Source organism: Micrococcus sp. Alg238-R198, assembly GCF_900537135.1.
In the GTDB taxonomy this organism is placed as follows: Bacteria; Actinomycetota; Actinomycetes; order Actinomycetales; family Micrococcaceae; genus Micrococcus; species Micrococcus luteus.
In genome coordinates, this window is the sequence record NZ_UNRH01000002.1 from 55,917 (window position 1) to 168,309 (window position 112,393).

A 112,393-nucleotide genomic window follows, 5' to 3' on the forward strand; every position below is an offset into this window, starting at 1 on the left:
CGACGGAGGGCGGCGGCACCGTCGGCATCACCACGAGGTCGTGCCGCGCGACGGCGTCGAGCAGCGAGTCGTCCAGCTGGGTCTCCGCGACGCGCGGGCGCGGGTCCTCCTCCCCGAAGGTGGCCACGAACGGCAGCACGACGTCGATGAGGGTGGTGCCCGGTGCGGCCACGGCCACGTCCGTGAGCCGACCGGAGGCGAGCGTGCGGGCCGCCTGCTCCGCCCGGCGATGGGCGACGAGGACCTCGCGCGCCACCGGGAGGAACGCCTCGCCGGCCGTCGTCAGCTCGAGCCGGCCGCCGACCCGGGCGAACAGTGGCAGGCGCAGCTCACGCTGAAGCCGCTGCAGCTGCCGACTGAGCGCGGACTGCACGAGATCCAGGCGGATCGCGGCCCCCGAGACCGTGCCGACCTCGGCCACCGTGACGAAGGCCCTGAGCAGTTTCTCCTCCATGCCGGATAAGCATAGCCTCCATGCCGGATCATCACTGGACGGCATGGCCTCGACGCCCCACCATGGGAGGACGCGGCCCGACGCGTCGTCGTCGTGCCCACCCGTCGTCCCCGCTCCCCGTGAGCCGTCCCCAGGAGGCATCCCCATGACCGCCACCCCCGACCTCGAGCAGACCCGCCATCTGGCCACCGAGCTGCCCGGCCCACGCTCCCGTGAGCTCGCCGAGCGCCAGAAGCGCGCCGTCCCAGCCGGCGTGGCCACCACGATGCCGGTGTACGCGGCCCGCGCCGCGGGCGGCATCCTCGAGGACGTGGACGGCAACCGCCTGATCGATCTGGCCTCCGGCATCGCCGTCACCTCCGTGGGCGCCTCCCACCCGCGCGTCGTGGCCGCCGTCCAGGAGCAGGTCGCGCAGTTCACCCACACCTCGTTCATGATCACGCCCTACGAGGGCTACGTGGCCGTGGCCGAGCAGCTGGACCGCACCAGCCCGATCCCCGGCGAGACCCGCACCGCCCTGTTCAATTCCGGCGCCGAGGCCGTGGAGAACGCCGTCAAGGTGGCCCGCGCCTACACCGGCAAGCAGGCCGTGGCCGCGTTCGACCACGCCTATCACGGCCGCACCACCCTGACGATGGCGCTGACCGCCAAGTCCATGCCCTACAAGCACAGCTTCGGACCGTTCGCCCCCGAGATCTACCGCGTGCCCGGCTCCTACCCGCTGCGGGACGGCCTGTCCGGCGCCGAGGCCGCGCAGCGCGCCATCTCCGCGCTGGAGAAGCAGATCGGTGCCGACAACCTGGCCGCCGTGATCATGGAGCCGATCCAGGGCGAGGGCGGCTTCATCGTCCCGGCCGAGGGCTTCCTGCCGGCCGTGGTCGAGTGGTGCAAGGCCAACGACGTCCTGTTCATCGCGGACGAGGTCCAGTCCGGCATCGCCCGCACCGGCGCCTGGTTCGCCTCCGAGACCGAGGGCATCGAGCCGGACCTGATGGCGACCGCCAAGGGCATCGCCGGCGGCATGCCGCTCTCCGGCGTCACCGGCCGCGCCGAGGTGATGGACTCCGTGCACCCGGGCGGCCTCGGGGGCACCTACGGCGGCAACCCCGTCGCCACGGCGGCGGCGCTCGCCGTGTTCGAGGCCGTCGAGGAGGACGGTCTCCTGGAGAAGGCCCGCCGGATCGAGCAGGTCATCCGCGAGCACTTCGCGCAGAACGCCGACGACCGCATCGCCGAGGTCCGCGGCCGCGGCGCGATGATGGCGATCGAGTTCGTGGACCCCGCCACCGGCGAGCCGGACGCGACGCTGACCGCCACCGTGGCCGCGGCCGTGCGCGCCGCCGGCGTCATCCTGCTCACCTGCGGCACCTACGGCAACGTCGTCCGCTTCCTGCCGCCGCTGACCATCGGTGAAGACCTCCTCAAGGAGGGCCTGAGCGAGGTCACGAAGGCGCTGCAGTCCGCCTGAGCCCCCGCCATCGGCGGACCGACGACGGCCCCGCATCCCTGCCCGGGATGCGGGGCCGTCCGCCTGTCGGTGGAGGACTCAGATGTCGTCCTCGTACGCGGGGCCGCCTTCGTTCTCCAGGGCCTCGAGGCGCCGGGACTTCTCGGCGGTGAAGATCCGGCGGACCCCCGTGCCGCCGAACTCGTCCTCCGGGACCAGCCCGACGCCGTACTTCCGCAGGGCCTTCTCCAGACGCAGACGCTCGTCCACCCGCAGGTCGGCCAGCCCCTTCTCGAAGCGGCGCAGCTGCTCCTTCTCGAGGCCGGCCGCGGTGGCCAGGGTGCGGACACTGACCTGGGCGAGAGCGCGGCCGGCGCGCGCCACGTCGAAGGTAATCGGGGTGGGGTACATCAGACATTCTCGATTCTGCAGTTCTCGACGGGGATCCGGTCCATGATGGCCACGCCCCGGATGAAGGGACAAGGGCGCGCCAGCCTAGAACCCGCTGTGTGACAGGCGCGTCACTGACGGAGACGGCCCCGGCCGACGATCGGGGAGAATATGGCGGTCATCACTTCCCCACCCCCCGAGAAAGGGGGCTCCATGAGCCACGTGACCTCCTCCCCGCCCGCGACAGGGCCGGGTCTCAAGAAGACCCTCTCGTCGCTCGACGCCTACGCCATGGGCTTCGGCGCCATGATCGGCTTCGGCTGGGTCGTCCTCGTGGGCGGCTGGCTCAAGGACGCCGGCACCATGGGCTCGATCATCGCGATCGTCTCCGGCGGCCTGATCATGACCGTCGTCGCGCTGGTGTACGCCGAGCTCGTCGCAGCGATCCCGAAGGCCGGCGGCGAGCATCACTACCTGCTGCGTGGCATGGGCGCGCGGTGGAGCTTCCTCGGTTCGTGGGGCATCACGGGCGGCTACATCTCGATCGTCGCGTTCGAGGCCGTCGCCCTCCCCCGCACCGCCGCGTACATCTGGCCCGAGATCGAGTCGATCCCGCTGTGGAACGCCTTCGGCTCGGACGTCTACCTCGTCTGGGCGCTGGTCGGCGCCGGGGCCGCCGTGGTCATCACCTGGATCAACTACATCGGCGTCAAACTGGCCGGCATCGTGCAGACGATCGTCGTCGCCACGCTGCTCGTCATCGGCGCTCTCCTGGTGTTCGGGGCCGGAACGGGTGGCTCCGTCGCGAACTTCGAGCCCCTCTTCACGGACGCCCGGGGCCTCTTCACGGTGATGGTCGTCGTGCCGTTCCTCTTCGTGGGCTTCGACGTCATCCCGCAGTCGGCCGAGGAGCTCAACATGCCCCCTCGCCGCATGGGCGTGATGATCATCGTCTCGGTGGCCGCCGCGACCCTCTGGTACATCATGGTGATCCTGACGAACGCGTCCTCGATGCCCCGTGAGCAGCTCGTGAACTCCGACCTCGTGACGGCTGACGCCATGGCGGCCCTGTTCCACAGCCCGGCCATGGCCAACGTGCTGCTCGTGGGCGGCATGGCCGGCATCCTCACCTCCTGGATCGCCCTGCTCATGGGCGCGGCTCGCCTGCTCTACGCGATGGGCGTCTCGGGCATGCTGCCCCGCTGGTTCGGACACATCCACCCGAAGTACCGGACCCCGTCGAACGCGGTGCTGTTCATCGGCGTGCTCTCCATCGCGGCGCCGTTCTTCGGCGCGGGCGCCCTGGGCTGGTTCGTCGACTCCGGATCCCCGTCCATCGTGTTCACCTACATGATGGTCTGCGTCGTGTTCCTGCTCCTGCGCCGCCGCGAGCCGGAGATGGACCGCCCCTTCCGCGCGGGCGGCGCGACCGCCGGGCGAGTGCTGGGCGTGACCGGTGTGATCCTCACTGCGGGGCTGCTCAGCCTCTACATTCCGGGGATGCCCGCCTCCATCGCCCCGATGGCCTATGCCTTCTTCGGCCTGTGGTGGCTGCTCGGCTTCGTTTTCCTGTTCCGCATCCCGCGCGGGATCACCCCGGGCGAGGACGCAGAGGAGCGTCTGCTGGAACGTCTGGCGCGTCGCTGACCCACTGCTCCCGCCACGCCGGCGGGACGCGGACGGGCCCGCCTCCGGTCACCGGAGGCGGGCCCGTCGTCGTCGTGGGGTGTCAGTCCTGGACGAAGTACGTCTGCTTGTTGACGAACTCGTCCATGCCGAGCGGGCCGAGCTCGCGGCCGAAACCGGAGCGCTTGACGCCGCCGAACGGGATCTCCGCCCCCTCGCCCGCCGGCGTGTTGACGTTGGCCATGCCGACCTCGAGCTGCCGGGCGATCCGCTCGGCCTGGGCCTCGTCCTGGGAGAACACGGCGCCGCCCAGGCCGTACTGGGAGTCGTTGGCGAGGGCGAGCGCCTCGTCCGCGGACTCCACCTTGTAGACGACGGCGACGGGGCCGAAGAGCTCCTCGCGGTAGGCGTCCATCTCGGAGGTGACGCCCGTGATCACGGCCGGGGCGAAGCGGGCGCCCGCCTCGTCCGTGACGGTCCCGCCGACGTGGACGGTCGCGCCCTGCTGACGGGCCCGCTCCACCTGCTCGGCCAGGCCCTCGGCGGCACCGCGCGAGGACAGCGGGGTGAACACCGTCGGGTCCTCGTCGGCGGCCTCCCCGGGCTTCATGGCGTCGGCCAGGGACACCAGCTCGGCCACGAAGGCGTCATGGATGTCCGCCGAGACGATCATGCGCTTGTTGGAGTTGCAGGCCTGGCCCATGTTGTACATGCGGGTCGCCCACGCGGTGCGGGCGGCCTCGGCCGGATCCTCGGCGTCGAGCACGATGTACGGGTCCGACCCGCCGAGCTCGAGGACGGCCTTCTTGAGGTGCTGGCCCGCGAGCGCGCCGATCACGGAGCCGGCCCGCTCGGAGCCGGTCAGGGAGACGCCGGCCACGCGCGGGTCGGCGATGAACTCGGCGATCTGGTCGTGCGTGGCGAACACGTTGGTGTACACGCCGGCCGGCACGCCGGCGTCGTCCATGATCTGCTGCACGGCCAGGGCCGAGCGCGGGCAGATCTCGGCGTGCTTGAGCACGATCGCGTTGCCGAGCATGAGGTTCGGCGCGGCGAAACGGGCGATCTGGTAGTACGGGAAGTTCCACGGCATGACGCCCAGCAGCACACCCAGGGGCAGGTGGCGGATCATGGCGCGGCCGCCCCCGTAGGTCTCGATGGGGCGGTCCGCGGCGAGGGTGGGGCCCTTGTCCGCGAAGTAGCCGAAGATGGCCGAGCTGAACTCCGCCTCCTCGACGCCCTCGGTCACGCGCTTGCCCATCTCGGTGGCGATGATCTGCGCGAGCTCGTCTTTGCGCTCCTCGAAGAGGTCCGCGACCTTCTGCACGATGGTGGCGCGTTCCTCGATGGGGCGGGCGGCCCATGCGCGCTGGGCGGTCTCGGCGGCGGCCAGCACCTGGTCGACCTCACCGTCGGCGAGGGCGGGGAAGGTCTCCACGACCTGGTCGGTGCTGGGGTCCTGCACGCGATAGCCGGTGGGGGTGCTCATGAGTGGGTCCTCTCGTTGGGGTCCCGGACCACGGCAGTGCCGTCGTCGTCCGGACGGATGATCGGGATGGGTCGGGTCGAGTCCGTCTGCGGCAGGGTCTCGCCACGGAAGTAGGCCGGGTGGCGCAGCCGCGTCCACATCATCAGTACCACGCCGATGGCCAGCACGCCCATGCCCAGGATGAACACGGTGCCGACACCGAACACGGAGGAGCCGGAGCCGTAGTCGGGGTCGGTGGAGTCCATCGCGGTCACGCAGAACATCACCAGCAGCACGAGGCCGCCGATCAGCGGGAACAGGAAGGTGGTGAGGGCGTTGCCCACCGAGGTGAACCACTCGCGGCGGAAGTACCAGACGCAGGCCAGGGCGGTGATGCCGTAGTAGAAGCAGATCATCAGGCCCAGAGCGGTGATGGTGTCCCACAGGGCGTTCTCGGAGAGCAGCCGCGTGACGACGTAGAAGAGGCCGGCGAAGCCCGCGCACACCCAGGTCGCGAAGGCCGGGCTGTTGAACCGGGGGCTCAGCTCGGCGAAGCGCGCGGGCACAGCCCGGTAGAAGCCCATCGCCAGCAGGGTGCGGGCCGGGGAGACCATGGTGGACTGCAGGGAGGCCAGGGAGCTGACGAGGATCGCGCTGGACATGATCACGGCAAAGGGGCCCAGGATCGGGCCGGCGAGGACCGCGAAGATCGACTCCTGGTTGTCCGGGTTGCCCGCGCCCAGGCCCTCGGAGCCGATGCCCGCCCAGGAGATCACGGCCAGGGCGGACAGGATGTAGACGGCGATGATGACGAACACGGTGACGGCGGCGGCCCGGCCGGGGGTGCGCTCGGGGTCCTTGGTCTCCTCGTTCATCGTGAGGGTCACGTCCCAGCCCCAGAACAGGAAGATGGACAGGGAGACGCCGGCCGCGACCACACTGAAGTCGCCCGCGGTGAACGGGTTGAACCAGTCCAGCTGCACCGGGGTGGGGTCGAAGCCCGCGCCACGGGAGGACTGCGTCAGGGCGGCGACCGCGAACGCACCGAGGGCCAGGATCTGGAAGGCCACCAGGATGTACTGCAGGTGCTTGGTGGTCTCCATGCCGCGGTGCGAGATCCATCCGGCCAGGGCCAGGTACACCAGGGTCAGGGGGATGTTGACCCACAGGTTGCCGGCCAGGTCCGCGATGGCCTGGCTCCCGGTGATCTGGGCGAGCAGCAGGAACGTGAAGTCGACGGCGACGGCCGCCAGGTTGGACAGCACGATCACGGAGGCGGCGATGAGCCCCCAGCCGCCCATCCACCCGACATACGGCCCGAAGGCGTGCGTGGCCCAGGTGAACGACGTGCCGGAGTCCGGCACCCGCGTGTTCAGCGCCCGGTAGCCGAGGGCCACCAGGAGCATCGGGATGAAGCCGAGCAGCAGGATCGCGGGCACGTGGGTGCCGACGGTGCTGATGGTCGGCCCGAGGCCCGAGGTCAACGTGTAGGCGGGGGCGACGACGGAGACGCCGATCACCACCGCCCCGAGCAGGCCGACCTTGCCGGCCTGGAGCCCCTTGTTGCTCACCCCGCCCGGGTTGAGCAGGTTGACCTGCTCGATGGCGGAGGTGGTCGGGTACACGTGCTCGTGTCCCTCATTGTCGACGACGCGGCGTCGTGGGGTGGATGCGCTCATGAGGATGTCCTTGTCCGTCGGGCCGGTCAGCCGGTGGGCTGCCCCGCGTCGGTGGCTTCCCGCTCGGCGATGGCCAGGGCGGCGGCCTCGCCCATGCGGATCGCGCCGTCCACGTGCTGGTAGCCCTCGGCTGCGATGTCCGAGCACGCGTAGTGGATGGGACCGGTCGGGCGGTTCTGGAGGTGGCCCCAGCGGGAGAGCCCGCCGAGGTCGTAGCTGGTGGCGTAGGCGCCTCGGGTCCACTCCTCGGCGGCCATGTCCGAGAGGAAGAACGCGATCGGCTCGAGGGTCCGGGGGCCGAGGTACTCGGCCATGGCGCCGAGGATCGCGGCCTTGCGCTCCTCCTCCGGCAGGGCCCACATCTGCTCCGCGTACACGTCGGACACGAAGCCGACGAGGGTGCCGTGCGGGTCCTCCTTGCCCGGGGCGCCACCGGCCAGGTTCTCGCCGCGGTTGGTGTTGTCATAGATCTCCTGGACGAGACGGCCCCCACCGAAGCACGTGCCGGACAGGCCCTCCTCGCGCCAGAACGGGGTCTCGTACACGGCGTGCACCTTGATGACCAGGCCCATGGAGATGTGCTGGTGCGCGATCTGCTGCTCGCGCGGCATCGGCGGCTCGAAGGAGATGCGGCTGTAGAGGTTCGGCGGGACGGCCAGGACCGCGTAGCGGGCGTGCACCTCGTAGTCGTCAGTGAGCGCCACGACGTCGCCGGCGGCGCCGTCGTGCGCCACGCCGTTGCGCACGTCCGCGGCCACCCCGTTCTTCTCGTCCGCGGTGGACGGGTCCGGCTCGGCCCAGCGCAGGGTGCGCACCGGCTGGCCGAGGACGACGTCGTCGCCCAGCTCGGCGGCCATGGCCAGGGACACGGACTGCATGCCGCCCTCGACGCGCTTGTCCAGGATGAAGTCCTCGTCCACCAGGTTGCGGAACGACCCGGCCGAGGCGGACATGAGCAGCGCCTGGAGCAGGGAGAAGGTGTGGGAGGGCTTGGTCAGCATGCCGGAGGCGATGTAGATGGAGACGTTGTCGATGGCCTCCGGGTCGTCGGACTGCTGCTCCAGCCAGTGCCGGAAGGAGATCTTGTCCAGCTCGGCGGCCCGCGGGTGCTCCCACGGGGCGGCGGCGTCGATCTCGGCGGTCAGTTCGTCGATCTTGGCGATCAGGCGATCCATCTCCCGGTCCGTCTTCTCGGCCACCGGGAAGTCGAGGCCGTCGTAGACGTGGCGTTCTCCGCGCGGGTCCACGTAGACGTTGCGACCGTCGCGGAAGCGGGAGAACGTCGGCAGGCCGAGCTCCTCCACCAGGGAGATGAGGCGGGTCTGGTCCGGGGAGATCCACTGGCCGCCGATCTCGATGAAGTGGTCCTTGCCGTCGGCGCCCTCGACCAGGCCGTTCCAGGTGCGGCCGCCGACGCGCCGGCGAGCCTCCAGGACGGTGACGGACAGGCCCTGGGCCTTCGCGGTGCGGGCGGCCATGAGGCCGGCCGGGCCGGCGCCGATCACGACGACGTCGCTCGTCCGGCGCTCGCGGCCGGCGGTGGCGGGGGCGGTGGTCATGGGGTGCTCCTCTGGCGGGGACGGGGCATCGGGCGGGGCCCGGGTGAATGCCGTTCATTTAGAGTGTCGGCGCTCACTGTACGGGCCGCGCGCCGGGAAGGGAAGGCTGGTCCGTAGCCGGCCTGACACCTCCTGCCCGTCCGACGGGTCAGAATGGCCGGATGGACGAGACCACTGAACCGCCCCGGGCGCGCCGCCGCCGCGGACGACCTCTCTCCCCCGCTCTGAGCCGCGAAGCGATCGCGGACGCGGCGCTCGCGGTCGCCCGCACCGAGGGATACGAAGGGCTCACCATGGCGGCGGTCGGCCGTCGCCTGGGCGTGGCGCCGAGCGCGCTCTACAACCACATCAGCGGCAAGCATGAGCTGCTCGTCCTGCTGCAGGACGCCGTGATGGGCGAGGTCTCGCTCGTCGAGCTGGAGGCCGCGATCCGGGGCGAGGTGCCCGTCGTCGCCGCCCTGCGGGCGTGGGCGCGCTCCTACCGCGACGTCTTCGCGGCCCATCCGCCGCTGATCCCGCTCATCGCGACCCTGCCGATCGAGGGAGCCCCGTCGACGCAGCGGGTCTACGAGACGGTGTGCGCGGTGTTGGCCCGGACCGGTCTGGCGCCGGAGCAGGTGCTGGCCCGGGTGATCGCGCTCGAGTCGTTCATCTACGGGTCTGCGTACGACGTCGACGCTCCGGCCGACATCTTCGAGGTGGCGGGGGCGCAGGAGCGCCTGCCCGCGCTTGGCGCGGCCGCCGAGGCCTTCCGGGCGGGCGGGGGCACGCGCGCGACGGGGGCGCGGAACCCCTATGCGGACGCACCCTTCGAGGAGGGACTGGACCTGCTGCTCGCGGGCCTCGGCGACTGACCCGCGGACTGCCGGCCGCGTGTCAGGCCGGCACGGACGCGCCGCCCCTGTGTGTGAGAGGGGCGGCGCGTCGACGGGGCCGTGTGCGGCGGGCCGTCAGCGGGTCAGGCCGAGACGACGACGCGCCGCGACCAGCACCCCCGCGGCGGCGGCGCCGAGGCCGGCCAGCCACCAGCCGGTGGACTGCCCCGTCTCGACGGTGTCCGGGGTCGTGTGCTGCTCGTCGGCGTCGCCCTCGACCGGAGCGGTCTGCTCCTCCTCATCCTCCGGAGCCGGGGCGGCCTCGTCGCCCCGGAACGCGGCGAGCGCCGCTGCGGTGTCCGGGTCGGTCAGGTCGAGCGGCTTCCCGTTGAGGACGCCGTCCTCGGCATCGAGGAAGCCGTCGTACGCGGCGGAGATCTCCTCGCCGACATGCACGGTGACGGTCTGGACGTGGGCGACGTGGTCGCTGTGGAAGTCGACGGTGAAGGTGTCCGTACCGACGAAGCCCTCGTCGGGGATGTACCAGGCACGGAGCTCGGAGTGCTCCGAGTCACGGAACGCGAAGACCTCACCGTGGGCCGGTTCGGCCACGACCGTCGCGTAGGTGTTCTCCATCGTCGGCGCGGCGACCAGGTGGACGATCTCGGCGCCCGCCACCCCGGGTGCCAACTGCACGGCCGAGTCCCAGGCCAGGGGCCGGTCCCCGAGGTGGGCCATCTGCGGGCCGTCGACGGCGTGCACGGCCGCCCCCTGATCGTCGGCGAGGTCGGCGTCCGCCTGGAGCGTGATGCCCATGTTCAGCATCTGCCCGTCGGCCACGACGTCGTACCGCACGAGGCCTTCACCGGCCGCGCCGAGCGCGCGGCGGGTCTCCAGGACGTCCACCGCGCCGCCGTCGATGACGTCCAGGCCGGTGAACTCCACCTCCTGGCCGCCCTCCAGGCGGGTGCCGTCCTCGGCCACCGGGGTGAGCGTGAGCGTGAGGTCCTCCGGGTCGTAGCCGTCGTAGGTCTGGAAGAAGGCGGCGGTGACGTTCTCGTGGTCGACGGCCTGGAAGTAGCCGGCCTGGGGGCCATGGGCGTCGTCCCAGGCCGCGGCGGGGCCGGCGAGGGCGACGGTGGTGATGAGGCCGGCGGCGGCGACGGCGGCGGGCAGGTGACGGAGGGAGGGACGACGGGTACGGATGACGGACATGGCAGCTCCTCACTGAGTCAACCGGACAGGGCCGGCGGCCCCCGCCTCTGCAGCACCGGTGGTCCGGGCTCCACGGGTGGAGACGCCTCGAGTCTGTCCGCCGAGAGCCTGCCGTGAAAGGGCTGTGCGACGTCGATGCGTGATCGACGCTGGACCGCAACCCGGTCGTGACCGGTGGTTCTCGACGGCGAGCTGGCCGTCACGACGACGAAGGCCCGGTCCGCACGGACCGGGCCTTCTGACTGGTGGAGGTAAGGGGATTCGAACCCCTGACCTTCTGCATGCCATGCAGACGCGCTACCAACTGCGCCATACCCCCAGGTGGGTGGTGACTCCGTTTCCGGCGGACCGGCCGGAGCACCTGAACAGAATACCCGGCCTGCGGCAACCGCGCAAACCGGCCGGGCGGCGTCGATGGACCGCCGCGACGCCACGGCCTAGCGTGCAGGAGACGCCCCCATGCCCCCCCGCCAGCCCAGGAGGTCCTGCATGTCCCGCACTGACGCACCGATCCGCACCGCCCTGATCGGCTACGGGTTCGCCGGGAAGACGTTCCACGTCCCCCTGCTCCACGCCACGGAGGGACTCGCTCTCACCCATGTCGTCTCGAGCCGCCCGGACGCGGTGCACGCGGACCTGCCGGACGTCGTCGTGGTGCCTGACGTGGACAAGCTCCTGGCTCGCCACGACGTGGACCTCGTGGTGATCGCCGCCCCGAACGACCAACACGCGCCGCTCGCGCGCACGGCCCTGAGGGCGGGTAGGCACGTGGTGGTGGACAAGCCCTTCACGCTGAGTCTCGCCGAGGCGCGGGAGCTTCGCGACCTCGCGGTCGAGACCGGGCGGGTGCTGCGGGTGTTCCAGAACCGCCGCTTCGACAGCGACTTCCTGGGCATCGCCGAGCTGGTCCGCTCCGGCCGGCTCGGGGACGTCGTCCACCTCGAGTCCCGGATCGACCGCTTCCGCCCGACCGTCCGGGACCGCTGGCGGGAAGCCGCGGTGCCCGGGGGCGGCATCTGGTTCGACCTCGGACCGCACCTGGTCGACCAGGCGCTCCTGCTCTTCGGTGTCCCCGAACGCGTAGACGCCGACCTCGCGGCCCTGCGTCCGGGCGCCCCGGTCGAGGACTGGGCGCACTGCGTGCTGCAGTACCCGGGCCGGCGCGTGGTCCTGCAGGCGTCGATGCTCGTGGCCGGCGGCAGCCCGCGCTTCGCGGTCCACGGCACGCGTGGCTCCGCGGTGAAGAAACTGCCGGATCGGCAGGAGGTTCAGCTGCGCGCTGGTCTGCTCCCCGGCGCCGAGGGCTGGGGCGTCGATCCGGACCCGATCCTCCTGCACGACGGGGAGGGGAACACCGAGCGCGTCCCCGCGCCGATCGGAGCCCAGCAGCGGTCCTACGCGGGCGTGCGCGACGCGATCCTGGGCCGCGCGAGCAGCGACGCCGCCACCCCCGACCAGGCCGTCGCCGTGATGGCGGTGCTCGAGGCCGCCGTCGCCTCGGCGCGGGAGGGCCGTGCGGTGGAACCCGCACTCACGGCGGCGGAGCGCGCAGCGTACCCCGGCGTGTCCCCCGCACCGACCGCGGCGGAGCGACATCACCGCAGTGCAGAACCGCGGTGATGTCGCGGGGCGGCGGTCGCCTCCCGGCCCCGCACGGGAGTCCGACGACGACGAAGGCCCGGTCCGTGTGGACCGGGCCTTCTGACTGGTGGAGGTAAGGGGATTCGAACCCCTGACCTTCTGCATGCCATGCAGACGCGCTACCAACTGCGCCATACCCCCAGATGTGGGCGCCACCCGCGATCTTCACGCGCCGTTTCCGGCCCGTTCGCCTCGCTGGCAACTCGACCAGCGTACACGGTCCCCGTGCGGGCGCCAAATCGGCGTCCAGGCCGGGGCGCCCTCAGATGCCGTAACCCTCGAGGGTCCAATCGCCCCAGCCCTCGGCCCCGGTGTCGGCAGTGAACGCGCCCTGCAGCACGGCGGCGCGGGCGTTGCCGATCCGTTCCATCGCCGCGAAGGCCTCGCCCTCGTGACGCAGGAGCAGCCCCGTGGCCGCGCGGATCAGCGCACCGTGGGCCACGACGAGCAGGGTGTGGGCACCACCGTCGCGCGGGGTGTCCGCCCAGTGCGGGGGAACGTGTCCGCGCAGCGCACGCAGGGCCCGCTCGCCGCCCCCGCGCAGGGTCTCCCCGCCCACGGGGCCGGCGTCGAGCGCCGGCTCGGCCCGCCAAAGGCGGTGCTCGTCCGGCCAGCGTTCCGCGATGGCACTGAGCTCCAGGCCCTCCCACTCTCCCCCGGCCAGCTCCATCAGCTCCGGGTCGACGGCCACGGACGCCGCGCCCACCCGGGCCTGGAGGACGATCTCGGCCGTGCGCCGCGCCCGGGCCAGCGGGGAGCAGACGGCCACGAGCTCCTCCGCGACCTCGATCAGGTCGCCCACGGGGCCGCCGGCGGCGCGGCGCGCCTGGCGCTCCCCCTCGGCGTTCAGCTCGATGTCCGTGTGCCCCTGGTAGCGGTCCAGGGCGTTCCAGTCGGTCTCGCCGTGACGCAGCAGGATCAGGCGCATCTCGCGACCGCGCTCAGGAGGCGTGCGAGGCGGAGGCGCCGTCGTCCTGGGCGGCCGCGTCCGGTCGGGTGCTCTCCTCCGGCAGGCCGAGGTCGATCGCCGGGGTGTCCTTCCACAGGCGGTCCAGCGCGTAGAACTCGCGGTCCTCGCGATGCTGGACGTGCACCACGAAGTGCCCGTAGTCGAGCAGCACCCAGTGGCCGTCAGACCGGCCCTCGCGACGCAGCGGCTTGAGCTGCTCGTCCTTCAGCAGCGCCTCCTCGACGCCGTCGACGATCGCGTTGACCTGACGCTCCGAGGCGCCGGAGGCGATCAGGAAGGCGTCGGTCAGGCCGAGCCGCTCGGCGACGTCGAACGCGACGATGTGCGTGCCGAGCTTGTCCGCGGCGGCGGCCGCGGCGGTGGTGAGGGCGTCCAGGGTGGTCTGGGGAACGGTCACGAGGTCTCCTCTTCCGAGACGTAGAGGTGGTGCTTGGCGATGTACTGGACGACGCCGTCCGGGACGAGATACCAGACGGGCCGGCCCCGGCGGACGCGCTCCCGGCAGTCCGTGGAGGAGATCGCCATGGCGGGGATCTCCATCAGGGACACGTCATCGCCCAGGCCCATGTCCGAGAGGTCGTGGCCGGGACGGGTGACACCGACGAAGTGCGCCAGGCCCCAGAGTTCGTCCACGTCCTTCCACGTGAGGATCTGGCCCATGGCGTCCGCGCCGGTGATGAAGAACAGCTCGGCGTCCGGGTGCAGGCGGCGCAGGTCCCGCAGCGTGTCCACGGTGTAGGTGGCGCCGGGGCGGTCGATGTCCACCCGGGAGACGGTGAACCGGGGGTTGGAGGCGGTGGCCACCACGGTCATGAGGTAGCGGTCCTCGGCCGGGGAGACCTGCCGGTCCGACTTCTGCCACGGCTGACCCGTGGGGACGAAGATGACCTCGTCCAGCGCGAACTCGGCGGCCACCTCAGAGGCGGCCACGAGGTGCCCGTGGTGGATCGGGTCGAAGGTGCCGCCCATGATGCCGAGGCGACGACGGCGCACGCCCCCGGCGGTGGGCTCGGGGACGGGGGTGCGGGAGGCGACGGTCATGCGCTCAGGAGACGAACGGACGGCCCGCCGCGTCGCCCCCGGCGGAGGCGGCGACGCGGCGGGCCGGTGAGACGTCAGTGACCGGAGGTGTGCGAGCCGCGGCCGGTGCCGTGGTGCTGGACCGCGGTGGTGGGCTCGGGCAGGCGCAGCGCGCGGGAGCGCATGGACATGGTGGCGGCCAGGGCGGCCATCAGCAGCGCGAAGACGAGCAGGCCGTACCAGATGGGGTCCATCGGCAGCTCGTTGACGACGTGGTGGCCCTCCTCGGCGGCGGCCAGGATCAGGGAGGTGTTCAGCATGGATGCTCCTCGGTGCAGCGGGTCAGACGGCCGGGCCGGGGCCGGGCCGAAGGGGTCCTGGTGTCCATCGTAGCCCGGCTCAGCGGCGGATCTGCCCGTCGCCGCGCAGGATCCACTTGGTGGTCGTGAGCTCCTCCAGGCCCATGGGCCCGCGGGCGTGCATCTTCTGGGTGGAGATGCCCACTTCGGCGCCGAGGCCGAGCTCGCCGCCGTCGGTGAAGCGCGTGGACGCGTTCACGATGACGGCCGCGGCGTCCACCTCGGTGATGAACCGCTCGGCCGCGGCCAGGTCGTTCGTGACGATGGCCTCGGTGTGGCCCGTGGACCACCGGCCGATGTGCTCGATCGCCTGGTCGAGGGAGTCCACGACGCGCACGGCCATCTCCATGTCCAGGTACTCGGTGCCCCAGTCCTCCTCGGTGGCGTCCACGGCGTCCCGGGCGTGGTCGCCGCGGTCGGCGAGCGTGGGCAGCCAGGCCCGCGCGGCCTCGTCCACGTGCAGCAGCACGCCGGCACGGGTGAGGGCGCGCAGCACTTCTCGGCCCACCTCCTCCGCGTCCCGGTGGAGCAGCAGGGTCTCGGCCGCATTGCACACGGAGGTGCGGTGGGTCTTCGAGTTGAGCACGATGTCCACCGCCATCTGCTTGGGTGCGGAGGCGTCCACGTACAGGTGCACGTTGCCCTCACCCGTCTCGATCACGGGCACCCGGGCCTCACGGACCACGCGCTGGATCAGCTCACGGCCGCCGCGCGGGACGAGGACGTCCACCGCGCCACGGGCGGCCATCAGGGCGGCGACGCCAGGACGTCCGAGGTCGTCGATGCCCTGGATGATGTTGGGGTCGAAGCCCTGGTCCACGAGCGCCTCCCGCAGCACCTGGATCAGGACCGCATTGGTGGACTCCGCGGCCGAGCCGCCGCGCAGGATCACGCCGTTGCCCGACTTCAGGGCGATGCCGGCGATGTCCACCGTGACGTTCGGACGGGCCTCGTACACGGCGCCCACGACGCCCAGGGGCACCCGCACCTGGCTCATCCGCACGCCGTTGGGCAGCGGGCCGCCGCGGACCACGGTGCCCACGGGGTCCGGCAGGCCGGCCAGGGTCTCCAGGGCGAGGGCCAGCGCCTCGACGCGCGCCTCGTCCAGCTTGAGGCGGTCCAGCATGGCCGCCGAGGTGCCGGCCTCGCGGCCGCGGCTGCGGTCCTCGCGGTTGGCCGTGATGATCGCGGCCGCGTTGGCGCGCAGGGCCTCGGCCATGTGGCGCAGGACGGCGTCCTTGCGGACGCGGCCGGCGGTGGCCAGCTCGGGCACGGCCTGACGCGCCCACTCGGCCCGTTGGCGGACGGCCTCCTCGACCTCGGGCGTCGGCGCCTCGGCGTCCTGGCGGCCGGACTGATCCTGGGGTGCGGTGCTCTCGGTGGTCTGCATGCCCCCAGCCTATCGAGCGCCCCGGACGAGGCACGAGGCCCCGGTCCGTCGCCGCGGCCGGAGCCCGTGCCGGTCAGCGCTGCGGCGGAGCCAGGCGCACCCAGTCGTCGGCGTGCACGACGACGCCGTCGTAGCCCGCGCCCAGGTCCTCGCGGAGGTCGGCGGTCGTCCGCCCGAGCATGGCGGGCAGCTGCGACGAGGAGTACTGCACGAGGCCGCGCGCCCGCACCCGGCCGTGCGCGTCCACGATCTCGACGACGTCGCCCGGCGTGAAGTCGCCCGTGCAGCCGGTGATGCCCGCGGCCAGCAGGGAGCGGCCGCGGTCGATCGCCCCGGCCACCGCGCCGTCGTCGATGACGAGCCGGCCCCGGACCTCCGCCGTGAGGCCGAGCCACGCCGCGCGCGCGGACCGGCGGCGGCCGGTGGCGGAGAACCACGTGCCCACGTCCTCCCCCGCGAACGCGGCGCCCGCGTTCGCGGCCGAGGTGAGCAGGGTCGGGATGCCGGTGGTGGCCGCGATGCCGGCCGCGTCCACCTTGGTCACCATGCCGCCCGTGCCCACGCCCGCGGAACCGGGCACGCGCACGTCGACGCCGGCCAGATCGTCGTCCGAGGTGACCTCCGGGATGCGCCGTGCGTCCGGGTTCGAGGGGTGGCCCGTGTAGAGGGCGTCCACGTCCGAGAGCAGGACCAGCAGGTCCGCCTTGCAGAGGTTGGCGGTGAGGGCCGCGAGGCGGTCGTTGTCGCCGAAGCGGATCTCGCGCGTGGCCACGGCGTCGTTCTCGTTCACGATCGGCATCACGTCGAGCGTGAGCAGCCGCGACAGGGCGCGGTGCGCGTTCGTGTACTGGGTGCGCCGCATGAGCTCCTCGGCGGTGAGGAGCACCTGCGCCACCTCCGTGTCGTGCCGGCCGAAGCTCGTGGTGTAGTGCGCCATGAGCTTGCTCTGGCCGACCGCCGCCGAGGCCTGCTGGGTGGCGGTGTCCTTGGGGCGTCGGCCCAGCCCGAGGTGGGGGAAGCCGGCCGCGACGGCACCGGAGGACACGAGCACCACCTGGGTGCCCTTCTGCCGCTCGGCGGCGAGGACGTCCACGAGCCGGTCGATGGCCTCCACGTCCAGGCCGTCCGGGGTGGTCAACGAGGACGAGCCGATCTTCACGACCACTCGGCGTGCGGCCTGCATCGTCTCCCGCGAGGTCACGGGGTTGGCCCGCGGGTCCTCAGAGCCGCGCGTGGCGGGGGTCGGATAGCGGGTGACGACGGTGCGCCGCACGGACATGGATCATCCCTCTCGATCGTCGGTGTCGGTCCACAGGCCGGAGCGTCGCTCGGCCTCCATCTCGGCCCGGGTCGCCGCACGGGCGGCCCGGCGGGCATCCTGCTCGGCGCGCTTCTCCGCGCGGGTCGCGCGGGTGCGCTCGTCGAGCCGCAGGTCGGTGCCACGGGGCCCGGCGAGCAGCTCGGCTCCCGCGGACAGCGTGGGCTCCCAGTCGAAGACCACGCCCGTGACGTCGTCGCCGATCACGACGGCGTCGCCCGGCCTCGCACCGGCCTTGAACAGGCCGTCCTCGACGCCGGCCCGCTGGAGCCGGTCCGCAAGGTAGCCGATCGCCTCGTCGTTCTGGAAGTCCGTCTGGGCGACCCACCGCTCGGGCTTCTCGCCGCGCACGCGGAACAGCGGCTCGAGGTTGCGTTCCTCGCGGCGGATCGTGAATTCGGCCCGCTCGCCACGGCGGCGATGCCGGCGCGGCACCTCGACGGGCGCGGCCGGCGCGGGCTCGACCACCCGGGAACGGGCCTCCGCCACGAGCTCGGCCATGGCGTACTTGAGGGCGTCCAGGCCCTCGCGGGCCAGCGCGGAGATGTCGAAGACCCGCAGGCCACGGCCCTCGAGCTCGTCGCGGACCATGTCCGCCATCGCGGCGCCGTCGGGCAGGTCGGTCTTGTTCAGGGCGATGAGGCGGGGCCGCTCGTTCAGCGGTACGACGCCCTCCCCGCCCTGGGAGAAGACGGGCTCCACCGCGTAGGCCTCGAGCTCGGCCTCGATGGCCTCGAAGTCGGCGATCGGGTCGCGGTCGGACTCGAGGCTGCCGCAGTCGAGGACGTGCACGAGCGCGGCGCAGCGCTCGACGTGGCGCAGGAACTCCAGGCCGAGGCCGCGGCCCTCCGAGGCACCGGGGATCAGGCCCGGGACGTCGGCCACGGTGAAGCGCACGTCGCCGGCCTGCACGACCCCGAGGTTGGGCACGAGCGTGGTGAACGGGTAGTCCGCGATCTTGGGACGGGCCGCAGACAGGGCAGCGATGAGGGAGGACTTGCCGGCCGAGGGGAAGCCCACGAGCGCGACGTCCGCCACGGTCTTGATCTCGAGCGTCAGGTCCCGGCTCTCCCCCGGCAGGCCGAGCAGCGCGAAGCCGGGCGCCTTGCGCTTCACGGAGGCCAGAGCCGCGTTGCCGAGGCCGCCCTGACCGCCGGCGGCGGCGACGTAGGTCGCGCCCTCCCCCACGAGATCGGCCACGATGTTGCCCTGCTCATCCTTGACCACCGTGCCGTCCGGCACGGGCAGCACGAGCGACTGGCCTTTCTTGCCCTCGCGGTGGTCGCCCATGCCCGGCTGGCCGTTCTCAGCGGACCGGTGCGGGGCGTGGTGGTAGTCCAGCAGCGTGGTGGTCTGCGAGTCCACCACGAGGGTGATGTCGCCGCCGTCGCCCCCGTCGCCGCCGTCGGGGCCACCCAGGGGCTTGAACTTCTCGCGATGCACGGAGACGCACCCGTGCCCGCCGTTGCCGGCGGTGAGGTGGAGGACCACGCGGTCCACGAAGGCTGCCATGGGAGTGCTCCTAGGGGCTGGAGGGATCGGACTCAGACGGCCCAGGGGCCGGAGACGCCGACGGCGGGGGCGGGTCCGGTGGATGCCGGGCCCGCCCCCGCCGGGGCGTCAGGGGGTGCGGGTGTCCTCGCCGGGCGAGGGTCCGCACGCAGACCGCACGAGTGTCAGATCACTCCGCGGCGGGGACGATGTCCACGACCTTGCGGCCGCGGCGCTGGCCGAAGGCCACGGAGCCCGCGGACAGCGCGAAGAGGGTGTCGTCCTTGCCGCGGCCGACGTTGCGGCCCGGGTGGAACTTGGTGCCACGCTGGCGGACGATGATCTCGCCGGCGTTGACGTCCTCGCCGCCGTAGCGCTTGACGCCGAGGTACTGCGGGTTCGAGTCGCGGCCGTTCTTCGAGGAACTGCCGGCCTTCTTATGTGCCATTGCTGTTGCCTAACCTCTCGGATGCTCGGTTTCGCCGGTGCCGGTGACGGCTCAGGCGATCCCGGTGATCTTGACCGTGGACAGCTCAGAGCGGTGGCCCTGGCGCTTCTTGTAGCCGGTCTTGTTCTTGTACTTCATGATGACGACCTTCTTGCCACGGGAGTGGGAGACGACCTCGGCGGTCACCTTCACACCGGCGGCATCGGCGCCAGCCTTGACCTCGTCCCCGTCCACCAGCATCAGAGCGGGCAGCTCGACGGAGCCACCGGTCTCAGCGGGAACGCGGTCAAGGGTAACGAGGTCTCCGACGGAAACCTTCTCCTGGCGGCCGCCAGCGCGGACAATCGCGTACACCACTTGGGACTCACTTCTCTCGACGTTTCAATGGATCAGATCGGGTTCTGCTCGCCCGCACCTCGACCGCGGCTGCGTCCGGGTCCGGCGGTCCCTCACCGGGACATGCGGGAGCGTGCGGGCGGTGAACACCGATGGTCCAGCATACTCGCTGCCGGGCATCCGGACCAAACAGAGGCGTGTCGGCGCGTCGCCGCCGCCCTGGGCAGGCCCGGGGCGGCGGCACCGACGACGGTCAGCGGCCGCGACGGGCCAGGTCGGCGGCCTTCACGCCGACGCCGAGCATCACCGGGGCGGCACCCTGCGGCTCGGCGGGGGTGGACGCCTCGGCCACGGCCGCCGTGAAGCGGCCGCCCTGGGCGCCGCTGGGCGCGGCCTGGACCTGGACGTGGACGCCGTCGGACGACACGGCACGACGCGAGCGCCGGCGCGGCGATCCGGGCGCCGGGGCCGCCTGGGCCTCGGTCGGGGCGTCCGCGGCGGACGCCTGGTCCGCGTCCGCCGTGGGCTCCGCCGTCGGCTCGGTCGCCGCAGGCTCCACCATCACGGCCTCCTCGACGGCGGCCGGGGCGGCGGGCTGCTCGTGGACCTCGGTGGCGTCCGTGGACTCCTCGGGCGAGGGCTCGGTGGCCTCCACCGGAGCCGCGTCCGTGCGGTCGGCCGTCCGCTCGGCGGACGCGTCCGCACCGGCGGCCGGACGGACGACGCCGTCGCTCGAGGCCCGGCGGGACCGGCGGCGCCGGGGCGCCAGGGCATCCTCGGCGGGCACGGGCGCCGAGGCATCCTCGACCGGCTCCGATGCGTCCTCCGCGGGCGCGGCCGCCGAGGACTCGGCGTCCGCGGCGTCGTGCCGCGACGGCGTCGCGCGCTCCGCGCCCTGGTCCTCGGCGTCGGTCTCGGTCGAGGCCGCCTCGCCGTCCCGCCGGGACCGCCCACGGCCACCCCGACGACGCCGGGACCGGCGGGGACGGTCGTCCTGCGCGTCCGCGTCCTCCGGGGACTCGGCCTCCTCGGCCTGCGCGACCGGGTCCTGGTGCTCGGGGGCCTCGGCGGCGGCCGGCTCGGCCTCCTCCTCCGTCTGACGGGGCTGATCGGCGGACTCGGCGGGGCCGTCGTCGTGTGACCGCGCGGCATCCTCAGAGCCCGCGACCTCGGCGCCGGTGTCCCCCGACTCCTCAGCGCGGCCCCGGCTGCGGCGGCGGCCCCGACGACGCCGGCGACGCGGCGTCTCCTCCTCGTCCGTCCCGGCCGGCTGCCCGGCCTCCGCGGGCCCGGCCGACGCGGCCTCGACGGCCTCGGCCGCGGAGTCCTCGGCGGCGTCCGCCGCCTGCTCGGCGGGGGCGGACTCCTGGGCGGGGGCCTCGTCCTCGGCCACCTTGCCGGAGGCCTTCGCGATCGAGTGCAGGGCGACCCGGGCGGCCTCGGCCCGCTCACGGCGCTGCCGCTCGTCCTCCGAGTCGGCGTGCTCGGCGCCCGTCGTCGTGGCCGCGGCGGCGTGGGCGTGCTCGCCCTCGCCGTCGCCCCGACGCCGGCGACGACGGCGGCCCTCCGCCTCGCCGCGCTGCTCACCGCCGGAGCGGCCCCGCTCGACCGGCGTGTCCTGGATGAGGATGCCGCGGCCGGCGCAGTGCTCGCAGGTCTCCGAGAACACCTCCACGAGCCCGGTGCCCATGCGCTTGCGCGTCATCTGGACCAGGCCGAGCGAGGTCACCTCGGCGACCTGGTGCTTCGTGCGGTCCCGGCCCAGGCACTCCACGAGACGGCGCAGCACGAGGTCGCGGTTGGCCTCGAGCACCATGTCGATGAAGTCGATGACGATGATGCCGCCGATGTCCCGCAGGCGCAGCTGCCGGACGATCTCCTCGGCGGCCTCGAGGTTGTTCTTGGTGACGGTCTCCTCGAGGTTGCCGCCGGAGCCCGTGAACTTGCCGGTGTTCACGTCCACCACGGTCATGGCCTCGGTGCGGTCGATCACGAGCGAGCCGCCGGAGGGCAGGTACACCTTGCGCTCGAGCGCCTTGTGGAGCTGCTCGTCCACGCGGTGGGTGGCGTACAGGTCCTCGCCGTCGTGGTCCTCCGGCACCCAGTGGTGCAACCGGTCCAGCAGGTGCGGGGCCACGTAGGTCACGTAGGCCTCGATGTTGTCCCACGTGGCCTCGCCCTGCACGAGCATGGCGGAGAAGTCCTCGTTGAAGACGTCGCGGACCGTCTTGATGGTCAGGTCCGGCTCGGCGTAGAGCAGCTCGGGGGCGAGCACCTTGGTGCCGGACGCCTTCTCCTGGATGCCCTCCCACTGGGCGCGCAGACGGTTGATGTCGTTCTGCAGCTCCTGCTCGGAGGTGCCCTCGGCCGCGGTGCGCACGATCACGCCGGCGTCCTGCGGCAGGTGGTCCTTGAGGATCTTCTTCAGACGCGAGCGCTCCACGTCCGGCAGCTTGCGGGAGATGCCGGTCATCGAGCCTCCCGGCACGTACACGAGGTAGCGGCCGGGCAGGGAGACCTGGCTGGTCAGACGGGCGCCCTTGTGGCCCACCGGGTCCTTGGTGACCTGGACGAGCACGGTGTCGCCGGACTTGAGCGCGTTCTCGATCTTCCTCGGCTTGCCGTCCAGCTGGGCGGCGTCCCAGTTGACCTCGCCCGCGTAGAGCACGGCGTTGCGTCCGCGGCCGATGTCCACGAACGCGGCCTCCATGGACGGCAGCACGTTCTGGACCTTGCCCAGGTACACGTTGCCGATCATCGAGTCCTGCGTGGTGTGCGAGACGAAGTGCTCGGCCAGCACGCCGTCCTCGAGCACGGCGATCTGGATGCGCTGGTCGCGCTGGCGCACCAGCATCTTGCGGTCCACGGCCTCGCGGCGGGCCAGGAACTCGGCCTCGGTGATCACGGTGCGGCGACGCCCGCCCGAGCGGGAGTCGCGGCGGCGCTGGCGCTTCGCCTCGAGCCGGGTGGAGCCCTTGACGCTCTGGACGGTGTCCGAGGCGGTGCTCACGGCCTGGCGCGGCGCGCGCACGCGGGTGACGGTGTGCTCGGGATCGCCGGCCTCGCCGCCGTCGAGCTCCATGTCCACCTCGCCGCGGCGGCGTCGGCGGCGCCGGCGGGAGACCACGGCGCCCTCGGCCCGGTCCTCGGACTCTCCGGCGTCCTCGTCCTCGGAGCGCTGCCGGGACGTGGTCTCGGTGCGCAGGACCTCGATCAGGTTCGCCGGCACGGCGAACGGGTCGGTCGGGTCGACCTGCAGCGTCGGCGCGCTCGGCTCCTCGGGCGCGTCCGCGGCGTCGTCGGACGCGGGGGTCCGCTCCGGCTGAACCGCCCCGGCGGCGGTGTCCGCCGCGGTCTGCGTCACGGCCTGCTCGGCCGTCTCCTCCACGCGTTCGTCTGCGCGGGTCGTGTCCTCGTTGTTGGCCGCCATGGCAGCACCTCCCGCCGACCGACGACGCCACACTCGCCGCCGCCCGGCGTGTCCGCGTCCGCCGCCGGCCGCGTTGCCCCGGGCGCCGTGCGCCACGGGTGCGCCGGGAGGCGGACTCCGAGAAGTCATCGGGTGGACCGCGTCGACCGTCAGGGCCCGGCGCGGAACCGCTGCGCCCTCGAGATCGGGGCCTGGGCGTCACGTGCCGTCCGCCGGCCGGCGCACGGACGCGCACGGGCGAAGCCCGGCGTCCACCTCCCGCACGATGCTCGACGCGGGGGCGCCTCGGCGGCGGCCCGACGTCGGGCGCGCAGCGGGCTGCCCCGCGGTGTGGCCACGGGACGGCCAGGGCCGATTCTCTCACATCCGCCCCGGGCACGCGCCTAGAATCGTGTCCATGCCTGCGACCCCGCTGACGGACGACATCCGCCTCTCCCCCGCCGACGACATCCCCGCCGAGGAGGCCCGGCTCACCTGGTACGCCCGGCCCGCGGGCACGGCGGCGCTGCTCCTGATCACCTCGCTCGTGGCGCTGACGGCCACCATCATCATCATCGTCGAGCGCGCCCTCCTCACCGCGGACCCGACGCACCGCACGTCCTGCGACCTCAACCCGTGGGTGTCCTGCGGCCAGGTGATGCAGTCGTGGCAGGCCCACACCTTCGGCTTCCCGAACACGTACATCGGCGTGGTCGCGTTCTCCGTGCTCATCACCGTGGGGATGTCCCTGCTCGCCGGCGCCCGCTTCGCCCGCTGGTACTGGCTGCTGATGAACGCGGGGATCCTGGCGGGCTTCGCGTTCTGCGTGTGGCTCTGGTACTCGGCCGTCTACAGCATCGGCACGCTCTGCCTCTACTGCATGATCGTGTGGGCCATGGTCATCGCCCAGCTCGTGCTTGTGACGTCCCGGAACCTGCAGACCGGCACGCTGCCGGCCCCGGCCGGTCTCGTCCGCCTCGCCCGGGAGCTGGCCTGGCCCGTGATCGTGCTCCTCTACGTCCTGGTGTTCGCCTCGATCCTGCTGGAACTGGGCCTCGGGGTCGTCGGGATCGACTGAGCCTAAGCTCCCCCACCGGACACGACGACGGCGGCCGGTCACCCCACCAGGGTGACCGGCCGCCGTCGTGCGGGCCCGGAACGGGCTCAGCCGAACCAGATCGCGAGCTCGCGCTCGGCCGAAAGGGTCGAGTCCGAACCGTGGACGAGGTTCTTCTGGACGGCCTCGCCCCAGTCCCGGCCCAGGTCGCCGCGGATGGTGCCCGGGGCGGCCACGGTGGGGTCGGTCTTGCCGGCCAGCGAGCGGAACCCCTCAATCACCGAATCGCCCGTGACGCGCGCGGCCACCACGGGGCCGGAGGCCATGAACGCCACCAGCGGCTCGAAGAACGGCTTGCCCTGGTGCTCCTCGTAGTGGCGCTCCAACATGGCGCGGGTGGGCGTGAGCATCTTCAGGTCGGCGATCACGTAGCCCTTGCGCTCGATGCGCGCGAGGATCTCGCCGACCAGGTTGCGGGCCACCCCGTCCGGCTTGATGAGGACGAGGGTCTCTTCGGTGTGGTGCGTCATGGGGTGTGCTCCTAGCGTCGTCGGACGGCCGCGAGCGCGGCCCGGTTCCCGCTCCACCCTAGTGGGGCCCGGGACTCAGCGTCCGTGCTCGGCCTCCCAGGCGGCCTCGAGGCGGTCGCGCTGGGCGTTCTCGACGTCCATGGCACCGCCCTTGATCACGGCGTACGCCCACGTCAGCGCGAAGAGGGCCCCCACCACGAACATCGAGTACTCCCAGAAGCCGGAGGCCAGCAGGACGGCCTGGATCGCCCAGCCGATCGCGATGCCGACGGGCTTGCGCACCAGGGCGCAGGTCAGCACCGCGACGACGGCCAGCGCGGAGTAGCCCGCCACGAACCACCAGGCGCCCGGCTCGTCCCGGTGCATGCCGAACAGCATGAGCCCGAGGAAGAAGATGAGCACCGCCTCGAGCATGAGGATCGTGGAGGTGAACAGGGCGCGCACGGAGCGGCGGCGCCGACGAGTGCCGGGGCGCCACTGCCGCTGGGCTCGCGTCTCGCGCTCGGGGCGCCAGGACTCGTCGCCGAAGCGCCCCTGCTCCGGGGCGCCTCCGGTCTCCGGCTGGTCGGGGCTCATCGGTCCTCCTCCGTCCGGCGGCGGGCGCCGGCGTCGTCGCGGTCCTCGAGCAGCTCGAGGATCTCCGGGTCCAGGTCGTCCTCGTCGGCGTCCGCCAGCCCGACGGCGTCGAGCAGGTCGGCGGGGTCGAGGCCGCGGGCGGCCACGGTGACGGGGCCGGCATGGCGGGGCTCGCCCACGAGGGTGCGGACCTCGGCGGCCAGGGTGATCGAGCCGAGCACGAGCACACCGCCGCCGGTGCCGGAGGCCAGTTCGTCCGCGCTCGTCTCGAGGGCCTCCGCGCGGCCGACCGCCCACTCGAGGGCGTCCGGCACGGACTCGGTGGCGTACACGTCGTCCTCGGGCCAGCCGGCGTCGACGGCCATGCGGGCCAGCTCCCCGGCCGGGATGGCGCGGGCCGAGGAGGACTGCGTCACCGCGAGGTCCTCCACGTCGTCGCCGAACGCCCGGTAGAGCGCCGCGAGCATGCCCGGCGCGTCCTTCTCCTGGAGGATCCCGACGACCAGCGAGAGGCGGGTGAAGCCGAACGCCTCCTGCACCGCACGGGCCGTGGCCCGCACGCCGTCCGGGTTGTGGGCGGCGTCCACGATGAGCGTGGGGGCGGTGCGCAGCACCTCGAGCCGGCCGGGCGAGGTGACCTGGGACAGCCCCTCGCGCAGCAGCTCCTCGTCCAGCGGTCGCTCGCCGCCGCCCAGGAACATCTCCAGGGCCGCCACGGCCACCGCGAGGTTCTGCGCCTGGTGCTCCCCGAGCAGCGGCAGGAACAGGTCCCGGTACTCGGCCGCGAGGCCACGCACGGACACCTGCTGGCCGCCCACGGCCAGGGAGCGCTCGAGCACGCCGAACTCGACGCCCTCGAAGCGGAACGGCACGTCGGCCGCCTGCGCCGCCTCGAGCAGCACCTGGGCGGCGTCGCGCTCCTGGGCGGCGGAGACGAGGGCGCCGCCGGGCTTGATGATGCCGGCCTTCTCCTCGGCGATCTCGGCCTCGGTCTCCCCCAGCAGGTCCGTGTGGTCCAGGGAGATGGGGGTGACCACGGAGACGACGGCGTCCGCGACGTTGGTCGCGTCCGTCACGCCCCCGAGGCCCACCTCGAGGACGACGACCTCCACGGGCTCGTCCGCGAACACCGCGAAGCCCAGCGTGGTGACCGCCTCGAAGTACGTCAGCGGGACCTCGCCCGCGGCCTCGAGCTCCGCGTCCACGGTCTGCACGATCGGGAGGATCTCCCCCCACACGCGCACGAAGGTCTCGTCGGCCACCGGGGCGCCGTCGATGCTGATCCGCTCCGTGACACGCTGCAGATGCGGCGAGGTGTAGCGCCCGGTGCGCAGCCCGTAGGCGCGCAGGACGGCCTCGACCATCCGCGCCGTGGACGTCTTGCCGTTGGTGCCGGTCAGGTGGATCACCGGGGCCGCGTGCTGCGGGTCGCCGAGCAGCGCGAGCACGCGCCGCATCGGCTCGAGCCGCGGCTGCATCTTGTTCTCCGGGGCGCGGGCGAGCAGGTCCCGGTAGACCTCCTCGACCGTGCCCGGGGCGTCCCCGCGCATCACGCGTCCGCCTTCGCGACGGTGACTGCCACGGTCTTCATGGCGTCGTCGGCCGGGTCCTTGCGCGGGTCGGCCGCACCGGAGTCCACGAGCTCCAGGTCCACCGTGAGGGTCTCCTCCGCGACGAGGCCGCGGTGGGCCTCGAGCGCCGCCACGACGGCGGTGGGGCCCTCGATCCGCGTGCGCACGCGGTCGGAGACGTCCAGGCCGGCGTCCTTGCGGGCCGCCTGGACGGCGCGGACCACGTCCCGGGCGGTGCCCTCGGCGGCCAGCTCCGCGGAGACCTCGGTGTCCAGCACGAGGAAGCCGGCGGTGCCGGGCAGCACGCCCACCGCGGTCCCCTCGGGGGCGCCGGTGGAGACGGTGCGCAGCTCGTAGAGCGCGGGGGCCAGTGTCACGGTCTCGCCGTCGGCGAGCGTGACCGCCAGGCCCTCGGCCGTCTCCTCGTACGCGCCGGCGTCGACCGCCTGCTTCACGAGCGGCACCTGCCTGCCGAACGCCTTGCCGAGCTCGCGGAAGTTCAGCTTCAGCTCCGTGCCGATGCCGTAGCGGGCGATCGCCTCCTCCGAGAGCTCGGTGAGCTCGACGTCCTTGAGGTTCAGCTCGTCCGCCACGATGCGGGCGTAGGTGCCCTCGAGGCCCGCCGCGTCCGGGACGACGACGGACAGGCGGGGCAGCGGCAGGCGCACCCGGCGCCCGGCCCCCTTGCGCAGGGCCGAGCCGGCCGAGCTGATGCGGCGCACCGCGTCCATCCGGGCCACGAGGGAGTCCGCCTCGGGCCCGTGGGGGAACAGGTCGGCGTCCGGGTAGTCGGTCAGGTGGACCGAGCGGCCACCGGTGAGGCCGCGCCAGATCTCCTCGGCGATCAGCGGCATCAGCGGTGCGGCGGCCCGGGTGAAGGCCTCGAGAACGGTGTAGAGGACGTCGAAGGCGACGGTGTCCTCGTCGAAGAACCGCTCCCGGGACCGGCGGATGTACCAGTTGGTCAGCGTGTCCATGAAGCCGCGCAGCGCGTCCGTGGCGTCCGAAACCTCGTAGGCGTCCAGGCCGGCCTTGACCTCCCGCAGCATGCGGCCCGCGGCGGCCAGGATGTACTGGTCCAGGGGGTCCTCGGCGGTGTGCCGCTCCTGCGCGCGGTACCCCTCGGGGCGGGCGCCGCCGTCGTGCGCGGTGTTCGCGTACAGGGTGAAGAAGTGGTACGCGTTCCACGCCGGCAGCAGCACCTGGCGGACGCCCTCGCGGATGCCCTCCTCCGTGACGATCAGGTTGCCGCCGCGCAGGATGGGGCTGGCCATGAGGAACCAGCGCATGGCGTCCGCGCCGTCGCGGTCCAGGACCTCCGTGACGTCCGGGTAGTTGCGCAGCGACTTGGACATCTTCTGCCCGTCCGAGCCGAGCACGATGCCGTGCGAGATCACGTTGGAGAACGCCGGCCGGTCGAACAGCGCCGTGGCCAGGATGTGCATGGTGTAGAACCAGCCGCGCGTCTGGCCGATGTACTCCACGATGAAGTCCGCCGGGTTGTGCGTGGGGAACCAGTCCGCGCGCTCGAACGGGTAGTGCACCTGGGCGTACGGCATGGAGCCGGAGTCGAACCAGACGTCCAGCACGTCCTCGACCCGGCGCATGACCGCACCCGCCGCGGCGGCCTCGGGGTCCGGGTGGGGGCGGGTGAGGTCGTCCACCCACGGGCGGTGCAGGTCCACCTCGCCCTCGGCGTTGCGCGGCAGGCGGCCGAAGGCCTCCTCGATCTCCGCGAGCGAGCCGTAGACCTCCTGGCGGGGGAAGTCGGGGTGGTCGGACTCCCACACCGGGATGGGCGAGCCCCAGTACCGATTGCGGGAGATGGACCAGTCGCGCGCGTTGGCGACCCACGTGCCGAACTGCCCGTGCTTCACGTTGCCGGGGATCCAGGTGATCTCCTCGTTCAGCTCGAGCATGCGCTCCTTGATCTGGGTGACCTTGACGTACCAGGACGTCACCGCGCGGTAGATCAGGGGCGTGCGGCACCGCCAGCAGTGCGGGTAGGAGTGCTCGTAGGAGGCTTCGCGGGCCACGCGGCCCAGGGCGCGCAGGGCGCGGATGATCGTGCGGTTGGCCTCGAAGACCTGCACGCCGGCGATCTCGCGCAGGTCGCCGCGCCCGACGTCCTCGCGGGCGAACAGCGGCAGGAACCGGGCACCGGAGTCCACGGAGAGCAGCACGGGGATGCCGTTGGCCTCGCACACGCGCTGATCGTCCTCACCGTAGGCCGGCGCCTGGTGGACCACGCCGGTGCCGTCCTCGGTGGAGACGTAGTCGTCCACGAGGATGCGGTGGGCGCCCTCGACGCCGAGGTCACGGCCGTTGACGGTGAAGGTCTCCCCGCGGTGGGCGTCGAACACGTCCGTGAACAGCGGCGCGTAGGCCAGGCCGCCGAGGCGGGCGCCGGGGATCGTCTCGGTGACCGCGGCGCGGGCGGCGTCGGCATCGGCGTAGCCGAGCTCCCTGGCGTGGGCGCCCACCAGGTCCACGGCCAGGAGGAAGCGGTCCCCGTCCGCGGTCGCGCCCTCGGGGCCGGCCGGCACCACGGCGTACTGGATCTGGGGGCCGACGGCGAGGGCCGCGTTGGTCGGCAGCGTCCAGGGCGTGGTGGTCCAGGCCAGGACGTGGACGCCGGCCAGGTGCGCGGCGAGCGCCGCGTCGGCGCCGCCGTCGGGCACGAGGGCGGGGTCCGCCGGGAGGCCGGTGATCGGGAACGTGACGGTGACCGAGGGGTCCTGGCGCATCTTGTAGACGTCGTCGTCCATGCGCAGCTCGTGGTTGGACAGCGGGGTCTCGTCGTTCCAGCAGTAGGGCAGGACGCGGAAGCCGCGGTAGGTCAGGCCCTTGCGGTGCAGCTCGGAGAAGGCCCAGATCACGGACTCCATGAAGTCCGGGGTGAGGGTCTTGTAGTCGTTCTCGAAGTCGACCCAGCGGGCCTGGCGGGTCACGTAGTCCTGCCACTGGTCCGTGTACTTCAGGACCGAGGAGCGGCAGGCGTCGTTGAACGTGTCGATGCCCATGGCCTCGATCTCGGACTTGTCCGTCATGCCCAGCTGCTTCATCGCCTCGAGCTCGGCGGGCAGGCCGTGGGTGTCCCAGCCGAAGCGGCGCTCCACGCGGCGGCCCTGCTGCGTCTGGTAGCGGGCCACGAGGTCCTTGACGTACCCGGTGAGCAGGTGGCCGTAGTGCGGCAGGCCGTTGGCGAAGGGCGGGCCGTCGTAGAAGACGAACTCGTTCTGCGAGCCGTCCTCGTTCCGGGTGGGACGCTGGTCGATCGAGGCCTGGAAGGTGCCGTCCTCGTCCCAGTACGCCAGGATGCGGCGCTCGATCTCCGGGAAGCGCGGGGAGGCGGGGGTGCGGCCGTCAGGGGCGGAGGAGGCGAGGGGGTACACGGGGGTCCTTTGCGTCCGGGGCGTCGGTTCCGTGCAAGGACGCCCGAGGGCCCGACCCTCCGGCCGGCCGCGGACGCGGTACCACCTTGCTTGCCGGCGTCGGGAGGTCCCCGGGGTGCCGGCCGCTTGATGACTGCTGTGACGGGCTTACCCGTCCGGTTCTACTGGGGCCGTGCGGCCCGTTCTTCCGGAGGCTCGCCGGTGATGGCCGGGTCGACGCCTGTGCCCGCCAGTGTAGTGGACGCTGCGCCGGCCCGGGGCCGCGGGGCCGGAGCGCGTCAGAGGGCGGTGCGCACGGCCGCCGACGCGTCGCCGTCGATCTCCACGTGCACGGCGTCCCGGCCCGAGGCCCAGAGGAGGAGCTCCCCGACCTCGCCGGTCACCGTGACGGGCGCCCGCAGCGCCACGGCCCCACGGGTGACGGTGACCGGGGCGCGACCCGGGCCCTGGAGGACCACCGGCGCCGTGGACGTGCGCAGGAACAGCGGGGCCATGCGACGCAGCGAGCGGTAGAGGGCGTCCTCCTCGTCCGGGGAGAACGGGCGCGGGGCGGGCAGCGAGCCGCCGGTCGCGGACTCGCCGCGCCGGACGTCCTCGAGGTGGATGAAGTGCTCGGCCGCGTTCACGTGCCTGTCCGCCGCCCGCATGGGGTTCAGCGCCGACGGGCCCGCGGCCCACTCCCGCACGACCTCGGCGTAGTCGCGGCGCTTGGTGTCCGCGGTCAGGCGGTCGAGGTGGCGGGACAGCGGCGGGATGAACAGGGCGGCGAAGGCGTCGGGCCGGCTCTCCCGCAGCCAGAGGTGGGCGGCGAGGTCGCGGGTGCTCCAGCCGCCGCACAGGGTGGGCGCGTGGGGGCCCTTCTCGAGCAGGAGGTCAGCGAGACGGGCGCGTTCGGCTGCGGCGAAGGTGGTCATGGGCACCACGGTAGGGAGCGGGCCGCGGCGCGGGCGAGGGGTGGGCCGCGCCGCGGCCGCGAATCCGCCCGACGGGAGGACTCAGCCTCCGGCGCCGAGGAGGACGCTCTCCCGGGAGATGCGGGTCATCTCCTCCCGGTCCACGACCTTCACCCGCTCCCGCGCCACCGGACCGGCCTGCGTCGCCTGCGCACCCAGGGACTTCTCATGGTCATCCAGAGCATGCCAACCGGCCCACGTGGTGTACGGGACCTCACGGGACTCGAGCAGCTCGATCACCGACTCCTCGGAGGGCTCCTGGGCCGTCCACAGCCCCGGCTCGTCCTCGATCAGATGCTTGATCGTCTCCAGGGAGTCACCCTTGGTGTGCCCGATCAACCCCACGGGGCCGCGCTTGATCCAGCCGGAGGCATACAGGCCGGGGACGGGGGCGCCGTCCGCGTCGAGCACGCGGCCCTGCGCGTTCGGGATCACACCGCGCACCTCATCGAACTCCACCCCCTCCACGGGCGAACCGAAATACCCCACCGCCCGGTACACCGCCTGCACCGGGTAGTCCACGGTCTCCCCCGTCGGACGGACCCCACCGGAACCGTCCAACTCCATCCGGCGCATCCGCAGGCCGTCCACCCGGCCGTCGCCGTCCTCGTCCAGGAACTCCTCCGGGGCCTGGAGGAAATGCAGGTGCAGCCGACGCGAGGCGCTCTGCTGACGGTCCTCCTGCTCCATGAGCCAGTTCGTCAACGTGCCCACCATGGTGCGGACCTGRTTGTTCTCCTCGATCGCCTTCTCCGAGGCCTCATCGAAGTCGAAGTCCTCCTCGTACAACACGATGTCCACATCCCGGGAATGCGCCAGCTCCCGCAGCTCCAACGGGGTGAACTTCACCTGCGCCGGCCCACGCCGRCCGAACACGTGCACATCCGTGACCGGGGARGCGGCCAGRTCCCGGTACACGTTGTCCGGGATCTCGGTGGGCAACAGGTCCTCGGCATGCTTGGACAGGATCCGGGCCACATCCAGGGCCACGTTCCCGTTGCCGATCACCGCCACCTGCGTGGCCTCCAACGGCCAATGCCGCGGCACATCCGGGTGCCCGTCATACCAGGACGCGAAGTCCGCGCCACCGAACGAGCCGGCCAACTCCACCCCGGGCACGTCCAGGGCCGCGTCCCGCACAGCCCCGGTGGAGAACACGATCGCGTCGTAATGCCGACGCAGATCCGCCAGGCTCAGGTCCGTGCCGTAGTCCACGTTGCCCAGGAAACGGATGTCGCCGCGGTCCATGACCTTGTGCAGGGCGGTGACGATGCCCTTGATGCGCGGATGGTCCGGGGCCACCCCGTAACGGATCAGACCGAACGGGGCCGGGTACCGGTCGAACAGGTCGATGCTGACACGGAAGTCCCGCTCCTCCTTGGTCAGGATGTCCGCCGTGTACACCCCGGCGGGTCCGGCACCGATGATGGCGATGCGCAACGGGCGGTCAGGGCGAACGGTCACGGCGGGTGGGTCCTTTTCGACGACGGCGGGGCGCGCCGGCAGGACGCAGGGCGGGGCCCGGCGCCGGCGCGCGGGATCGACCCCCCAGTCTACCGCCGTGACCGGGAGGAACCTGGGTGAGAGTGCTCACCCGGACCGTACAGTGGTCCGCGTGAGCCCCTCCTCCCCCGCTGCCCGGCCCGGCGCGACCCCCGACGGCGCCGCCCCCGACACCGGTGCCCTGCCCACCGTCTCCCCTGCCCCGGACGACGACCCGCGCGGGCTGGCCCTAGGCTTCACCGCCTACTTCGTGTGGGGCCTGCTGCCGCTCTACATGGCGATGCTCGCGCCCGCCGGGACCCTGGAGATCGTGGTGGTGCGCATCGGCTTCGCCCTGATCTTCTGCCTGCTGCTGCTGACCGTGATGCGCCGCCTGCGCGAGCTGGGGACGGCGCTGGCCACGCCCGGCCGCTGGGGCACCACGGGTCTGGCCGCCGGGATCATCGCGGTGAACTGGCTGCTGTACGCGGTCTCGGTCACCACGGGCAACGTGCTCCAGGCCTCGCTGGGCTACTTCATGAACCCGCTGGTGAACGTCCTGCTCGGCGTGCTCTTCCTCGGGGAGCGGCTGCGGCGGGGCCAGTGGGTGGCCGTCGGGATCGCGGTGGCCGCCGTCGTCGTGATGTCCGCGGCGATGGGGCAGGTGCCGTGGATCGCGCTCGGGCTGGCCACCTCGTTCGGGCTCTACGGCTTCGTGAAGAAGCGCTTCCCCTCCCCCGTGCACGCAGTGACCGCGATGACCGCCGAGACCGTGGTGCTGATCCCCGTGTTCGTGGTGGGCAGCGTGCTGCTGGCGCAGGCCGGGCTGCTCACCACGGTCACCGAGGGGCCCGGCCACTTCTGGCTCATGGCCGGGCTCGGCGTGCTCACCGCCGTTCCGCTCATCCTGTTCTCGGCGGCGGCCCGCTCCCTGACGCTGACCACGCTCGGGATGCTGCAGTACACGGCGCCCATCCTGCAGTTCCTCGTGGCGGTCACGGTGCTCGGCGAGCAGATGCCCGCGGCCCGCTGGGCGGGCTTCGGGCTGATCTGGCTGTCCCTGGCGGTGTTCACCGTGGACCAGCTGAACGCCTCCCGCCTGCAGCGTCGGGCGGTCCGGGCCGGGCGGGGCGCGCACGCCTAGACTGACGACATGCCCGCCAAGCCCCCCGCCCCCGTGTACCTCCCGGCCTTCCAGCGGCTCGTCCCGGACCTGCTGGGCGACGCCTGGGCCGAGGACGACGGCCTCTCCCCGGCCGACGTCGACGCCCGACTGGCCCAGTCCCCCGCGGCGGAGCAGCTCGGTGCCGGGCTCATGATCCCGGCCGCCCTGCGCGAGTTCTACCTCGCCCTGGGCAACTGCGGCGACCTCATGGAGACGGACCACTACGTGTGGGACCCCGAGGACCTCGAGGTGCGGGACGGCTTCCTCATGTTCCTGGAGGACGCGGACGAGACGGTCGTGTGGGGCCTGCCGGTGGACAACCTGGCGCTGCCGGACCCGCTGGTGTGGCGGCGCTCCGCCGGTGCCGACGCGCCCGAGGGCGAGTGGCAGGACGAGGGCGGCACCTTCAGCGAGTTCCTGACGGACCTGCTCGCGTGGACCTTCGAGGACCCCGAGGACGACGGCGAGGGGCTGGACCGATGACCACGCCCGCCCCGGTCTCCCACGCCCCGGACGACTACGTCTGCCCGTTCTGCGGGCTCGTGGCCGGCGACGTCTCCGACCCGGGCAACCGCTGCGAGCTCGGGGACACCGTCTACCAGGACGAGGACCTGCTCGTGCTGATCGCCGTGGACGGGTTCGGCGACCACGAGGGCCACGCCATGGTCTGCCCGGCCGAGCACTACGAGAACCTCTACGACCTGCCCCCGCGCGTGCTGCAGCGCATCGCCCTGATGGCCCAGCAGGTGGCGCTGGCCATGAAGCGCGCGTGGGCCCCGGACGGGGTCTCCACGCGCCAGCACAACGAGCCCGCCGGCAACCAGCACGTGTGGCACTACCACCTGCACGTGTTCCCCCGCTTCGAGGAGGACATGCTCTACCGGCAGCTGCGCCACCCGGTGGCCCCGGAGGTCCGCGCCGGCAAGGCGCGGGAGCTCGCGGCCGCGCTGGACCCCGCCCCGACCCGCCTGGACTGAGCGGCCGCCCCGGATCGAGGCGGCGACGCCGCCGACCGCGGCGTCAGGCCGAGCGCCCGACCACGTAGTCGGCGAACGCCTCGAGCGCCGCCTTCACGGCGGAGTCCGGCAGCGGGGCGAGCGCCTGCTTGGCCTGCTCCGCCCAGCCGCGGGTGATCGCCCACGCCTCGTCGATGGCGGGGTGGCCCGTGAGCGCGGCGACGGCGGCGGCCAGCTGCTCGTCGGTGTCGAGCGGCCCGTCCACGAGCGCGCGCACCCGGCGGGCGTCCTCGGCCTCCGGCCCCTCGCCCTGCGCGGCGCGGGCCAGCAGCAGCGTGGTCAGGGTGGGCACGCGCTCGCGCAGGTCCGTGCCGGGGACCTTGCCGATCCGCTCGGCGTCGCCGGTGAGGTCGATCAGGTCGTCGGCGAGCTGGAAGGCCAGGCCCACCTTCTCGCCGTATGCGCGCATCACCTGGACGGCGGCCTCGTCGGCCCCGCCCAGCAGCGCGCCGAGCATGCCCGCCGCGGCGATCAGCGAGCCGGTCTTGCCGGAGAGCACCGCGTAGTAGTGCTCGATCGGATCCGCGCCCTCGGCCGGGCCGCGGGTCTCCCACAGCTGGCCCTGCACGAGGCGTTCGAAGGTGTCCGCCTGGATCTGCACGGGCCGCGGGCCGAGCTCGGCCATGAGCTGGGAGGCGCGGGCGAAGATCAGGTCGCCGGCCAGGATCGCCGCCGAGTTTCCCCACAGTCGGTGGGCGGCGGGGGCGCCGCGGCGCACGGGGGCCTCGTCCATCACGTCGTCGTGGTACAGCGTGGCCAGGTGCGTCAGCTCCATCACGACGGCGGCCTGGCGGGCGGGCGCGTCCACGTCGGCGACCTCGCCGGAGGCCAGGGCGGGGTCGCCCAGGAGGGAGGCGAGCACCGTCAGGACCGGACGGACCCGCTTGCCGCCGGCGGCCAGCAGGTGGTGGGCGGCGGTGTCGGAGAAGAGGTCGTCGAAGCCGAGGGCGCTGTCCAGCTGCTCCTCGACCTGCTCGAGCGCGGTCAGCACGACCTCCAGGACACGGCCGTGCTCGGCGAGGGGTTCGAAGCCGGAGGGCAGGGCGAAGCCGGGGTCTGCGGTGGTCACCGGGCAAGCCTACCCAACGGCGCGCCGCCCGCGGTCGTCAGCGCGGGGGTGAGCGCCTCGAGCACGCGGACGGCCCGGTCGACGGCGTCGCCGCCCCGCGCGTCCACCGTGTTGCCCATGACCTTCACCGCGGCCCGCAGCAGCGGGGGTGCGGCCATCCCGGCGCCCAGCGCCGCCTTCATCACGCGCGGATCGCCGATCAGGCGGGCGAACCGGGCGCCGAGGGCGAAGTGGCGGCCCCACAGGTGCTGGGTGATCACCGGGTAACGGGACAGGATCGCGTCCGCGGCGCCGTCGGTCCCGGCCGCGTGCGCCTGCACCGCCAGCTCCGCGGCGAGGCGGGCCGCCTCCATCGCGAACCCGATGCCCTCGCCGTTGAACGGGGACACCATGCCGGCCGCGTCGCCCACCAGGAGCATGCCCGGCACGTGCTGCGGGGTGCGGTTGAACGCCATCGGCAGGGCCGCGCCGAGGATCCGCGAGGTGCGCGTCTGCTCGGCGATCCCCCAGTCCGCGGTGAGCGCCCCGGTCCAGGACTTCAGCAGCCCGCGGTAGTCCAGCTTCCCGAACTGCGGGGAGGTGTCCAGGATGCCCAGGCCCACGTTCACGGTGCCGTCCGCGAGCGGGAACAGCCAGCCGTAGCCGGGCAGCGGGTTGCCCTCGGCATCCGGCAGGCGCAGCCAGGACTCCATCCACTCCCCCCGGTCGCCGGGCGGGGCGGGGATCGCCCCGTCGACGGCGGCGCCGGCGGTGTAGTAGGCCCGCACGGCCACGCCCATGGGCCGGTCCTCGCGGCGGTGCAGGCCCGCGGAGACGGCGGCGCGGGCGGAGACGCCGTCGCACGCGAGCACGATCGGTGCGGTGAAGCGGGCGGTCTCCCCGGTCTTGCGGCCGTTCGGCGCGATCAGCTCCGCGTCCAGCCCGACCACGCGTCCGGCCTCGTCCCGCACGACGCCGGTGACGGCGTGCCGCTCGCGGACCTCGGCGCCGCGGGTGCGCGCCAGGTCCGCCAGGAGGGCGTCGAAATCGCGTCGGGTGCGCGTGAGCGCGTAGTCCGGCCAGGTCTGGGTGGGCGCCCACGGCACGTCCACGCTGCGCTCGCCCGCGCGCAGCCGCAGGCCGCGGATGACGCGCCAGCCGCCGTCGTCGCCGGGCTCACCCCGGTGGGGCACGCCGAGCAGCTGCAGCTCCCGGACCGCCTGCGGGGTCAGGCCGTCGCCGCAGACCTTCTCACGCGGGTGCGCGGTCTTCTCGAGCACCACCACGTCCAGCCCCGCCGCGGCGAGGTGGGCGGCGGCGGTGGCGCCGGCGGGGCCGCAGCCGGAGATCAGCACGTCGGCACGGCGCACGACGGCGGGGGTCGAGGCGGGCGCGGGCGACGTCGGCGTGCCGGTCACTGGGGGGCCTCCTCGGCGGCGAGCTCGGCGGTGGGCGGGGCGGGGGCCGGGCCGGCGTCCGGCGCGGGGTCCGGGACGGGGCACGCGGGCGGGAACGTGGCGCGCACCGCCGCGGCCAGGGCGGCGGCGACGCGCGGGCGGTCGGCGCGGTCGCAGCGGACCTCGAGCAGACGCCGGCCGCGCACCGGGTCGGACAGGGCCCGGACGAGGTCGACGCGGTCGGTGACCCGCGTGTGCGGGACGCCGTACGCGGCGGCCAGGGCGGCCAGGTCCACGCCGTGCGGGGTGCCGAAGAGCCGTTCGATGGGGTCCGCCATGCCGGGCGCCTCGGCCACGGCCCCGTGTTCGAGGCTCGCGAAGATCGCCCCGCCGTCGTCGTTGACGACCACGAGGTCGAGGTCCGGCTCGGTCTCGGTGGGGCCCACGAGCAGGCCGCCCGCCTCGTGCAGGGCGGTGAGGTCGCCGAGCAGGGCCACGGTCCGCCGTCCGCGCGCCAGTGCGACGCCCGCGGCCGTGGAGACGGTCCCGTCGATCCCGGCGAGCCCGCGGTTGGCGTACACCTCCGCGTCCGGCGCCGAGGGGGGCCGCCAGGTCAGGTCCACGTCCCGGATCACCGAGGACGAGCCCAGCACGAGCGGACCCCGGACCATGGCGGCGCTCACGTGCGCCACCGTCTGCGGGCTGAGCCGGTCGCCGGCGTCGGTGGTGACGAGCACGTCCTCCACGGCGGCCTGGGCGCGCATCGAGGCGTGCTGCCACGCGGCGAGCCAGCCGGGCTCGCCCTGCCCGGCGAAGGCGGCGAGCTCCTCGAGGGTCTCCACGGGCGTCTCCCGGCGCCGGCCCGGCTCGAACCACGGTGCGGGCTCGGGGGCGTGCAGGGCCGTGGCGACGTCGGGGCGGGCCAGCAGCGCGTTGACCGTCCGGGTGAGCGTGGGCCGGCCGAACAGCACGACCCGTTCGATGCGGGCGGCCAGGGGGTGTGCGTCCGCGTCGCGCCCGCCGGCCGCGCCCAGCAGGAGCGGGTACGCGGCGATGGCGTTGGCGGAGAACCGCGCGTTCGAGGACGGCTCGGCCAGCAGGGGCAGGCCCAGGGACAGCGCGAAGGCCGCGGCCGCGGGGCCGGCACCGTGGCAGGCCAGCACGACGGTGCGCCGCTGGTCCAGGCGGGCGACGTCCAGCTCGGGCAGCCCCGAGAGCACCGCCCCGGGCGCCCGGTAGGCCGACGCGGCGGCGGCCGGGCTCGCGCCGGTCGGGGCGACGGCCGGAGCAGGGGTGTGCGGCGCCGCGGCGGCGGCGCCCATGGCGGCCGCCTCCTCAGGGCTCGGCACGAGCGGGTCGCGGAAGTGCAGGTTCAGGTGGACGGGTCCGGCCGGGGCCTCGGCCATCGTCACCGGACCGGGCGCGCCGTCGTCGGAACCGGTCTCGGCGACGACCCCCTCGGCCGCCAGCAGGGCCCGGCGCACGGTGGCCCGCACATGGCGCAGATGCTGCTCGGCGTCCACGCCGTCGGCCGCGTCGCAGCCGAGGGAGGCGGCATGGCGGACGTGCGTGCCGAACACGTCCCTCTGGTCCGTGGTCTGGTTCGCGCCGGTGCCGTGCAGCTCGGGCGGACGATCCGCGGTCAGCGCGATCACGCGCGTGCCGGCGTGGAAGGACTCCATCAGGGCGGGCACCAGGTTCCCGACGGCGGTGCCCGACGTGGTCAGCACGCCCACCGGGCGCCCCGAGGCCAGCGAGAGCCCGTGGGCGAGGAAGCCGGCCGAGCGCTCGTCCACCCGCACGTGCAGGCGGACCTCGCCGGCGTGCTCGAGGGCCGCGAGCGCGTAGGCCAGCGGGGCGGAGCGGGAGCCGGGGCAGACCACCGCGTCCCGCATGCCGGCGTCGATCAGGGCGGTGGCGACGGCGCGCGCCACGGAGAGGGAGTCGACGGAGGTCATGGTGGCCACCAGTCTAGGCCCGGGCGCGGGCGGGCCCCGGACGCGGCGAGGCCGCCACGGTGACGCGGTGGCGCCGGCCGTGACGGCCTCGTCGAGGGTCCGCGCGGAGGCGGGGGTCAGCCCTTCGGGCCCTTGCCGTTGCCGTTGCCCTTGCCCTTGCCGTTGTTGCCCTTGCCCTTGTTGCCCTTCTCCTTGCCGGCGCCCTTGCCGATGCCGTTGTTCCCGGTGGCGTTGAACACCTGGACGACGCTCGGACGCGGGGCCGCGACCTTGTCGCCCACCTGGACCGGGCCGGTCGGGCTCAGGAAGTCCGGGAAGGAGGAGGTGTGCGCGCCCCAGGTGCCGTCCTCGCCCGGGTGCTGGACGTTGACGAACACGGAGTTGTCGCGGTCGTGGATCACGGGGCCGCAGGTCTCGGCGTCGCGCGGGACGGCGAGGAACTGCTGGACGCGGCCGCGCTCGGCGCCGTCGAGGGTGACCTTGTGCAGCGCGTCGGCGTAGCCGATGGTGCCGGGCTGGCCGTCGGTGGAGATCCAGAGGTTGCCCTCGGAGTCGAACGCCAGGTTGTCCGGGCAGGAGATCGGGGAGACCTTCTCCTTCGGGTAGCCGGCGAAGTAGGCCGAGGAGGAGACCGCCGGGTCGCCGGCGAGCAGCAGGATGACCCAGGTGAAGGCGGTGGAGGTGTGATCCCCGCCCTGCTCGGTGATCTCGATGACGTGGCCGTCGCGGTTGCCGATGACCGGGTTGGCCTCGTCCACGGCGGTGCGCTTGGTGTTGTTGGTCAGGGCCGCGTAGACCTTGCCGGTGACCGGGTTGGTCTCGACGTCCTCCGGGCGGTCCATCTTGGTGGCGCCCATCTTGTCTGCCGCGAGGCGGGTGTAGACGAGGACCTCGGCCAGGGACATGCCCGGGACGAAGGACGTCTTCTCGTCGGCCAGGGCGATCCACTCTCCGGAGCCGTCGAAGGCGCCGTCCGAGGGCAGGGTGCCCCTGCCGTCGATCTGGGCGGCCGGGGAGTCGCCGGAGAACCTGGCCACGTAGAGGGTGCCCTTGTCCATCAGGCGCATGTTGTGCTTCTTGTCGCCCTCGCGGACCTTCTCGGCCGAGACGAACTTGTACAGGTAGTCGTGGCGCTCGTCGTCGCCGGAGTAGACCACGGCGTGGCCGGACGGGGAGATCACGGCGGTGCCGGCCTCGTGCTTGAAGCGGCCCAGGAGGGTGTGCTTCACGGGCGTGGAGGTGGGGTCCTCGGGGTCGATCTCGACGACCCAGCCGAAGCGGTTGGCCTCGTTCTCGTAGCCGGGCTTGGTCAGGTCGAAGCGGTCGTGGACCTTCTCCCAGCCGCGGCGGGTGGCGGAGGTGGAGATGCCGTAGCGCTTCTCCTCGGCGGTGCCGCGGCCCTTGAAGTACTGGTTGAAGTTCTCCTCGCCGGAGAGCACGGTGCCCCACGGGGTGGTGCCGCCGGCGCAGTTGTTCAGGGTGCCCAGCACGCGGGTGCCGGTCGGGTCCTCGACGGTCGTGAGCAGCGCGTGGCCGGCGGCCGGGCCGCGGACCTCGAACTCGGTGGTGCCGGTGATGCGGCGGTTGCGGCGGCCGCCGCGGACGTACTCCCACTGGGCGCCGCGCTTGGCACGCTTGAGGTCCACGATGGACAGGCCGTGGGCCTGGAGGCCGACGTTGACGACGTCCTCGAAGTTCGAGGCGATGTACTCCGGGGAGAACATGATGTTCTCGTTGGTGTACTCGTGGTTGGAGACGAGGTAGCCGGAGCGGTCGTTGCCGCCGTCGGTGATGATGTTCAGGTAGTCGTTGTTGTAGCCGAACTGGGCGGCCTGCGACGCACCGGTCTGGTGCTCGATGTCGAACTCCGGGGAGTCGGCGAACAGCGGGTCGCCCCAGCGGATCACGGTGCCCCAGTCGTAGCCCTCCGGCACGGTCATGGTGTCCACGGTGCGGGTCACCGGGGCGATGGGCTCGAAGGGGAGCTTGCCGCCGCCGGTCGGGCGCCGGCCGTTGTCTGCGAGCGCCTCGGGGGCCTGGGCCACCTGGGAGCCGATGACGACGGCGGCGGCGAGGCCGGTGCCGCCGACCAGGGCGGAGCGGCGCGAGATGGCGGTCTCCGCGATCTGCTGGAAGGTCGGGTTCGCCGAGGTGTTGGGCACCGGGTGGGCGCACGCGTTGCCGCACTTGAGCTCGCACGTGACGGCGGAGCGGTTGCCACGGGTGTGGCCGGCCATGGGGAGGAGGCGCTTCAGCATGACGGGGTCCTTCGCGTCGTGGGGATGGTTCGGGGTCCGGTGCCGGGCCGGAGGCGACCCCGGGGGTGAGGCCGGCCGGGGCTGCCATCACCTTGGCCCCTCGCTCCGAGCGGCGAGCCACGCCCAGGTGGCCGCGAGTTGAACTCTTCCCGGCCGCCGGATTTCGTCCCGTTGACGTGCTGTAATCCGGCTCACATTCCCCGCGTCGACGGGGACCGGGCGGGCCCGTCAGCCCTGCGCGGCCAGCACCGCGTGGGCCGCGCGCAGGCGGTCGGCCCACCACGCCTGCCGCGCCCCGTCCGCCCGGACGCGGTCGAGCAGCTCCGGGTCGGGGGCGGGGGCCCGCTCCCCCGGTGCCGGGAGGGCCCCCGCGCGTGGGCGCCAGGCCGGGGCGACGACGTCGTGCTCGAAGAGGGCCGCGGTGCCGAGCCCGCATGCGTGCGGCAGGGACGGCAGGCAGGCGGCGAGCGCGGCGCCGCCGGCAATGCCCACGGAGGTGTCCAGCGCTGAGGAGACCACCGCGGGCAGCCCCGCGGCCGCCACGATCGCCGCGGCCCGGCGCACGCCCCCGAGCGGCTGGACCTTCACCACGATCAGGTCCGCGGCGCCGGCGGCCGCGACGGCGAGGGGGTCCTCGGCCTTGCGGACCGCCTCGTCCGCGGCGATCGGGGTGGGGACGCCCCGGGCGCGCAGCTCCGCGCGGACCTCCGCGAGGTCGGTGATGCCGGGCACGGGCTGCTCGGCGTACTCGAGGCCGACGTCGGCCAGCGCGGTGAGCACGTCGACGGCCTCGGCGGGCGTCCAGCCGGCGTTGGCGTCGACGCGGACCTGCGCGTGGGGCAGCAGCGCGCGCACCCGCCGCACGCGGGCCAGGTCGGCCTCGCGGCCGCCGGGGACGAGACCGCCCTCGGGGCCGTGTTCCGCCACCTTGACCTTGACCGCGGTGATGCCGTCGCCGTAGCGGGCCAGGACGGCCTCGACGTCGTCCGCGGCCACCGCGGGCACGGTGGCGTTGACGGGGACGGTCTGGCGGACCGGGCCGGGCCAGCCCTGCCAGCCGGCCTCGATCGCGGCGGCCAGCCACGCGGCGCACTCGTGCGGACCGTACTCCGGGAACGGGGAGAACTCGGCCCAGCCCGCCGGGCCGCGCAGCAGCAGGGCGTGACGGAGGTCCGTGCCGCGGAACCGCACGCGCATCGGCAGGGCGACCGCGACGGCGTCGGCCAGCAGCTCCTCGACGCTCGGCAGGGCGGGACCGCCCGGCGCGCCGGGCAGCGGGGGCAGGGCGGGGGCGGTGCTCATGCGGCCAGTGTAGGAAGGGCGCTCGGCTCCCGTTCCGACGGGCGCCGGCGGGGTGGGACTGTCTGTGTCGGCGCCGACGCTCAGACGGCGCGGAGGTAGCCGAGGGCTCGGGCCAGGTCCACGGCGCGGTCGTGGGCGCCGAGCACCCCCTCCAGGCCGGCGACGACGGCGGCCGTCACCTCCTCGGTGAGATGCCAGTCGGCGGTGAACGGGTCGTCGAAGCGCGCCCACGCCGTGCCCACGGCCGCGAGCGCGCGGGTCATCTCGGTGAGGTCCCGGAAGACCGGTCGCGGCTCGTCCAGGCGGTCCTCCCAGCCCTCGTCTCCCGGGGCCATGAGCACCTGGCCGGTGGAGGCCGCGTGGATGAACGGGTCGGCGCCCTGCTTGGCCACCACGGTCCAGTCGTCGTTCCAGTCCACCAGCAGCGCACCGGTTCGGGGGTTCCACCGGTAGCCGGCCTGCTCGTCCCACAGGCGGTCCAGCGGGAAGAACATCACAGGCAGGCCGAGGGTGTCGATCTCCAGCCACTCCGGTCCCACGTAGCGGTAGAAGTCGGCCAGGTCCGGGGCGAGGGGCTCCTCGGCGGCCCACTCGATGGGCTCCTGCCGGCTCAGCCGGCCGAAGGGGGCCAGGGCGTCCCGGGCGGCCAGCAGGTCCTCGGCCGAGAGACGGGGCCGGGCGCCCGGCTCGACGCCCGGGCCGTGAGCCGAGCCGGTGGAGTCGCGGAGGGCCGGGCGATGTCCGTGGGCGGGGGGCACGCGGGTCATGGCCCCAGGCTAGGCAGGCGGCTCAGGGGCGCGGAGGACGGGACGGCGACGGGGGCGTGACCGTCCGATGAAGCCTGCATGACGGCTGCGCGTCCGACACAATGGAACCCATGCCCCCCACCGCCCGCGCCCCCCGCCGCCTCCCCTCGTGGACGTGGTGGCTGGCGCTGGCCGCGTGCGTGGCCGGCGTCGTGCTGGTCTACGCCGCCCTGGTGTGGTCCTCCGCCGGCCAGGTGCTCGAGTACCAGGTGTTCCGCGCCGTCGAGGAGCGCTACGCGGACACCGTGCCGGACGTGACCTCCCAGGTGGTGCGGATCCTGCCGCTCGCGTTGGCGGTCGGCATGGCGCTGGCCTCGCTCGGCGCGCTCGCCGTGGCCCGGTGGCGGCGGCGGGGGCTGCTCGCCCTCCTCGTGCTGGCCGGGTCCAACCTCACCACGCAGCTGCTCAAGGCGGCGCTTCCGCGGCCCGAGCACGCCGACGGGGTCCCGTGGTCCGGCGGCAACTCACTGCCCTCGGGCCACATGACGCTCGCGACGGGCGCCGCGGTGGCCGCGCTGCTGCTCGTGCCCGCCCGGTGGCGACCTCTCACCACCGTCCTCGGCGCCGTGGTGAGCTCCTGCACCGGCGCCGTCGCCTACACGGAGGCCTGGCACCGGCCGTCGGACATGGCCGCCGCGGCGCTCGTGTCCGCCGCCTGGGGCCTGCTCGCCGTGCCGTTCGCCCGGTACGACGGCGCACCGCGGCCCGTACCGCGCGGCGCCCGCGGCGTGGAGGCCACGCTCTGGTCCCTGGGCGTCGCGGGCCTGGCGGCCGGGCTGACGCTGCTGGCCCTCACCCTCGACACCCCCGCGACCAGCGGCGCCGGCCCCCACCCGGCGGCCGAGCCGGCCGGGATCCTGCTCAGCGCCTCCCCCGCGGTCCTGCTGTGGGGCGCGCTCGGCACGGCCTTTCGCCGCGGCCGCGCGGACTGACCCCTCCCCGCACGCTCACCGCACCCCCACCACGCGACGAGCCCTGCGATGTGGCGGCCATCCGCGAGGTATGGCCGCCACATCGCAGGGCTCGTCCGGGGTCGGGGCGGGCGGGGATCGTCCGGATCAGATCCGGGCGAGGGCCGCCGTCGGGTCGTGGAGGCAGTCCGCCACGAACGTGAGGAACGCGCTCGCGGTGGCGCCGTCGGTGACGCGGTGGTCGAAGGTCACGGTCATCTCGGTGACCTTGCGGACCACGATCTCCCCGTCCACGACCCACGGGCGGTCGATGATCCGGCCGATGCCGAGCATCCCGGCCTCGGGCACGTTGATGATCGGCGTGGCGCCGTCCGTGCCCAGCGGGCCGTAGTTGTTCAGCGTGAACGTGCCGCGGGTGAGCTCGGCCGGGGCGGCCCTGCCCGCGCGGGCGCGGCTGACGGTGTCGTTGATCGCGGCGGTGAGCTCGTCCGCGGACAGCTTCTCCGCGTGCTCGACGGACGGCACCATGAGGCCGCGGTCGGTCTGCACGGCCAGGCCGAGGTGGACGCCGTCGACCTCCACGATCTCGTCCTGGCCGTCCGCCCCGGCCTCGATGCGCGCGTTCATCACCGGGTACCGGCGCAGGCCGGCCAGGGTGAAGCGGGCAATCAGGCCGAGCAGCGAGGGCGCGTTCTCCGGGTCCTTCGCCTTGAGCGCGGCCCGCAGCTCGAGCAGGGCGGTGACGTCGACGTCCAGCCACGCCGTGACCTCCGGGACCTCGCGGCGCGAGCGGGAGAGCTGGTCCGCGATCACCTTGCGCACCCCCGAGATCGGGGTGCGGGCGACGACGGCCAGGCCGGTCCGCCCGTCCACGGCGCCCGGCTGCGCGGTGGCCGCGGCCGCCGGGGCGGCGGCCGACGGGGCCGGGGTCGGGGCGGTCTGCGGCGCGGAGCCCTCGGCCGCGGCGAGCACGTCGGCGCGGGTGATCAGGCCGTCCGGGCCCGTGCCGGTCAGCGCGGCCACGTCCACGCCCTTCTCGCGGGCGAGCTTGCGGACGATCGGGGAGGTCACGCGCGGGGCGCCGGCCCCGGCCGTGGGGGCCGGTGTCGGGCGGGCGGCGCCGCGGCCGCGCTTGGACGGACGGCTGCGGGAGGTGGCCCTGTGGCCGGAGGTGCCGTAGCCGATGAGCACGGCGCCGGAGGCCTCGTCGTCGGAGCCGGCGACGTCGCCGTCGCCGCCGCGGGCCTTGTCCGGCTTCGGCTGGACGCCGGCCATCTCCTCCTCGCGGTAGCTCAGCGCGCCCGGGCGGGCGGCCTCGGCCGCCGCCGCACCGGTCGACGGCGGGACGGCGAGGGTCTCGGTGCCGGCGACGGGCGCGGAGCCCTCACCGGACTCGCCGGCCGCGCCGATGGTGATCAGCGGGCTGCCGACGTCCATGGTCTCGCCCTCGGCGCCGTGCAGGGTCAGCACGGTGCCGGCGTACGGGCTCGGCACCTCGACGAGGGCCTTGGCGGTCTCGACCTCGACCATGGGCTGGTCGACGGCCACGGTGTCGCCCTCGGCGACGAGCCAGCGGACGATGTCGGCCTCGGTCAGGCCCTCGCCCAGGTCGGGCAGCAGGAAGGTGTTGCTCATGCGCGGGCCTCCTCGGCGTCCAGGTCCCAGTTCAGGTCGTCGATCGCGTCCAGGTCCCAGTTCAGGTCGTCGATCGCGTCCAGGATGCGGTCGATGTTCGGCAGGTGGTGCTCCTCGAGCTTCGGCGCGGGGAACGGGATGTCGAAGCCGGTCACGCGGCCCACGGGCGCCGCCAGCGAGTGGAAGCAGCGCTGCTGGATCCGGGCCACCAGCTCGGAGGCCACGGACGCGAAGCCCTGCGGCTCGGCGACGACGACGGCGCGGCCGGTCTTGGTGACCGAGGCGGTCATCGTGTCCTCGTCCAGCGGGTTCACGGTGCGCAGGTCCACGACCTCCACCGAGAGCCCCTCCTCCGCGGCCGCCTGGGCGGCGGCGAGGCAGGTGGGGACGGAGGGGCCGTAGGAGACGAGGGTGACGTCCGTGCCCTCGCGGACGACGGCGGCGCGGGCCCAGGCCTCGCCGTGCTCCTTCTTGTCCTCGACGCGGGCCCAGCCCTCCTCGAACTCGGCGCGCAGCTGGTCGAGGTCGAGCTCGGCCTTGGTCCAGTACATCTTCTTGGGCTCCATGAAGACCACCGGATCGTCCAGGCGGATGGCCGAGCGCAGCATCATGTACGCGTCCTTCACCGAGGCCGGGGTGTACACCTTCAAGCCCGGGGTGTGCGCGTAGTAGGACTCGGAGGAGTCGCAGTGGTGCTCCACGCCGCCGATGCCGCCGCCGTAGGGGATGCGGATGGTGATCGGCATGGGCGTGGCGCCCTTGGTGCGGTTGCGCATCTTGGCCACGTGCGAGGCGATCTGCTCGAAGGCCGGGTACGCGAACGCGTCGAACTGCATCTCGATCACGGGGCGGGCGCCGCCGAGGGCCATGCCCACGGCCATGCCCGCGATGCCGGACTCGGCCAGCGGGGTGTCGAAGCAGCGCTCCTCGCCGAAGCGCGCGGTCAGCCCGTCCGTGATGCGGAAGACGCCGCCGAGGGTGCCGACGTCCTCGCCGAACACCACCACCATGTCGTCGGCGGCCATCTCGTCGGCCAGCGCCGCGTTGAGCGCGGCGGCGAAGGTCAGGGTCGCCATGCTCAGGCCTCCTGGTTCTCGGAACGGGACAGCTCCTCGGCCAGCTGCGCGCGCTGGGCGGCGAGCTGCGGGGTCTGCACGGAGTAGACGTGGTCGAACAGCTCGAGCGGATCGAGCTCCGTCTCGGCGTTCATGGCGTCACGCAGCTGCTGCGCGACGTCCTCCGCGTCGCGGGCGATCTGGGCCGAGACCTCCTCGGTGAGGGCGCCGGTGGACTCGAGGTAGGCGGTCATGCGGCGCAGCGGGTCGCGCGCCTCCCACTCCTTCACCTCGGCGTCGTCGCGGTAGCGCGAGGGGTCGTCCGTGTTGGTGTGCGCCTGCATGCGGTAGGTGTCCGCCTCCACGAGGAAGGGGCCCTGGCCCTGCCGGCACAGCTCCACGGCGCGGCCCAGCACGGCCAGCAGGGCGCCGAGGTCGTTGCCGTCCACGCGCTCGCCGGCCAGGCCGTAGCCCACGGCCTTGTGGGCCAGGGACGGGGCGGCCGACTGCTTGGCGAACGGCACGGAGATGGCGAACTTGTTGTTCTGCACGAAGAAGATCACCGGCAGCTTGAACACGGCCGCGAAGTTCAGCGCCTCGTGGAAGTCGCCCTCGGAGGTGCCGCCGTCGCCGACCATGGCCAGGCACACGACCTCCTCGCCGCGCAGGCGGGCGGCCTTGGCCATCCCGACGGCGTGCAGCATCTGGGTGGTCAGGGGCGTGGACTGGATGGAGACGTGGTGCTTCTGGGGGTCGTAGCCCTGATGCCAGGTGCCCTGGTAGGCCACCATCACCTCGAGCGGCGGGACGCCGCGGGCGATCACGGCCACGGTGTCGCGGTAGGTCGGGAACAGCCAGTCGTCCTCGCCCAGGCAGACGGCGGCGGCGACCTCGGAGGCCTCCTGGCCATGCGAGGACGGATAGACGGCCATGCGACCCTGGCGCACCAGGGCGTAGGCCTGGTCGTTGACGCGGCGGCCGATGACGAGGTGGCGGTAGGCGGCCAGCAGCTCCTCGTCGGAGGGCAGGGGATACTCGTGGCCGGGCTCGGTGCCCTGCTCCTCCGGGGCCAGCAGAGTGCCGTCCTCGCCGATCAGCTGGATGCGGCGGGCGGCGGGGAGCAGGTACTCCTCGAGGGAGATGCCGAAGGCGGCGCCGGCGTTCGGGCGGGTCTCGGCCTCGTCGGTCCGGACGGCCCCGGGCACGGCGGGGGTGGGGTCACTCATGGCGGGTCCTCTCGATCTGTGGCCTTCAGTGTGCCCAAGAGGATCAATGTGTCGCTCGCCCGCCCGGGATCACGAGACAATCGGGTGCAAACCAGGCACTCCATCGGACGAACTGCTATTGTGACTCGTGCCACGTAGACGGTCCGCCGCCGCGTGGCCGACCCCGTCCGCCCCGCCCCAGGAGGAGCCATGGCCGCCGAGCCGCTGGACCGCGTGGACCGCGCGATCGTCCGCGAACTGACGCAGGACGGGCGGATGTCCGTCGCGGCCCTGGCCGAGCGCGTGCACATCTCCCGCGCGCACTGCTACTCGCGTCTGAACCGCCTGCAGGACGCGGGCGTGATCACAGGCTTCACCGTGCGGGTCGACCCCGTCAAGGTCGGCTTCGGGGCCTCCGCCCACGTGACCATGAAGCTGCGTCAGCACGACTGGCGAGAGCTGCGCGCCACGCTCCTGGCCATCCCCGAGGTCTCCCACGTCTCCCTCGTGGGCGGGAACATGGACGTGATCCTGCTGGTCCGCGCGCGGGACACCGCCGACCTGCGCCGTGTGATCTTCGACGAACTGCAGACCCTGCCGAGCGTCGTCGACACGCAGACGTACATGGTCTTCGACGACCAGGCCTCCGGGCAGACCATCCCCCCGGACGAGACCGCCGACTGAGCCGACGGTCCGGCGCCCCGGTCAGCGCGAGCGCACGACGACGGGCGGCGGGTCCGCCACGGCCCCCGGCCCGCGCGGCAGCACCGCGGCGAACACGACCGCTCCGACACCGCAGACGACCGCGAGGGAGCCGACGCCGACGGCCAGCCCGGCCGCGGCGGTCGCCCCGGAGAGCAGCAGCGGCCCGGCGAGCATCCCCGCGTCGGACATCGAGCGCCACAGACCGAGGAACGGGGCGCGCGCGTTCGGCGGCGAGTGGTCCGCCCCGAGGGTCATCACGATCCCCGCGCCGAAGCCGTTGCCGATGCCCAGCAGCACCGCCGCCGCCGCGAACGCCGTCGGCTCCCGGGTGAGGCTGATCGCCAGGAACCCCGCCCCCAGCAGGGTCAGGCACGGCACCGCCACAGCGCGCCGGCCGAAGCGGTCCATGAGCCGACCCGAGGGGTAGAAGAGCAGCAGGTCCGCCGCGCCGGCCAGGCCGAAGACGAGCGACGCCGTCGCCGCGTCCAGGCCCAGGTGCGTGGCCCACAGCGGGATGACGGCGTTGCGCGCCGCGCGGGCGGCGGAGACGGCCACGACACCGAAGCCGGCCGTGAGCAACGCCCCGCGTCGGGCGCGCGCCACGTCCAGCAGCCGGGGTCGACCGGCCGGGCCGGGCTCCTCCCCCGCCGCCGGATCGGACGCCGGCACCGGCAGATCCCGGATCCGCAGGCACAGCAGGGCGCCGACGGCCATGGCCGCGGCGGCCGCGGCGAACGCGCCGTCCAGCCCGAGCGGGGCCTGCGCGGCGGCACCCAGGAACGGGCCCAGGAACGTCCCGATCCGCACGGTCCCGCCGAGCGTGGACATCGCGCGGGCCCGGTGCGTGGCCGGCACCGCCACCGCCAGGTACGCCTGGCGGGCCAGGTTGAACCCGGCCCCGGCCATGCCCACGGCGAGCACCGCGGCCAGGAACAGCGCCAACCGCCCTGGCTCGGCCACCCCCGCCGCCGACGGCCCGGAGGACACCCCGGCCGTCGTCGCCCAGGCCAGACCCGCGCCGACCGTGCCGAGCCCGGCGGAGACGACCATGGTGACCCGCTCCCCCGCCCGGGCCGCGAGCGCCGAGGCCGGCCCGTTGGCCACGAGCGAGCCGAGCCCCACCAGCAGCACGACGGCAGCCGCCCGCGCCGCGTCCAGGCCGAGGGCCAGCGCCGCCACCGCGAGCGCGGGCGTCATGGCGCCCAGGCCGACGGCGTAGACGGTGGAGGGGGCGTAGATCTGCACGGCGTCGCGCAGCGCCTCCCGGGTGCGGGCGGCGGAGGCGGAGCGGGGACGCATGCCCGCGAGCGTAGCGGGACGGCACGCGCGCGATCGTCGTGGGACCGGGTCACTACGCTGGTGCCATGGCCTCCCGCACCGCCTCTCCACCGCCCTCGCCCGCCCCGTCCCCCGCCGCTGCCCGCGGCGCCCTGGACCGGTACTTCCGCATCACCGAGCGCGGCTCGTCGGTGGGCCAGGAGTTCCGCGGCGGCCTCGCCACGTTCCTGGCGATGAGCTACATCGTGGTGCTGAACCCGCTGATCCTGTCCGGGCCCGACTCGGCCGGGAACACCCTGGGCATCCCCGCCGTGGCCGCCGTCACCGCGCTCGTGGCGGGCGTCATGACCATCGTCATGGGCGTGTGGGCGCGGCACCCGTTCGCGGTGGCCGCGGGCCTGGGCGTCTCCGCGTTCGTCTCCATCACCATCGCCACGACGCCGGGGCTCACCTGGCCCCAGCTGATGGGCCTCGTCACCCTCGCCGGTCTCGTGATGCTGGTGCTCGTGGTGACCGGCTTCCGCCGTGCCGTGTTCGACGCGGTCCCGGAGGCGCTGAAGTCCGGCATCGTGGTGGGCATCGGCCTGTTCATCGCACTGATCGGCCTCGTCAACGCCGGGTTCGTGCGGCGGCTGCCGGACGCCGCCGACACCACGGTCCCGGTGGGCCTGGGCACGGGCGGCGAGCTCGAGGGCTGGCCCGTGCTGGTCTTCGTCGTCGGGCTGCTGCTGACCGCGGTCCTCGTGATCCGCAAGGTGCGCGGCGCCATCCTGATCGGCATCGTCGTGGCGACGATCCTCGCCAACGTGCTGGAGGCCGTGTTCCACATCGGCCCCTCCGTGGACGCCGACGGGAACGCGGTGCCCACCGGCTGGTCCCTGATCGCCCCCTCCCTGCCCGAGTGGACCGCCCCGGACCTGCACCTGCTCGGCAGCGTGGACCTGTTCGGCGCCTTCACCTCCGTGGGCGGGCTGATGGCCTCCCTGCTCGTGTTCGCGATCCTGCTCTCCGTGTTCTTCGACGCGATGGGCGTCTCCGTGGGCCTGGCCCGCGAGGCCGGCACCGTGAACCCGGACGGCTCCATCCCCGACCTGAACCGGGTGCTCGCCGCGGACGCGCTCGCGGTCGCCGTGGGCGGCGCCGCCTCCGGCTCGGCGCACCAGATCTTCGTGGAGTCCGGCACCGGCATCGGCGAGGGCGCCCGGACCGGCCTGGCCTCCGTGTTCACCGGCCTGTTCTTCCTCGCGGCCGTGTTCCTCTCCCCGCTCATCCACCTCGTGCCGTTCGAGGCCGTGGCCCCCGCGCTCGTGGTGGTCGGGTTCATGATGTGCCAGCACGTGGTGCAGATCGACTGGTCCGACCCGGGCGCGGCCTTCCCGGCGTTCCTCACGTTCATCCTCATGCCGTTCACCTACTCGATCGTCAACGGCATCGGCGCCGGCGTGGTGGCCTACGCGGTGATCCGCACGGGCCAGGGCCGCGGCCGCGAGGTGCACCCGCTGCTGTGGTTCGTGGCGCTCGCGTTCGTCGCGTACTTCGGGCTCGGCGTGGTCCGGGCGGCGCTCGGCCTGAACTGACCCGCCACCCCCGACGGCGGCGCACCGGACCGGTGCGCCGCCGTCGTCGTGTGCGGCGCGGGGTGTCGGCCCCGCCCCGCGCGGCGTGATGGGATGGGCCGCATGCCCCAGACCACGTCGCACGCCCCCGTCCCGCCGTCCGCCTGCGCCGAGCCCGTGACCCGCCGCCACCACGGCCACACGTTCCAGGACGACTTCGAGTGGCTGCGCGGCAAGGCGGAGCCCCGCGTGCTCGAGCACCTGGCCGCCGAGAACGCGTACACCGAGGCCGTGACCGCGGACCAGGCGCCGCTGCGCGAGGCGATCGTCGGCGAGATCAAGGCCCGCACGGTGGAGACGGACCGCTCCGTGCCCGCCCGCCGGGACGGGTGGTGGTACTTCGTGCGCACCCGCGAGGGCGCCGAGTACCCGATCCACTGCCGCGTGCCCGCACGCGACACCGGCGACCTCGAGGCCGACTGGACCCCGCCCGTCATCACCCCGGACGCCGCCCTGCCGGGCGAGCAGGTGATCCTGGACGGCAACGCCGAGGCCGAGGGCCACCCGTTCTTCGCGCTCGGCGGCCTGCACATCAGCCCGGACGCCACCCGGGTGGCCTACGCCGTGGACCACACCGGCGACGAGCGCTTCACCCTGCGCGTGCGCGAGATCGCCACGGGCGAGGACCTGCCGGACGCGGTCGAGAACGTGGCCCACGGCGTCCGCTTCGACCGCTCGGGCACCCGCGTGTTCTACACCGTGTGGGACGACTCGTGGCGGCCGTACCAGGTCAAGGCCCACGTGCTCGGCACCGACCCGGCCGAGGACGTGATCCTGCACGAGGAGGCCGACCCGGGCATGTGGACCGGCTTCGAGGGCGTGGCCGACCGCACCCAGCTGCTGATCGGCGTCGGCAACTCGGAGGTCTCCGAGACCCTCGTGGTCGACCTGCCGGAGGACCCCGCCGCGCCCCTGCCGGCCCCGCGCGTGCTGATCCCCCGCGCGTGGCGGATGCTCGCCGACGTCGAGCCCGTCACCGACGCCGACGGCGTCCGCCGGCTGCTCGTGGTCCACGACCGCGCCCTGGACGACGACGGCGCCCCCGTCGCCGCGCCCAACGGGATGCTCTCGGTGGTCGCCGAGGCGGACGTCGCCGACCGCGGCGCCTGGCGCACCGTCGTGCCGCACCGCGAGGACGTGAAGGTCGACGGTGTCATGGTCACCCTGACCCACGCCGCCCTGGCCGTGCGCCGGGAGACGACCCCGCGCGTCGTCGTCACCGAGCTGGACGCCGTGCTGGCCGGGCAGGCCGCGCACTGGCGCGAGCCCGCGTTCGACGAGGAGCTCTACGCGTGCCATCTGTCCGCGACGGCGGCCGAGTCCCCGTTCCTGCGGCTGGCCTACACGTCCTGGATCACGCCCGCGCGCGTGCTGGACGTCTCGGCGGCGACCGGCGAGGTGCACCTGCGCCGCGAGACGGAAGTGCCCGGCTACGACCCGGCCGACTACGTGGCCGAGCGCGTGTGGGCGCCCGCGTCCGAGCCGTCGTCGGTGACCGGGGAGGACGTGCGGATCCCCGTCACCGTGATCCGGCGCCGCGACGTGGCCGCGGACGGGACGGCCCCGTGCGTGGTGTACGGCTACGGCTCCTACGAGATGTCCATGGACCCCGTGCTGGGTGTGGCCCGGTTGTCCCTGCTGGACCGGGGCGTGGTGTTCGCGGTCGCGCACGTGCGCGGCGGCGGCGAACTGGGCCGGCGCTGGTACGAGGACGGCAAGAAGCTGGCCAAGCGGCACTCCTTCACGGACTTCGTGGACGCCACCCGGCACCTCGTGGACCTCGGCTGGGCGGACCCGGCGCGCGTGGCCTGCATGGGCGGCTCGGCCGGCGGCCTGCTCATGGGCGCGGTGCTGAACCTCGCGCCGGAGCTGTACCGGGCGTGCCTGGCGGTGGTGCCGTTCGTGGACGCGCTCACCACCATCCTCGACCCGGAGCTGCCGCTGTCCGCGCTCGAGTGGGAGGAGTGGGGCAACCCGATCGAGGACGCGGCCGTGTACGAGGCCATGCGCGCCTACACCCCGTACGAGAACGTGCGGGCGGTGGACTACCCGGCGATCGCGGCCGTGACGAGCCTGAACGACACCCGCGTGCACTACGTCGAGCCGGCCAAGTGGGTGGCCCAGCTGCGGCGGACGGTGACGAGCGACCAGGCCACGCCCCTGGCCGAGGGCGGCGCCCCGATCCTGCTGCGCACCGAGATGGACGGCGGCCACGGCGGCGCGTCCGGCCGGTACCAGGGCTGGGAGGACACCGCGTGGGAGTACGCGTTCCTGCTGACGGCGCTGGGGGCGACGGCGCGGATCGACTGAGCCTGGGTGGGCCCTCCGTCAGCCCGCGCACCCGTCGATGCGCTGGTGCACCGCGCGCGAACCAGAGAGTACTGCTGTCAGAACGGCCCTGGAACGACCGAATTGTCTGGCCCGCCGGGCGAGGCGGGCGGCTCACCCCCGCCTCGCCCGGCGGGCCTAGACTCGGGCCCCATGAGCACCCCGCAGCCCGACGCCGCCCGCCCCGACCGCGACCGCCTGCCTGAGCAGGTCTCCGACGTCTTCGACCCCACGCGCTGGCGCGTGGTCGAGGGCTTCGACTTCGAGGACCTGACCTACCACCGCCAGGTGGAGCGCGACGCCGACGGCCGCTGGGTGCGCGACCTGCCGACGGTGCGCATCGCCTTCGACCGCCCCGAGGTCCGCAACGCGTTCCGGCCCGGCACCGTGGACGAGCTCTACCGCGCCCTCGACCACGCCCGCATGACCCCGGACGTCGGCACGGTGCTGCTCACCGGCAACGGCCCCTCCCCCAAGGACGGCGGGCACGCCTTCTGCTCCGGCGGCGACCAGCGCATCCGCGGCCGCGACGGCTACCGCTACGCCGAGGGGGAGACGGCCGAGACCATCGACCCGGCCCGCGCCGGACGCCTCCACATCCTCGAGGTCCAGCGCCTGATGCGCACCTCCCCCAAGGCGATCATCGCCGTCGTGAACGGCTGGGCGGCCGGCGGCGGCCACTCGCTCCACGTGGTCGCGGACCTCACCCTCGCCTCGCGCGAGCACGGGAAGTTCAAGCAGACGGACGCCACCGTGGGCTCCTTCGACGCCGGCTACGGCTCGGCCCTGCTCGCCCGGCAGGTGGGCCAGAAGCGCGCCCGCGAGATCTTCTTCACCGCCCGCGAGTACTCGGCCGAGGAGATGGTGGCCATGGGCGCCGTCAACGAGGCGGTGGACCACGAGCGCCTCGAGGAGGTCGCCCTCGAGTACGCCGCGGACATCAACCGTCAGTCCCCGCAGGCCCTGCGCATGCTCAAGTTCGCGTTCAACCTTCCCGACGACGGCATGGCCGGCCAGCAGGTCTTCGCCGGCGAGGCCACGCGCATGGCCTACATGACGGACGAGGCCGTGGAGGGCCGGGACGCGTTCCTGCAGAAGCGCGACCCGGACTGGTCCGCCTTCCCGTACCACTTCTGACCGACCACCACGGCAGGACGGAGACCCGCCCATGCTCGCGCTGCTCAACGACCAGCCCATCCTCGTCCTCATGGCCACCGTCGCCCTGGGCGCCGCCGTCGGCACCATCCCCCTGGGCAAGATCCGCCTCGGCGCCTCGGGGGCACTGTTCGTGGGCCTGCTCGTCGGGGCGGTGCTGCCCGACGTCGGCGACCGACTGGCCCTGTTCCAGAGCTTCGGTCTGGCCCTCTTCGCCTACCTGATCGGGCTCGGCGCCGGCAAGGTGTTCTTCCGGGACCTGCGCCGCAACCTGCCCCTGATGCTGGCCGCCGTCGTCGTGGTGATCCTCACCGCCTTCACGGTGCACCCGCTGGCCGCGCTGCTCAACCTGGACCTGCCGACGGCGATCGGTGTGTGGACGGGTTCGCTCACCGCGACGCCGGCGATGGCGCTGGCGAACCAGCTCACCGGCGGGCAGGCCCCGGCCGTGGGCTACGGGCTGTCCTACCTGGTGGGCGTGGTCGGCACCATCATCGCGATCACCCTGCTCGCCGCCCGCCCGTGGAGCAGTTCCCCGCGCGATCCGGCGCCGGTGACCGACGGCAAGCTGCACTTCACCGCTGCGGCCGCCACCTCCGCCCTCGCCGTGCGGGAGATCCCCGGGATCTCCGAGGGACTGGTGCGCGTGGTGGCGCTGCGCCACGGCGGCGTGGCCCGGATCGCCGGCTCCGCCGACCGGATCGAACCCGGGGACGAGGTCGTCCTGGACGGCACGGAGAAGAACATCGACGCGGCCGTGCAGGCCTTCGGCCGCCGCACCGACGCCGACCCGGCACAGGTGATGAACCCGCTGCAGACCGCCATGGTCATCGTCACGGCCCGCGCCCTGGCCGATCGCCGCCTGGGCACGCTGTCCCTGCGCGAGCGCTTCGGCACCGACGTCGCCCGGCTGCGGCGCGACGACGTCGAGTCGCTGGCCACCCCGCAGACCGAGCTCAAGGTCGGCGACCGGGTGCTCATCGTGACCACCGCGCCGCGGATGGAGGCGGTGCGCGACTTCTTCGGCAACTCGACCCGGGGGCTCTCGAACCTGGACTGGATCTCCCTGGGCACGGGCATGGCGCTGGGCTACCTGCTGGGCATGGTGACGATCCCGCTTCCGGGCGGGGCCTCCTTCTCCCTCGGCCCGGCGGCCGGGTGCATCCTCGTCGGCCTCGCCCTCGGTGCGATCGGCCGAACGGGACCCACGGTGTGGGAGCCGTCCACGGAGATCGCGCTGACGCTGCGGCAGTTCGGCCTCATGCTCTTCCTGGGCGTGGTGGGCCTGGCCGCCGGCCCGGCGTTCATCGAGACGGTGTTCACCCGGGTCGGCGGGCTGGCCATCCTGATGTCCGCCGTGCTCACCGCGCTGACCGCGGCCCTGCTCATCGCCGCGGCACGGCTGCTGGGGCAGTCCGTGGATCGCACCTACGGGGCGCTGGCGGGCATCACGGGCCAGCCGGCGATCCTGGACTACGCGCTCTCCCGGTCCACCGACGCCCGCGTGACCGAGGGGTACGCCCAGCTGTTCGCGCTGATCATGGTGGTCAAGATCGCCACCGTGCCGTTCATGCTCTGACCGGCCGGGCGGATCCGGTCCGCCGGGCGGGTCCGTCCGGCCGTCGGGCCTCCTACACTCGGGGCCATGCCCGCCACCGCCGACGCCCTCGCCCGCGCCACGGACGCCCTCGCGGCGGCCTTCGACGGCGGCGCCCCCGTCGAGCTGACCGCCGACGGCGCCGCGCACCCCCGGCCCGAGGCCCGCGACCCGCGCCGCTGCGGAGACCCGGACGCCGTCGCCGTGGTGCGCAGCTCCGGGTCCACGGGCACGCCGAAGCAGATCGTCCTGACCGGCGCGGCCCTGCGCGCCTCGGCCGCGGCCACGGCCCGGCGGCTCGGCGGCGAGGGGGCGTGGCTGCTGGCCCTCGGCGTGCACTACGTGGCCGGGCTCGCCGTGCTCTCCCGCTCGATCGCGGCCGGGACCGCACCCGTGGCCCTGCCACCGGGCCCGTTCACGCCCGCGGCGTTCGCCACCGGGGCGGCCGCCCTGCCCGACGACGCCGGCCCCCGGCTCGTCTCGCTCGTCCCCACCCAGCTCGCCCGCCTCCTCGCGGCCGACGCCGACCCGGCCGGGCGGGCGGCCCTGCGCTCCTTCGACCGCGTGCTCGTGGGCGGCGCCCGGCTCGATCCCGCGCTGCGGGCCGCGGCCGAGGCGGCGGGGGTGCGCCTCACCGCCACCTACGGCATGGCCGAGACGTGCGGCGGCTGCGTCTACGACGGCGTCCCGCTGCCCGGCGTCGCCGTCGCGGTGGCCCCGGACGACCCCGACGCCCCGCCGCGCGTGCGCCTGGCCGGGCCCATGGTGGCGGCCGGCTACCTCGACGACCCCGCCCGCACCGCCGCCCACTTCGTCACCGCCGCGGACGGCGCCCGCGCCTTCCTGACCGAGGACACGGGCGTGCTCTCCCCCACCGACGACGGCGGCGTGCGGCTGGCCGTGACCGGTCGCCTGGACGACGTCGTCATCACGGGCGGGGTGAAGGTGTCCGCGGCGGCGGTGACCGCGGTGCTCGAGGCGCACCCGGGCGTCGCGGCGGCCCACGTGGCCGGCGTGCCGGATCCCGAGTGGGGCGCCCGGCTGTGCGCCGCCGTCGTGCCCGCCCACCCGGCCGCGGCCCCCGACGAGGCCGTCCTGCGCGCCCACGTGCGCGAGGCGCTGGGTGCGGCCGCGGTGCCCAAGACGTGGCTCCTCCTCGAGGCCCTGCCCCTGCTCTCCACCGGCAAGACCGACCGGCAGGCCCTGGCCGCCCGGTTCACCGCCGGCTGAGCGCCGCCCCGCCCGCGTGGGAGAATGACCCGGGCCCGGCCGACGTCGGGCCCCGGCCGCGCGCCGCCGTCGACCCGGCCCGCCGCGCGCCGATTCCACCCCGCTCCCCAGGAGGAACCCCCGCCCATGGCCGCCACGCTCTCCCAGTGGGTCGCCGCCGCGCGCCTGCGCACGCTGCCCATGGCGATCGCCCCCGTGATCGTCGGTTCGGCCGCCGCCGCGGAGCTCGGCTCCTTCCACCTCGGCGCGGCGCTGCTGGCCCTCGTGGTGTCGCTCGCCCTGCAGATCGGCGTGAACTACGCCAACGACTACTCGGACGGGATCCGCGGCACCGACGACGAGCGCGTCGGCCCCTTCCGGCTCACCGTCTCCGGGCTCGTGCCCGCGGCCCAGGTGAAGCAGGCGGCCTTCGCGTTCTTCGGCCTCGCCGGGCTGGCCGGCCTGGGGCTCATCCTGCTCTCGGGGCACTGGTGGTTCCTGCTGGTCGGCGTCGCCTGCGTGCTGGCCGCGTGGTTCTACACCGGCGGGAAGCGGCCGTACGGGTACCTCGGCCTCGGCGAGGTGTTCGTGTTCGTGTTCTTCGGGCTGGTGGCCGTCCTCGGCACCACGTACACCCAGGCCGACGCCGTCAGCGGCCTGGCCTGGGCCGGCGCGATCGGCTGTGGGCTGATCTCCACGGCCCTGCTCATGGCCAACAACATCCGGGACATCCCCACGGACCGCGAGGTCGGGAAGATGACGCTGGCCGCCCGCCTGGGCGACGGACCCGCGCGGGCGTCCTACGGCGTCATGCTGGCCGTCGCCCTGCTGCTGCCGCTGTTCTGGGTGGCGGTGCACCCGGGGCTGCTGCTCGTGCCGATCGGCGGCCTGCTCGCGATCCGGCCGATCCGCACGGTGCTGCGCGCCGACGACCGCCGGGCGCTGATCCCGGTGCTGCGCGCGACCGGCGTGATCGGGATCGTCTACGCGATCACGTTCACCCTCGGCGCGCTGCTCTGAGCCGCACGGGATGACGACGGCGGCGGCATCCGCCCCGTCGCCCCGCGGGGCTCACTCGCGGAACCGGCCCTCGGTGTAGGCGTCCTCGGCGTCCGCGTCGGCGGTCTCGGTGCGGCCCCGGCGGCCCGGGCGGCCCTCCCACGCGGCGGACAGGTCCTCGGTGGCCCCCGTGCGCAGGCGGCCGAGGAAGAGGTAGCTGACCGCGAACGTCAGGATCGTGGCCGCGATCACCCCAAAGATCATCCCGAGGTCCATCACGTAGTAGAACAGCGCCCACAGGGCGACGAAGACGACCACGCGGACCAGACCGTAGAAGAAGATGCGCACCGGTCTATCCTACGAGGAAGGACGCCCCGCCCGCCGACCGCCCAGCCCGCGCCTAGACTGGAAGGATGGGCCGCTTCATCATCCCCGCCGCGATCATCCTCGCGGGCCTGACCCTCTACGCGCTGTTCGAGGCGCTGCTGACCCCCGCCCGCGAGGTGCGCAGCCTGCCGAAGGCGGCGTGGGTGGCGGTCATCGTGCTCGTGCCGCTCGTGGGGCCGCTGCTGTGGCTGCTGCTCGGCCGCGCCCGCCCGGCCGGCGCGGCCGGCCGCCCGGCGCCCCGGCCCACCGGGGCCCCGGACGACGACGAGGCGTTCCTGCGCAGCCTGCGCATGCAGCGCCGCCAGGACGCCCGCGAGCAGGACCTGGACCGCCGCGAGGCCGAGCTGCGCGCCCGCGAGGAGGAGCTGCGCCGTCGTCGGGAGCAGGGCGACGACGACGCCGACCCGGACGGCGACGGGCCGCGCGCCTGAGGGGCCCCGCCGGACTCAGCCGGGCAGACCCGCGTACGAGTGCAGGCCCGGGAAGTACGTGTTCACGATCGTGTAGTTGAACACGATGCACAGGAAGCCCACGATGCTCAGCCAGGCCGCGCGGGCGCCGGTCCAGCCGCGGGTGGCGCGGGCGTGCAGGTACGCCGCGTAGACCACCCAGATGACGAAGGACCAGACCTCCTTGGTGTCCCAGTTCCAGTACCGGCCCCACGCGGCTTCGGCCCAGATGGCGCCGGCGATCACGGTGAACGTCCACATCACGAAGGCGATCGCGTTGAGGCGGTAGGACCAGTTCTCCAGCCCCTGCGCGGCCGGCACGAGGCGCAGGAACGCCCACGAGCGCTCGCCCGCCGCGGCGCGCTTCTCCGCACGGTCCTGCAGCAGCTGCAGCACGGACATCGCCGCGGTCAGCGCGAACAGCGAGCTGGCGAGCACGGCGATGGAGACGTGGATGACGAGCCACGGCGACTGCAGCGGCGGCTGGAGGTGGCCCACCGGCGTCGGGAAGCCCATGGTGGCCGCGCACATCATGGCCACCACGAGACCGGTGACGAACGTGCCCACGAAGCGCAGGTCCTTACGGAAGAGGAACAGCAGGTAGACGGTCGTGATCACGAGCGCGCCCGTGGTCATGAACTCGTACAGGTTGCCCCACGGCACGCGGGAGGCGGCGAGGCCGCGGGCGACGACGGCGAACGCGTGCAGCGCCCAGCCGACGGCCAGCACGGCCACGGCCACGTTGGCGACCGGGCGGCGGCCGCCGCCCGTGTAGTCCATGTCCTCGTCCACGAGGTCACCGTCCGCGTCGACGCCGGGCTCGGCGGCGGCGGCCGGCCGGGCCGTGTCGGAGTCGCTCGCGCCGACCGCCGTGGACCCGCCGACGGCGACCCCCACGGTCTCGTGGGCCGGAGCGGTGCGCACCTGCCCGCGCTGGGCCGCGAGGTCGGCCTCGAGGCGGCGGATGGTGGCCGAGGCGGTGGCCATGTCGATGGTGAACAGGATGAACGCCGCCGCGTACACGAGCGCGGCGATGAGCATGAAGAGGTCGCTGTACAGCGCCAGCTGCTCGTTCACGGGGGCCGTGGGGTTGAACACTGTCAGTCTCCTGATCGGGCGTCGGCGGGGCCGGCGGGGGTCTCGGGGGTGGTGGAGGTGGACTGGGGGGCGGCACCGGCCGCGGCGTCGTCGGCCGTCTCGGTGGCGGCGACGATGGGCCACCACTTCTCCATGGCGGCGCGCAGGGCCACGTGCTCCTCGTGGAGGCCGAACTCCTCGCCGCGGGCGAGCAGCGCGTACTCCACGCGGGTGCGGCCGTCGTCGTCGGTGCGGGCGCGCACCCACACGCGGCGGCGGCGGACGAACAGACTGATCGCCAGGCCGAGCAGGGCGGTGCCGGCGAACACGCCGACGCCCCACTTGCCCGGGTCGTAGTGGATGTCCAGGCCGACGTAGCGGCGGACGCCGTCGAAGCTGATGGAGCCCTTGCCCTCGGGCAGCTCGTACGTCTGGCCCGGGCTGAGCACGATGCCGCCGTTCTCGTTGGTGCGGCTGTTGAGCTCGGTGAGGGATGCGGTGTCCAGCACGTACACGTTCTGCGGGCGGCCGGTGTCCAGGCCGAGGTCCCCGTAGTACGAGTTCAGCTGCAGCTCCGGGTTGAGCAGCTCGGGGTCCGCGGAGAACGCGGCGCCTTCCTCGTCCTCCACCGCCGAGGGCAGGAAGAAGCCGACGAAGCCCAGCTGGTCCGGCCGCGCGTCGGGGACCTTGATGGTGGCCTGCGAGCCGTAGTTCTGGTCGAACACGCGGGTGACCACGGGGCCCTGGAAGGCCACGTCCCCGGCGCCGTCGCGGATGGTCACCACGGGCGCGTAGCCGTTGCCCACGAGGTAGACGCGCACGCCGTCGATGTCCAGCGGCTGGTTGACCTTGAGGATCTGGCGCTGGAGCTCGCCGCCGGAGCCCTCGCGGACGTCCATGACGGCGGTGTAGTCCAGCGGCTGGCCGTAGTGGGTCTCGGACTCGCGGTCGAACACGGCGTCGAAGGAGTCGAGGGTGAGGGAGAACGGCTGGAGGTCGTCCGCGCTGAAGTAGGTGCCGGGGGTGAAGGAGTCGTAGGCCACGAGGTTGTTGGCGAAGCCCTCGCCCTCCACGATGATCTTCTGCCCGCCGTACTTGGTCATGCCGCCGTAGGCCATGAACACGAGCACGCCGATCAGCGAGACGTGGAACAGGATGTTGCCGATCTCGCGCAGGTATCCGCGCTCGGCGCCCACGGACGCGCCGCCGGCCTCGGGGCGGTGCTCCACGCGGTAGCGGCGCTTGCGCAGCCACGCCTGGGCTCTGGCCACGGCCTCCTCGGGGCTCGGGCCGCCCTCCTCGAGGACGACGACGCCGGAGGCCGGCAGGCGCGTCAGGTTGCGGGGGGTGCGGGCCGGGGGCTGGCGCAGGGCCTTGGCGTGCTGGATGGCGCGCGGCCACACGCAGCCCACGAGGGAGACGAACAGCAGCAGGTAGATGGCCGAGAACCAGACGGAGTTGTAGACGTCGAAGAACTGCAGGGCGTCCAGGACGGGGCCCCACACGGGGTTGTCCTCGATCCACTGGTCCACGATCTCGGGGCCGGCACGGCGCTGGGGCACGAGGGAGCCGGGCACGGCGGCGACGGCGAACAGGAGCAGCAGCATGAGCGCGGTGCTCATGCTGGTCAGCTGGGTCCAGATCCAGCGCAGGGTGCCCGCCAGGCCGAGGCGCGGCAGGGTGACGGGCTCGGAGCGCGTCCGGGCGGCCTTGGAGCTCACAGGGGCATCTCCCATTCGTTGGCGAACCACAGCTGCAGCTGCGTGGTCCAGGCGGTCCAGACGCCGGTGACCATGAGCAGGCCCAGCGCGATCAGCAGGGCGCCGCCGAGGCGCATGATCAGCACGCGGTGCCGGCGGAAGAACCCGAGGGCCCGCATGCCGCGCTCCATGCCGAGGGCCATGAGCACGAACGGCAGGCCCAGGCCGAGGCAGTAGAGGAAGGCGAGCAGGGCGCCGCGGCCCACGGAGCCGGAGCTGGCCGTGGACATGGCCAGGACGGCGGCCATGGTGGGGCCGATGCACGGCGCCCAGCCCAGGCCGAAGGTCATGCCCAGCAGGGGCGCGCCGACCAGGCCGGCGGCGGGCTTGAAGTGGACGCGGCGCTCCTGCTGAAGCCGGCCGCCGCCGCCGAGGAACACGAGGCCCATGAGCATCACGAGCACGCCGAGCACGGGGGTGACCCAGGCGCCGTCGCGCCGCAGCCAGACCATGGCCTGGGTGAACACCACGGTGATGCCCACGAACACCACGGCGAACCCGAGCACGAACAGCACGGAGCCGAGCACGAGGCGCCCGCGGCGGCGGCTGGTGAGCACGTCCCCGCCGAGGCCGGTGACGTACCCGAGGTAGCCGGGCACGAGCGGCAGCACGCACGGGGAGAGGAAGGAGATCAGGCCGGCCAGCACGGCGATCGGCGCGGCCAGCAGCAGGGAGCCGTCGAGGGCGATCTCGGCGAAGGGGTTGCTCTGCATGGACACGGCGGCCGGGTCAGGCCGCGGCCTCGTCCACCACGGTGGTGAGCAGGGCGCGCAGGGTGGACTCCTCCACGGCGCCGAGCACGCGGGCGGCCACGCGGCCCTCGACGTCCAGGACGAGGGTGGAGGGCACGGCCTGCGGGGGCACGTAGTCGGTCATGTTCAGGAGCACGTCCCCGCGGGCGTCCTCGATGGACGGGTAGGGGATCTCGAAGGTGCGCTCGAAGGCCTGCGCGGTGGTGACGGTGTCCCGGACGTTCACGCCGAGGAACCGCACCCCCTGCGGGGCGAACTGCTCGTGCAGGGAGACGAGGTGGGGGGCCTCGACGCGGCACGGCGCGCATGAGGCGTACCAGAAGTTCAGCAGGGCGGGGGTGCCGCGCAGGCTTGCGCCGGTCACGGGGGTGCCGTCGAAGAGCTCGGCCGAGAACTCGACCGGGGCGCCGCGCTCCTCCGGCGCGATCTCGCGGACGGAGCCGTCGCCGGCGATGTAGTTCTTGCCGTCCGCGTTCCCGGCCTGCTGCGTCAGCGAGTCGTCCCCCGAGCACGCCGCGAGGACGGGCGCGAGGCCGAGCAGCGAGAGGCCGGTCAGCACGGTGCGACGGGACGGACGGGGGGTCTGCATGGCGGGCTGCCCTCCAGGGGACGCGCGGGGCTGGATTCCGGGGACCTGGGAAGTCTACTGTCCGCCCCGCATTCTGACTGAACCCTGGACGTCACACCCCCACCCCGTGGGAGGCCGCGGACGGCATCGTCGACGCCGGTCGCCGTCGGGGGGCCTCAGGCGCCCGGCAGGGAGGAGGCGTCCTTGAGCAGGGCCTGGTTCGGCTCGTGGTACTCGACGCGCGGCACCCTGCGCCCTTCCTCGTACACGAGCGAGGTCACGGAGGTCAGCGAGCACTCACGCCAGCGCGGGTCGTGCCACAGCGGACGGCCCTCGACGGCCAGGCGCGTCACCCAGATCGGCAGCTGGTGCGAGACGAGCACGGACTCGGCGCCGGGCCCCTCGGCGGCCACGGCCTCGCCGCGGAGCCGGTCGACGACGGCCAGCATCCGGGCGGCCTGCGCGCGGTAGGGCTCACCCCAGGACGGGCGCAGAGGGTTGCGCAGCTGGGGCCACAGCCGCGGGTTGCGCTTCAGCGACGCCGCCACCTGGGACATGCCCTCGAAGGCGTTCTCCGCCTCGATCAGGTCCGGCTCGGTGACCAGCGGCAGGTCGAACGCGGCCGCGATGGGCGCGGCGGTCTGCTGCGCGCGGGTCAGCGGGGAGGCCGCGACGACGGCGGGCGCCCGGCCGGTCTGCGCGGCGCGCTCCGCGAACCACGCGGCCACGCCCCGGGCCATCTCGTGGCCGAGCTCCGAGAGCCCGAACTCCGGCAAGCGGCCGTAGAGGACACGATCGGGGTTGTGGACTTCTCCGTGGCGGACCAGGTGGACGGTGGCGAGCGTCTGCATGGGGCCAGTCTGGCAGAGGCGGACCGGTGGCCCCGGCGGTAGCGTGGGGCGCAGCTCGGCGCGACCGCGCCGCCACCCCCGTCCGCACCGAGGCGCCGCGAGCGTCGGCGTCGCTAGGAGGCCCCATGTCCGGCACCTCGCCCACCGATCCCCACGGCAGCCAGAACCCGTACGGCTCCGACCCGTACGGCGCCGCCCCGCAGGGGCCGACCCCGGGCTCCCCCGACCCGTCGGGCGCGAGCCCGTACGGCCAGAACCCCTACGGCGCACCGTCGGCGGCTCCGTACGGCGCCCCGGGCCAGGCGGGGATGCCCCAGGCCCCCTCCTCCCACGGCCCCGCCGGCTGGCAGTCTCCCAGCCCGGTCGAGCTGCCCCCGCGACCGCGCTCCCTGACGGCCGCGTTCTGGCTGATCGTCTCGGGCGGCCTCCTGCTGCTGGCGACGACCCTGCTCGCGGCCTTCGCCATCACCCAGCCGGAGGGCCAGGCCGCGATCCAGCAGGAGCTGGACCGGTCCGTCGAGCAGATGGATCTGCCCGCCGACCAGGCGGAGCAGATGCGCGCCATGACGGACGGGATGCTTCCGGCCCTCGCCACGACGGCGGCCGTGTTCGGCGTGCTCGCGTTCCTCGTCTACCTGTGGGTGGCGTTCGCGATCCGCGGCGGCTCGCGCGCCGCGCGCATCGTCGGAACGGTGCTGGCGTCCCTGTCCGTGCTGGTGCTGGTCTCCAACGCGGTGATGGGGGCGTTCAGCCCGCTGGACCTGGTGTGGGTGGGCCTCGGCGTCGCCGGCATCGTGCTCGCCTACCGCCCGGACGCCACGGAGTACATGCGGCTGAAGGCCTGGCAGCGCTTCGCGCGCCGCTGAGCCCGCTCAGGCCCGCGGGGCGTCCAGGAGCCGGCCCAGGCGGGCCGGGTCCACGCGCCAGAAGTCGCGCTGGACGCCGTCGACGAACAGCACGGGCACCTCGTCCGCGAACCGCTCGAGCAGGGCCGGGTGCGCGGCGCCGTCGACGGCCTCCCAGGCCTCGCCCCGCGCGTCGCACACCTGCGCCACCGTGGCCTTGGCGTCGGCGCACAGGTGGCAGCCGGGCTTCACGAGCAGCTGGACGCGGGCGGTGGCGGCGGGCAGGTCGGCGGTCATGGCCCCACTCTACGGATCGCCGTCCACGACGAAGCCGCCGCCCCCGGAAGGGGACGGCGGCTTCGTCTCGTCAGCGCCCCGAGGGCGCGGGCGTCACTTCTTGTTGCGACGCTGGTGACGGGTCTTGCGAAGCAGCTTGCGGTGCTTCTTCTTCGACATGCGCTTGCGGCGCTTCTTGATCACAGATCCCATGGGGACTCCTTGAATCGGGGCGAGGGCCGGCGGTCGTGGGACCGCAGGCATCCGGGGCGCCGGACACGCCGACCCGCATTCCACCGGATGTGGAACGCCTGGAAACGTTCTCGGCCACAATACCGGCCGCACGGGCCGCGGTCGAACCGGGACGCGGGCCGGCTCAGTCGAACCAGGGGTCCAGCCCGTGCAGCGGGAACACCTCGCGGCGCGTGGCCATGATCGACTGGTCCACCGGGTCGGCCGGGTCGTAGCCCACCTCCCACGAGCGCCACCACACGTCCGCGTCCTCGCCCATCACGGTGGGGATCCGCTCGGCGTCGTCCCCCTCGTGCACGGACATGTCCCCGGTCAGCTCGTCCGCGGTGAGGGTCCGGACGTGCTCGATCCAGGCGGCGGGGATCTCGCTCTTCACCGGGATCGGGGTCTGCAGGACGGCGGCGGTCAGGTGGGCCCACGCGCGCGGCACCACCCGCAGCGGGTTGTAGCCGCCGCCCCCGGTGGCCAGCCACCGGCCGTGCGCGAACCGGTCGGCCCAGTCGCCGACGTCGAACGCGAGCTGGCGCTGGCCGTCCACGCTCAGCCGCAGGTCGGCGAGCGGGTCCGTGCGGTGACCGTCGCAGCCGTGCTGGCTGACCAGCACGTCCGGGGCGAACGCCTGCAGCAGCGGGGGGACCACGGCGTGGGCGGCGCGCAGGAAGCCGGCGTCGCCGGTGCGCGGGGGCAGCGCGACGTTCACCGCTGTGCCCTGAGCGGCCGAGCCGCCGATCTCGTTGGCGAAGCCCGTGCCCGGGAACAGGCTGATGCCCGTCTCGTGCAGGGAGATGGTGAGCACGCGGGGGTCGTCGTAGAAGATCGACTGCGTGCCGTCGCCGTGGTGCGCGTCCACGTCGACGTAGGCGACGCGCTCCGCGCCGAGGTTCAGCAGGCGCTGGATGGCCACGGCGCAGTCGTTGTAGATGCAGAACCCGGACGCCGAGGACCGGGCGGCGTGGTGCATGCCGCCGGCGAAGTTCACGGCGCGGTCCACCTCGCCGGACCAGATCGCCTCCGCGGCGACGAGGGAGCCGCCCGCGATCCGGGCGGCGGACTCGTGCAGGTCCGGGAACACGGGACAGTCCTCGGTGCCCAGGCCGAAGCGGCCGTCCTCGTCCGACGACGTCGCCGCGGCCCGGCGGACGGCGGCGACGTACTCGGGATCGTGGACGAGGGCGAGCTGCTCGTCCGTGGCCACGGGCGGCTCCACGATCCGCACGTGGGGCGCGTCCAGCAGGCCGAACGCCTCCACGAGCCGGTGCGTGAGGTCCAGCCGCAGGGGCGCCATCGGGTGCTCCGCGCTGAACCGGTAGCGGAGCAGGCTGGAGTCCCACACCACAGCGGCGGGGGTGGGAGCGGGAGGGGTGGACGTGGTGCTCATCACGGTCCAGCCTAGGGCTCCGGGCGGCACGGTGGCGACGAGCGCCTCGGATGTCTCACCCGCGTGACGCGCGGGCCTCAGGGGCGCGCGATACTGGGAGCCGGTCCGTTCCCCGTCCCCGTGCAGGAGGTGCCCCGTGGCAGGTCCCCGTCCGACCCCGCACGCCCGCCGCCACGGCGGGGTGCGCCGGCCCGGCGGACTCCCCCGGCCCGGCCAGGCCTCCACGCTGGAGTCCTCGACCGACCTGCGCACGGCGCTGCGGCGCTCGGGCCGTGCCGTCAGCTCGGTGGTGGGCGGCTCCCCGGCCCGCGCCGCCCTCTCCGCCTTCGCCCTCATGGCCCTGGTGTTCACCGGGCTCCTCGCCCTGCCGTGGGCCGCGGCGGACGGCCACGCCACCCCCCTGCACGACGCCATGTTCACCGCGGTCTCCGCCTTCTCCGTGACCGGTCTGACCACCGTCAACACGGCCGAGCACTGGTCCCCCGCGGGCCAGGTGGTCATCCTCGTGGCCATCCAGATCGGCGGCCTGGGCATCCTCTCGATGGCCTCGCTGCTCACGTTGGCCGTCTCCCGGCATCTGGGCCTGAGGTCGAAGCTGGCGACGCAGCAGGCGGGCATGACCTCCGGCAGTCTCGGCGAGGTCGGCCAGCTGCTGCGCGTCGTCGTCGTGACGGTGCTGACCGCCGAGGCCGCGCTGGCGCTCGTCCTCGTGCCGCGGTTCGCGGCCATCTCCGGCTCGTGGCTCACCGGCCTGTGGCACGGTGTCTTCTACTCGGTCAGCGCCTTCAACAACGCGGGGTTCACCCTGCACGTGGACGGCCTGCCGGAGATCATGCACGACCCGGTGGTCATCACGGTGCTCGGCGTCGGCGTGTTCCTCGGCGCGCTCGGCTTCCCCGTGGTCATGGTGCTGCTGGAGAAGGGGTGGCGGTTCCGGGAGTGGAACCTGCACACCAAGCTCACGGTCGAGGTGACGCTGGCCCTGCTGGTGCTCGGCGCCGTCGCCCTCTTCTTCTTCGAGGCGGGCAACCCGGCGACCCAGGCCGGCATGGGCTTCTGGCAGCGGGTCGGGCACTCCCTGTTCGGCTCCGTGATGACCCGCTCCGGAGGCTTCGCGATCGACGACACGAACGCGCACCAGCCCGAGTCCCTGCTGCTCATGGACGCGCTGATGTTCGTGGGCGGTGGGTCCGCCTCCACCGCGGGCGGCATCAAGGTGACCACGCTGGCGATCATGTTCCTCGCGATCGTGGCGGAGGCGCGCGGCGACCGCGAGGTGACGGCGCACGGCCGCACGATCGCCCCCGAGTCCCTGCGCGTGGCCATCGCGGTGCTCGCACTCGGGGCCACCCTCGTGCTCGTGGCCACTCTGGCGCTGGTGCACATCACCGACGAGTCCCTCCAGCGACCCCTGTTCGAGGTGATCTCCGCGTTCGGCACGTGCGGGCTCTCCGTGGGCGTCTCCGCGGAGAGCCCACCGGCCGGCAAGTACGTCCTGACGGCCATGATGTTCGCGGGCCGCGTTGGTACGATCACGTTCGCCGCCGCCCTGGCCCTGCGCCAGCGGCGCGTGCTCTACCGCTACCCCGTCGAGAGGCCGGTCATTGGCTGACACCCCGCAGCGCACCGATCCCAACGCCCCCGTGCTCGTCGTGGGGCTGGGCCGCTTCGGCGCCGCCACGGCCGAGGAGCTCGTCGCACAGGGGCGCGAGGTGCTCGCCGTCGAGCGGGACCCCGTCCTCGTGCAGCGCTACGCCCCCTCGCTGACCCACGTGGTGGAGGCGGACGCCACCGACTCCGAGGCCCTGCGCCAGCTCGGTGCGCAGGACTTCTCGACGGCGGTGGTCGGCGTGGGCACCTCCATCGAGGCATCGGTGCTGATCACCGTGAACCTCGTGGACCTGGAGATCCCGCACATCTGGGTGAAGGCGATCAGCGAGGCGCACGGCACGATCCTCAAGCGGATCGGGGCGAACCATGTGATCTTCCCGGAGCACGACGCCGGCGTGCGCGCCGCCCACCTCGTGAACGGGCGCATGCTCGACTTCATCGAGTTCGACGACGACTTCGCGATCGTGAAGATGTACCCGCCGGCCGAGTGCGTGGGCTTCACGCTCGCCGAGTCCCACGTGCGCTCCAAGTACGGCGTGACCGTGGTGGGCGTGAAGACCCCGGGCGAGGACTTCACCTACGCCCAGCCGGACACCCGGGTGGGCCCGCGCGACACCCTCATCGTCTCGGGCCACACCGACCTCATCGACCGGTTCGCCGCCCGGCCCTGAGGCACGCCGGAGCCGTCAGGCCCCGAACTCCTCGGCCATCTCCCTGTCGCGCTGCGCGGCCGCGTCCATGGCACGGTTCACGAGGTCGCCCATGCCGCCGTCCAGGAACGCCTCCACGGCCTTCTCAGTGGTGCCGTTCGGGCTCATCACGGCCTTGCGCAGAGCCCCGGCCCTGGCCCCCTCCTGCTGGAGCATGATGCCGGCGCCCTTGACGGTGGCCGCGGCCATGGCCTCGGCGGAGGCGGCGTCCAGTCCCATCTCCGCACCGTGGGCGGCGATCAGCTCGGCCAGCAGGAACACGTAGGCCGGGGCGGAGCCGGCGGTGGCCACCACGGCGGAGAGCTGCTCCTCGGCCACCGGCACCACCAGGCCGGAGCCCTCGAAGAGAGCGCGCACGGCGGTGGCCTGCTCCTCGGTGACGCCCGGCCCGGGGGCCACGCCCACGACGCCGGAGCCCACCGTCAGGGGCGTGTTCGGCATGGTCCGCACGATCGGCTGCCCCGCCGGCAGCACGGCGGCCATGGTCGCGGCGGTGACGCCGGCTGCCACGGACACCACCACGGTCTCGGGGCGCAGCGACGACGCCAGGTCCGTGAGGGTGGCGACCATGTCCTTCGGCTTCACGCCCACCAGGACGATGTCCGCCTCAGCGACCGCGGCATGGTTGGCGCGTTCGTCCCGCTCCTGGGAGGTCACGGTGACGCCGTGCTGCGCGGCGGCCTTCTCGGCGGAGGCGGCGGAGCGGGTGGTGGCGGTGACGTCCTCGGCGCGCACGGCGCCGGCGTCGAGGGCTCCGGCGAGGATCGCGCCGGTCATGGTGCCCAGGCCCAGGATGGTCAGCTTCATGGTCGGTCCGTCTCCTTCGTGGTCGGGCGCGGAACGCCGTCGTCGTCGTGGTGGTCGGTCCCGCCGGCGGCCAGGTGCTCGCGCGCGAAGGCGAGCGAGGCGGCCAGCTTCTCCTCGCGCTGGCCCGCGTACTCCACGCCGCGGGTGCCCACCTCCACGCACACCGCACCGGCCAGGCCCTCGGCCGCCAGGTGGCGCAGGGTCTCGGCCACGCGCTGCGTGCCCTCGCCGGGGACCAGGTGGTCGTCCTTGCCGGAGTCGTTGCCGTCGGTGAGGTGGACGTGCCGCAGCCGCGGGCCGAGCTCGCGGACGGCCGCCAGGGAGTCCGCCCGCGCGATGGCCGCGTGGGAGAAGTCCCAGCAGATGTGCTCGTACGGCTCGGGCAGCGGGTTCCAGTGCGGCAGGTACATCTTGGCCTCGCGGCCGTAGGCCCGCCACGGGTACATGTTCTCCACCGCGATCACCACGCCGGTCTCCGCCATGAGCTCGTGGATGCCCTCGGCGAAGCGCACCGCGTACGTGCCCTGCCAGCGGAACGGCGGGTGGGCGACCACGGTGGCCGCACCCACGGCCTGCGCCAGCTCCACGGAGCGGCGGATCTTGGACCACGCGGAGCCCCAGACCTGCTGCGTGAACAGCAGGGTGGGGGCGTGGATGGAGTCGATGGGCATCCCGTGACGCTCGGACAGCCGCGTCAGCCGCCGCGCGTCCTGGCTCCACGCGTTGTGCGTGACCATGACCTCCACGCCGTCGTAGCCGAGGTCCTCGGCGGTGGCGAACACGTCCTGGGTGCCCAGGGGGAACACGGACGAGGAGGACAGGGTCACGGGGATGTCCGCGCCGAAGCGCGCCGCGGGGGCCAGGTGCGCGGTGGCGTCCGCCATGCTCAGCGCACCCCCAGGCTCAGTCCCGGCAGGAGGGTGTCCGGGTTGAGGTTCACGTGGCCGACGCCGGGCAGGCCGTCCCGGGTGAGGTGGCCCTCGAGCATGAGCGCGTCGAGGCGGTTGAGGATCAGGCCCTCGCGCAGCGCCCACGGGCAGATCTCGAGCTGGGCGATGCCGAACGTGCGCATGGCCGTCAGCGCGACGATCGCCCCCGCGAACACCTGGTGCGCGCGCACGTCCGAGACGCCGGGCAGCTCCGCCCGCTCCGCGATGGTCATCGCCGCGAGGCGGTTCACCCACAGGTGCAGGTCGTCCGCGCGCAGGTGCCGCTTCACGAAGGGCCCCGCCGCCGACGGCGCCGCCCCGGTGATCCGGGCGAGGGAGCGGAACGTCTTCGAGGTGGCGGTGACCACCACGGGCGACTCGATGCGCGGGAAGACCGTGTACGCCTCCTCGAGTCGCTTCTCCACGTGCTTGCGGAGCTTCTTCACCGCCTTGGGGCTGGGCGGGTCCTCGGGCACCCAGTCGCGGGTGAGGCGGCCGGCGCCCAGCGGCAGGGACAGGGCGTGCGAGGGCAGCTCGTCCTGGCCGTAGGCGATCTCGAAGGAGCCGCCGCCGATGTCGAAGTTCAGGATGGAGCCGGCGTCCCAGCCCTGCCAGCGGCGCACGGCGAAGTACGTCATGGCCGACTCCTGGTCCCCCGTGAGCTCGGAGAGGTGCACACCGGTCTCGGCCTGCACGCGGGCCAGCACGGCGGCGCCGTTCGCGGACTCGCGGATCGCCGAGGTGCAGAACGAGATCATGTCCTCCGCCCGGTGCTCCTCCGCGAACGCGGCGGCCTCACGGACGAAGTCCACGAGCTCCCGCTGACCCTCCTCCGTGATCGCCCCGTCGGCGTCCTGGTAGCGGATCAGCGGGAGGGAGCGCTTGTGCTCCGCGTAGGCGACGGGGCGGGCCCCCGGGTGGGCGTCCACGAGCAGCAGGTGAACGGTGTTGGAGCCGATGTCCAGGACGCCGAGGCGCATGGCGCTCAGGCCTTCTTCCGCGCGGTGGTCTTCTTGGCCGGGGCCTTGCGCGCCGCCGGCTTCTTGGCACCGCCGCGGGTGGCCGGGCCCTTGGCGCGCTTGTCCGCGAGCAGCTGGTAGGCCTCCTCCGCCGTGAGCTCCTCGGGCCGGCGGCCGCGCGGGACGGTGATGTTGGTGACGCCGTCCGTGATGTACGGGCCGAAGCGGCCCTCCTTCACAGTGACCTTCTTGCCGGAGACCGGGTCCTCGCCGAACTCGGCCAGCGGCGGCTTGGCGGCCCCGCGGCCACGCTGCTTCGGCTGGGCGTAGATCTCGAGGGCCTGCTCCTGCGTGATGCTGAAGATCTGGTCCTCGGACTCGAGCGAGCGCGAGTCCGAGCCCTTCTTCAGGTAGGGCCCGAAGCGGCCGTTCTGGGCGGTGATGACCTCGCCCTCGGCGTCCGCGCCCACGACGCGCGGCAGGGACATCAGCTGCAGCGCCTGCTCGAGGGTCACGGTGTCCACGGACATGCTCGTGAAGAGGGAGCCGGTGCGGGGCTTCTCCTTGGCCGGCTTCTTCTTCGGCTTGGGCTTGCCGTTCTTGTAGTACTCGGTGGGCTGGGCGTCGAGCCAGGCCTGCAGCTCCTCCTCGGTCATCTCGGGGATGACCTCGGTGACGTAGGGCCCGTAGCGCCCGTCCTTGGCGACGATGGTCCGGCCCGTCTCCGGGTCCGTGCCGAGCTCGCGCTCGGAGGGCTGGGCGGTGGCGAACAGCTCCTCGGCCTTGGCCGGGGTGAGCTCGTCCGGGGCCAGGTCCTCGGGGACGTTGGCGCGCGGCGGGGTGGCGCCCGCCTCCGCGTCGGCCGGCAGCGACCGCTCCAGGTACGGACCGTACTGGCCCACCCGCAGGGTGATGTCCTCGGTGATCGGCAGCGAGTTCACGGCCCGCGCGTCGATCTCGCCGAGGTTGTCCACCACGTGCTTGAGGCCCTCGACGCCCTTCTCCGTCTCCGCGGCGGGGGCCCCGAAGTAGAAGGTCTGCAGCCAGGCCTCGCGGCCGAGTTCGCCCGCGGCGATCCGGTCGAGGTCGTCCTCCATGCGGGCCGTGAAGTCGTAGTCCACGTACTTCGCGAAGTAGTCCTCGAGCAGGCCGATCACCGCGAACGCGGTCCACGACGGGACGAGCGCGGTGCCGCGCTTGGACACGTAGCCGCGGTCCATGATCGTGGAGATCGTCGGGGCGTACGTGGAGGGACGCCCGATCTCGCGGCGCTCCAGCTCGGCGACGATCGACGCCTCGGTGTAGCGGGCCGGCGGGGAGGTCTCGTGCCCGGTGGCCTCGATCGGGTCACCGGTGAGGCGCTCGCCCTGGGCCACCTGCGGCAGGCGGCGGTCCTTGGCCTCCGCGTTCTCGCCGTCGACCTCGGCGTCCCGACCCTCCTCGTACGCGTCGAGGAAGCCCTTGAACGTGATGACCGTGCCCGAGGCGCTGAACTGCGCGAGGCGGCCGTCCTGCGCGGTGGCCGAGAGCCGCAGCGTGGCGGTATAGCCCTTGGCGTCGGCCATCTGCGAGGCCACGGTGCGCTTCCAGATCAGCTCGTACAGGCGGAACTCGTCCGGGCGCAGCTCGGCCTTGACCTGGGCCGGGGTCCGGAAGGAGTCCCCCGCGGGCCGGATGGCCTCGTGGGCCTCCTGCGCGGTCTCGTTGCGCTTGGCGTAGACGCGCGGCTGGGCCGGCACGGCGTCCGCCCCGTAGAGCTCGGTGGCCTGGCGCCGGGCGGCCTGCACGGCCTCCTGCGAGAGGTTCACCGAGTCCGTGCGCATGTACGTGATGTAGCCGTTCTCGTACAGGCGCTGGGCCACCTGCATGGAGACGCGGGAGCTCATGCGGAGCTTGCGGGCGGCCTCCTGCTGCAGCGTGGAGGTGGTGAAGGGGGCGGCCGGGCGGCGGGTGTACGGCTTGTCCTCCACCGAGTCGACCGTGAAGTCCGCCCCGCGCAGACCCTCGGCCAGCGAGCGGGCGCCGGCCTCGTCCAGGTGGGTCACCTTCTTGCCGGCGGAGGCCTTGAGCCGCCCGGCGTCGTCGAAGTCGCGGCCCGTGGCCACACGCTCGCCGTCCACGGTGCTCAGACGTGCGGTGAAGGAGCTGCCCACGGCCTCGGCGGCCTGGGCGCCCTCGGCGACGGTGAACGTGCCCTCCACGCCCCAGTACTGCGCGGAGACGAAGGCCATGCGCTCGCGCTCGCGCTCGACGACGAGGCGGGTGGCCACGGACTGCACACGGCCCGCGGAGAGGCCGCGGGAGACCTTGCGCCAGAGCACCGGGGAGAGCTCGTAGCCGAAGAGCCGGTCGAGGATGCGGCGCGTCTCCTGAGCGTCCACGAGGGCCGTGTCCAGCTCACGGATGTTCTCCAGGCCTCGGCGCACGCCCTCCTCGGTGATCTCGCCGAAGGTCATCCGGTACACCGGCACCGTGGGCTTGAGGGTGTCCAGCAGGTGCCAGGCGATGGCCTCGCCCTCGCGGTCCGCATCCGTGGCGAGGTAGAGGGCCTCGGCGTCCTTGAGCTCGCGCTTGAGCTCCGTGACCTTCTTCTTCTTGTCCGGGTGCACCACGTAGTACGGGGTGAAGCCGTGCTCCGTGTCCACGGCGAACTTGCCGAACGGGCCCTTCTTCATGTCCGCCGGCAGGTCCGAGGGCTTGGGCAGGTCGCGGATGTGCCCCACGGAGGAGTCCACCACCCAGCCGGAGCCCACCGCGTTGAGGTACTTCGCGATGGACTTGCTCTTGGCCGGGGACTCCACGATGACCAGCTTCTTGCCCTCGGGCACGGAAGCGGTCACGGAAGCAGGGGTAGTGGACAACGGGTCCTCCTGGGACGGGATGGCTGCGGGTCCGGGGCCGACGCGAGCCGACCCGTGTCCGCCGGGGGCGGACGTCCCCACATCGTAGGGCGCGCTGACCACGATAACGCCCGGCGTCCCCGCGCCCGCCACCACCCGATCGTCAGCCCTCCACGAGGAAACCGTCCTCGTACAGCTCCCGCAGCGCGGCCAGCAGGCCGGCCCGGCCGGCGTCGTCCAGCTCCAGCAGCGCGGCGACCGCGCCCACCAGCTGCCCCACGGACAGCTCGCCGTCGCTGGCCGAGAGGACGCCCGCCGTCGCGGTGTCCAGGCGCGCCACACGCCGGAACCCGGAGCCCTGGCGGGCCAGGATCACCTCGGGGTGCTCCGCCCCGAACCGCTGGTGGCGCTCCTCCGTGACGTCCGCGGCCACGCGCAGGTGCAGGCCGCGCAGCGCGGCCAGGGCCGGGTCCCCGACGGCGTCCCCCGCCCCGGCGCCGGCGGCGAGCCGGTCCCGGCGGGCGACGGCGGCGGCCCACGCGGTGCCGAGGGCCTCGTCGACCGGCTGGGTCAGCTCCTCGGCGACCACCCACGCCCGGCCCTGGGAGCCGTCCGCGGCGGGCCGACGCAGCCACACGTGGCCGAAGCCCACGCCCGCGACCCCGCGCGCGGCGAAGTCGTCCAGGTACCCGCGGTAGGCGGCCTCGTAGGCGGGCGGGTCGAGCTCGAGCGAGGAGTCCTGCAGCCACGTCTCCGCGTAGCCCGCGGGGTCCTGCCGGTCGCGCTGGAGCAACCAGGCCTGCATCCCCGGCGCCACCCACGAACGCGGGCGCGCGTCCCACGGTGCGGTGTCGGCGTCGGCGGTGTCACCCGCCGGGATCTCCCAGTTGGCGAGCAGCTGCGCGGTGCCGCCCTCGGCGAGCACGTCCGGCAGGGCCGCGATCAGCTCCGCGACGATCCGGTCGCCCTCGCCGCCGCCGTCGCGGTAGGTCAGCACGGGCGCGTCCGGGTCCGTGCGCGGGGTGATCACGAACGGCGGGTTCGAGACCACGAGGTCGAACCGCTCCCCCGCCACCGGCGCCAGCAGATCGCCGGCCGCCAGCCGGACCCGGTCCTCGAGCCGCTCCCGGTCGAGGCCGAGCACGTCCGCGTTGAGCAGCAGGTTGAACCGGGTGAACGCCAGGGCGCGCTCGGAGAGGTCCGTGGCGGTGACGTGGTCGGCGTGGGCGAGCAGGTGCAGGGTCTGGATCCCGCAGCCCACCCCCACGTCGAGGGCGCGGGCCACGGGACGGCGCTGCGTGGCGCCGGCGAGCGTGAGGGAGGCCCGACCGACGCCGAGCACGTGCTCGGGAGGCAGCGGGCCGCGCCGCTGCAGGGCCGTCAGGTCCGAGGCGATCCACATCCGGCCCGGCTCGTCCGCCTCGTACGGCGAGAGGTCCACCGCGCCGCGCACGCGTCCGTCCGGCCCCTCGACGACGAGCCCGGCCGCCACGGCCCCGGCCAGGCCAAGGCTGGGCAGGGCGGCGTCGAGGTCGGCGGCGGGGACGGGCTCGCCGAGCAGCCAGGCCCCGACGGCGGCGGCGAGGGCCCGCGTGCCGTGCCGGTCGCCGGGGCCGGCTTCGTCGTCGTGCCGGTCGGGGCCCGCCAGGTGACCGGCGACGACGCGGCGGGCGGCCTCGGCGTGCTCGCGGTCCAGGGCGAGCGTGGCCACGGGTCCGAGCAGCCCCTCGACGGCGGCGGTGGTGAACGGCAGGGCCGCCAGGTCCGCGGCGAGGGCCACGGCCGTGGCCGGGGTCAGCCGCGGGGCGGGGGGCGACGGGGGTGTCGGGACGGGACTCATGCCTCGGTCCTCTCGGCGGGGTGGGGGCGGTGGGCGCAGACAGGACAGCGGTGCTCGGGGTCGTCGGCGGCGCAGGCCGCACAGCGGACCTCGAGCGTGGTGCAGGCCGGGTCGGCGCAGTTGCGCAGCGCCGAGGTCGGTGCCTCGCACGTGACGCACCGGCCGATGGTCTCGGCGTCGGCGGTGAAGCGGGTGGACAGGCGTCGGTCGAACACGGCCAGCTCGCCCCGCCACAGTCCGGCGTCGCCACGGGCCTCGCCGTAGCGGACGATGCCGCCGTCGAGCTGGTAGACCTCGGCGAAGCCGCGGTCCTTGAGCAGGGCCGAGAGGACCTCGCAGCGCACGCCGCCCGTGCAGTAGGTGATCAGCGGCGCGTCCTTGAGGTGGTCCAGGGCCCCGGAGTCGACGGCGGCGAGCAGGTCGCGGGTGGTGTGCGCGTCCGGGACCACGGCCCCGTCGAAGCGGCCGATGGCCGCCTCGACCGTGTTGCGGCCGTCGAGGAAGCGCACGGGGTTCGCGGTGCCGGCGCGCTCGGCGACGAGCGCGTCCACCTGGGCGGGGGTGAGCCGCTCCCCCGTGCCGACGACGCCGCCCGCGTCCACGGTGACGCGCTCGGGGGCCCCGAACGCGACGAGCTCGGGCTTGAGCTTGACGGAGAGGCGGGGGAAGTCCGCCGCCGAGCCGTCCGACCACTTCACCTCGAGATCCCGGAACGCCGGATGCTCCCGCGTGCCGCGCACGTAGCGCTTGACCGCGTCGACCGGCCCGCCGACGGTCCCGTTGATCCCCTGCGGCGACACGATGATCCGGCCGGTCAGGCCGAGGGACGCGGCGAGCGTGCGCTGCCACAGCCGCACCGCCTCGGGGTCGGCGAGCGGGGTGAACCGGTAGTACAGCGCGATGCGGGAAGGGGCGGCGGTGCTCATCGAGGTCCAGGCTAGTGCGCGACCCCGGACGTGACGGCCGTGAGGGACGGGCGGGGCCTGGCCCGCACCGGCCACACGCCTTACCCTTCAGACATGACTGAGCATCTGGATCCGGCACTGGTCGACATCTGGTTCGCGGCCTGGTCGCGATCGCGCGGCTACCGCACGAGCCAGGAGGCGGGGCGACGCGCGGCCCTGCGCACCCCCCGCCCCGCCCACATGATCCCCGGCGGCTCCGGTCGCGCCACGGTGGACGTGCCGGCCACGTGGGAGCACGTGGTGGTGAACCCCTCCCGCGCGGAGCTGGAGGACCTGCGCGAGGCGGTGCGGGACCAGGAGCAGATCCTGCTCACCGTGTTCGGCGACGCCGGCGAGGACCCCAAGGCCATGGGTCTGAAGGCCCAGGCCGAGCCGGAGCGCTTCATGACCATGGACATGGACCCCGAGCTGCAGGACGTGGAGCCCCCGCTGCTGCCCGAGGGCTATGAGGCCCGCGTGGACCAGCCGATGGAGGGCAGTCGTCGCCTGCGCATCCTGGCCGTCGGCGCCTCGACCGCGCCGGAGGGCGAGGAGGAGCTCGCCGCCCTCGGCTGGGTCACCGAGGAGGACGGCACCGCCGTCTACGACCGGATCTGGACGTCCCCGAACCACCGTCGTCGCGGCCTCGGCTCCCTCGTGATGCGCTATCTCACCTCCGAGGTCATGAGCGAGGGTGAGATCAGCCGCGGCCTGCTCGTCGCCTCCCCGGACGGGCAGAAGCTGTACCGCCACCTGGCCTGGACCGACCTCGGCCCCGTGTCCATCTGGGGTCGCGGCCTGGCCGAGGACAACCCCACCGCCGAGCACACCGGCACCATGGGGGCGTGACCGGCCACCTCCCGGAGCACGATCCCTGGGCGGATCCCGCGGGCGGCTGGGGGCCGCCCGGCACGGCGGACGCCGCGCCGCCCGTCGACGACGCCGCCCCGGACTTCTCCGGACCGGAGCCGCAGCCCGTCGGTGAGATGGTGGCCGACGTCGTGGCCGGGCTGTCCGTCACGGCACCCGGCGACCTGCGCCCGGACACCCCGGCGGGGGCCGGACTCCGTGCGGCGCTGGGCCGGACCGGGCTGCCCGAGCAGATCCGCCACGTCACCGAGCTGCCCGCACGGCAGGCCCGGCACACGGACTGGCCCGCGGACGCTCCGGAGGGCCTGGTCGGGGCGTTCGCGGCGCGCGGCGTCGAGCGGCCGTGGCTGCACCAGGTGCGCGCCGCGGCCCTGGCCGGCGCGGGGACGCACACCGTGCTCGCCACGGGCACGGCGTCGGGCAAGTCGCTGGGCTACCAGCTGGCGGTCGGCACCCGGCTGGCCGCCGACCCCCGGGCCACCGCGCTCTACCTCGCCCCCACCAAGGCCCTCGCGGCGGACCAGCTGACCTCCTGGCGCGCCCTCGAGCGGGACGGCGCCCCGGGGCTGCGCGCGGCCCCCTACGACGGCGACACCGCACCGCAGGACCGGATCTGGGCCCGCGAGCACGCCACCGTGCTCATGACCAACCCGGACATGCTCCACGTGGGGATCCTGCCGCACCACGAGCGGTGGGCCGCGTTCTTCCGGAACCTCGCGTTCGTGGTGGTGGACGAGTCGCACACCTACCGGGGCGTCTTCGGCTCGCAGGTGGGCATCCTGCTGCGCCGGCTGCGGCGCATCGCCGCCCACTACCGCGGGGACCGTCCGGAGACCGTGTTCATCGGGGCGTCGGCGACGTCGGCGGATCCGGCCGGGCACTTCGCCCGACTGATCGGGGCGCCGGCCACGGCCGTCACCGAGGACGCGTCCCCGCACGGGGCGGTCACCGTGGCGTTCTGGGAGCCGGAGCTGACGGACCGTCGGGGCGAGAACGGCGCGCCCGTCCGGCGCTCGGCGATGGCCGCCGCCGCCGACCTGGTCACGGACCTGGCCCTGCAGCAGGTCCGCACGCTGGCGTTCATCCGCTCGCGGCGCGGGGCCGAGGCCATCGCCAGCGCGGCCAAGCGGCAGCTCGAGGAGGTCGAGCCGGGGCTCGGCACCCGGATCGCGGCCTACCGCTCGGGCTACCTGCCCGAGGAGCGGCGGGAGCTGGAGGCGGACCTGCGCTCGGGTCGGCTGCTGGGCATGGCCTCGACGCCGGCGCTGGAGATGGGCATCGACGTCGCGGGGCTGGACGCGGTGGTGGTGGCCGGCTGGCCGGGCACCCGCGCGTCGTTCTTCCAGCAGATCGGCCGCGCCGGGCGCGGCGGCCAGGACGCGCTCGCGTTCTTCGTGGCCTCGGACGACCCCCTGGACACGTTCGTGGTGGACCACCCGGAGGCCGTGTTCGACCTGGGCGTGGAGGACACCGTGGTGGACCCGGAGAACCCGCACCTGCTCGGCCCGCAGCTGTGCGCGGCCGCCGCGGAGCTGCCGATCACGCCCGAGGCGTTCGGCTGGTTCGGGGAGCCGGAGCGGGTGCGCGCCCTGCTGGACGTGCTGGTCGAGCAGGGGCTGCTGCGCCGTCGGCCGGCCGGCTGGTTCTGGACGCACCCCGAGCACGCCGCCGGCATGGTCTCCCTGCGGGACGACGGGGGCGGTCCCATGGACATCATCGACGCCGAGTCCGGCGCCCTGCTGGGCACGATGGACTCGCCCCAGACCCACTACCAGGCGCATCCCGGCGCGGTGTACGTGCACCAGGACCGCACGTACCTCGTGGAGGAGCTGGACGAGGATGCGCACACGGTGGTGGTCACGCGCGCCTGGCCGGACTTCACCACGCAGGCCCGGGACGTCACGGAGATCGAGATCGTGGCGGTGCACCGCCGCCTGGACGCGCGCGAGGGCACCCTGCGCTGGTGCCTCGGGGATGTGCAGGTCCGCACCCAGGTGGTGTCCTTCCAGCGCAAGGCCCTGGCCTCCGGGGAGGTGCTCGGCGAAGAGCCCCTCGACCTGCCGGCGCGGGACCTGTTCACCTCGGCGGTGTGGTTCCAGGCGGCCTCGGACGAGCTCATCGCCGCGGGACTGACCACGGATCGCCTGCCCGGCGCCCTGCACGCGGCCGAGCACGCGATGATCGGCATGATGCCGCTCGTCGCCTCGAACGACCGCTGGGACATCGGAGGCGTCTCGATGGTCCTGCACCCGGACACCGGCTCCCCCGCCGTGTTCGTCTACGACGGCCGGCCCGGCGGGGCGGGCTTCGCCGAACGCGGCTTCGAGCAGGCGCGACGCTGGGTCGAGGCGACGGCGGGGGCCATCGCGGCGTGCGAGTGCGCGGAGGGCTGCCCGTCCTGTGTGCAGTCCCCCAAGTGCGGCAATCGCAACAGCCCACTGGACAAGGCCGGCGCGCTGACCGTCCTGCGGTTCCTGATGGACCACGCCGATCACCTCGTCCCGGCGGACGCCTCGACCGACGGCTCGGGCGGCGCCTCCTCCGGCGGGGCCACGGACGCGGCGCCCGGGGCCTGAGACCGCGGCGGGCCCGCGACGGCGTCGGCCGTGGCCGCCGGCAGCGGAGCGCGGGCGAGCTCGACCGCGACGCGCACGGTCCCGTCCTCGCGCACCTCGCACGCCACGACGGCGGCCCCGTTGCGTGCGGCGGTCCGCCCGGCCAGCGCGCACGGCTCATGGTCGGAGAGCCCGCGCCGGGCGTCGGAGGCGGCGAGCGCCGCCAGGTCGGCGGCCCCGGCCGCCCGGGCGCCGGTGACCGAGGCCTGCCCCAGCGCCGCGACCGCCAGCAGCAGCCCCGCCCCCAGGGCGGCCGTGCCCAGGACGGACACGGTGCCCGAGCCTCGTTCGCCCCGCGCGGGCGCCCTCCCGCGGGTCATGACCGGTCCTCCGGCGAAGCGGCGGGCGTTCCGGGCCGCTGGTCGGGGGCGGCGGCGTGCGCGGTGAGGGTGAGCACCTCGGCCCAGGCGAGCGGCCCGGGGCCGGGCTGGACGACCTCGACGGTCACCCACCCGCCCTCGACGGTGTGCGAGAGCGAGGCATCGTCGCCGGCCATGCGCGCCACCGCGTCCCGGGCCGCCGCCTCGTCGTCGCCCCGGGCGAGGATGCGGGCGGCCGACGCCGCCGCGTCCTGACCCCGCACCTGCTGCACCGCGGCGGCGCCGGCCAGCAGGACGGATACGAGCACGAATGCGATCACGGGCAGCAGCACCGCGTACTCGGCGGTGACGGCCCCGGTCTCGCCGCCCCGGAGCGCCCGGGGCCGCCCCGCCGTCCGGGCGCCCGGGCGGCGCGCGGACGGCGGGGCGGAGGCCGGGTGCTCAGTCACGCTGGAGCGCCCCGGTGACGAGGTCCACGAGCAGCGACTGCACGTCCGGGCTGGTGAGCACGACGGCCAGCACGCCCGCGAAGCCCACGGCGGCGAGCGTGAGGATGCCGTACTCGGCCGTGATCGCGCCGGTCTCCTCGCCCGCGGCGTCGACGACGCGGGCGAGGCGGTCGCGGTCGCTGGGGCGGGTGACGGCGGGCTGGGCGGTGTGGGAGCGGTGGGTCATGGTGGTCCTCCTGGAGTGGGCCCCGCGGTGCGGGGCGGTGGTGACGGCCCGGCCGGGCCGCTGGTCCCAGGCTGGCCCGCTCCGGGGCCCGCGCGCCGGGGGCGATGCGGATCCGGGGATGGGCCGGGGCGATCGGGGCCCTGTGCAGGACCGGACGCCCTGGCGTCGCCACGGCCTCAGCCCGGTCCCGCCCCGAGCAGGGCCATGACGACGGGCACCACGCCCCAGCACACGAAGGCGGGCAGCAGGCACAGCCCCAGCGGCATCACCAGGCGCACGGCGAGCTCCTCGGCCGCCCGTTCGTCGGCCCGCCGGGTCTGCTGACGGACGGCAGCGGCGGTCTCGGCCAGCGTGCGGGCGCCGGCCATCCCGGACCGGTGCAGCGGTCGCAGTCGGGCGGCGGTCTCGGTCCACACCGGGTCCGTGTCGAGGCCCGCCCACGCCTCGTCCCAGTCCCGGCCCCAGAGCAGCAGCGCCGCCGTGGCGCGCAGGTCGCGGGCGCCCGGCAGGGTCCGGCCGAGGTCGTCCAGCGCGGCGGGCAGGGATCGGCCGGCGCTGAGCAGCGCCGCCAGCACGTCCAGCACGACGGCGGCGCCCACGGCCGCCGGCTCGCGCGCGGCCGAACGCAGCAGCAGGCGCGTCCAGGACCGCCCGGCCAGCCAGAACAGCAGCCCCACCGCGGCGACCACGGCGCCGAAGGGCGAGCGGACCAGGTCCCACGGGGAGGTGCCGAGCAGCCACGCGAGGCCGAGGCCGCCCAGGGGCAGCCACTGCAGCAGTCGGGACGTCGCGCCCGGCCCCGCCGCGGCTGAGCGGCGGGCCCGGGCCGCGTCCACGTCCGCCTCGAGGCTGTGGGCCAGCCGCCGGGCCACGGCTGCGGGGGCCGCGCCCGCCCGGGCCCCGGCCGCGAGCGTCGCGTCGACCAGCGCCCAGCCCGGGTCCCGTGCGGGGGTCCGCCAGGACGGGGTCCCGCCGCGGCGCGCCGCCTCCCGGTGCAGGGTGGCGTCATGAGCCATCGCGTCCCCCGCCTCCACATCCCAGGCCAGCGCCTCGGCCCGGCGTCGGGCGCGGTGATGGGCACAGCATGCGGCACCCGCCTCGCCCGGGCCCGACCCGCAGGCGGGCAGGGTGCACGCGGTCTCCCGCCAGGCCTGCTCCTCGGTCAGGCCGGCCGAGACGAGGGCGGCCCAGCGGCGCAGCGCGCCGACGAGCACCTCCGTCTCCTCCTCCGGCCTCGCCCGCCCCGCCCGCCAGGGCAGCAGCGCCACGGCACGCCCAGCGCGCGACCGTCGTGCCTGCCCGGCCGCCGTCGTGGTGCTCATCGGCCGCTCCGCACCGCCAGCCGGGCCGCGAGCGCGGGCACGCCGGGTCCCTCGACGGTCCGCCCGCCCGTCGCCTCCGCCCCGGGCAGCCACGTGAGGGCGGGCAGCAGGGCGAACCCGTCGGCGCGCGGGTCCGGGACGGCGAGCTCGACGGGGTGCCGCCCGTGGCCGTCGCGAGCGACGTGCAGCACGGCGTCCACGCCGGCGCGGGCCTGCGCGGCCACCGTCTCGGGCCGCCAGCCGGCCAGGGCGGCCATGGCCGTCAGGCGGGCGGGCACCTCGGCGGCGGCGTTGGCGTGCAGGGTGCCCCACGCGCCCTGGTGTCCCGTGTTCAGGGCGGTGAGGACGTCGGCCACCTCGGCGCCGCGGCACTCGCCGACCACGAGCCGGTCCGGCCGCATCCGCAGGGCGTGGCGGACGAGCTCGGCCAGTCCGACCTCGCCGGCGCCCTCCGCGTTGGCGGCGCGGCACTGCAGGGCGACCACGTGCGGGTGATCGGGTGCGGCCTCGGCCGTGTCCTCCACGACGACGATCCGTTCGTCCCCCGGCACCCGGCCGAGGGCCGCGGAGAGCAGCGTGGTCTTGCCCGCCCCGGTCGCGCCGCTGACCAGGACGGTGGCGCGGTCGCGCACGAGCGCCTCGAGGGCGTCGGCCCAGAGGGCGCCGTCCGGCCAGCCGTCGGCCAGCGCGGCCAGCGACGGCGTCGTGGCGGCCGGGATCCGCAGGCTCAGCAGGGTGCCGCCGCCGCTGACCGGGGGCAGGACCGCGTGGACGCGCACGCCGCCCACGCGGGCGTCGGCCAGCGGCACCGCCGCGTCGAGGCGGCGGCCGGCCCGGTGCAGCAGCCGCACCGCGAGCGCCCGGGCGGTCTCGGGGTCGAGCCGATCGGGGCGGCGGACGAGGCCCCCGTCCCCGTCGGTCCACACCGCGCCCGCGCCGTCCACGAGCACGTCGGTCACGCCCGGGGTGCGCACCCAGGGTGCGAGCGGGCCGAAGCCGTCGAGCTCATCGACCAGCGCCGCCACGCGCGGGTCGTCGATCGGCACGTCGAGGGCCTCGGCGATCAGCGGGGCCAGCGGCGGCTCCGCGCCGTCCGCGGCCGACGCACGGGCCTCGGCCACGCGCCGGCGCACGACGGCGGCGTCCAGCCCGTCGGGGCCCGCTGCGGGTGCGGCGAGCGGCGGCGCGGCGACCCGCGTGCGTTCCGGCTCGGCCGGGCCGGTGCGGGGCCACAGGAACCGCCGGCCGCCCTCGGGCGGGGCGGGGCGGCGTCGTCGGCCCCGGGGCGGGCGGGCCGGGGCGGCGGGGACGAACGGGCGCATGGCGGGCCTCCTGCGGGTCGGGGCGGCCGCCGCGGTCCGCGGCCGCCGGCCCGTCCAGTCCACCGTCCCGCCCGGGTGCCCGCGCCCCCGGTCCCGCCGCTGGGGACACGAACCCGCCCTCCGGCGCCTGTGCAGGAGCGGACGGCGGAGCGCAGCCGTCAGTCGCGCAGGATCCGGTGGGTCCGCGCGTCGCGCACGCGGGAGTCGTCCCACGGCACGTCCCAGCCCAGCAGCCCCAGCACCCGGTCCAGCAGCGCCGCCGTGAACCCCCACACCAGGCGCTCGCCCACGAGGAAGCCCGGCGTCTCGCCGCGGCGGCCGCCGGGCCGGGCCACGCGGCACCGGTTCGCGGGGTCCACCAGGTCCGCGACCGGCATCCGGAACACGGCCGCGGCCTCGGCCTGGTCGACCACCGCCACGCGGCTGGGGTCCCGCCACCACCCGAGCACCGGGTGCACCACGTGCCCGGAGACCACCACCGGCACCGCCGGCAGCACGCCCAGGACCTCCACGCCGGCCGGGTCCAGGCCGGTCTCCTCCTGCGCCTCGCGCAGGGCCGTGGCCACGACGTCGCCGTCCTCGGGGTCGACGCGACCGCCGGGGAACGCGATCTGCCCGGCGTGCTGGCGCAGGGTGGCGGCGCGCTGGGTCAGCAGCACGTCCACGTGCGGGTGCACGCGCCCGGCGTCGTGACGGGCGGGGACGTCGTCGAGGGCGCCGAACAGGATCAGCACGGCGGAGGGGCGCGGATCGCCGGACCGGGGCCAGTCGAAGCCCCACATCGGCACGGCCTCGGGCGGGATGGTGGTGAGCGAGGCCGGGTCGTGGTGACCGGGCGCGTCCGCAGGGGCCGTGCCCCAGCGGGCCACGAGGTCCGCCAGCTGGTCCCGCGCACCCGTCAGCGACGCCTCGGACGTCCCGACGGCGTCGCGGGAGGTCGGGCGGGGGCTCGCGGGGGTCTCAGGCATGGCCCCCACGCTAGCCGCCGGTCGTAGCCTCGGGGCATGACGGCTCCCCTGACCTCGCCCCCGGCGGCCACCGCGTCCCCGGATCCGGTGGACGTCGCGGTGATCGGCGCCGGCCAGGCCGGACTGGCGGTCGGCTACTTCCTGGCGCGGGCCGCGCGGGACGTCGCCGGCGGACGCCGGCCGGGCCCGCCGCCGTCGTTCGTCCTGCTCGACGCGTCCGCCCAGCCCGGCGGTGCGTGGCCGCACCACTGGGACTCTCTGCGCCTGTTCTCCCCCGCCGAGCATTCCTCCCTGCCGGGCCGACCCATGCCGCCGTCGCCCGGCCCCGCCACCCCGGACGCCGGGCACGTCGTCGCGTACCTGGCCGACTACGAGGACCGCTACGGGCTGCCGGTGCGCCGGGGCGTGCGCGTGGCGGAGGTGACGCACGACGCCGCCGCGTCCCCGCCGTTCACCGTGCGGCTCGAGGACGGCTCGGCCCTGACCGCCCGCGCGGTGGTCTCCGCGACCGGCTCGTTCACCCGCCCGTTCGTGCCGGCCCTCCCGGGCGCCGACCGCTTCGGCGGCACGCAGCGGCACTCCGCCGCGTACCGCTCCCCCGACGCGTTCACCGGGCGGCGCGTCCTCGTGGTGGGCGGCGGCAACTCGGGCGCCCAGATCGCGGCGGACCTGCTGCTGGCGGGTGTCGCCACCACGTGGGCCACCCGGCGGCCGCCCCGGTTCATGCCGGACGACGTGGACGGGCGGGTGCTCTCCGATCGGGCCTCGGCGCGCGTGCTGGGCCGCTCTGAGGCGCGCGTGGGCGACCTCGGGGACATCGTCATGGTGCCCTCGGTGATCCGCGCCCGCGACGAGGCCGGGCTCCACGCGGTCCCCGCGCCCACCGCGCTCACGCCGGACGGCGTCCGCTGGGACCACGACGCCGGCGCAAGCCACGGCTGGCCCGCCGCCAGCCGCGCCGCGGCCCGGGTGCGCGGCGCCGAGCACCCGGTGGACGACGTCGTCTGGTGCACGGGCTTCCGGGCGGACCTGCGCCATCTGCGGGGCCTCGAGCTGACCCGCCGCCCCTCCGGGGCGCCGGCGACGGAGCGTGCCCTGCCGACCGCCTCGGTGGACGTGCCGGGACTGCACCTGCTCGGCTACGACGACTGGTGCGGGGCCGCCTCGGCCACGCTCGCGGGCGTGGGGGTGCACGCGCGCCGGGCCGTCGACGCGATCCTCACGGGCCTCACCGCAGGCTGAGCGGGCGGGCAGGCCGGGCGCTCAGGCCTCCAGTCCGTGGCCGAGGGCGCGCAGCTCCCGGCGCGTCCGCCCCGCGCGCAGGAGCTCGAGCAGCTCCTCCCGGCCGGGCTTGAGCTCGTAGGCGAGCAGGGCGCGCGCCCTCTCGGGGTCGGTCTCCCCCTCGCCGTAGGACGGGCACCAACGGGCGATCGGGCACGCCCCGCACGCCGGGCGGCGCGCGTGGCACACGCGGCGGCCGTGGAAGATCAGCCGGTGGGAGAGCATCGTCCAGTCCCGGCGCGGGAACAGGGCGCCCACGGCGTGCTCGACCTTCACCGGGTCGGTCTCGTCCGTGAACCCCAGGCGTCGGGCCAGCCGGCCGACGTGCGTGTCCACCGTGATCCCGGGCTGGCCGAAGGCGTTGCCGAGCACCACGAACGCGGTCTTGCGCCCCACCCCGGGCAGCGCCACGAGGTCCTCGAGACGGGCGGGGACCTCGCCGTCGTGCCGGGCCACGAGCTCCTGGGACAGCCGCAGGATCGCGGAGGCCTTGTTCCGGTAGAACCCCGTGGAGCGCACGAGCTCCTGCAGCTCGGGCTCGGTGGCCGCCGCCATCGCGTGGGCATCCGGGAAGCGGGCGAACAGCGCCGGCGTGGCCGCGTTGACGCGCACGTCGGTGGTCTGGGCGGACAGCACCGTGGCCACGAGCAGCTCGAACGGCGTCTCGAAGTCCAGCTCGCCGACGGCGTACGGGTACGTCTCGGCCAGGATCCGGTCGATCCGCCGCGCCCGGCGCACCAGGGCCAGCCGGGTCTCCCCGGTCGGCGTGCCCGTCGACTCCGTCTCCATCCGCGCGTCCTCCCGCCCTCGTGCGATCCGCTCAGGTCCGACCATCCTAGGGAGCGGGGCACATGCCGACGTCCGCACCGCGTCCGGCCCCCGCTTCTGGGTGCGATGCGACACACAGGACCTGAGGATTTGTGGCGACGACGCCGCGCGCGGCATGCTGAGGCGGGAGACTAGTGTGGGACGCGTCACATCCGTGCCGCGCACCGACCGCACCACCCCGAAAGGACCCCGTCGATGGACGAGCAGATCCCCACGTTCCCGCCCCCGACCGAGTTCGCCGCCCAGGCGGTGGCCGGAGCCGACCTCTACGAGGAGGCCGCCGAGGACCGCCTGGCCTACTGGGCCCGCCGCGCCCGCGAGGTCCTGCACTGGGAGCAGGACTTCACCGACGTCCTGGACTGGTCCGACGCACCCTTCGCGAAGTGGTTCGTCGGCGGCACCACCAACGCCGCGTACAACGCCCTGGACCGCCACGTCGAGGCCGGCCACGGCGACCGCGTGGCGATCCACTTCGAGGGCGAGCCCGGCGACACCCGGACCTACACCTACGCCGACCTGGCCGCCGAGGTCCGGCGCGCCGCCAACGCGTTCGAGTCCCTCGGCGTGACCAAGGGCGACCGCGTGGCCGTCTACCTGCCGATGATCCCCGAGGCCGTCATCACGATGCTCGCGTGCGCGCGCATCGGCGCGGTCCACTCCGTGGTGTTCGGCGGCTTCTCCTCCGACGCCCTGCGCTCCCGCGTGGACGACGCCGAGGCCAAGCTCGTGGTCACGGCCGACGGCTCCTTCCGCCGCGGCAAGCCCTCCATGCTCAAGCCCGCTGTGGACCAGGCCCTCTCCGCGCCCGGCCACACCGCCGAGCACGTGCTCGTGGTCCGCCGCAACGAGGCCGAGGTCGAGATGACCGAGGGCCGCGACCTGTGGTGGCACGACGTCGTGGACGGCCAGTCCGACGAGCACGAGCTCGTGTGGCACGACGCCGAGCACCCGCTCTACATCCTGTACACCTCCGGCACCACCGGGAAGCCGAAGGGCATCCTGCACACCACCGGCGGCTACCTCGTGCAGGCCGCGGCCACCCACCACGACACCTTCGACCTGCACCCGGAGTCGGACGTCTTCTGGTGCACCGCCGACGTCGGCTGGGTCACCGGGCACTCCTACGTCGCCTATGCGCCCCTGGTCAACGGCGCCACCCAGGTGATCTACGAGGGCACCCCGGACTCCCCGCACCAGGGCCGCTGGTGGGAGATCGTGCAGAAGTACGGCGTGAGCATCCTCTACACGGCGCCGACGGCGATCCGCACGTTCATGAAGTGGGGCCGGCACATCCCGGACGAGTACGACCTCTCCAGCCTGCGCGTGCTCGGCTCCGTGGGCGAGGCCATCAACCCGGAGGCCTGGCGCTGGTACCACGAGGTCATCGGCGCCGGCCGCTGCCCCATCGTGGACACCTGGTGGCAGACCGAGACGGGCGCCCACATGCTCACCCCGCTGCCCGGCGTGACCACCCTCAAGCCCGGTTCCGCCCAGAGGCCGGTGCCCGGCGTCGTGCTGGAGGTCGTGGACGAGCTCGGCGAGCCCATGACGGACACGAGCGCGGGCTTCCTCGTGGTGCGCGAGCCGTGGCCGTCCATGCTGCGCGGCATCTGGGGCGACCGGGAGCGCTTCAAGGAGACCTACTGGTCCCGCTTCCCCGGCATGTACTTCGCCGGCGACGGCGCCCGCCACGACGAGGACGGCGACATCTGGCTGCTGGGCCGCGTGGACGACGTCATGAACGTCTCCGGCCACCGCCTGTCCACCACCGAGATCGAGTCCTCCCTCGTGGCGCACCCGTCCGTGGCCGAGTCCGCGGTGGTCGGCGCGAAGGACGAGACCACGGGTGAGGCGGTCGTCGCGTTCGTCCTGCTCACCGCGGTCGCCGTCGCGGCCGACCGCGACGTCGCCGAGGTCGAGGACGAGCTGCGGCAGCACGTGGGCAAGGACATCGGCCCCATCGCCAAGCCCAAGCGCGTGCTCGTGGTCCCCGAGCTGCCCAAGACGCGCTCCGGCAAGATCATGCGCCGCCTGCTCAAGGACGTGGCCGAGGGCCGCGACCCGGGCGACTCCACCACGCTGGCCGACCCCACGGTCATGCAGCGCATCGTGGAGACGCTCGCCCCGAAGGCCTGAGCCGGCACGACGACGCCGCCCCGGTCCGCACGCTGTGTGCGGTCCGGGGCGGCGTCGTCGGTGGGCGGGCCCGGCTCAGGCGCGGGCGGCCGCGTCCCGCCGGACCAGCTCCACGGCCTCGTCGGGCGTGTAGCCGAGGCGTTCGAGCAGGGTGTCGAGACAGCGGCGCACGGCCTGGTGCGCGGCGTCCGCGCGGGCGTCCGCCGAGGCGGCCACGAACGTGCCCGCGCGCCCCCGGGTGCGGATGGTGCCGTGCGCCTCGAGCTCCTTGTAGGCCCGGGCCACGGTGCCCGGTGCCACGCCGAGCTCGGCCGCGAGCGCGCGCACGGGCGGCAGTCGGTCCCCGCGGGCGAGGGATCCGGAGGCGACGCCGGCCAGGACCGCGTCCACGATCTGCCGGTAGGGCGGGGCCGGCAGGCTCCCGTCCACCGCCACGACCGGCAGGGAGGCGGAGACCACGCCCGCGGCCCCGTCGGCGACCGAGGCCGCGGACGGGGCCGCTGCGGACGGACCGGGGGCCCTCATCGACTCACCGGTGCCGTGCGTCGAGACGGCCATCCTCGCGCTCCCACACGGCGGGGGCCAGTTCGTCCTCGATGGCGAGGTCGCCCGAGGAGTCGTCCGGGTGGCGGAGCAGGTGGACGGCGGAGACCGCGAGGCCGCCCCACACCAGGAGGATGGCCAGGGACATCATGACGATCGCTGCGGTGCTCATCGGTCAGAGCTCCTTCCGGGTGGCGGCCGCGGGCACCACCGGCAGGGCGCCGGTGGGGACGGTGCCCTCGGGCACGGCGTTGTGCGGGATGAGGTCGCCGTGGATCTCGCTGTCCAGGTCCTCGGCGTAGAGGTTGGACTTGCGGGACCACGGGATCAGGGAGAGCAGGATCGCCAGGGCGACGGAGCCGAGCGCGATGCCCCAGCCGAAGACGCCGAGGAAGTCGCCCGGGTAGCCCTCATAGCCCTCCGCGATCACCTTCATGATCCAGGAGAGCCAGATGTAGGCGAGCACGATCGGCATGAGCACGCCGATCAGCAGCACGTACCCGCGGCCGACCTTGAAGGAGGAGACGGCGTTGAGGTGCGCCGTGATGCGACGGGCCGAGCCCAGCGCACCGGTGACCAGGAGCACCGACAGGAGCGCCGCGCCCACGATGCCGAAGTTGTTGGCGAACGCGTCCATGGTGTCCAGCATCTGCAGGCCCGTGGTGGTGGAGAACAGGGCGAGGGAGACCACCCCGGACAGGCCGATCACCACGATCGTGGCCGTCCAGCGGCCCCAGCCGAGCTTGTCCTTCACGGCGGAGATGACGACCTCGAGGATCGAGATCAGCGAGGTGAAGCCGGCGACCACGAGCGAGCCGAAGAACAGCACGCCGATCAGGGCGCCGAGCGGGGCCTGCGAGATCAGGGTGGGGAAGGCGATGAACGCCAGGCCGATGCCGCTGCCGGCCACCTCGGCCACGGACACGCCGGAGGCCTGCGCCATGAAGCCCAGGGCGGAGAACACGCCGATGCCGGCCAGGATCTCGAAGCCCGAGTTGGAGAAGCCGACCACCAGGCCGGAGCCGGTGAGGTTCGTGCGGCGGTTGAGGTAGGAAGCGTAGGTGATCATGATGCCGAAGCCGACGGACAGCGAGAAGAAGATCTGACCGTAGGCGGCGATCCAGACGCCCGGGTCCGCCAGCGCGGCCCAGTTCGGCGTGAACAGCGCGTCCAGGCCCTGGGCGGCGCCCGGCAGGGTGAGGGCGATGCCGACGAGGATCAGGAACATCACGACGAGCAGCGGGATGCCGACCATCGAGGCCAGGGCCACGCCCCGGCGCACGCCGAAGCCCATGATGAGCAGCGTGATCACCCAGACGGCGAGCATGGGCCAGAAGACGCCCGAGACGACGTCGAAGGACGGGGACGGGTCGTCGGCGACCTGCAGGTAGTCGCCCATGAGGAAGGTCTCCGGGTCCTCGCCCCACCGCTGGTCCACGGAGAACCAGGTGTACATGATCGCCCAGCCGATGATCGCGGCGTAGTAGATCGCGATGACGACGCAGATGAGCACCTGCCACCAGCCGACGGTCTCGGTCCACCGGGACAGGCGCCGGAACGCCAGCGGCGCGGAGCCGCGGAAGCGGTGGCCGATCGCGTAGTCGAAGAACAGCAGCGGGATGCCCGCGGTGAGCAGCGCGATCAGGTAGGGGATGACGAACGCGCCGCCGCCGTTCTCATAGGCGACGTAGGGGAAGCGCCAGATGTTGCCGAGGCCCACGGCGGAGCCGATGGCCGCCAGGATGAAGGCCCACCGGCCGGCGAACTCCTCCCGGGTGCGCTTCGGCGCCGACGCGGGCGCGGAGACGGTGCTGGACATGCAGGACCTCCGGGGGTCGGGAAAACTCGAGTGTGACGGAGAACACAATAGTCGACACGGGCCGTTGCCGGACAGTCCGGTCCGGAATGCGGGCGTCAGGCGCGTGGCGCGGCGCCGGCTCAGCCGCCCGGGACGCAGTCCCCCGAAGGGACCGTGGCCGTCATCCCCGGGGCCGCGGCGACGACGGGGGCGATGGTGTCCGCCGTCAGGGCGTAGCCGACGGCGTCCGAGCCCGGGGCCCGGGCGAACACCAGACCGGCCAGGTTCCCGGCCGTGTCCACCACCGGGCCGCCCGAGTAGCCGTGGCGGATGTCCGCCGCGAGGGTGTACACGTCCACCATGCTCGCGGCCCCGGTCAAGACGTCGCCGAGCGGCACCTCGCCGACGGCCTGCACGGTCGCGGGGGTGGAGGCGAACGGGCCGCCGTCGGGATAGCCCAGGACGGAGGCCGACGCGCCGCCCGTCAGCTCGGCGCCGACCGGCATGACGGGCAGGTCCGCGTCGTCGACCGCCAGGACGGCGAGGTCGCGCGCCGTGTCCAGGTGGACGATCCGCGCCTCATGCACGCCGCGGGCGCGGTCCGTCACGGTGGGGGCGTCCACGCCGAGGACCACGTGCGCGTTCGTGAGCACGCGGTCCGGGGCCACGGCCACGCCCGAGCCGCTCTGCACCTGGCTGCACTGCGCGGCCGTGCCGGTCAGCCGGACGACGGCGGCCGACGCCGAGGAGGCGGCGGGAGTCGAGGGGGCGGCCGTCGACGCCGACGAGGCGGGGGCGGTCGTCGCGGCCGACGGCGCGGCGGACGTGGGCGACGAGGCCGCGGCGGCGTCGTCGGGCTCCTCGGGGGTCGCCGAGTCGGACGTCGCGGTGTCGGACGGGGAGGAGGCGGCTGGGGAGGAGGCGGCCGAGGGCAGAGCCGGCGTCGCGGCCGGGGCCGGGGCGGCACGGATGCCGTCGTCGGACTCCGGGACGGGGGCGGGCAGCTCGAGCTCCGGCAGCACGTCCAGGTCGGCGACGGCGGAGCGCGAGCGGGCGGCCCAGGCCAGGAGCGGGTCGGGCATCACGGTGTCCAGCGCCGTGATCACCTGCGAGCGGTTCACCTCACGGGTGACCGCGGTGGAGCCGGAGGCCGCGATGGAGAACGCCACGAGCCAGAGGACGAGGGCGCCCGCGAGACCGGCGGCGAGCGCGCCGAGCAGGCGGTCGACGAGTCGCAGGGCCGGCAGGTTCACGCGCAGCCGGATCGCCTCGCCGATGGCGGCGCCCACGTACTGGCCCGCCGCCACGAGCAGGACGAGGGTGGCGATCAGCGCGGCCCACCGCCACTGCGGCGCGGTGACGAACTCCGCGACCTCCGGCAGGGCGTAGAACGCGATCGCGGCACCGCCGACCAGGCCGACGAGGTTGCCCAGCACCACCCACAGGCCGCGACGGTGGCCCTGGACCAGGAGCATCGCCAGCGCGACGATGAGCAGGACGTCCAGCCACGTCAGACCCAGCGGCATGGGCGACCTCCTTCGGATGCGACGGCACCGGCCACGCACGGGGACCGCCCGCGCGCCCGGTGGAGGATCCAGGGTATCGGCCCGCCCTGGGGTATGGGGCACAATGGACGCCAGTGAACCGGGCGGCTCCTCCGCCGCGGTGTGAGGAACTGCCCACAGAGAGGACACGCACACATGGATCTCGAGGTTCTGCGGAAGGCTCCGCTGTTCACCAACCTGGACGACGAGGTGTTCGCCATCCTCACCTCGGAGCTGACCGAGGTGGAGCTCTCCCGCGGCGCGTCCGCGTTCCACGAGGGCGACCAGGGCGATCAGCTGTACGTGATCATGTCCGGCAAGATCAAGCTCGGCCGCACCGCCTCGGACGGCCGCGAGAACCTCGTGGCCGTGCTCGGCCCCGGTGAGATCTTCGGCGAGATGGCGCTGTTCAACCCCGCCCCGCGCAACGCCACCGCCACCGCGGTCTCCGCCACGCGCCTGGCCGGTCTGCGCCACGAGAACCTGCGCCGCGCCATCGCCTCGTCGCCGGACGTGTCGGTCCAGCTGCTCCAGGCCCTGGCCCAGCGCCTGTCCAAGACCAACGAATCCCTGGCGGACCTGGTGTTCTCGGACGTGCCGGGCCGCGTGGCCAAGGCGCTCCTGGACCTCGCGGACCGCTTCGGCCGCCCGGCCGCGGACGGCCTGCTGGTGGCGCACGACCTCACGCAGGAGGAGCTCGCCCAGCTGGTGGGCGCGTCCCGCGAGACCGTGAACAAGGCCCTGGCCGAGTTCGTTCAGCGCGGCTGGATCCGCCTGGAGAACCGCGCCGTGGTCATCCTGGACCTGCAGCGTCTGCGCCAGCGTTCGCGCTGACGCCCCCCGCCGCCGTGGAGCGGGCCACCCCGGTCAGTCCCGGGTGGCCCGCTCCACGCGCATCCGGGGGGTGCCGTCGTCGCCGGCCTCGGTGACCAGGTGGTATTCCGGCACGGGGCCGCGCCGGGCACAGGGCGTGACGGAGAGCAGGAAGGCGGCGGCCGTCCGGTGTGCCGCGACCCGACGCACGATCACCTGCGTCAGCGGGGTCGCCACCTGGTCGAAGGGTGCCGTGCCCTCCGCCCCGGCGGGTCCGGGCAGCCGCAGCGGGCCGGCGAGCGCGCGACGCGCGGACACCCACGCCTGAAGTTCGGGACCGGGTTCCTCGGATGCCGGCGCGGACTGCAGCGGTGGGGTCATCGTGGCGAACACGGCCGTGTCGAAGCGTCGGTGGACGTGGGGCGCGGAATGCCAGCGCATGACGGGGCGCAGCAGGTCGGCGCGCACCCCGAGGCCACGCGCGGCCAGCAGATGGGGCAGGCTCTCCGAGCCCTCCTCGAGGGAGCTGCGGCCCCCGCCCCAGGTCTCGATGCGCGCCGTGGACACGACGTCCGTGTCGGAGCGACCGGCGAGGAGCACTCCGGCCTCGTCGTGGAGCTCACGGACGGCGGCCACCACGTGCTGCCGCGCACGCCGCCGGTCCGTGGTCCCGAAGGTGCGGGCCCACTGGGAGGGCTCGGGCCCGTACCACGGGCACGAGTCGGCGTCGGACTCGATGAGCGCGCCGCCGGGCAGACCCACGCGGCCGAGCGGGGTGCGTCCCGCGCGGTGACGGAGGAAGACCTCCGGGCCGTCGTCGCCGTCGCGCACGAGCACGACGGACGACGCGGGCCGGGACGGGCGGACCTGCCGGAAGCGCCGGTCCAGCCACTGGCGGGTGAGGTCCTCCTCCTGCCCCCGGACCGGCAGCAGCATGCCGGCCGGGTCAGCGGACACGGACGGTGATCTCCACCTCGACGGGAGCGTCCATGGGCAGCACGGCCACGCCGACGGCGGAGCGCGCGTGGCGGCCGGCCTCGCCGAAGATCTCGGCCAGCACGTCCGAGGCGCCGTTCACCACGCCGGGCTGACCCGTGAACGCGGGATCGGAGGCCACGAAGCCGACGACCTTGACGACCTGGGCGACCCGGTCCAGGTCGCCCAGCAGCTCGTGCACCGCGGCCACCGCGTTCACGGCGCACGCCCGCGCGAGCTCCTGGGCGCGTTCGGGGGTGACCTCCGCGCCCACCTTGCCGGTGGCGGGCAGGGCGCCGGCCACGAAGGGGAGCTGGCCGGAGGTCAGCACGAGGTCGCCGTCCCGCAGGGCCGGGACATAGGAGCCGACCGGCGCCGCGACGGCGGGTCGGTCGATGCCGAGCTCCGCGAGACGGGCCGCGACGGCGCCGTCGCCCCAGGTGGGGGTCGAGGACTGCTCCGTCACGTTCACGCCGCCTTCGGACGCTTGAGGTAGGCCACGGGGTTGCTCCCCTCGGGACCCGGGATCACCGTGACGAGCTCCCAGCCGTCCTCGCCCCACTGGTCGAGGATCTGCTTGGTCGCGTGGATGAGGAGGGGGATCGTGGCGTACTCCCACTGCGTCTGCTGAGTCATGGGACCCACCCTAGCCACCGGTGCGGACCCCGGAAGAGGTCCCAGGCGCCCGCGCTACACTCGCGCCCATGGCCTCCCGCACGACCCGCTTCCCCGCGCCCTCGAGCGCCCTCGGCCGCCTCCTCGCCTTCGTGGGCCTCTCGGCGGTGGCCGGCCTGCTCGTGGCGGCCCTCCTGCTGCCCGTCGCGGGCCTGGCCGGTGTCGCCGCCGCGTCGGGCCGGGAGATGCTGGACGAGCTGCCGGACGAGCTGCCCACGGAGCCGGTCTCCGTGCCGTCGCGCATCCTCTCGGAGGACGGTGAGGAGATCGCCCTCTTCTACGAGGAGAACCGCACCCCGGTCCCGCTGGACGAGATCTCGGAGCACATGCAGCACGCGATCGTGGCCATCGAGGACGAGCGCTTCTACGATCACGACGGCGTGGACGCGCGCGGCCTCATCCGCGCGACCGTGAACAACGCCACCTCCGACTCCACGCAGGGCGCCTCCACCCTCACCCAGCAGTTCGTGAACAACATGCTGGTGAACGTGCAGCAGATCCGCGGCGACTCCCGCCTCACCCTCTCCGGCTCCAAGAACATCGCGGACAAGGTCAAGGAGATCAAGCTCGCCGTCGCCGTCGAGAAGCAGATGTCGAAGGACGAGATCCTCGAGGGCTACCTCAACATCGTGCTGTTCTCCGGCCGCGCCTACGGGGTCGAGGCCGCCTCGCAGTACGTGTTCGGCAAGTCCGCCGCCGACCTGGAGAGCTGGGAGGCCGCCACGCTGGCCGGCATGGTCCAGTCCCCCACCCGGTTCAACCCGGCCCGCAATCCGGAGGAGGCCACGGAGCGGCGCAACCTCGTGCTGAACGCGATGAAGGACAACGGCTACCTCTCCCAGGAGGAGTACGACCACGCCGTCGCCCAGCCGATGGAGGTGGTGATGGAGTCCCGCCCCTCGGGCTGCCTCTACGCCAAGTTCGGCGCCTACTTCTGCGACTACGTGGAGCGGCAGATCCTTGCCGACCCCACGTTCGGCCCGGACGTCCAGTCCCGCCAGGCCCTGCTGGACCGCGGCGGACTCACCATCCGCACGACGATCGACTCGACGCTCCAGAAGGAGACCGAGAAGAACCTGCGCGCCTCCGTGCCCAACAACGAGTCGCTGGGCGCCGGCCACGCGCTCACCTCGGTGGAGGCCGGCACCGGCAACATCCGCACCATGGCCCAGAACACCGAGTACGCCATCCAGGACGAACTCGGCCACACCTCGCTGAACTTCAATGTGGACAAGCAGTGGGGCGGCGGCCAGGGCTTCCAGGCCGGCTCCACGCTCAAGCCCTTCGTGGCCCTGACGTGGCTGCGCAACGGCAACCGCCTGGTCGACTCCGTGGACGCCTCCCGGAACGTCTACCCCACGGGCACGCGCTTCGCGGCCTCGTGCCGCCCGGGCGGCTACACCACGATCGGCGGCACCTGGCAGTTCAAGAACGTGATCCCCGACATGCTGCGGCAGGTGCGCGTGGACGAGGGCCTCTTCTGGTCCGTGAACACCCCGACCGTCGCCACCGCGTACCAGCTGGACCTGTGCGACATCACGAGCCTCACCACCCAGCTGGGCATCACCCGCGCCCTGGACAGCTCCCCGCTGCAGCCGGACGACCCGTCCTTCCTGCTCGGCAAGGACTCGGTGGCACCGCTGTCCCTGGCCGGCGCGTACGCCGCCATCGCCGCGAACGGCCTGTACTGCGAGCCGCGCGCCATCCTGGAGGTCACGGACACCGCCGGCAACCAGTACGACGTCGCCGACCCGCAGTGCGATCAGGTCATCGACCCGGACCACGTCCGGGAGCTGATGCCGGTCCTGCGCCACATCGGCGGCTTCAACATCGCCGAGGAGGGCGCCGGCTACGAGTTCGGCGGCAAGACGGGCACGAACGACAACGTGTCCTCCACGTGGTTCGTCGGATTCACCAGCGAGCTGGCCACCGCCGTGTGGACCGGCCGCTACAACAACCTGAAGTCCATGACGGGCGAGACCGTCAACGGCGAGGTCCGCAACCCGTTCTACTCGACCTCCATCAACGGCCCGTCCTGGCTCGAGTACAACCAGTTGGCCAAGGAGAAGTTCCCGCCGGGTGAACTGCCCGAGTGGGACGGCCCGCAGTCGGAGGACCCGGGCGAGGCCGGCGAGCACCCGGACGGACGCCAGTTCACCATCGACGACCTGGACCGGGGCGGGCCGCAGCCCCAGGCGGTCCCGGGCTTCTGACCGCGATGCGCCCCGCCGCCTCCCCCGCCCGGCGCATGTTCCGCGCCGCAGCGCCTGCCGCCGCCGGGCTGGCCGCGACGGCGGGCCTCGGCCTGGCCTGGGGCCTCGCCGAGGCCGAGGCCCGGACGGTGCGCACGCACCGACTGGCCGTGCTGCCGGCCGGGTCGGCGCCGCTGCGGGTGCTGCACCTCTCGGACATCCACCTGCTGCCCCGGCACCGGGCCAAGCGGGCGTGGCTGCGCGGATTGGATGCACTCGAGCCGGACCTCGTGGTCAACACGGGTGACAACGTGTCCGCCGCGGCGTCGGTGCCGCTCGTGCTCGACGCGCTCGGGCCGCTGCTGGCGCGGCCCGGCGTGTTCGTGCCCGGCTCCAACGACTACTACGCGCCCAAGGCGGCCAACCCCCTCCGGTACTTCGCGGGCCCCTCGCGCATGGACGCGGACCGGCCCCGGCTTCCCTCCGACGTCCTGTTCGGCGCGTTCCGCGTCGCCGGCTGGGCCGACCTGACGAACCGGGGCGCCGCTCTGGCCGTGCCGACCCGCGCCGGGACCACGCTCGAGGTCCTCGCCGCCGGCACCGACGACCCGCACCTCGGTCTGGACGCCTGGGCCGGCTTCCCCGGCTCCGCGCCCGACGACGGCGCCGGGCGGCCCGGCGACGACGGGCGGTTCCGGCTGGGCGTCACCCACGCCCCGTACCGCCGCGTGCTGGACGCCATGACCGCCGACGGCGCCGACCTGCTGCTCGCCGGCCACACCCACGGCGGGCAGGTGTGCGTGCCGTTCCTCGGCGCGCTCGTCACCAACTGCGACCTGCCCCGCCGACAGGCCTCCGGGGTCTCGACGTGGACGGCCGCGGGGCGGACCGTCCCCCTCGAGGTGTCGGCCGGCCTGGGGACCGCGCCGTCCGCGCCCGTGCGGTTCGCGTGCCGGCCCGAGGCCGTGGTGCTGGACCTGGTCCCGCGGGGCTGAGCCGCCTGTCCCGTCCGCGGCCGCGGGTACAGTGGAGCCCCGTGACCCGCGCCACCTCTCCCGCCGCCTCGTCCCTGCGTGACGCCCTGGGCGGGATCGCACCGTACCTCGAGGGCGTGCGGGCGCGCTGGGTGCTCGGGCTCGCCTCGGCCACGGCGGCGGGCCTCGTGGCCCTGGCCATCCCGCAGGTCATCCACCTGCTCGTGGACACCGTGTTCACGCAGACTGTGCTCGCCGGGCCCTCCTCCCCCGACTCCCGCGCGGACGTGTGGCGGGCCGCCGGCCTGCTCACCGTGCTCGGCCTCGCCGAGGCCGCGTTCATCGGCCTGCGCCGGTACTTCATCCTCCCGCCGGCCGCCGGGGTGGAGAACCGGGCGCGCATCGCCCTGTTCGAACGGCTCCAGCGCCTGCCGGTGGCGTTCCACGACGCGTGGCCCTCGGGGCAGCTGCTCTCCCGGGCCCAGGGCGACCTCTCGCTGCTGCGGCGGTGGATCGCGTTCGGCTCGGTCATGCTCGTGGTGGACGTGGTGACCATCGCCGTCGGCCTCGTCCTGCTGTTCCTGCTGTCCTGGCAGCTGGCCCTGCTCTACCTCGCCGCGGCCGTGCCGATCATGTGGGCGTCGTTCGGGTTCCGCAACGACTTCCGCGCCGCGTCCCGGCTCTCCCAGGACCAGGCCGGGGACCTCGCCACGTCCGTCGAGGAGTCGGTGCACGGCATCCGCGTCCTCAAGGCGTTCGGCCGCGGCGCGCACGCCCTCGACGGCTTCGGCGGGCGCGCCCGCACGCTGCAGGGCACCGAGGTGCACAAGGCCTCGGTGCTGGCCCGGTTCATCGCGCTCATCGTGGCCCTGCCGGAGACGGTGCTGGGCCTGGGCCTCGCCCTGGGCCTGTGGCTCGTGGCGACCGGGGAGCTGACGGTGGGCGCGCTCGCCGCCTACTTCGCCACCGCGGCCGTGCTGGCCGGGCCGGTCGAGTCGGTGGGCCAGCTGATGGGCATGACGCTCTCGGCCCGCACGGCGATCGACCGCCACGTGGACGTCCTCGCCACGCCCGTGGACATCGCCTCGCCCACCGGGGAGGCCGCCGTCGTGCCCCCGGCCACCGGCGCGCTCGCGTTCCGCGGGGTGCGCTTCCGCTGGCCGGACGCGGACCCGGGGCGCGGGGAGCGCGACCTGCTCGACGGCGTCGACCTCGAGCTGGTGCCCGGCGAGACGATGGCCCTGGTCGGCGCGACCGGCGCCGGCAAGTCGACGCTGCTGCAGCTGGTCCCCCGGCTGCTCGACGTCACGGCGGGCTCCGTCTGCGTGGACGGGGTGGACGTGCGCCGGATGCCGCTCGAGGAGCTGCGCCGGCGGGTGTCCGTGGCGTTCGAGGACGCCACACTGTTCTCCGCGACCATCCGGCAGAACGTGCTGCTCGGCGCCCCGGCGGACGTGCTCGCGGACGGCCTCCACTCCCCCGCGGCGGACGCCCTGCTCGACCTCGCGCTCGAGACCGCGCAGGCGGGCTTCGTGGCGGACCTGGCGGACGGCGTCGAGACCGAGATCGGCGAGGAGGGCCTCAGCCTCTCCGGCGGACAGCGCCAGCGGATCGCCCTCGCCCGCGCGATCGCGGCACGCCCGGACGTGCTCGTGCTGGACGACCCCCTCTCCGCCCTCGACGTGCGCACCGAGGAGGCCGTGACCGCGCGCCTGCGCGAGGTCCTCGACGGGACGACCACCCTGATCGTGGCGCACCGTCCCTCCACCGTGGCCCTGGCGGACCGGGTCGCGGTGCTGGCGGACGGGCGGATCGAGGACGTGGGGACGCACCCCGAACTGCTGGCCCGCAGCGCCGTGTACCGGCACATCATCTCGAGCCGACCGGAGGAGCAGGCATGAGCGCCGCCGACGTGAGCCGCGTGCGCGGCGTGGGGGCCGAAGAGGACCTCGACTACACCCGCGCGGAGCGCCGCCACATCCGGCGCCGATCCTTCCGCCTGCTCGGCGAGCTCGCGCGGCCGGTCCGGGGGACGCTGCTGCTCACCGTGGTCTTCGTCCTCGTGTCCAACGCGGCGCGGGCGGCCGGTCCGCTGATCATCGCCTGGGCGATCGACGCGGAGCTGCCGCGCGTCGTCGAGGCCGTGCGGGCCGGCGAGTCCGTCTGGCCCATCCTCGTCCCCGTGGGCGGGGCGTACGTGGCGGCGGCCCTCGTCTCCGGCGGCCTGCTGGGGGCGTACACGTGGCTCACCGCGCGGGCGAGCCAGGCCATGCTGCTGAGCCTGCGGCTGCGCGTGTTCCGGCACACGCAGCGGCTGAGCCTCGGCTTCCACGAGCGGTACACGTCCGGGCGGGTGATCTCGCGGCAGACCTCGGACCTGGAGGCGCTGCGGGAGCTGCTGGACCAGGGCGTGTCCTCGCTCGTGTCCGGGCTGATGTTCATGTCGTTCACCGCGGCGTCCATCCTGCTGCTGGACCCGCCGTCGTTCCTCGTGCTGCTGGGCGCGGCCGTGCCGGTGGCGATCGTGACGCGCTGGTACCAGGTGCGGTCCGAGGAGGCGTACCGGCGGTCACGGGTGTCCTCGGCGCGGTCGATCGTGCACTTCGTGGAGACCATGACCGGCATCCGCGCGGTCCAGGCCTTCCGGCGGGAACGGGACAACGACGCGCGGTACCGCGACTTGGCCACGGCCTACCGGGACGACATGGTGGCCACGCTCAACCTGTTCGGCATCCTGCAGCCGGTGCTCGTGGCGACGGGCAACCTGACGGTGGCGGCGCTGCTCGTGACCGGGGGCCTGCGCGTGCTCGACGGCGACCTCGAGGTGGGGGTGCTCGTGGCGCTCCTGCTGGCCGGGCGGCGCGTGTTCCAGCCCATGGAGATGGTGGCGATGTTCTACTCGTCGCTGCAGTCCGCGACGGCGGCACTCGAGAAGGTCTCCGGCCTGCTCGAGGAGGAGCCCACCGTGGTGGAGGCCGCCGAGCCCACGCCGCTGCCCGGGGCCGACGCTCCGGGGACGGGCGTGGCGTCCGGGCGGGTGGAGTTCCGGGACGCGGTGTTCAGCTACGGACCGGACCGGGTGGTGCTGCCGGAGTTCGACCTCGTGATCCCGGCCGGGCAGACCGTGGCCGTGGTGGGCCAGACGGGTGCGGGCAAGTCGACGCTGGCCAAGCTCATCGCCCGGTTCTACGACGTCTCTGCCGGCTCGCTGACGCTGGACGGGGTGGAGCTGCGCGAGCTCAGCCAGGCGGATCTGCGGCGCAACGTGGTGATGGTGACCCAGGAGGCGTTCCTGTTCTCCGGGTCGATCGCGGAGAACATCGCCCTCGGCCGGCCCGACGCCACCGAGGCCGAGATCCAGGCGGCCGCCCGGGCGGTGGGGGCGCACGACTTCATCCTGGGGCTGCCCGAGGGCTACGCGACCGACGTCGCCAAGCGCGGCGGGCGGCTGAGCGCGGGACAGCGGCAGCTCGTGTCGTTCGCGCGGGCGTTCCTCGCGGACCCCGCCGTGCTGATCCTGGACGAGGCGACGTCGTCGCTGGACCTGCCGAGCGAGCGACTCGTGCAGGCCGGGCTGGAGCGGCTGCTGGGGAACCGGACGGCGCTGATCATCGCCCACCGGCTCAGCACCGTCGAGACCGCCGACCGGGTGCTCGTGATGCACGATGGCCGGATCATCGAGGACGGCAGCCCCGCCGAGCTGGTGGCGGCCGACGGCCGGTTCGCGGCGCTGCACCGGGCCTGGGAGGACTCGCTCGCCTGATGGGTGGCGCGCCCGACGCGCTTTCGAACGTGGCAGAGGGCCTACCCCACGTTCGAAAGTGCCCATTCGCCCGATTTCACGTTCGAAAGTTCTGCGGGGCGGGGCCGGAGGTGGAGGCCGCCCGCACGGCCCGGTCGTGGCGGACGACGGCGGCCACCACGGTTCGGAAGTCCTCGGCCAGGTCGGCGCCCATCACCGTGATGGACAGGTGGCCGGCCTCCTGCCAGAGACGGTCCCGCCGTGCGTCGCGTCGCTGCTGCTCCGGCGTGCGGTGGTGGCCGCCGTCGTAGTGGAGGGCCACGCGGGACCGTTCGACCACCATGTCCGCGTCGGTCCGCTCCCCTGCCGGTGAGACCAGCTGCGCCTGGAGGCGCGGCTCGGGGAGCCCGGCGTCGAGGAGCGCCAGCCGCAGCCGCGTCTCCGGAGGCGAGTCCGCCCCCACCCGGATCAGCGCCAGCGCAGCCCGGGCCACCCGCACGCCCTTGAACCGGCCCGCCCGCTCCAGCGCCGCGGAGAGCCGCGACGCCGTCGTGCGCGGCGGGAGTCGGGTCCCGTCGGCCCACGGACGGTTCACCAGCGCGTCCCCCGCGACGACGGCGTCCGCCACCTGATCCGGCCGCAGCAGGGAGCAGAGGTCCACCCACGTCCGCTCGAGCGAGGTGACCGGGACCCCGTGCACCTCCACGCGGTCCTCGGCCGGCACCGTGCGTCCGTGGCAGGCGACGCCCGCGCGCCCTGTCCGACCCGTGCGGTGCGGCCGGCTCACGTGCACCCGCATGTCCTCCTCGGCCCACCACGGCAGGACGAGCCCGTGCAGCCGCGCCGCCGTCAGATGCGAGGTGACCCCACGGGTCAGAGCCACCACGACGGCGGCCTCCTCCGGCGGCAGGGCCGCCACGGGGCGGGGGTATCCGAGCGCGCCCCACGACCCCGGCACGTCGACGACCGCGCGGTGTGCCCCGTGGGTGACCTGGCGCAGGTCGAGGCTGCGCAGCCGGTCGGAGGAGAGGCGGTCCAGGGCTTCGCGCCGGGTGAAGACGCGGCCGGCGAGGGCCGGCGGAAGGGGTGCGGGGCGGCGGGGCATGCGGCCAGGATGCGGGCGCCGTCGTCGTGGGCGGGCGTCCGGCCCCCTCCTGTGCGGGGCCGAACACCTGTGCAGGACCCGCCCCACCCCGCCCCACCCCGGACTTTCGAACGTGAAATCGGGCGAATGGGGACTTTCGAACGTGGCAGAGGGCCTACCCCACGTTCGAAAGTCCGGGTCAGGCGTCGAAGGGGCGGCCCGTCAGGCGCTCGTACGCCTCCACGTAGCGGTCGCGGGTCTTGGCCACGACGTCGGCGGGCAGCGCCGGCGGGGCCTCCCCGCTGGTCTTGTCCCAGCCGGAGTCGGGGCCCGTGAGCCAGTCACGGACGAACTGCTTGTCGAAGCTCGCCTGGGGGCGGCCGGGCTCATAGTCCTCGGCGTCCCAGAACCGGGAGGAGTCCGGGGTGAGGACCTCGTCGCCCAGCACCACCTGGCCGGTGGCCGGGTCCACACCGAACTCGACCTTCGTGTCCGCCAGGATGATGCCGGCCTCGCGGGCGATCGCCTCGGCGCGGGCGTACAGGTCCAGGGTGAGGAACCGCAGGCGCTCGGCGGCCTCGGTGCCTACGCGCTCGACCATCTGCTCGAACGTGATGTTCTCGTCGTGCTCGCCGACCTCGGCCTTCGCGGACGGCGTGAAGATCGGCGGGTCGACCCGCGAGCCGTCCACGAGCCCGGCGGGCAGCGGCAGGCCGGCCACCGTGCCCGACGCGCGGTACTCGGCCAGGCCGGAGCCGGTCAGGTAGCCGCGGGCGATGCACTCCACGGGGAACATGTCCAGGCGCTTGACGATCATCGCCCGCCCGGCCACGGCCGCGGGCACGTCCGTGCTCACCACGTGGTGCTCGACCGGCTCGGCGTGGGCCCCGTTGTAGCCCTCGGCCAGCTTCTCGAACCACCACAGGGTCAGCCGGGTGAGGATGGCGCCCTTGTCCGGGATCGGCGGCTCCAGCACGTGGTCGTAGGCGCTGATCCGGTCGGAGGCCACCACGAGCAGCGTCGCGGACCGTCCCGGCTCGGCGTCGGCGGGCTCGTACAGGTCCCGCACCTTGCCCGAGTAGACGTGCCGCCAGCCCGGCAGCTCGAGGGCCTCGGCCCCCGTGAACCCCACGCGCTCCCCGCTCACTTCGCTCCCTCCGTCCCGGGCACGGTGATCTCGCCGCGCTCGGCCTTGAGTCCGATGTCCGTGCGCCACTGGGCGCCGTCGAACCGGATCCGCTCGACGCCCGCGTAGGCCCGCTGCCGCGCCTGCGCCAGGTCCGCCCCGCGCCCGACGACGGCCAGCACCCGGCCGCCCGCCGTCACCACGTCCTCGCCCTGCGCCGCGGTGCCGGCGTGGATCACGTGCACGCCCTCGAGGGCGGCCGCGTCGGCCAGCCCGGTGATCACGTCGCCCCGCGAGGAGGAGGCCGGGTAGCCGGCCGAGGCCATGACCACGTCCACGGCGACGTCGTCGCTCCACTCGAGCCGGCGGTCCGCGCCGAGCCGGCCGGCCGCGGCGTCGGCGAGCAGCCCGCCCAGGGGCGTCTCGAGGCGGGCGAGCACGGCCTGGGTCTCGGGGTCGCCGAAGCGCACGTTGAACTCGATGACCTCCACGCCCTTGGCGGTCACGGCCAGGCCGCAGAACAGGACGCCCGTGAACGGGGTGCCGCGGCGGGCCATCTCGGCGAGCACGGGGCGGGCCACGCGGTCCATGACCTCGTCCGTGAAGCCCTCGGGCAGCCACGGCAGCGGCGTGTACGCGCCCATGCCGCCGGTGTTGGGGCCGGCGTCGCCGTCGTGGATGCGCTTGAAGTCCTGCGCGGGGGTGAGGGCGACGGCGTCCTCGCCGTCGCAGATCACGAAGAGGGAGACCTCGGGACCGTCCAGGAAGTCCTCGACCACCACGGTGCCGCCGACGGCGAAGCAGGCCTCGGCGTGGGCGAGGGCCTCGGCGCGGTCGGAGGTGACCACGACGCCCTTGCCCGCGGCCAGGCCGTCGTCCTTGACGACGTGGGGGGCGCCGAACTCGTCGAGGGCGGCGGCGGCCTCCGCGGCGGTGGTGCACACGCGGGAGCCGGCGGTGGGCACGCCCGCGGCGGCCATGACCTCCTTGGCGAAGGCCTTGGACGCCTCGAGCTGCGCGGCGGCCTGCGAGGGGCCGAACACGGCGAACCCGGCCTCGCGCAGGGCGTCGGAGACGCCGGCGGCCAGCGGGGCCTCGGGACCGACGACGACGAGGTCGGCCCCCAGCTCGCGCGCGAGCTCCACGACGGCGGCCGGGTCGGTGGCCTCGACGGCGTGGAGGGTGGCCAGGTCGGCCATGCCGGCGTTGCCGGGCGCCGCGTGGAGGGCGCCGACCTGCGGATCACGGGAGAGGGCGGTGAGCAGCGCGTGTTCGCGGCCGCCGTTGCCGAGCACAAGGGTCTTCACGAGCCTCAAGCCTACGCGGTGGCCCTGGCCCGGCCCGGCCCGTGGCCCCTACGGTGGAGCGCATGACGATGCCTCCCCTCCACCACGGTCAGCCCGGCGACGACGGTGACCCCCGTGATCCCCGCCACCGGCCCGGTGCGGGGCTGGGACCCGGGCTGCGGTCGGTCTGGACGTTCGTCGGCGTGATGTTCACGTGCGCCCTGATCGTCTTCTGGACGCTGCGGGGGTTCGGCGTCCAGCGCGGCGACCTCAGCCTGCCCGCCGCGCTCGGCGTGCTGGCGCTGGCGGCCGTCGCCGCGGCGGTGATCACCCGGTACGTGCGGCGCCGCTGAGCGGGGCTGGGCCCTCCAGGGTCGGCCGCCCCGGCCTGTCCGTCAGCGGATGATGCGCCGTCGCCGGGCCTCGTCGACGGCGCGGGTGCGGTTGTCCACGCCGAGCTTCTGGAAGATGTGCACCAGGTGCGTCTTCACGGTGGCCTCGGAGATGAACAGCTCCTTCGCGGCCACCTTGTTCGTGGCGCCCCGCGCGATCAGCTCGAGCAGCTGGATCTCCCGCTCGGACAGCACCTCGGAGCCGCCGGACATGCGCCCCATCAGCGTGGCCGCGACCTGCGGGGCCAGCGCCTTGCGTCCCGCCGCCGCCTGCCGCACCGCCGAGGCGATCTCCTCGCTCGGGGCGTCCTTGAGCAGGTAGCCGGCGGCGCCCGCGTTCACGGCCGCCAGGATGTCCGCCTCGGTGTCGAAGGTCGTCAGGATCAGCACCTGCACCCCCGGCCACCGCTCCCGCACCGCGCGGGTGGCGGTCACGCCGTCCATGCCCGCACCCATCTGCAGGTCCATCAGCACGACGTCCACCGCGGGCTCGCCCGCCTCCAGGACGCCGATCGCCTCCGCCCCGTCGGCGGCCTCGGCCACCACGGTCAGGTCCGGGTGCGCCTCGACGACGGCCCGCACCCCCGCCCGGACCACGGGGTGGTCGTCCACCAGCATCACGCGCACGCTCATGCGGTCTCCTCGCTCTCGGTCTGCTCGGGATCAGCGCTCCGGCCGGCCCCGGCGGCGACCAGCGGCACCCGCAGCGCCACCACGGTGCCCTCGCCGGGGGCCGACTCGACGGTGGCCTCGCCGCCCACCGCCGCGAGGCGCTCGCGCACGCTCGCCAGTCCCACGCCGGTCCCCACCCCCGGGTCGGCACCGGCGGCTCCGGCCCGGGCGCGGGCCGCGACGACGGCCGGGTCGAACCCCGCGCCGTCGTCGGCCACGTCCACCGTCAGCTCGTCGCCGAGGTAGCCCAGCGTGACGCGGGCGCGATGGGCGCCCGCGTGGGCGCCGACGTTCGCCAGGGAGGCCTGCACGGCTCGCAGCACGGCGGTCTCCACGGCCTCGGCGACCGCGACCGGCTCGCCCACGACCTCGACGTCCGCGGCCACGGGTGTCCCGGCGGCGGCCTGCCGGTCGGCGAACCCGGTGACCGCTCGTTCGAGCGCCTCGATGAGGGACGGTGCCCCGGTGCCGCGCAGGTCGCGGACGAAGCGGCGGGACTCGGCGAGGTTCTCGGCGGCCGTGGCGCGCACGGTCTCCATGCGCTGCCGGGCGAGGGCGGGGTCGGCGGCGTCGAGCGCGTCCTGGGCCGCGCGCGAGACCAGCACGATCGAGGCCAGCCCCTGGGTGAGGGTGTCGTGGATCTCGCGGGCGAGCCGCTCCCTCTCGGCGCTCACCCCCGCCCGGTGCTCGGTGCGCGCGAGCTCGGCCTGCGCGGCGCGCAGCTGCTCGGCCACGGCACGCTGGCGCTCGGACTCGGCGTGCAGGGCGCGGTACGCCCCGGAGAGCACCACGGCCACGGCGGCGCCCACCAGCGGACCAATGACGGCCGGCACCCGCACGCCGCCGGCGCCCGCCGCCATCCCGGCCACCACGACGACGGCCATCGCCACCACCAGCGCGGGCCCGACCACGTGGCGCACCCAGGCCTGCCGGGCCACCCGGTCGACCACGTGCAGGACGACGAAGAAGAGGGGGAAGGCGACCCACGCGAAGTCGCCGTGGTGGGCCACGAGCAGGCCCCACAGCAGCAGCACCAGGGCCAGCCAGGCGACCGCCGGACCGCGGCCGACGTCGTCGCCCCGGGCCCACCGGCGCCGCTCCAGCACGGTCCCGGCCAGGTAGACGCCCGCCAGCGCGGCGGTCAGCAGCACCAGGGTGGTGGCCGGGAACGGACCGGAGGACGCCTCCGGGGACCGGTCCGCGAGCGCGCGCGCCAGCCCCACGGTGAGCAGCGCGGCGAACGTGACGTGCAGGGCCACGCGCAGGCCGGCGAGCACGGCGGTGGTGCCGGTCTCGGTGGGCGCGGGGGGCACGGCGGCGCGGGGTGCGACGGACATGGCTCCACCCTAGGGCGCGCCCCGGACGCGACAACGGCCCGATGCCCCGGGGCCGCGCCGCTGCGCCGCCGGGATCAACCATTCGGTTGACCGGGTCCAGCCGCCGCGGGCGATGTGGCGACCCCTCCCCGCGCGAGACCGTGGAGGCAACCTCAGGACAGACCTCGTCAGGAAAGGACGCGCCCCGTGTTCCTCGCACTCCGCGACCTCCGCTTCGCCACCGGACGGTTCGCCCTCATGGGCTCCGTGGTGGCCCTCATCAGCCTGCTGCTCGTCATGCTCTCCGGCCTCACGGCCGGCCTGGGCGGGCAGAACACGGCCGCGATCGACCGCCTCGGCGAGCAGGGCGTGCAGCGTCTGGTCTTCGGCGGTGCGGCGGGCCAGGAGCCCACCGCGTCGTTCACCCAGTCCGAGTTCACCGTGGCCCAGCGCGACGCGTGGGCGGCCACGGACGGCGTGGCCTCCGTCGAGCCGCTCGGTGTGAGCCAGGGCCGGGCCATCGGCCTCGAGCACCCCGTGGACACGGACCCGCAGGGCCGCGCGGACGTGTCCGGCGAGCCCACCACCGGCGTGGCCACCACCGCGTTCATCGGTCTCACCCCGGGCGGCTCCGACGCGCCGGCCGGCGTCGAGCTCGGGCAGATCGTGCTCAGCCAGGACGTGGCCGACTCCCTCCACGCCCAGGCGGGTGACGCCGTCGCGGTCTCCGGCTTCGTCTACACCGTGGCCGACGTCGTGCCGACCGAGTACTACTCCCACTCCCCCGTGACGTGGCTGGCGCTCGAGGACTGGAACGCCATCTCGCACACCGCCGACGACGCGGTGCTCGGCACCGCCGGCCTCGTGCGCTTCGACGCGGGCGCCGACGTCGACGCCGTGGCCGCCGCCGGCGACGACGCCGCGGGCACCGTCGCGGAGACCGTGAAGGGCTCCTACGCCGCCCTGCCCAGCTACCGGTCCGAGAACGGCTCCCTGATGACCATGCAGGGCTTCCTGTACGGCATCTCGGCGCTCGTGGTGATCGCGTTCCTGTCCATCTGGACGGTGCAGCGCACCCGCGACATCGCGGTGCTCAAGGCCCTCGGCGGCTCGAACGGCTGGGTGCTGAAGGACTCGCTCGCGCAGGCCGCGTTCGTGCTCGTCGGCGGCGTGGCCGTGGGCACCGGGCTGGCCGCCGTGGTCGGCGCGTTCGCGGGGCGGGCCGTCCCGTTCGAGCTCTCGTGGGCCACCACCGCGGTGCCCGCCGCCGGGGTCCTCGTGCTCGGCATGCTCGCCGCCGTCGTCGCGGTCTACCGCGTCACCCGGATCGACCCGCTGGTCGCCCTCGGCGGCAACTGACCGCCCCGACGACGGCGCCGCCCGGCGCCGTCGTCCCCCTCGGCTCCGCCTCGCCCCCGCCTGGAGAAAGGACCTCCCCATGACCACCCTCACCGCCCCGCAGGCCGACCTCGACGCCCTCCGCACCCCGGCCGCCGCGGCCGCCCACCGCGTCGCCGGCGAGCGCCCCGCCGCCGCGGCCGACGCCACCCCCGCGCTGTCCGTGCGCGACCTCGTGCTGGAGTACCCGGACGGCGAGCGCGGCGTGCTGCGCGCCCTGGACGAGGTGAGCCTGGACCTGCTCCCCGGCACGTTCACCGCGATGGTCGGCCCGTCCGGCTCGGGCAAGTCCTCCCTGCTGGCGGTGGCCGCGGGCCTGGTGACGCCCACCTCCGGCTGCGTGTCCGTGGCCGGCCGCGAGATGGCCGGGCTGTCCCGGAAGGAGCGCACCGCGCTGCGCGGCCAGGAGATCGGCATGATCTTCCAGCAGCCCAACCTCATCCCGTCCCTCACGGCGGCCGAGCAGCTGGAGCTGACCGTGCACCTGGACCGTGACGCCACCCGCGCCGACCGCAGGGCCGCCAAGGCGCGGGCCCTGGAGCTGCTCGAGCGTGTGGACCTGGCCGACCAGGCCGGCAAGCGCCCGCACCAGCTCTCGGGCGGTCAGCGGCAGCGCGTGAACATCGTGCGCGCGCTGATGGCCTCGCCGACGCTGCTGCTCGTGGACGAGCCCACCTCCGCGCTGGACCGCGAGCGCTCGGCCGCCGTCGTGGACCTGCTGGGCACGCTGACCCGCGAGGAGCAGGTGGCGACGCTCATGGTCACGCACGACCACGAGTTCCTCTCCGCCACGGACCGCACCCTGACCATGGTGGACGGGCGGCTCTCCGCGGAGTGAGCCGGTGATGCCGCCGGACCTGACCCGGCCCACCGGCCCCGGACGCCCGGCGCGTCTGGGGCCCTCGCTACCCTGGACCGCATGACCCACGCCACCGTCGCCCCCGCGGGCGAGACCTTCGCCCTGTCCGACGCCGTCGAGCTCGTGGAGACCGTCCGCAACGGCTTCGTCGAGTCCCGCACGGCGGGCGCCGCCGTCGTGACCGGCCCCG

General features: G+C 74.2%; 99 protein-coding genes and 2 tRNA genes (2 of these 101 only partly in view). 33 read left to right on the plus strand and 68 right to left on the minus strand.

Going from position 1 to position 112,393, the window contains the following annotated elements; genetic code table 11:
• Positions 1–454 carry the 5' portion of a LysR family transcriptional regulator gene (locus G6R13_RS02310; RefSeq protein ID WP_123244151.1) on the minus strand. Its footprint begins 443 nt before the window's first position, so 454 of the gene's 897 nt are visible here — the first part of the coding sequence; the start codon lies at positions 452–454; its stop codon lies off the left edge, out of view.
• 145 nt (positions 455–599) lie between these two features.
• Here G6R13_RS02310 and gabT point away from each other — a divergent pair, with 145 nt between their 5' ends.
• Positions 600–1,922 (plus strand): 4-aminobutyrate--2-oxoglutarate transaminase, encoded by a 1,323-nt coding sequence (gabT, locus tag G6R13_RS02315; protein ID WP_036316964.1) that lies wholly within the window; start codon positions 600–602, stop codon positions 1,920–1,922.
• 78 nt (positions 1,923–2,000) lie between these two features.
• On the opposite strand, the gene G6R13_RS02320 is transcribed toward gabT, so the two are convergent.
• Positions 2,001–2,312, minus strand: a complete 312-nt coding sequence (locus G6R13_RS02320) for a hypothetical protein (protein ID WP_100057717.1) — start codon at positions 2,310–2,312, stop codon at positions 2,001–2,003.
• 192 nt (positions 2,313–2,504) lie between these two features.
• On the opposite strand from G6R13_RS02320, the gene G6R13_RS02325 reads away from it, so the two are divergent.
• Positions 2,505–3,938 carry an APC family permease gene (locus G6R13_RS02325; RefSeq protein ID WP_073115388.1) on the plus strand — a complete coding sequence of 478 codons (1,434 nt, stop codon included), beginning with the start codon at positions 2,505–2,507 and terminating at the stop codon, positions 3,936–3,938.
• A gap of 82 nt (positions 3,939–4,020) precedes the next feature.
• On the opposite strand, the gene G6R13_RS02330 is transcribed toward G6R13_RS02325, so the two are convergent.
• Genes G6R13_RS02330 through G6R13_RS02340 form a run of 3 tightly spaced genes read right to left on the minus strand, consistent with a single transcriptional unit; the run spans position 4,021 to position 8,623 of the window.
• Positions 4,021–5,406, minus strand: coding sequence for an NAD-dependent succinate-semialdehyde dehydrogenase (locus G6R13_RS02330; RefSeq protein WP_036340938.1), 1,386 nt, complete (start codon positions 5,404–5,406; stop codon positions 4,021–4,023).
• Entirely contained in the window at positions 5,403–7,064 is a 1,662-nt protein-coding gene (locus G6R13_RS02335) for an APC family permease (protein WP_036316957.1), read from the minus strand. The genes G6R13_RS02330 and G6R13_RS02335 overlap by 4 nt, the downstream gene beginning before the upstream one ends.
• 26 nt (positions 7,065–7,090) lie before the next feature.
• Complete coding sequence (locus G6R13_RS02340; RefSeq protein WP_041103003.1) at positions 7,091–8,623, minus strand: NAD(P)/FAD-dependent oxidoreductase; 1,533 nt, start codon at positions 8,621–8,623, stop codon at positions 7,091–7,093.
• Between the two features lie 161 nt (positions 8,624–8,784).
• Here G6R13_RS02340 and G6R13_RS02345 point away from each other — a divergent pair, with 161 nt between their 5' ends.
• Positions 8,785–9,477 carry a TetR/AcrR family transcriptional regulator gene (locus G6R13_RS02345; protein ID WP_036381598.1) on the plus strand — a complete coding sequence of 231 codons (693 nt, stop codon included), beginning with the start codon at positions 8,785–8,787 and terminating at the stop codon, positions 9,475–9,477.
• A gap of 96 nt (positions 9,478–9,573) precedes the next feature.
• On the opposite strand, the gene G6R13_RS02350 is transcribed toward G6R13_RS02345, so the two are convergent.
• Positions 9,574–10,653 carry a hypothetical protein gene (locus G6R13_RS02350; protein ID WP_036340945.1) on the minus strand — a complete coding sequence of 360 codons (1,080 nt, stop codon included), beginning with the start codon at positions 10,651–10,653 and terminating at the stop codon, positions 9,574–9,576.
• 243 nt (positions 10,654–10,896) lie between these two features.
• Positions 10,897–10,972: transfer RNA gene (locus G6R13_RS02355), tRNA-Ala, on the minus strand.
• Positions 10,973–11,142: 170 nt separating this feature from the next.
• On the opposite strand from G6R13_RS02355, the gene G6R13_RS02360 reads away from it, so the two are divergent.
• A complete protein-coding gene (locus G6R13_RS02360) occupies positions 11,143–12,273 on the plus strand; it encodes an oxidoreductase (protein WP_127434962.1) in 1,131 nt (376 codons plus the stop codon).
• Between the two features lie 86 nt (positions 12,274–12,359).
• Here the strand turns inward: G6R13_RS02360 and G6R13_RS02365 are convergent.
• The 11 genes from G6R13_RS02365 to G6R13_RS02415 form a co-directional block, all read right to left on the minus strand.
• Positions 12,360–12,435, minus strand: a tRNA-Ala gene (locus G6R13_RS02365).
• Positions 12,436–12,556: 121 nt separating this feature from the next.
• Complete coding sequence (locus tag G6R13_RS02370; protein ID WP_123244144.1) at positions 12,557–13,222, minus strand: histidine phosphatase family protein; 666 nt, start codon at positions 13,220–13,222, stop codon at positions 12,557–12,559.
• A gap of 13 nt (positions 13,223–13,235) precedes the next feature.
• Complete coding sequence (gene rsfS, locus G6R13_RS02375; protein ID WP_002853902.1) at positions 13,236–13,661, minus strand: ribosome silencing factor; 426 nt, start codon at positions 13,659–13,661, stop codon at positions 13,236–13,238.
• The gene (gene nadD, locus G6R13_RS02380; protein ID WP_123244143.1) at positions 13,658–14,305 is read right to left on the minus strand and encodes a nicotinate-nucleotide adenylyltransferase; all 648 of its coding nucleotides are present in this window, start codon (positions 14,303–14,305) and stop codon (positions 13,658–13,660) included. The genes rsfS and nadD overlap by 4 nt, the downstream gene beginning before the upstream one ends.
• 74 nt (positions 14,306–14,379) lie before the next feature.
• Positions 14,380–14,604, minus strand: a complete 225-nt coding sequence (locus G6R13_RS02385) for a hypothetical protein (protein ID WP_036316935.1) — start codon at positions 14,602–14,604, stop codon at positions 14,380–14,382.
• 79 nt (positions 14,605–14,683) lie between these two features.
• Positions 14,684–16,033, minus strand: coding sequence for a glutamate-5-semialdehyde dehydrogenase (locus G6R13_RS02390; RefSeq protein ID WP_036316932.1), 1,350 nt, complete (start codon positions 16,031–16,033; stop codon positions 14,684–14,686).
• A 73-nt stretch (positions 16,034–16,106) separates the two neighbouring features.
• Positions 16,107–17,312 (minus strand): glutamate 5-kinase, encoded by a 1,206-nt coding sequence (gene proB / locus G6R13_RS02395; RefSeq protein WP_036316929.1) that lies wholly within the window; start codon positions 17,310–17,312, stop codon positions 16,107–16,109.
• A gap of 3 nt (positions 17,313–17,315) precedes the next feature.
• Positions 17,316–18,863 (minus strand): GTPase ObgE, encoded by a 1,548-nt coding sequence (gene obgE / locus G6R13_RS02400; protein WP_060973657.1) that lies wholly within the window; start codon positions 18,861–18,863, stop codon positions 17,316–17,318.
• Positions 18,864–19,032: 169 nt separating this feature from the next.
• Positions 19,033–19,290, minus strand: coding sequence for a 50S ribosomal protein L27 (rpmA, locus tag G6R13_RS02405; RefSeq protein WP_002853915.1), 258 nt, complete (start codon positions 19,288–19,290; stop codon positions 19,033–19,035).
• A gap of 51 nt (positions 19,291–19,341) precedes the next feature.
• Positions 19,342–19,647 carry a 50S ribosomal protein L21 gene (rplU, locus tag G6R13_RS02410; RefSeq protein WP_002853919.1) on the minus strand — a complete coding sequence of 102 codons (306 nt, stop codon included), beginning with the start codon at positions 19,645–19,647 and terminating at the stop codon, positions 19,342–19,344.
• Between the two features lie 232 nt (positions 19,648–19,879).
• Positions 19,880–23,056 carry an Rne/Rng family ribonuclease gene (locus G6R13_RS02415; protein ID WP_233569930.1) on the minus strand — a complete coding sequence of 1,059 codons (3,177 nt, stop codon included), beginning with the start codon at positions 23,054–23,056 and terminating at the stop codon, positions 19,880–19,882.
• A gap of 397 nt (positions 23,057–23,453) precedes the next feature.
• Here G6R13_RS02415 and G6R13_RS02420 point away from each other — a divergent pair, with 397 nt between their 5' ends.
• Positions 23,454–24,113, plus strand: a complete 660-nt coding sequence (locus tag G6R13_RS02420) for a vitamin K epoxide reductase family protein (RefSeq protein ID WP_041104903.1) — start codon at positions 23,454–23,456, stop codon at positions 24,111–24,113.
• 86 nt (positions 24,114–24,199) lie between these two features.
• On the opposite strand, the gene ndk is transcribed toward G6R13_RS02420, so the two are convergent.
• The 6 genes from ndk to G6R13_RS02450 form a co-directional block, all read right to left on the minus strand.
• On the minus strand, positions 24,200–24,622 hold the full coding sequence (gene ndk, locus G6R13_RS02425; RefSeq protein WP_012750845.1) for a nucleoside-diphosphate kinase: 423 nt from the start codon (positions 24,620–24,622) through the stop codon (positions 24,200–24,202).
• A 75-nt stretch (positions 24,623–24,697) separates the two neighbouring features.
• Positions 24,698–25,198 (minus strand): DUF4233 domain-containing protein, encoded by a 501-nt coding sequence (locus G6R13_RS02430; protein ID WP_073115421.1) that lies wholly within the window; start codon positions 25,196–25,198, stop codon positions 24,698–24,700.
• A complete protein-coding gene (locus tag G6R13_RS02435; protein WP_073115424.1) occupies positions 25,195–26,748 on the minus strand; it encodes a Mur ligase family protein in 1,554 nt (517 codons plus the stop codon). The genes G6R13_RS02430 and G6R13_RS02435 overlap by 4 nt, the downstream gene beginning before the upstream one ends.
• Positions 26,748–30,164: an isoleucine--tRNA ligase gene (gene ileS, locus G6R13_RS02440; protein WP_113914190.1), complete on the minus strand. Its 3,417-nt coding sequence runs from the start codon at positions 30,162–30,164 to the stop codon at positions 26,748–26,750. The genes G6R13_RS02435 and ileS overlap by 1 nt, the downstream gene beginning before the upstream one ends.
• 278 nt (positions 30,165–30,442) lie before the next feature.
• Positions 30,443–31,078, minus strand: coding sequence for a TIGR03085 family metal-binding protein (locus G6R13_RS02445; RefSeq protein ID WP_101965499.1), 636 nt, complete (start codon positions 31,076–31,078; stop codon positions 30,443–30,445).
• Between the two features lie 81 nt (positions 31,079–31,159).
• The gene (locus G6R13_RS02450; protein WP_163720948.1) at positions 31,160–32,581 is read right to left on the minus strand and encodes an FAD-dependent oxidoreductase; all 1,422 of its coding nucleotides are present in this window, start codon (positions 32,579–32,581) and stop codon (positions 31,160–31,162) included.
• A gap of 142 nt (positions 32,582–32,723) precedes the next feature.
• Between G6R13_RS02450 and rarD the strand changes: the two genes are divergently transcribed.
• The 3 genes from rarD to G6R13_RS02465 are packed head-to-tail and all read left to right on the plus strand — an operon-like array spanning position 32,724 to position 34,741.
• A complete protein-coding gene (rarD, locus tag G6R13_RS02455) occupies positions 32,724–33,743 on the plus strand; it encodes an EamA family transporter RarD (protein WP_134415914.1) in 1,020 nt (339 codons plus the stop codon).
• A 9-nt stretch (positions 33,744–33,752) separates the two neighbouring features.
• Complete coding sequence (locus tag G6R13_RS02460; protein WP_036337079.1) at positions 33,753–34,247, plus strand: hypothetical protein; 495 nt, start codon at positions 33,753–33,755, stop codon at positions 34,245–34,247.
• Positions 34,244–34,741 (plus strand): HIT domain-containing protein, encoded by a 498-nt coding sequence (locus G6R13_RS02465; protein WP_145951051.1) that lies wholly within the window; start codon positions 34,244–34,246, stop codon positions 34,739–34,741. The genes G6R13_RS02460 and G6R13_RS02465 overlap by 4 nt, the downstream gene beginning before the upstream one ends.
• Before the next feature lie 43 nt (positions 34,742–34,784).
• Here G6R13_RS02465 and G6R13_RS02470 read toward each other — a convergent pair whose 3' ends face one another.
• From G6R13_RS02470 to G6R13_RS02495, 6 genes are all read right to left on the minus strand, one after another.
• A complete protein-coding gene (locus G6R13_RS02470; protein WP_134415769.1) occupies positions 34,785–35,849 on the minus strand; it encodes a polyprenyl synthetase family protein in 1,065 nt (354 codons plus the stop codon).
• Positions 35,846–37,246, minus strand: a complete 1,401-nt coding sequence (locus G6R13_RS02475) for a geranylgeranyl reductase family protein (protein ID WP_036318070.1) — start codon at positions 37,244–37,246, stop codon at positions 35,846–35,848. The genes G6R13_RS02470 and G6R13_RS02475 overlap by 4 nt, the downstream gene beginning before the upstream one ends.
• A complete protein-coding gene (menD, locus tag G6R13_RS02480) occupies positions 37,243–39,183 on the minus strand; it encodes a 2-succinyl-5-enolpyruvyl-6-hydroxy-3-cyclohexene-1-carboxylic-acid synthase (RefSeq protein WP_134415771.1) in 1,941 nt (646 codons plus the stop codon). The genes G6R13_RS02475 and menD overlap by 4 nt, the downstream gene beginning before the upstream one ends.
• A 116-nt stretch (positions 39,184–39,299) precedes the next feature.
• On the minus strand, positions 39,300–41,441 hold the full coding sequence (locus G6R13_RS02485; RefSeq protein ID WP_134415773.1) for a PhoX family phosphatase: 2,142 nt from the start codon (positions 41,439–41,441) through the stop codon (positions 39,300–39,302).
• A gap of 228 nt (positions 41,442–41,669) precedes the next feature.
• Positions 41,670–42,743, minus strand: coding sequence for an o-succinylbenzoate synthase (locus G6R13_RS02490; RefSeq protein ID WP_134415775.1), 1,074 nt, complete (start codon positions 42,741–42,743; stop codon positions 41,670–41,672).
• An 80-nt stretch (positions 42,744–42,823) separates the two neighbouring features.
• Positions 42,824–43,510: a hypothetical protein gene (locus G6R13_RS02495; protein WP_036317999.1), complete on the minus strand. Its 687-nt coding sequence runs from the start codon at positions 43,508–43,510 to the stop codon at positions 42,824–42,826.
• A gap of 110 nt (positions 43,511–43,620) precedes the next feature.
• Between G6R13_RS02495 and G6R13_RS02500 the strand changes: the two genes are divergently transcribed.
• Positions 43,621–44,481 (plus strand): phosphatase PAP2 family protein, encoded by an 861-nt coding sequence (locus tag G6R13_RS02500; protein ID WP_041104931.1) that lies wholly within the window; start codon positions 43,621–43,623, stop codon positions 44,479–44,481.
• A gap of 126 nt (positions 44,482–44,607) precedes the next feature.
• On the opposite strand, the gene G6R13_RS02505 is transcribed toward G6R13_RS02500, so the two are convergent.
• The 3 genes from G6R13_RS02505 to G6R13_RS02515 are packed head-to-tail and all read right to left on the minus strand — an operon-like array spanning position 44,608 to position 48,376.
• Positions 44,608–46,095 carry a dihydrolipoamide acetyltransferase family protein gene (locus G6R13_RS02505; protein WP_134415777.1) on the minus strand — a complete coding sequence of 496 codons (1,488 nt, stop codon included), beginning with the start codon at positions 46,093–46,095 and terminating at the stop codon, positions 44,608–44,610.
• Entirely contained in the window at positions 46,092–47,171 is a 1,080-nt protein-coding gene (locus G6R13_RS02510) for a transketolase C-terminal domain-containing protein (RefSeq protein WP_134415779.1), read from the minus strand. The genes G6R13_RS02505 and G6R13_RS02510 overlap by 4 nt, the downstream gene beginning before the upstream one ends.
• A 2-nt stretch (positions 47,172–47,173) precedes the next feature.
• On the minus strand, positions 47,174–48,376 hold the full coding sequence (locus tag G6R13_RS02515; protein WP_041104050.1) for a thiamine pyrophosphate-dependent enzyme: 1,203 nt from the start codon (positions 48,374–48,376) through the stop codon (positions 47,174–47,176).
• A 189-nt stretch (positions 48,377–48,565) separates the two neighbouring features.
• On the opposite strand from G6R13_RS02515, the gene G6R13_RS02520 reads away from it, so the two are divergent.
• A complete protein-coding gene (locus G6R13_RS02520; RefSeq protein WP_036316705.1) occupies positions 48,566–49,039 on the plus strand; it encodes an Lrp/AsnC family transcriptional regulator in 474 nt (157 codons plus the stop codon).
• A gap of 21 nt (positions 49,040–49,060) precedes the next feature.
• Here G6R13_RS02520 and G6R13_RS02525 read toward each other — a convergent pair whose 3' ends face one another.
• The gene (locus G6R13_RS02525; RefSeq protein WP_134415781.1) at positions 49,061–50,359 is read right to left on the minus strand and encodes an MFS transporter; all 1,299 of its coding nucleotides are present in this window, start codon (positions 50,357–50,359) and stop codon (positions 49,061–49,063) included.
• A gap of 65 nt (positions 50,360–50,424) precedes the next feature.
• Here G6R13_RS02525 and G6R13_RS02530 point away from each other — a divergent pair, with 65 nt between their 5' ends.
• From G6R13_RS02530 to G6R13_RS02555, 6 genes are all read left to right on the plus strand, one after another.
• Complete coding sequence (locus tag G6R13_RS02530; RefSeq protein WP_134415783.1) at positions 50,425–51,915, plus strand: NCS2 family permease; 1,491 nt, start codon at positions 50,425–50,427, stop codon at positions 51,913–51,915.
• A 102-nt stretch (positions 51,916–52,017) separates the two neighbouring features.
• Positions 52,018–54,264, plus strand: coding sequence for a S9 family peptidase (locus tag G6R13_RS02535; RefSeq protein ID WP_163720950.1), 2,247 nt, complete (start codon positions 52,018–52,020; stop codon positions 54,262–54,264).
• A gap of 171 nt (positions 54,265–54,435) precedes the next feature.
• A complete protein-coding gene (locus tag G6R13_RS02540; protein ID WP_020627259.1) occupies positions 54,436–55,419 on the plus strand; it encodes a 1,4-dihydroxy-2-naphthoyl-CoA synthase in 984 nt (327 codons plus the stop codon).
• A 31-nt stretch (positions 55,420–55,450) separates the two neighbouring features.
• Positions 55,451–57,016: a TrkA C-terminal domain-containing protein gene (locus G6R13_RS02545; protein ID WP_163720952.1), complete on the plus strand. Its 1,566-nt coding sequence runs from the start codon at positions 55,451–55,453 to the stop codon at positions 57,014–57,016.
• 66 nt (positions 57,017–57,082) lie between these two features.
• Positions 57,083–58,264: an AMP-binding protein gene (locus tag G6R13_RS02550; protein WP_163720954.1), complete on the plus strand. Its 1,182-nt coding sequence runs from the start codon at positions 57,083–57,085 to the stop codon at positions 58,262–58,264.
• A gap of 126 nt (positions 58,265–58,390) precedes the next feature.
• Positions 58,391–59,263 (plus strand): 1,4-dihydroxy-2-naphthoate polyprenyltransferase, encoded by an 873-nt coding sequence (locus G6R13_RS02555; RefSeq protein ID WP_163720956.1) that lies wholly within the window; start codon positions 58,391–58,393, stop codon positions 59,261–59,263.
• Positions 59,264–59,314: 51 nt separating this feature from the next.
• Here the strand turns inward: G6R13_RS02555 and G6R13_RS02560 are convergent, their stop codons facing one another.
• Positions 59,315–59,590 carry a DUF4229 domain-containing protein gene (locus tag G6R13_RS02560; protein WP_010080315.1) on the minus strand — a complete coding sequence of 92 codons (276 nt, stop codon included), beginning with the start codon at positions 59,588–59,590 and terminating at the stop codon, positions 59,315–59,317.
• A gap of 65 nt (positions 59,591–59,655) precedes the next feature.
• Between G6R13_RS02560 and G6R13_RS02565 the strand changes: the two genes are divergently transcribed.
• Positions 59,656–60,060, plus strand: coding sequence for a PLDc N-terminal domain-containing protein (locus G6R13_RS02565; RefSeq protein WP_010080314.1), 405 nt, complete (start codon positions 59,656–59,658; stop codon positions 60,058–60,060).
• A gap of 15 nt (positions 60,061–60,075) precedes the next feature.
• On the opposite strand, the gene ccsB is transcribed toward G6R13_RS02565, so the two are convergent.
• The 5 genes from ccsB to G6R13_RS02590 form a co-directional block, all read right to left on the minus strand.
• Positions 60,076–61,176, minus strand: coding sequence for a c-type cytochrome biogenesis protein CcsB (ccsB, locus tag G6R13_RS02570; protein ID WP_010080313.1), 1,101 nt, complete (start codon positions 61,174–61,176; stop codon positions 60,076–60,078).
• A gap of 2 nt (positions 61,177–61,178) precedes the next feature.
• Complete coding sequence (locus G6R13_RS02575; protein ID WP_163720958.1) at positions 61,179–62,876, minus strand: cytochrome c biogenesis protein ResB; 1,698 nt, start codon at positions 62,874–62,876, stop codon at positions 61,179–61,181.
• Positions 62,873–63,628 carry a cytochrome c biogenesis protein CcdA gene (locus G6R13_RS02580; protein WP_036336893.1) on the minus strand — a complete coding sequence of 252 codons (756 nt, stop codon included), beginning with the start codon at positions 63,626–63,628 and terminating at the stop codon, positions 62,873–62,875. Before G6R13_RS02580 ends, G6R13_RS02575 begins: the two co-directional genes overlap by 4 nt.
• A gap of 16 nt (positions 63,629–63,644) precedes the next feature.
• Complete coding sequence (locus G6R13_RS02585; RefSeq protein ID WP_163720960.1) at positions 63,645–64,256, minus strand: TlpA disulfide reductase family protein; 612 nt, start codon at positions 64,254–64,256, stop codon at positions 63,645–63,647.
• 155 nt (positions 64,257–64,411) lie between these two features.
• The gene (locus tag G6R13_RS02590; protein WP_163720962.1) at positions 64,412–65,086 is read right to left on the minus strand and encodes a histidine phosphatase family protein; all 675 of its coding nucleotides are present in this window, start codon (positions 65,084–65,086) and stop codon (positions 64,412–64,414) included.
• A 125-nt stretch (positions 65,087–65,211) separates the two neighbouring features.
• On the opposite strand from G6R13_RS02590, the gene G6R13_RS02595 reads away from it, so the two are divergent.
• Complete coding sequence (locus G6R13_RS02595) at positions 65,212–65,952, plus strand: hypothetical protein (RefSeq protein WP_163720964.1); 741 nt, start codon at positions 65,212–65,214, stop codon at positions 65,950–65,952.
• Positions 65,953–65,958: 6 nt separating this feature from the next.
• Here G6R13_RS02595 and G6R13_RS02600 read toward each other — a convergent pair whose 3' ends face one another.
• From G6R13_RS02600 to G6R13_RS02610, 3 genes are all read right to left on the minus strand, one after another.
• Entirely contained in the window at positions 65,959–66,228 is a 270-nt protein-coding gene (locus tag G6R13_RS02600) for a glutaredoxin family protein (RefSeq protein ID WP_163720966.1), read from the minus strand.
• Between the two features lie 93 nt (positions 66,229–66,321).
• Entirely contained in the window at positions 66,322–66,420 is a 99-nt protein-coding gene (locus G6R13_RS02605) for an AURKAIP1/COX24 domain-containing protein (RefSeq protein ID WP_005504750.1), read from the minus strand.
• 163 nt (positions 66,421–66,583) lie between these two features.
• The gene (locus tag G6R13_RS02610; RefSeq protein WP_163720968.1) at positions 66,584–67,837 is read right to left on the minus strand and encodes an acetoin utilization protein AcuC; all 1,254 of its coding nucleotides are present in this window, start codon (positions 67,835–67,837) and stop codon (positions 66,584–66,586) included.
• A 136-nt stretch (positions 67,838–67,973) separates the two neighbouring features.
• Here G6R13_RS02610 and G6R13_RS02615 point away from each other — a divergent pair, with 136 nt between their 5' ends.
• Together G6R13_RS02615 and G6R13_RS02620 are read left to right on the plus strand one after the other, a co-directional pair.
• Positions 67,974–69,449 (plus strand): potassium transporter TrkG, encoded by a 1,476-nt coding sequence (locus tag G6R13_RS02615; protein ID WP_098470739.1) that lies wholly within the window; start codon positions 67,974–67,976, stop codon positions 69,447–69,449.
• Entirely contained in the window at positions 69,442–70,119 is a 678-nt protein-coding gene (locus G6R13_RS02620; protein WP_002856329.1) for a TrkA family potassium uptake protein, read from the plus strand. The genes G6R13_RS02615 and G6R13_RS02620 overlap by 8 nt, the downstream gene beginning before the upstream one ends.
• Positions 70,120–70,134: 15 nt before the next feature.
• Here G6R13_RS02620 and proC read toward each other — a convergent pair whose 3' ends face one another.
• The 6 genes from proC to G6R13_RS02650 form a co-directional block, all read right to left on the minus strand.
• Positions 70,135–70,965: a pyrroline-5-carboxylate reductase gene (proC, locus tag G6R13_RS02625; protein ID WP_063189790.1), complete on the minus strand. Its 831-nt coding sequence runs from the start codon at positions 70,963–70,965 to the stop codon at positions 70,135–70,137.
• On the minus strand, positions 70,962–71,849 hold the full coding sequence (locus G6R13_RS02630) for a sugar phosphate isomerase/epimerase family protein (protein WP_065572453.1): 888 nt from the start codon (positions 71,847–71,849) through the stop codon (positions 70,962–70,964). The genes proC and G6R13_RS02630 overlap by 4 nt, the downstream gene beginning before the upstream one ends.
• A 2-nt stretch (positions 71,850–71,851) precedes the next feature.
• On the minus strand, positions 71,852–72,874 hold the full coding sequence (locus G6R13_RS02635) for an exopolyphosphatase (protein ID WP_002856323.1): 1,023 nt from the start codon (positions 72,872–72,874) through the stop codon (positions 71,852–71,854).
• Positions 72,875–72,879: 5 nt separating this feature from the next.
• On the minus strand, positions 72,880–75,714 hold the full coding sequence (gene topA / locus G6R13_RS02640) for a type I DNA topoisomerase (RefSeq protein ID WP_163720970.1): 2,835 nt from the start codon (positions 75,712–75,714) through the stop codon (positions 72,880–72,882).
• 142 nt (positions 75,715–75,856) lie between these two features.
• Positions 75,857–77,533, minus strand: coding sequence for a methyltransferase (locus tag G6R13_RS02645; RefSeq protein WP_163720972.1), 1,677 nt, complete (start codon positions 77,531–77,533; stop codon positions 75,857–75,859).
• Positions 77,530–78,459: a rhodanese-related sulfurtransferase gene (locus G6R13_RS02650; RefSeq protein ID WP_163720974.1), complete on the minus strand. Its 930-nt coding sequence runs from the start codon at positions 78,457–78,459 to the stop codon at positions 77,530–77,532. The genes G6R13_RS02645 and G6R13_RS02650 overlap by 4 nt, the downstream gene beginning before the upstream one ends.
• Before the next feature lie 93 nt (positions 78,460–78,552).
• Between G6R13_RS02650 and G6R13_RS02655 the strand changes: the two genes are divergently transcribed.
• Positions 78,553–79,326: a GNAT family N-acetyltransferase gene (locus G6R13_RS02655; protein ID WP_020626505.1), complete on the plus strand. Its 774-nt coding sequence runs from the start codon at positions 78,553–78,555 to the stop codon at positions 79,324–79,326.
• Positions 79,323–81,923, plus strand: coding sequence for a Zn-binding domain-containing protein (locus G6R13_RS02660; protein ID WP_163720976.1), 2,601 nt, complete (start codon positions 79,323–79,325; stop codon positions 81,921–81,923). Before G6R13_RS02655 ends, G6R13_RS02660 begins: the two co-directional genes overlap by 4 nt.
• On the opposite strand, the gene G6R13_RS02665 is transcribed toward G6R13_RS02660, so the two are convergent.
• From G6R13_RS02665 to G6R13_RS02690, 6 genes are all read right to left on the minus strand, one after another.
• Positions 81,839–82,282, minus strand: coding sequence for an Rv3654c family TadE-like protein (locus G6R13_RS02665; RefSeq protein WP_044658883.1), 444 nt, complete (start codon positions 82,280–82,282; stop codon positions 81,839–81,841). The genes G6R13_RS02660 and G6R13_RS02665 overlap by 85 nt on opposite strands.
• A complete protein-coding gene (locus G6R13_RS02670; protein WP_044658882.1) occupies positions 82,279–82,731 on the minus strand; it encodes a TadE family type IV pilus minor pilin in 453 nt (150 codons plus the stop codon). Before G6R13_RS02670 ends, G6R13_RS02665 begins: the two co-directional genes overlap by 4 nt.
• Complete coding sequence (locus G6R13_RS02675; protein ID WP_044658881.1) at positions 82,724–82,957, minus strand: DUF4244 domain-containing protein; 234 nt, start codon at positions 82,955–82,957, stop codon at positions 82,724–82,726. The genes G6R13_RS02670 and G6R13_RS02675 overlap by 8 nt, the downstream gene beginning before the upstream one ends.
• Positions 82,958–83,133: 176 nt before the next feature.
• Complete coding sequence (locus G6R13_RS02680; protein WP_230259718.1) at positions 83,134–84,279, minus strand: type II secretion system F family protein; 1,146 nt, start codon at positions 84,277–84,279, stop codon at positions 83,134–83,136.
• A complete protein-coding gene (locus tag G6R13_RS02685) occupies positions 84,276–85,601 on the minus strand; it encodes an ATPase, T2SS/T4P/T4SS family (RefSeq protein ID WP_163720979.1) in 1,326 nt (441 codons plus the stop codon). Before G6R13_RS02685 ends, G6R13_RS02680 begins: the two co-directional genes overlap by 4 nt.
• A 158-nt stretch (positions 85,602–85,759) precedes the next feature.
• A complete protein-coding gene (locus tag G6R13_RS02690; protein ID WP_095353851.1) occupies positions 85,760–86,569 on the minus strand; it encodes a CoA pyrophosphatase in 810 nt (269 codons plus the stop codon).
• 36 nt (positions 86,570–86,605) lie between these two features.
• On the opposite strand from G6R13_RS02690, the gene G6R13_RS02695 reads away from it, so the two are divergent.
• Positions 86,606–87,811 (plus strand): NAD(P)-binding domain-containing protein, encoded by a 1,206-nt coding sequence (locus tag G6R13_RS02695; protein WP_163720981.1) that lies wholly within the window; start codon positions 86,606–86,608, stop codon positions 87,809–87,811.
• 21 nt (positions 87,812–87,832) lie between these two features.
• On the opposite strand, the gene nth is transcribed toward G6R13_RS02695, so the two are convergent.
• Complete coding sequence (gene nth, locus G6R13_RS02700) at positions 87,833–88,639, minus strand: endonuclease III (protein WP_095353853.1); 807 nt, start codon at positions 88,637–88,639, stop codon at positions 87,833–87,835.
• Positions 88,640–88,873: 234 nt separating this feature from the next.
• Here nth and acs point away from each other — a divergent pair, with 234 nt between their 5' ends.
• Positions 88,874–90,814 (plus strand): acetate--CoA ligase, encoded by a 1,941-nt coding sequence (gene acs / locus G6R13_RS02705; RefSeq protein WP_163720983.1) that lies wholly within the window; start codon positions 88,874–88,876, stop codon positions 90,812–90,814.
• A gap of 75 nt (positions 90,815–90,889) precedes the next feature.
• On the opposite strand, the gene G6R13_RS02710 is transcribed toward acs, so the two are convergent.
• The 4 genes from G6R13_RS02710 to G6R13_RS02725 form a co-directional block, all read right to left on the minus strand.
• On the minus strand, positions 90,890–91,372 hold the full coding sequence (locus G6R13_RS02710; protein WP_036314285.1) for a GntR family transcriptional regulator: 483 nt from the start codon (positions 91,370–91,372) through the stop codon (positions 90,890–90,892).
• Entirely contained in the window at positions 91,344–91,529 is a 186-nt protein-coding gene (locus G6R13_RS02715; protein WP_036338231.1) for a methionine/alanine import family NSS transporter small subunit, read from the minus strand. The genes G6R13_RS02710 and G6R13_RS02715 overlap by 29 nt, the downstream gene beginning before the upstream one ends.
• Positions 91,530–91,532: 3 nt before the next feature.
• Complete coding sequence (locus G6R13_RS02720) at positions 91,533–93,176, minus strand: sodium-dependent transporter (RefSeq protein ID WP_163720985.1); 1,644 nt, start codon at positions 93,174–93,176, stop codon at positions 91,533–91,535.
• Between the two features lie 119 nt (positions 93,177–93,295).
• A complete protein-coding gene (locus G6R13_RS02725) occupies positions 93,296–94,681 on the minus strand; it encodes a MarP family serine protease (RefSeq protein WP_163720987.1) in 1,386 nt (461 codons plus the stop codon).
• Positions 94,682–94,855: 174 nt separating this feature from the next.
• On the opposite strand from G6R13_RS02725, the gene G6R13_RS02730 reads away from it, so the two are divergent.
• Positions 94,856–95,533 carry a Crp/Fnr family transcriptional regulator gene (locus G6R13_RS02730; RefSeq protein WP_002854021.1) on the plus strand — a complete coding sequence of 226 codons (678 nt, stop codon included), beginning with the start codon at positions 94,856–94,858 and terminating at the stop codon, positions 95,531–95,533.
• 33 nt (positions 95,534–95,566) lie between these two features.
• Here the strand turns inward: G6R13_RS02730 and G6R13_RS02735 are convergent, their stop codons facing one another.
• Genes G6R13_RS02735 through G6R13_RS02745 form a run of 3 tightly spaced genes read right to left on the minus strand, consistent with a single transcriptional unit; the run spans position 95,567 to position 97,123 of the window.
• On the minus strand, positions 95,567–96,469 hold the full coding sequence (locus tag G6R13_RS02735; RefSeq protein WP_163720989.1) for an NUDIX hydrolase: 903 nt from the start codon (positions 96,467–96,469) through the stop codon (positions 95,567–95,569).
• Positions 96,459–96,959 carry a RidA family protein gene (locus G6R13_RS02740; protein ID WP_115165897.1) on the minus strand — a complete coding sequence of 167 codons (501 nt, stop codon included), beginning with the start codon at positions 96,957–96,959 and terminating at the stop codon, positions 96,459–96,461. The genes G6R13_RS02735 and G6R13_RS02740 overlap by 11 nt, the downstream gene beginning before the upstream one ends.
• Positions 96,956–97,123 (minus strand): DUF4177 domain-containing protein, encoded by a 168-nt coding sequence (locus G6R13_RS02745; RefSeq protein WP_020628329.1) that lies wholly within the window; start codon positions 97,121–97,123, stop codon positions 96,956–96,958. The genes G6R13_RS02740 and G6R13_RS02745 overlap by 4 nt, the downstream gene beginning before the upstream one ends.
• Positions 97,124–97,191: 68 nt before the next feature.
• On the opposite strand from G6R13_RS02745, the gene G6R13_RS02750 reads away from it, so the two are divergent.
• Genes G6R13_RS02750 through G6R13_RS02765 form a run of 4 tightly spaced genes read left to right on the plus strand, consistent with a single transcriptional unit; the run spans position 97,192 to position 104,091 of the window.
• The gene (locus G6R13_RS02750) at positions 97,192–99,375 is read left to right on the plus strand and encodes a transglycosylase domain-containing protein (RefSeq protein ID WP_163720991.1); all 2,184 of its coding nucleotides are present in this window, start codon (positions 97,192–97,194) and stop codon (positions 99,373–99,375) included.
• A 5-nt stretch (positions 99,376–99,380) separates the two neighbouring features.
• The gene (locus G6R13_RS02755; RefSeq protein ID WP_020628327.1) at positions 99,381–100,349 is read left to right on the plus strand and encodes a metallophosphoesterase; all 969 of its coding nucleotides are present in this window, start codon (positions 99,381–99,383) and stop codon (positions 100,347–100,349) included.
• 41 nt (positions 100,350–100,390) lie between these two features.
• Positions 100,391–102,229 (plus strand): ABC transporter ATP-binding protein, encoded by a 1,839-nt coding sequence (locus G6R13_RS02760; protein WP_163720993.1) that lies wholly within the window; start codon positions 100,391–100,393, stop codon positions 102,227–102,229.
• Positions 102,226–104,091 (plus strand): ABC transporter ATP-binding protein, encoded by a 1,866-nt coding sequence (locus tag G6R13_RS02765; RefSeq protein WP_049146820.1) that lies wholly within the window; start codon positions 102,226–102,228, stop codon positions 104,089–104,091. Before G6R13_RS02760 ends, G6R13_RS02765 begins: the two co-directional genes overlap by 4 nt.
• Before the next feature lie 76 nt (positions 104,092–104,167).
• Here G6R13_RS02765 and G6R13_RS02770 read toward each other — a convergent pair whose 3' ends face one another.
• From G6R13_RS02770 to purD, 3 genes are all read right to left on the minus strand, one after another.
• Positions 104,168–105,175, minus strand: a complete 1,008-nt coding sequence (locus G6R13_RS02770; protein ID WP_020624427.1) for a hypothetical protein — start codon at positions 105,173–105,175, stop codon at positions 104,168–104,170.
• 178 nt (positions 105,176–105,353) lie between these two features.
• On the minus strand, positions 105,354–106,301 hold the full coding sequence (locus G6R13_RS02775) for a phosphoribosylaminoimidazolesuccinocarboxamide synthase (RefSeq protein WP_044658867.1): 948 nt from the start codon (positions 106,299–106,301) through the stop codon (positions 105,354–105,356).
• The gene (gene purD, locus G6R13_RS02780) at positions 106,298–107,587 is read right to left on the minus strand and encodes a phosphoribosylamine--glycine ligase (RefSeq protein WP_095353863.1); all 1,290 of its coding nucleotides are present in this window, start codon (positions 107,585–107,587) and stop codon (positions 106,298–106,300) included. Before purD ends, G6R13_RS02775 begins: the two co-directional genes overlap by 4 nt.
• 62 nt (positions 107,588–107,649) lie before the next feature.
• Here purD and G6R13_RS02785 point away from each other — a divergent pair, with 62 nt between their 5' ends.
• Positions 107,650–107,919: a hypothetical protein gene (locus G6R13_RS02785; protein WP_095353865.1), complete on the plus strand. Its 270-nt coding sequence runs from the start codon at positions 107,650–107,652 to the stop codon at positions 107,917–107,919.
• Between the two features lie 42 nt (positions 107,920–107,961).
• On the opposite strand, the gene G6R13_RS02790 is transcribed toward G6R13_RS02785, so the two are convergent.
• Together G6R13_RS02790 and G6R13_RS02795 are read right to left on the minus strand one after the other, a co-directional pair.
• On the minus strand, positions 107,962–108,591 hold the full coding sequence (locus G6R13_RS02790) for a response regulator transcription factor (RefSeq protein WP_060973807.1): 630 nt from the start codon (positions 108,589–108,591) through the stop codon (positions 107,962–107,964).
• Entirely contained in the window at positions 108,588–109,967 is a 1,380-nt protein-coding gene (locus G6R13_RS02795) for a sensor histidine kinase (RefSeq protein WP_101966070.1), read from the minus strand. Before G6R13_RS02795 ends, G6R13_RS02790 begins: the two co-directional genes overlap by 4 nt.
• A 186-nt stretch (positions 109,968–110,153) precedes the next feature.
• Between G6R13_RS02795 and G6R13_RS02800 the strand changes: the two genes are divergently transcribed.
• The 3 genes from G6R13_RS02800 to G6R13_RS02810 all read left to right on the plus strand — a co-directional run.
• Complete coding sequence (locus G6R13_RS02800; protein ID WP_060973809.1) at positions 110,154–111,305, plus strand: ABC transporter permease; 1,152 nt, start codon at positions 110,154–110,156, stop codon at positions 111,303–111,305.
• Positions 111,306–111,384: 79 nt separating this feature from the next.
• The gene (locus G6R13_RS02805) at positions 111,385–112,182 is read left to right on the plus strand and encodes an ABC transporter ATP-binding protein (protein WP_041103971.1); all 798 of its coding nucleotides are present in this window, start codon (positions 111,385–111,387) and stop codon (positions 112,180–112,182) included.
• Between the two features lie 81 nt (positions 112,183–112,263).
• On the plus strand, positions 112,264–112,393 hold the beginning of the coding sequence (locus G6R13_RS02810; RefSeq protein ID WP_049146831.1) for an asparaginase. It continues 944 nt past the right edge of the window; only the first 130 of its 1,074 coding nucleotides appear in the window; its start codon is at positions 112,264–112,266; its stop codon lies beyond the right edge, outside the window.

What these genes read in the sequence shown, in the direction of transcription:
- G6R13_RS02495 (WP_036317999.1), bottom strand. Translation starts at nt 43,510, where the DNA reads ATGACCCGCGTGCCCCCCGCCCACGGACATCGCCCGGCCCTCCGCGAC.
- gabT (WP_036316964.1), top strand. Translation starts at nt 600, where the DNA reads ATGACCGCCACCCCCGACCTCGAGCAGACCCGCCATCTGGCCACCGAG.
- G6R13_RS02585 (WP_163720960.1), bottom strand. Translation starts at nt 64,256, where the DNA reads ATGCAGACCCCCCGTCCGTCCCGTCGCACCGTGCTGACCGGCCTCTCG.
- G6R13_RS02555 (WP_163720956.1), top strand. Translation starts at nt 58,391, where the DNA reads ATGGCCGCCACGCTCTCCCAGTGGGTCGCCGCCGCGCGCCTGCGCACG.
- G6R13_RS02610 (WP_163720968.1), bottom strand. Translation starts at nt 67,837, where the DNA reads ATGAGCACCACGTCCACCCCTCCCGCTCCCACCCCCGCCGCTGTGGTG.
- G6R13_RS02545 (WP_163720952.1), top strand. Translation starts at nt 55,451, where the DNA reads ATGCTCGCGCTGCTCAACGACCAGCCCATCCTCGTCCTCATGGCCACC.
- G6R13_RS02330 (WP_036340938.1), bottom strand. Translation starts at nt 5,406, where the DNA reads ATGAGCACCCCCACCGGCTATCGCGTGCAGGACCCCAGCACCGACCAG.
- G6R13_RS02655 (WP_020626505.1), top strand. Translation starts at nt 78,553, where the DNA reads ATGACTGAGCATCTGGATCCGGCACTGGTCGACATCTGGTTCGCGGCC.
- G6R13_RS02665 (WP_044658883.1), bottom strand. Translation starts at nt 82,282, where the DNA reads ATGACCCGCGGGAGGGCGCCCGCGCGGGGCGAACGAGGCTCGGGCACC.
- G6R13_RS02750 (WP_163720991.1), top strand. Translation starts at nt 97,192, where the DNA reads ATGGCCTCCCGCACGACCCGCTTCCCCGCGCCCTCGAGCGCCCTCGGC.
- G6R13_RS02650 (WP_163720974.1), bottom strand. Translation starts at nt 78,459, where the DNA reads ATGAGCACCGCCGCCCCTTCCCGCATCGCGCTGTACTACCGGTTCACC.
- G6R13_RS02770 (WP_020624427.1), bottom strand. Translation starts at nt 105,175, where the DNA reads ATGCCCCGCCGCCCCGCACCCCTTCCGCCGGCCCTCGCCGGCCGCGTC.
- G6R13_RS02725 (WP_163720987.1), bottom strand. Translation starts at nt 94,681, where the DNA reads ATGCCGCTGGGTCTGACGTGGCTGGACGTCCTGCTCATCGTCGCGCTG.
- proC (WP_063189790.1), bottom strand. Translation starts at nt 70,965, where the DNA reads ATGAAGCTGACCATCCTGGGCCTGGGCACCATGACCGGCGCGATCCTC.
- G6R13_RS02465 (WP_145951051.1), top strand. Translation starts at nt 34,244, where the DNA reads ATGACCACGCCCGCCCCGGTCTCCCACGCCCCGGACGACTACGTCTGC.
- G6R13_RS02325 (WP_073115388.1), top strand. Translation starts at nt 2,505, where the DNA reads ATGAGCCACGTGACCTCCTCCCCGCCCGCGACAGGGCCGGGTCTCAAG.
- G6R13_RS02695 (WP_163720981.1), top strand. Translation starts at nt 86,606, where the DNA reads ATGACGGCTCCCCTGACCTCGCCCCCGGCGGCCACCGCGTCCCCGGAT.
- G6R13_RS02590 (WP_163720962.1), bottom strand. Translation starts at nt 65,086, where the DNA reads ATGCAGACGCTCGCCACCGTCCACCTGGTCCGCCACGGAGAAGTCCAC.
- G6R13_RS02390 (WP_036316932.1), bottom strand. Translation starts at nt 16,033, where the DNA reads ATGCAGACCACCGAGAGCACCGCACCCCAGGATCAGTCCGGCCGCCAG.
- G6R13_RS02420 (WP_041104903.1), top strand. Translation starts at nt 23,454, where the DNA reads ATGCCTGCGACCCCGCTGACGGACGACATCCGCCTCTCCCCCGCCGAC.
- G6R13_RS02710 (WP_036314285.1), bottom strand. Translation starts at nt 91,372, where the DNA reads ATGGCCGTCTCGACGCACGGCACCGGTGAGTCGATGAGGGCCCCCGGT.
- rpmA (WP_002853915.1), bottom strand. Translation starts at nt 19,290, where the DNA reads ATGGCACATAAGAAGGCCGGCAGTTCCTCGAAGAACGGCCGCGACTCG.
- G6R13_RS02535 (WP_163720950.1), top strand. Translation starts at nt 52,018, where the DNA reads ATGCCCCAGACCACGTCGCACGCCCCCGTCCCGCCGTCCGCCTGCGCC.
- G6R13_RS02320 (WP_100057717.1), bottom strand. Translation starts at nt 2,312, where the DNA reads ATGTACCCCACCCCGATTACCTTCGACGTGGCGCGCGCCGGCCGCGCT.
- G6R13_RS02690 (WP_095353851.1), bottom strand. Translation starts at nt 86,569, where the DNA reads ATGCCTGAGACCCCCGCGAGCCCCCGCCCGACCTCCCGCGACGCCGTC.
- G6R13_RS02635 (WP_002856323.1), bottom strand. Translation starts at nt 72,874, where the DNA reads ATGCGCCTCGGCGTCCTGGACATCGGCTCCAACACCGTTCACCTGCTG.
- acs (WP_163720983.1), top strand. Translation starts at nt 88,874, where the DNA reads ATGGACGAGCAGATCCCCACGTTCCCGCCCCCGACCGAGTTCGCCGCC.
- G6R13_RS02525 (WP_134415781.1), bottom strand. Translation starts at nt 50,359, where the DNA reads ATGCGTCCCCGCTCCGCCTCCGCCGCCCGCACCCGGGAGGCGCTGCGC.
- G6R13_RS02445 (WP_101965499.1), bottom strand. Translation starts at nt 31,078, where the DNA reads ATGACCACCTTCGCCGCAGCCGAACGCGCCCGTCTCGCTGACCTCCTG.
- G6R13_RS02435 (WP_073115424.1), bottom strand. Translation starts at nt 26,748, where the DNA reads ATGCGCGGGGACGCCCCGGGCACGGTCGAGGAGGTCTACCGGGACCTG.
- G6R13_RS02790 (WP_060973807.1), bottom strand. Translation starts at nt 108,591, where the DNA reads ATGAGCGTGCGCGTGATGCTGGTGGACGACCACCCCGTGGTCCGGGCG.
- G6R13_RS02745 (WP_020628329.1), bottom strand. Translation starts at nt 97,123, where the DNA reads ATGACTCAGCAGACGCAGTGGGAGTACGCCACGATCCCCCTCCTCATC.
- G6R13_RS02350 (WP_036340945.1), bottom strand. Translation starts at nt 10,653, where the DNA reads ATGTCCGTCATCCGTACCCGTCGTCCCTCCCTCCGTCACCTGCCCGCC.
- G6R13_RS02345 (WP_036381598.1), top strand. Translation starts at nt 8,785, where the DNA reads ATGGACGAGACCACTGAACCGCCCCGGGCGCGCCGCCGCCGCGGACGA.
- G6R13_RS02680 (WP_230259718.1), bottom strand. Translation starts at nt 84,279, where the DNA reads ATGAGCACCACGACGGCGGCCGGGCAGGCACGACGGTCGCGCGCTGGG.
- proB (WP_036316929.1), bottom strand. Translation starts at nt 17,312, where the DNA reads ATGTCCGTGCGGCGCACCGTCGTCACCCGCTATCCGACCCCCGCCACG.
- G6R13_RS02340 (WP_041103003.1), bottom strand. Translation starts at nt 8,623, where the DNA reads ATGACCACCGCCCCCGCCACCGCCGGCCGCGAGCGCCGGACGAGCGAC.
- G6R13_RS02490 (WP_134415775.1), bottom strand. Translation starts at nt 42,743, where the DNA reads ATGAGCACCGCCCCCGCCCTGCCCCCGCTGCCCGGCGCGCCGGGCGGT.
- G6R13_RS02460 (WP_036337079.1), top strand. Translation starts at nt 33,753, where the DNA reads ATGCCCGCCAAGCCCCCCGCCCCCGTGTACCTCCCGGCCTTCCAGCGG.
- nth (WP_095353853.1), bottom strand. Translation starts at nt 88,639, where the DNA reads ATGGAGACGGAGTCGACGGGCACGCCGACCGGGGAGACCCGGCTGGCC.
- G6R13_RS02630 (WP_065572453.1), bottom strand. Translation starts at nt 71,849, where the DNA reads ATGGCGGACGCCACCGCGCACCTGGCCCCCGCGGCGCGCTTCGGCGCG.
- G6R13_RS02595 (WP_163720964.1), top strand. Translation starts at nt 65,212, where the DNA reads ATGTCCGGCACCTCGCCCACCGATCCCCACGGCAGCCAGAACCCGTAC.
- G6R13_RS02645 (WP_163720972.1), bottom strand. Translation starts at nt 77,533, where the DNA reads ATGAGTCCCGTCCCGACACCCCCGTCGCCCCCCGCCCCGCGGCTGACC.
- G6R13_RS02360 (WP_127434962.1), top strand. Translation starts at nt 11,143, where the DNA reads ATGTCCCGCACTGACGCACCGATCCGCACCGCCCTGATCGGCTACGGG.
- G6R13_RS02720 (WP_163720985.1), bottom strand. Translation starts at nt 93,176, where the DNA reads ATGTCCAGCACCGTCTCCGCGCCCGCGTCGGCGCCGAAGCGCACCCGG.
- G6R13_RS02565 (WP_010080314.1), top strand. Translation starts at nt 59,656, where the DNA reads ATGGGCCGCTTCATCATCCCCGCCGCGATCATCCTCGCGGGCCTGACC.
- G6R13_RS02370 (WP_123244144.1), bottom strand. Translation starts at nt 13,222, where the DNA reads ATGCGCCTGATCCTGCTGCGTCACGGCGAGACCGACTGGAACGCCCTG.
- G6R13_RS02335 (WP_036316957.1), bottom strand. Translation starts at nt 7,064, where the DNA reads ATGAGCGCATCCACCCCACGACGCCGCGTCGTCGACAATGAGGGACAC.
- G6R13_RS02540 (WP_020627259.1), top strand. Translation starts at nt 54,436, where the DNA reads ATGAGCACCCCGCAGCCCGACGCCGCCCGCCCCGACCGCGACCGCCTG.
- menD (WP_134415771.1), bottom strand. Translation starts at nt 39,183, where the DNA reads ATGACCTCCGTCGACTCCCTCTCCGTGGCGCGCGCCGTCGCCACCGCC.
- G6R13_RS02755 (WP_020628327.1), top strand. Translation starts at nt 99,381, where the DNA reads ATGCGCCCCGCCGCCTCCCCCGCCCGGCGCATGTTCCGCGCCGCAGCG.
- G6R13_RS02515 (WP_041104050.1), bottom strand. Translation starts at nt 48,376, where the DNA reads ATGAGTGACCCCACCCCCGCCGTGCCCGGGGCCGTCCGGACCGACGAG.
- G6R13_RS02485 (WP_134415773.1), bottom strand. Translation starts at nt 41,441, where the DNA reads ATGCTGAAGCGCCTCCTCCCCATGGCCGGCCACACCCGTGGCAACCGC.
- G6R13_RS02805 (WP_041103971.1), top strand. Translation starts at nt 111,385, where the DNA reads ATGACCACCCTCACCGCCCCGCAGGCCGACCTCGACGCCCTCCGCACC.
- obgE (WP_060973657.1), bottom strand. Translation starts at nt 18,863, where the DNA reads ATGGCAGCCTTCGTGGACCGCGTGGTCCTCCACCTCACCGCCGGCAAC.
- G6R13_RS02415 (WP_233569930.1), bottom strand. Translation starts at nt 23,056, where the DNA reads ATGGCGGCCAACAACGAGGACACGACCCGCGCAGACGAACGCGTGGAG.
- G6R13_RS02430 (WP_073115421.1), bottom strand. Translation starts at nt 25,198, where the DNA reads ATGAGCCCCGACCAGCCGGAGACCGGAGGCGCCCCGGAGCAGGGGCGC.
- G6R13_RS02530 (WP_134415783.1), top strand. Translation starts at nt 50,425, where the DNA reads ATGGCCTCCCGCACCGCCTCTCCACCGCCCTCGCCCGCCCCGTCCCCC.
- G6R13_RS02730 (WP_002854021.1), top strand. Translation starts at nt 94,856, where the DNA reads ATGGATCTCGAGGTTCTGCGGAAGGCTCCGCTGTTCACCAACCTGGAC.
- G6R13_RS02715 (WP_036338231.1), bottom strand. Translation starts at nt 91,529, where the DNA reads ATGAGCACCGCAGCGATCGTCATGATGTCCCTGGCCATCCTCCTGGTG.
- G6R13_RS02385 (WP_036316935.1), bottom strand. Translation starts at nt 14,604, where the DNA reads ATGCTGAACACCTCCCTGATCCTGGCCGCCGCCGAGGAGGGCCACCAC.
- G6R13_RS02500 (WP_041104931.1), top strand. Translation starts at nt 43,621, where the DNA reads ATGCCCCCCACCGCCCGCGCCCCCCGCCGCCTCCCCTCGTGGACGTGG.
- G6R13_RS02580 (WP_036336893.1), bottom strand. Translation starts at nt 63,628, where the DNA reads ATGCAGAGCAACCCCTTCGCCGAGATCGCCCTCGACGGCTCCCTGCTG.
- G6R13_RS02600 (WP_163720966.1), bottom strand. Translation starts at nt 66,228, where the DNA reads ATGACCGCCGACCTGCCCGCCGCCACCGCCCGCGTCCAGCTGCTCGTG.
- G6R13_RS02785 (WP_095353865.1), top strand. Translation starts at nt 107,650, where the DNA reads ATGACGATGCCTCCCCTCCACCACGGTCAGCCCGGCGACGACGGTGAC.
- G6R13_RS02795 (WP_101966070.1), bottom strand. Translation starts at nt 109,967, where the DNA reads ATGTCCGTCGCACCCCGCGCCGCCGTGCCCCCCGCGCCCACCGAGACC.
- G6R13_RS02505 (WP_134415777.1), bottom strand. Translation starts at nt 46,095, where the DNA reads ATGAGCAACACCTTCCTGCTGCCCGACCTGGGCGAGGGCCTGACCGAG.
- G6R13_RS02510 (WP_134415779.1), bottom strand. Translation starts at nt 47,171, where the DNA reads ATGGCGACCCTGACCTTCGCCGCCGCGCTCAACGCGGCGCTGGCCGAC.
- G6R13_RS02675 (WP_044658881.1), bottom strand. Translation starts at nt 82,957, where the DNA reads ATGACCCACCGCTCCCACACCGCCCAGCCCGCCGTCACCCGCCCCAGC.
- ndk (WP_012750845.1), bottom strand. Translation starts at nt 24,622, where the DNA reads ATGACGCACCACACCGAAGAGACCCTCGTCCTCATCAAGCCGGACGGG.
- nadD (WP_123244143.1), bottom strand. Translation starts at nt 14,305, where the DNA reads ATGACCGTCGCCTCCCGCACCCCCGTCCCCGAGCCCACCGCCGGGGGC.
- G6R13_RS02685 (WP_163720979.1), bottom strand. Translation starts at nt 85,601, where the DNA reads ATGCGCCCGTTCGTCCCCGCCGCCCCGGCCCGCCCGCCCCGGGGCCGA.
- G6R13_RS02520 (WP_036316705.1), top strand. Translation starts at nt 48,566, where the DNA reads ATGGCCGCCGAGCCGCTGGACCGCGTGGACCGCGCGATCGTCCGCGAA.
- G6R13_RS02765 (WP_049146820.1), top strand. Translation starts at nt 102,226, where the DNA reads ATGAGCGCCGCCGACGTGAGCCGCGTGCGCGGCGTGGGGGCCGAAGAG.
- G6R13_RS02605 (WP_005504750.1), bottom strand. Translation starts at nt 66,420, where the DNA reads ATGGGATCTGTGATCAAGAAGCGCCGCAAGCGCATGTCGAAGAAGAAG.
- G6R13_RS02550 (WP_163720954.1), top strand. Translation starts at nt 57,083, where the DNA reads ATGCCCGCCACCGCCGACGCCCTCGCCCGCGCCACGGACGCCCTCGCG.